This is a genomic window from Pseudoalteromonas sp. NFXS39 (assembly GCF_040148775.1).
Lineage (GTDB): Bacteria > Pseudomonadota > Gammaproteobacteria > Enterobacterales > Alteromonadaceae > Pseudoalteromonas > Pseudoalteromonas apostichopi.
The window spans coordinates 576714-692056 of record NZ_JAGDEC010000001.1; the positions used below are offsets into that span (position 1 = coordinate 576714).

At 39.5% G+C, this 115343-nt stretch carries 87 protein-coding genes (2 of these 87 cut by a window edge); 33 read left to right on the forward strand and 54 right to left on the reverse strand.

The features are described 5' to 3' along the window. The 4 genes from J3455_RS02475 to J3455_RS02490 form a co-directional block, all read left to right on the forward strand. A protein-coding gene (locus J3455_RS02475; RefSeq protein ID WP_349560956.1) for a cytochrome c3 family protein crosses the window boundary here: on the forward strand, window positions 1-2239 show its 3' portion. It extends 2 nt beyond the left edge of the window; 2239 of the gene's 2241 nt are visible here — the last part of the coding sequence; its start codon straddles the left edge of the window (only 1 of its three bases is visible, at window position 1); the stop codon is at window positions 2237-2239. A gap of 138 nt (window positions 2240-2377) precedes the next feature. Continuing rightward, a complete protein-coding gene (locus tag J3455_RS02480; protein ID WP_130052783.1) occupies window positions 2378-3166 on the forward strand; it encodes a hypothetical protein in 789 nt (262 codons plus the stop codon). Window positions 3167-3209: 43 nt separating this feature from the next. Next, window positions 3210-4379, forward strand: coding sequence for a BamA/TamA family outer membrane protein (locus tag J3455_RS02485; protein WP_250662266.1), 1170 nt, complete (start codon window positions 3210-3212; stop codon window positions 4377-4379). Window positions 4380-4490: 111 nt separating this feature from the next. After that, window positions 4491-4952, forward strand: a complete 462-nt coding sequence (locus tag J3455_RS02490; protein WP_130052784.1) for a hypothetical protein — start codon at window positions 4491-4493, stop codon at window positions 4950-4952. Between the two features lie 8 nt (window positions 4953-4960). Here the strand turns inward: J3455_RS02490 and map are convergent, their stop codons facing one another. From map to J3455_RS02505, 3 genes are all read right to left on the reverse strand, one after another. Then, entirely contained in the window at window positions 4961-5743 is a 783-nt protein-coding gene (map, locus tag J3455_RS02495) for a type I methionyl aminopeptidase (RefSeq protein WP_349560957.1), read from the reverse strand. Next, window positions 5736-5942: a ParD-like family protein gene (locus J3455_RS02500; protein ID WP_119853080.1), complete on the reverse strand. Its 207-nt coding sequence runs from the start codon at window positions 5940-5942 to the stop codon at window positions 5736-5738. The genes map and J3455_RS02500 overlap by 8 nt, the downstream gene beginning before the upstream one ends. A gap of 72 nt (window positions 5943-6014) precedes the next feature. Further along, complete coding sequence (locus tag J3455_RS02505; protein ID WP_349560959.1) at window positions 6015-7499, reverse strand: S41 family peptidase; 1485 nt, start codon at window positions 7497-7499, stop codon at window positions 6015-6017. 206 nt (window positions 7500-7705) lie between these two features. Here J3455_RS02505 and J3455_RS02510 point away from each other — a divergent pair, with 206 nt between their 5' ends. Next, window positions 7706-8179 (forward strand): tetratricopeptide repeat protein, encoded by a 474-nt coding sequence (locus J3455_RS02510; RefSeq protein ID WP_130052787.1) that lies wholly within the window; start codon window positions 7706-7708, stop codon window positions 8177-8179. Window positions 8180-8628: 449 nt separating this feature from the next. Here J3455_RS02510 and J3455_RS02515 read toward each other — a convergent pair whose 3' ends face one another. Together J3455_RS02515 and exaC are read right to left on the reverse strand one after the other, a co-directional pair. Beyond that, on the reverse strand, window positions 8629-9114 hold the full coding sequence (locus tag J3455_RS02515) for a GNAT family N-acetyltransferase (RefSeq protein ID WP_130052788.1): 486 nt from the start codon (window positions 9112-9114) through the stop codon (window positions 8629-8631). 129 nt (window positions 9115-9243) lie between these two features. Further along, a complete protein-coding gene (gene exaC, locus J3455_RS02520) occupies window positions 9244-10764 on the reverse strand; it encodes an acetaldehyde dehydrogenase ExaC (RefSeq protein WP_286260689.1) in 1521 nt (506 codons plus the stop codon). A 177-nt stretch (window positions 10765-10941) separates the two neighbouring features. Between exaC and J3455_RS02525 the strand changes: the two genes are divergently transcribed. Next, a complete protein-coding gene (locus J3455_RS02525) occupies window positions 10942-11850 on the forward strand; it encodes an AraC family transcriptional regulator (protein ID WP_349560961.1) in 909 nt (302 codons plus the stop codon). Here J3455_RS02525 and J3455_RS02530 read toward each other — a convergent pair. Continuing rightward, window positions 11840-12511, reverse strand: coding sequence for a YoaK family protein (locus J3455_RS02530; RefSeq protein WP_130052791.1), 672 nt, complete (start codon window positions 12509-12511; stop codon window positions 11840-11842). The genes J3455_RS02525 and J3455_RS02530 overlap by 11 nt on opposite strands. A 128-nt stretch (window positions 12512-12639) precedes the next feature. Between J3455_RS02530 and J3455_RS02535 the strand changes: the two genes are divergently transcribed. Then, a complete protein-coding gene (locus J3455_RS02535; RefSeq protein WP_250662269.1) occupies window positions 12640-13671 on the forward strand; it encodes a LacI family DNA-binding transcriptional regulator in 1032 nt (343 codons plus the stop codon). Here the strand turns inward: J3455_RS02535 and gtfA are convergent. After that, a complete protein-coding gene (gene gtfA, locus J3455_RS02540) occupies window positions 13668-15140 on the reverse strand; it encodes a sucrose phosphorylase (protein ID WP_349560963.1) in 1473 nt (490 codons plus the stop codon). The genes J3455_RS02535 and gtfA overlap by 4 nt on opposite strands. Window positions 15141-15278: 138 nt before the next feature. On the opposite strand from gtfA, the gene J3455_RS02545 reads away from it, so the two are divergent. The 3 genes from J3455_RS02545 to J3455_RS02555 all read left to right on the forward strand — a co-directional run bounded on the left by J3455_RS02545 (window position 15279) and on the right by J3455_RS02555 (window position 20363). Continuing rightward, window positions 15279-16499 (forward strand): MFS transporter, encoded by a 1221-nt coding sequence (locus tag J3455_RS02545; protein ID WP_349560964.1) that lies wholly within the window; start codon window positions 15279-15281, stop codon window positions 16497-16499. Between the two features lie 150 nt (window positions 16500-16649). After that, on the forward strand, window positions 16650-19049 hold the full coding sequence (locus tag J3455_RS02550) for a TonB-dependent siderophore receptor (protein WP_130052795.1): 2400 nt from the start codon (window positions 16650-16652) through the stop codon (window positions 19047-19049). Between the two features lie 228 nt (window positions 19050-19277). Beyond that, window positions 19278-20363, forward strand: coding sequence for a methyl-accepting chemotaxis protein (locus J3455_RS02555; protein ID WP_130052796.1), 1086 nt, complete (start codon window positions 19278-19280; stop codon window positions 20361-20363). Between the two features lie 57 nt (window positions 20364-20420). Here the strand turns inward: J3455_RS02555 and J3455_RS02560 are convergent, their stop codons facing one another. Beyond that, entirely contained in the window at window positions 20421-21632 is a 1212-nt protein-coding gene (locus J3455_RS02560) for a sugar efflux transporter (protein WP_294090139.1), read from the reverse strand. Window positions 21633-21857: 225 nt separating this feature from the next. Between J3455_RS02560 and J3455_RS02565 the strand changes: the two genes are divergently transcribed. Next, window positions 21858-22070: a catalase gene (locus tag J3455_RS02565; protein WP_167657467.1), complete on the forward strand. Its 213-nt coding sequence runs from the start codon at window positions 21858-21860 to the stop codon at window positions 22068-22070. Between the two features lie 625 nt (window positions 22071-22695). On the opposite strand, the gene J3455_RS02570 is transcribed toward J3455_RS02565, so the two are convergent. The 3 genes from J3455_RS02570 to J3455_RS02580 all read right to left on the reverse strand — a co-directional run bounded on the left by J3455_RS02570 (window position 22696) and on the right by J3455_RS02580 (window position 26573). After that, complete coding sequence (locus J3455_RS02570) at window positions 22696-24204, reverse strand: trehalase family glycosidase (RefSeq protein ID WP_250662272.1); 1509 nt, start codon at window positions 24202-24204, stop codon at window positions 22696-22698. A 9-nt stretch (window positions 24205-24213) separates the two neighbouring features. Next, on the reverse strand, window positions 24214-25464 hold the full coding sequence (locus J3455_RS02575; protein ID WP_130052799.1) for an MFS transporter: 1251 nt from the start codon (window positions 25462-25464) through the stop codon (window positions 24214-24216). Window positions 25465-25565: 101 nt separating this feature from the next. Then, entirely contained in the window at window positions 25566-26573 is a 1008-nt protein-coding gene (locus J3455_RS02580; protein WP_294090147.1) for a LacI family DNA-binding transcriptional regulator, read from the reverse strand. A gap of 263 nt (window positions 26574-26836) precedes the next feature. Here J3455_RS02580 and J3455_RS02585 point away from each other — a divergent pair, with 263 nt between their 5' ends. Then, window positions 26837-29095 carry a TonB-dependent receptor gene (locus J3455_RS02585; RefSeq protein ID WP_349560967.1) on the forward strand — a complete coding sequence of 753 codons (2259 nt, stop codon included), beginning with the start codon at window positions 26837-26839 and terminating at the stop codon, window positions 29093-29095. Window positions 29096-29171: 76 nt separating this feature from the next. Here J3455_RS02585 and J3455_RS02590 read toward each other — a convergent pair whose 3' ends face one another. Together J3455_RS02590 and J3455_RS02595 are read right to left on the reverse strand one after the other, a co-directional pair. Further along, complete coding sequence (locus J3455_RS02590; protein WP_349560968.1) at window positions 29172-32324, reverse strand: M1 family aminopeptidase; 3153 nt, start codon at window positions 32322-32324, stop codon at window positions 29172-29174. Next, entirely contained in the window at window positions 32318-33187 is an 870-nt protein-coding gene (locus tag J3455_RS02595; RefSeq protein ID WP_167657463.1) for an ABC transporter ATP-binding protein, read from the reverse strand. Before J3455_RS02595 ends, J3455_RS02590 begins: the two co-directional genes overlap by 7 nt. A gap of 305 nt (window positions 33188-33492) precedes the next feature. On the opposite strand from J3455_RS02595, the gene J3455_RS02600 reads away from it, so the two are divergent. Then, window positions 33493-35004, forward strand: a complete 1512-nt coding sequence (locus J3455_RS02600; protein ID WP_349560969.1) for a sensor histidine kinase — start codon at window positions 33493-33495, stop codon at window positions 35002-35004. After that, a complete protein-coding gene (locus tag J3455_RS02605) occupies window positions 34997-35665 on the forward strand; it encodes a LytR/AlgR family response regulator transcription factor (protein WP_348708006.1) in 669 nt (222 codons plus the stop codon). The genes J3455_RS02600 and J3455_RS02605 overlap by 8 nt, the downstream gene beginning before the upstream one ends. Here J3455_RS02605 and J3455_RS02610 read toward each other — a convergent pair. The 3 genes from J3455_RS02610 to J3455_RS02620 are packed head-to-tail and all read right to left on the reverse strand — an operon-like array spanning window position 35662 to window position 37297. Beyond that, the gene (locus tag J3455_RS02610) at window positions 35662-36261 is read right to left on the reverse strand and encodes an SGNH/GDSL hydrolase family protein (protein WP_349560971.1); all 600 of its coding nucleotides are present in this window, start codon (window positions 36259-36261) and stop codon (window positions 35662-35664) included. The genes J3455_RS02605 and J3455_RS02610 overlap by 4 nt on opposite strands. Then, entirely contained in the window at window positions 36261-36785 is a 525-nt protein-coding gene (locus J3455_RS02615; protein ID WP_349560972.1) for a DsrE family protein, read from the reverse strand. The genes J3455_RS02610 and J3455_RS02615 overlap by 1 nt, the downstream gene beginning before the upstream one ends. A 47-nt stretch (window positions 36786-36832) precedes the next feature. Then, window positions 36833-37297: a flavodoxin family protein gene (locus tag J3455_RS02620; RefSeq protein ID WP_130052807.1), complete on the reverse strand. Its 465-nt coding sequence runs from the start codon at window positions 37295-37297 to the stop codon at window positions 36833-36835. Between the two features lie 76 nt (window positions 37298-37373). Between J3455_RS02620 and soxR the strand changes: the two genes are divergently transcribed. After that, window positions 37374-37829 carry a redox-sensitive transcriptional activator SoxR gene (soxR, locus tag J3455_RS02625; RefSeq protein ID WP_250662280.1) on the forward strand — a complete coding sequence of 152 codons (456 nt, stop codon included), beginning with the start codon at window positions 37374-37376 and terminating at the stop codon, window positions 37827-37829. 18 nt (window positions 37830-37847) lie between these two features. On the opposite strand, the gene J3455_RS02630 is transcribed toward soxR, so the two are convergent. Continuing rightward, complete coding sequence (locus J3455_RS02630) at window positions 37848-38207, reverse strand: DUF1294 domain-containing protein (protein WP_167657460.1); 360 nt, start codon at window positions 38205-38207, stop codon at window positions 37848-37850. A 53-nt stretch (window positions 38208-38260) separates the two neighbouring features. Here J3455_RS02630 and J3455_RS02635 point away from each other — a divergent pair, with 53 nt between their 5' ends. Then, entirely contained in the window at window positions 38261-38785 is a 525-nt protein-coding gene (locus J3455_RS02635) for a hypothetical protein (protein ID WP_286260721.1), read from the forward strand. 47 nt (window positions 38786-38832) lie between these two features. Here J3455_RS02635 and J3455_RS02640 read toward each other — a convergent pair whose 3' ends face one another. Beyond that, complete coding sequence (locus J3455_RS02640) at window positions 38833-40341, reverse strand: DUF3360 family protein (RefSeq protein WP_167657458.1); 1509 nt, start codon at window positions 40339-40341, stop codon at window positions 38833-38835. Between the two features lie 399 nt (window positions 40342-40740). Here J3455_RS02640 and J3455_RS02645 point away from each other — a divergent pair, with 399 nt between their 5' ends. Next, on the forward strand, window positions 40741-42213 hold the full coding sequence (locus J3455_RS02645; RefSeq protein WP_349560973.1) for a sensor domain-containing diguanylate cyclase: 1473 nt from the start codon (window positions 40741-40743) through the stop codon (window positions 42211-42213). Window positions 42214-42350: 137 nt separating this feature from the next. Here the strand turns inward: J3455_RS02645 and J3455_RS02650 are convergent, their stop codons facing one another. Beyond that, window positions 42351-44474 carry a methyl-accepting chemotaxis protein gene (locus J3455_RS02650; RefSeq protein ID WP_349560974.1) on the reverse strand — a complete coding sequence of 708 codons (2124 nt, stop codon included), beginning with the start codon at window positions 44472-44474 and terminating at the stop codon, window positions 42351-42353. 179 nt (window positions 44475-44653) lie between these two features. Here J3455_RS02650 and J3455_RS02655 point away from each other — a divergent pair, with 179 nt between their 5' ends. After that, window positions 44654-46387 carry a GMC family oxidoreductase gene (locus J3455_RS02655; RefSeq protein ID WP_167657455.1) on the forward strand — a complete coding sequence of 578 codons (1734 nt, stop codon included), beginning with the start codon at window positions 44654-44656 and terminating at the stop codon, window positions 46385-46387. Between the two features lie 27 nt (window positions 46388-46414). Here the strand turns inward: J3455_RS02655 and J3455_RS02660 are convergent, their stop codons facing one another. After that, window positions 46415-46843, reverse strand: coding sequence for an organic hydroperoxide resistance protein (locus J3455_RS02660; protein WP_054553604.1), 429 nt, complete (start codon window positions 46841-46843; stop codon window positions 46415-46417). Window positions 46844-46966: 123 nt separating this feature from the next. On the opposite strand from J3455_RS02660, the gene J3455_RS02665 reads away from it, so the two are divergent. The 6 genes from J3455_RS02665 (at window position 46967) to J3455_RS02690 (ending at window position 52991) form a co-directional block, all read left to right on the forward strand. Continuing rightward, on the forward strand, window positions 46967-47398 hold the full coding sequence (locus J3455_RS02665) for a MarR family winged helix-turn-helix transcriptional regulator (protein ID WP_130052814.1): 432 nt from the start codon (window positions 46967-46969) through the stop codon (window positions 47396-47398). Window positions 47399-47491: 93 nt separating this feature from the next. Beyond that, window positions 47492-48505: a zinc-binding alcohol dehydrogenase family protein gene (locus tag J3455_RS02670; protein WP_297330088.1), complete on the forward strand. Its 1014-nt coding sequence runs from the start codon at window positions 47492-47494 to the stop codon at window positions 48503-48505. A 562-nt stretch (window positions 48506-49067) separates the two neighbouring features. Then, window positions 49068-49298 carry a helix-turn-helix domain-containing protein gene (locus J3455_RS02675; protein ID WP_054562555.1) on the forward strand — a complete coding sequence of 77 codons (231 nt, stop codon included), beginning with the start codon at window positions 49068-49070 and terminating at the stop codon, window positions 49296-49298. 48 nt (window positions 49299-49346) lie between these two features. After that, window positions 49347-50690: an N-succinylarginine dihydrolase gene (astB, locus tag J3455_RS02680; protein ID WP_250662288.1), complete on the forward strand. Its 1344-nt coding sequence runs from the start codon at window positions 49347-49349 to the stop codon at window positions 50688-50690. Between the two features lie 3 nt (window positions 50691-50693). Beyond that, a complete protein-coding gene (locus J3455_RS02685; RefSeq protein ID WP_130052817.1) occupies window positions 50694-51203 on the forward strand; it encodes a GNAT family N-acetyltransferase in 510 nt (169 codons plus the stop codon). A gap of 99 nt (window positions 51204-51302) precedes the next feature. Continuing rightward, window positions 51303-52991: a methyl-accepting chemotaxis protein gene (locus J3455_RS02690; protein ID WP_130052818.1), complete on the forward strand. Its 1689-nt coding sequence runs from the start codon at window positions 51303-51305 to the stop codon at window positions 52989-52991. A 38-nt stretch (window positions 52992-53029) separates the two neighbouring features. Here J3455_RS02690 and J3455_RS02695 read toward each other — a convergent pair whose 3' ends face one another. Beyond that, on the reverse strand, window positions 53030-53470 hold the full coding sequence (locus J3455_RS02695; RefSeq protein ID WP_130052819.1) for a hypothetical protein: 441 nt from the start codon (window positions 53468-53470) through the stop codon (window positions 53030-53032). 227 nt (window positions 53471-53697) lie between these two features. On the opposite strand from J3455_RS02695, the gene J3455_RS02700 reads away from it, so the two are divergent. Beyond that, window positions 53698-54696 (forward strand): DUF4382 domain-containing protein, encoded by a 999-nt coding sequence (locus J3455_RS02700; RefSeq protein WP_349561108.1) that lies wholly within the window; start codon window positions 53698-53700, stop codon window positions 54694-54696. A 213-nt stretch (window positions 54697-54909) separates the two neighbouring features. Here the strand turns inward: J3455_RS02700 and J3455_RS02705 are convergent, their stop codons facing one another. From J3455_RS02705 to J3455_RS02740, 8 genes are all read right to left on the reverse strand, one after another. Next, window positions 54910-56226, reverse strand: a complete 1317-nt coding sequence (locus tag J3455_RS02705; protein WP_130052820.1) for a methyl-accepting chemotaxis protein — start codon at window positions 56224-56226, stop codon at window positions 54910-54912. A gap of 140 nt (window positions 56227-56366) precedes the next feature. After that, a complete protein-coding gene (locus J3455_RS02710; protein ID WP_349560978.1) occupies window positions 56367-58670 on the reverse strand; it encodes a family 20 glycosylhydrolase in 2304 nt (767 codons plus the stop codon). Between the two features lie 3 nt (window positions 58671-58673). Then, on the reverse strand, window positions 58674-59588 hold the full coding sequence (locus J3455_RS02715; RefSeq protein WP_349560979.1) for a sugar kinase: 915 nt from the start codon (window positions 59586-59588) through the stop codon (window positions 58674-58676). Next, window positions 59581-61029: a sodium:solute symporter family protein gene (locus J3455_RS02720; protein WP_349560981.1), complete on the reverse strand. Its 1449-nt coding sequence runs from the start codon at window positions 61027-61029 to the stop codon at window positions 59581-59583. The genes J3455_RS02715 and J3455_RS02720 overlap by 8 nt, the downstream gene beginning before the upstream one ends. A gap of 128 nt (window positions 61030-61157) precedes the next feature. After that, window positions 61158-61541, reverse strand: coding sequence for a RidA family protein (locus J3455_RS02725; RefSeq protein WP_130052824.1), 384 nt, complete (start codon window positions 61539-61541; stop codon window positions 61158-61160). 1 nt (window position 61542) lies between these two features. Beyond that, on the reverse strand, window positions 61543-63000 hold the full coding sequence (locus tag J3455_RS02730) for an N-acyl-D-amino-acid deacylase family protein (RefSeq protein ID WP_349560982.1): 1458 nt from the start codon (window positions 62998-63000) through the stop codon (window positions 61543-61545). Between the two features lie 2 nt (window positions 63001-63002). Beyond that, complete coding sequence (locus J3455_RS02735; RefSeq protein ID WP_167657446.1) at window positions 63003-63854, reverse strand: MurR/RpiR family transcriptional regulator; 852 nt, start codon at window positions 63852-63854, stop codon at window positions 63003-63005. Window positions 63855-63865: 11 nt separating this feature from the next. Further along, a complete protein-coding gene (locus J3455_RS02740; protein ID WP_349560983.1) occupies window positions 63866-65113 on the reverse strand; it encodes an amino acid deaminase in 1248 nt (415 codons plus the stop codon). A 200-nt stretch (window positions 65114-65313) separates the two neighbouring features. On the opposite strand from J3455_RS02740, the gene J3455_RS02745 reads away from it, so the two are divergent. Next, complete coding sequence (locus J3455_RS02745; RefSeq protein WP_349560984.1) at window positions 65314-68253, forward strand: TonB-dependent receptor; 2940 nt, start codon at window positions 65314-65316, stop codon at window positions 68251-68253. Between the two features lie 195 nt (window positions 68254-68448). Further along, a complete protein-coding gene (locus J3455_RS02750; RefSeq protein WP_349560985.1) occupies window positions 68449-70041 on the forward strand; it encodes a carboxylesterase/lipase family protein in 1593 nt (530 codons plus the stop codon). Window positions 70042-70080: 39 nt separating this feature from the next. Here J3455_RS02750 and J3455_RS02755 read toward each other — a convergent pair whose 3' ends face one another. The 3 genes from J3455_RS02755 to J3455_RS02765 form a co-directional block, all read right to left on the reverse strand. After that, the gene (locus J3455_RS02755) at window positions 70081-70800 is read right to left on the reverse strand and encodes an SIR2 family NAD-dependent protein deacylase (RefSeq protein ID WP_167657442.1); all 720 of its coding nucleotides are present in this window, start codon (window positions 70798-70800) and stop codon (window positions 70081-70083) included. Further along, entirely contained in the window at window positions 70797-71819 is a 1023-nt protein-coding gene (locus J3455_RS02760; protein ID WP_349560986.1) for a Kelch repeat-containing protein, read from the reverse strand. The genes J3455_RS02755 and J3455_RS02760 overlap by 4 nt, the downstream gene beginning before the upstream one ends. Before the next feature lie 67 nt (window positions 71820-71886). Next, window positions 71887-72516 (reverse strand): NAD(P)-dependent oxidoreductase, encoded by a 630-nt coding sequence (locus tag J3455_RS02765; protein WP_130052832.1) that lies wholly within the window; start codon window positions 72514-72516, stop codon window positions 71887-71889. Window positions 72517-72618: 102 nt separating this feature from the next. On the opposite strand from J3455_RS02765, the gene J3455_RS02770 reads away from it, so the two are divergent. Together J3455_RS02770 and J3455_RS02775 are read left to right on the forward strand one after the other, a co-directional pair. Further along, window positions 72619-73503 carry a LysR family transcriptional regulator gene (locus J3455_RS02770; protein ID WP_348707980.1) on the forward strand — a complete coding sequence of 295 codons (885 nt, stop codon included), beginning with the start codon at window positions 72619-72621 and terminating at the stop codon, window positions 73501-73503. Window positions 73504-73548: 45 nt separating this feature from the next. Beyond that, window positions 73549-73800 carry a TIGR03643 family protein gene (locus J3455_RS02775; RefSeq protein ID WP_130052834.1) on the forward strand — a complete coding sequence of 84 codons (252 nt, stop codon included), beginning with the start codon at window positions 73549-73551 and terminating at the stop codon, window positions 73798-73800. A gap of 2 nt (window positions 73801-73802) precedes the next feature. Here J3455_RS02775 and J3455_RS02780 read toward each other — a convergent pair whose 3' ends face one another. The 3 genes from J3455_RS02780 to J3455_RS02795 form a co-directional block, all read right to left on the reverse strand. Then, window positions 73803-74810: a PAS domain-containing protein gene (locus J3455_RS02780; protein ID WP_349560987.1), complete on the reverse strand. Its 1008-nt coding sequence runs from the start codon at window positions 74808-74810 to the stop codon at window positions 73803-73805. A gap of 289 nt (window positions 74811-75099) precedes the next feature. Further along, window positions 75100-76419, reverse strand: coding sequence for a methyl-accepting chemotaxis protein (locus J3455_RS19825; protein ID WP_130053034.1), 1320 nt, complete (start codon window positions 76417-76419; stop codon window positions 75100-75102). A gap of 108 nt (window positions 76420-76527) precedes the next feature. Continuing rightward, window positions 76528-76782, reverse strand: a complete 255-nt coding sequence (locus tag J3455_RS02795) for a YfhL family 4Fe-4S dicluster ferredoxin (RefSeq protein WP_054562570.1) — start codon at window positions 76780-76782, stop codon at window positions 76528-76530. Between the two features lie 373 nt (window positions 76783-77155). On the opposite strand from J3455_RS02795, the gene J3455_RS02800 reads away from it, so the two are divergent. Next, on the forward strand, window positions 77156-77518 hold the full coding sequence (locus J3455_RS02800) for a hypothetical protein (RefSeq protein WP_349560988.1): 363 nt from the start codon (window positions 77156-77158) through the stop codon (window positions 77516-77518). 69 nt (window positions 77519-77587) lie between these two features. On the opposite strand, the gene J3455_RS02805 is transcribed toward J3455_RS02800, so the two are convergent. The 4 genes from J3455_RS02805 to J3455_RS02820 all read right to left on the reverse strand — a co-directional run bounded on the left by J3455_RS02805 (window position 77588) and on the right by J3455_RS02820 (window position 82767). Then, window positions 77588-78688, reverse strand: a complete 1101-nt coding sequence (locus tag J3455_RS02805) for a cell division protein FtsZ (protein WP_349560989.1) — start codon at window positions 78686-78688, stop codon at window positions 77588-77590. Window positions 78689-78751: 63 nt separating this feature from the next. Further along, window positions 78752-79726: a WYL domain-containing protein gene (locus J3455_RS02810; RefSeq protein WP_349560990.1), complete on the reverse strand. Its 975-nt coding sequence runs from the start codon at window positions 79724-79726 to the stop codon at window positions 78752-78754. Between the two features lie 4 nt (window positions 79727-79730). Further along, a complete protein-coding gene (locus J3455_RS02815; protein WP_349560992.1) occupies window positions 79731-80687 on the reverse strand; it encodes an HNH endonuclease in 957 nt (318 codons plus the stop codon). Between the two features lie 58 nt (window positions 80688-80745). Further along, the gene (locus J3455_RS02820) at window positions 80746-82767 is read right to left on the reverse strand and encodes an AAA family ATPase (RefSeq protein WP_349560993.1); all 2022 of its coding nucleotides are present in this window, start codon (window positions 82765-82767) and stop codon (window positions 80746-80748) included. 225 nt (window positions 82768-82992) lie between these two features. On the opposite strand from J3455_RS02820, the gene J3455_RS02825 reads away from it, so the two are divergent. Continuing rightward, window positions 82993-83667, forward strand: coding sequence for a hypothetical protein (locus tag J3455_RS02825; protein ID WP_349560995.1), 675 nt, complete (start codon window positions 82993-82995; stop codon window positions 83665-83667). A gap of 59 nt (window positions 83668-83726) precedes the next feature. Here J3455_RS02825 and J3455_RS02830 read toward each other — a convergent pair whose 3' ends face one another. From J3455_RS02830 to csm6, 15 genes are all read right to left on the reverse strand, one after another. Further along, entirely contained in the window at window positions 83727-84161 is a 435-nt protein-coding gene (locus tag J3455_RS02830) for a hypothetical protein (RefSeq protein WP_349560996.1), read from the reverse strand. Window positions 84162-84685: 524 nt separating this feature from the next. Then, window positions 84686-86083: a hypothetical protein gene (locus J3455_RS02835; protein ID WP_349560997.1), complete on the reverse strand. Its 1398-nt coding sequence runs from the start codon at window positions 86081-86083 to the stop codon at window positions 84686-84688. A gap of 5 nt (window positions 86084-86088) precedes the next feature. Further along, a complete protein-coding gene (locus J3455_RS02840) occupies window positions 86089-91047 on the reverse strand; it encodes an AAA domain-containing protein (protein ID WP_349560998.1) in 4959 nt (1652 codons plus the stop codon). A 349-nt stretch (window positions 91048-91396) separates the two neighbouring features. Then, on the reverse strand, window positions 91397-93445 hold the full coding sequence (locus J3455_RS02845; RefSeq protein WP_349560999.1) for a DUF262 domain-containing protein: 2049 nt from the start codon (window positions 93443-93445) through the stop codon (window positions 91397-91399). Continuing rightward, window positions 93438-95003, reverse strand: a complete 1566-nt coding sequence (locus J3455_RS02850) for a DUF262 domain-containing protein (RefSeq protein WP_349561000.1) — start codon at window positions 95001-95003, stop codon at window positions 93438-93440. Before J3455_RS02850 ends, J3455_RS02845 begins: the two co-directional genes overlap by 8 nt. A 40-nt stretch (window positions 95004-95043) precedes the next feature. Next, window positions 95044-95859 carry a hypothetical protein gene (locus tag J3455_RS02855; RefSeq protein WP_349561001.1) on the reverse strand — a complete coding sequence of 272 codons (816 nt, stop codon included), beginning with the start codon at window positions 95857-95859 and terminating at the stop codon, window positions 95044-95046. A gap of 2 nt (window positions 95860-95861) precedes the next feature. Next, on the reverse strand, window positions 95862-96338 hold the full coding sequence (locus J3455_RS02860; protein ID WP_349561003.1) for a hypothetical protein: 477 nt from the start codon (window positions 96336-96338) through the stop codon (window positions 95862-95864). Next, complete coding sequence (locus tag J3455_RS02865) at window positions 96339-96989, reverse strand: hypothetical protein (protein ID WP_349561004.1); 651 nt, start codon at window positions 96987-96989, stop codon at window positions 96339-96341. Between the two features lie 14 nt (window positions 96990-97003). After that, window positions 97004-100009: an ATP-binding protein gene (locus tag J3455_RS02870; RefSeq protein ID WP_349561005.1), complete on the reverse strand. Its 3006-nt coding sequence runs from the start codon at window positions 100007-100009 to the stop codon at window positions 97004-97006. Window position 100010: 1 nt separating this feature from the next. Next, a complete protein-coding gene (locus tag J3455_RS02875; RefSeq protein WP_349561007.1) occupies window positions 100011-100637 on the reverse strand; it encodes a hypothetical protein in 627 nt (208 codons plus the stop codon). 15 nt (window positions 100638-100652) lie between these two features. Further along, window positions 100653-103436, reverse strand: a complete 2784-nt coding sequence (locus tag J3455_RS02880; RefSeq protein WP_349561008.1) for a hypothetical protein — start codon at window positions 103434-103436, stop codon at window positions 100653-100655. Between the two features lie 276 nt (window positions 103437-103712). Continuing rightward, on the reverse strand, window positions 103713-104816 hold the full coding sequence (locus J3455_RS02885) for a restriction endonuclease subunit S (RefSeq protein ID WP_349561009.1): 1104 nt from the start codon (window positions 104814-104816) through the stop codon (window positions 103713-103715). A 109-nt stretch (window positions 104817-104925) separates the two neighbouring features. After that, entirely contained in the window at window positions 104926-106506 is a 1581-nt protein-coding gene (locus J3455_RS02890) for a type I restriction-modification system subunit M (RefSeq protein ID WP_349561011.1), read from the reverse strand. Window positions 106507-106559: 53 nt separating this feature from the next. Beyond that, the gene (locus J3455_RS02895) at window positions 106560-110024 is read right to left on the reverse strand and encodes a type I restriction endonuclease subunit R (RefSeq protein ID WP_349561012.1); all 3465 of its coding nucleotides are present in this window, start codon (window positions 110022-110024) and stop codon (window positions 106560-106562) included. Between the two features lie 46 nt (window positions 110025-110070). Continuing rightward, complete coding sequence (gene csm6, locus J3455_RS02900) at window positions 110071-111189, reverse strand: CRISPR-associated ring nuclease Csm6 (protein ID WP_349561013.1); 1119 nt, start codon at window positions 111187-111189, stop codon at window positions 110071-110073. A 476-nt stretch (window positions 111190-111665) separates the two neighbouring features. Between csm6 and azu the strand changes: the two genes are divergently transcribed. Both azu and J3455_RS02910 read left to right on the forward strand, forming a co-directional pair. Further along, window positions 111666-112121: an azurin gene (gene azu / locus J3455_RS02905; RefSeq protein WP_256854002.1), complete on the forward strand. Its 456-nt coding sequence runs from the start codon at window positions 111666-111668 to the stop codon at window positions 112119-112121. 366 nt (window positions 112122-112487) lie between these two features. Beyond that, window positions 112488-115343, forward strand: partial view of a TonB-dependent receptor gene (locus J3455_RS02910; RefSeq protein WP_349561014.1) — the 5' portion only. Its footprint extends 117 nt past the window's final position; the window shows 2856 of its 2973 coding nt (coding positions 1-2856); it begins with the start codon at window positions 112488-112490; its stop codon lies beyond the right edge, outside the window.

The window sequence follows — 115343 nt, forward strand, 5'->3', positions numbered from 1 at the left end:
GATAAGATTGGCTTGGCTGTTATGCAGCTTTTTCGCCTTTAATGCGTTTGCAGAACCCCAGTGTATTAACTGTCATCAAAGCCAAGTTGAAGACTGGCAAACATCCCATCATTTTCATGCTATGGAAAAAGCCACTCCCACCTCGGTGCTTGGTAATTTCAATGAGCAAACCCTTAACTACCAGGGCCAGCAAGCGCGCTTTTATCAACAAGACCAACAACTTTTTATAAGCATGCCAAACCTAGATGGCAAGCAGACTGACTACCTTGTTTTATACACATTTGGCTATGAGCCATTGCAGCAATACATGTTTGATATGGGCAAAGGCCACATACAGCTATTTCCCTTTGCGTGGGACTCACGCAGTAAAACAGACGGCGGGCAGCGCTGGTTTGTACTGCATCCTGAGCAGAAAAAGCATGACCTATTTCATTGGTCGCAAAAAGGCCAAAACTGGAATCATATGTGTGCTGATTGTCACTCAACTGATTTCAAAAAACAATTTGACCTTAAAACGAATAGCTTTGATTCAAGTTACTCAAGTATTAACGTGAGCTGCAAAGCGTGTCATGGTGATACCCAAGCTCATTTGAAATGGGCTGATGGCGATAGCAGCATTGCCGATAAAGGCTTTACTCATAACATTAAAAAGCAAACCCCGCTGTTTACCCAACAGGCCGATGGCAGGATGCAAAGCGTACAGCCACTTGTAAAAAGCGATCAAGTGCAAGTCTGTGCAACCTGTCATGCTCGGCGCTCACAGCTTGATGACCGCAAAGACCCGCATAGTTTTTTACAAAGCTTTCAAGGCTCATTACTCACTCCTGAGCTTTACCACGTTGATGGTCAAGTATGGGATGAAGACTATGTATGGGGTTCATTTTTACAAAGTAAAATGTTCAACGCGGGGGTAACCTGTAGTAACTGTCATAACCCTCATTCGGGTAAATTAAAGCTACCGGGCAATCAAACCTGTACGCAATGTCATAGTCAAGAGATGTTCGATACACCAAAACATCACGGCCATAAAATGGCAAGTATGGGTAGCCAATGTGTCGATTGTCATATGCCCGCGACCACCTATATGCAAGTAGACGCCAGACGTGACCACAGTTTTAGAGTACCTCGCCCAGATTTAACATTAAAAACCAATGCCCCTAATGCGTGTAATAGTTGCCATGAAGATAAAACACCACAATGGGCCGTCGCAAAAATGAAAGACTGGCATCCAAATTCAAAACATCTTGGCACTGCGCATTTTTCTGAGGCGTTTTATGCGGCAGATAACCGCCTGCCTAATGCGTCAACTATGCTGACTAAAATAGTGCAAGATAAAAATTTCCCTGAGATTATCCGTGCATCAGCACTGAGCCGTTTAGCAGCAAGTCCCGATAATAATGCCGTTGTTGCGATTGCTCGCTCAGTAAAAGACAGCGAGCCCTTAAAGCGTCAAGCTGCGATTGAAGCAGCGATGCCGCTTGATATAAACCAGCGCTGGCGCCTGTTAAACCCATTGCTTGATGATGAGCATTTACCAATCAGAACCGAAGCCGCAAGAGCTCTGTCGGCCATGTTAATTCAACCGTTTCCGGCCGGTCTTAATGTGCAAGACAGTAAACGGTTAAATGCAGCGCTTGATGAATACAAAGGCCTCCAACAATACCAAGCCGAGCGCGGCTACTCACATACCAATTTAGGTAATCTTGCGCTCACATTACAAGAACCAGAGCAAGCCAAAGCACATTACTTACAAGCAATCAGTATTGAGCCTATTTTTGCTCCTGCTTATGTTAACTTAGCTGATCTATACCGCAATCAAGGCGATGAGAAGGCAGCGCAAAAAATCTTAAAACAAGGCTTAACGGTTAATATAGAAAGCGCCGATATTCATTATGCCCTCGCCATGAGCCTTATTCGCTCCAAACAAAAAGACATAGCACTTACACATTTAAAAAAAGCTGCCCAGTTCGCAGAAGATAATGCAAGCTACCAGTATACTTATGCGCTGCTGCTACAAGATTTAGGTAATATGCCAGCAGCAATATCAGCCCTTGAGCGTGCTTTTAATCTAACACCGAATAACCCTGATATTAACTACAGTTTGGCGCAGTGGTATGTGGCAGAAGAGAACTACAGCCAAGCGCTGTTTTATGCAAGAAACCTCGCTCGTTTAGTACCTGGCAACCAACAAGTTCAGCAATTTGTTAAGCAACTAGAAATGATGAATAGCATCAATTAATTGATAGTTAGAGGCTAAAAGAAGCTTTTTAAATTTAGCAAGTATTATATGCTTTAGACAATTGAACTCGATTAATAAATAAGCTATAAGTAGCGAAAGAAAGTATATCTATTCTAATATTTTGTGTAAGGACAGCACATGACTTCTCTTCAATTTACTCCACTTATCCTCATTTTCTCAGCTTCATGCTTTGCAACTGAACAAAAAGAAGTACAAGACATGTCTGATCCACTGGCTGTTTATACACAAGCCGGTACCGGTGCGACAAACAAGGGCCTTAATTTTAAAGTGGGTCAAGCATACGATACAGGTATAGCTACAACTGCTGGCATGAATGTTATTGAAGTCAAAGGTATTTATGGTGATGTGCTTGGTTGGGAAAGCGATAGCAGAACGACAGATTCTATTGACTCATTTCGCTTTCGTAATTTCTCGGTTGACTTAAGCTCAATGAGTGCAACACAGATTGATGCTAACTATAACCTCAATGCCAACCTTGTTGCTGACGAAAGCATGGATGTCTCATATAGCTACATTAAAGCCCTTAAACCTATGGGACGCTTTACGTTTTACCCATTAGCTGGGGTCGGTGCATCGCTGGGTGAAAATACCCTAGAAGATGACGGCAGTCGTGACAGTGGTTATTCCATTATGGGTGCATATGGTTTAGTGGGTATGTACGCAAAAATTACTATTAACGATAAAATTTGGCTTAACTACAATCCATTTTGGCTAACAACTATCGGCGGAAGCGATAACTATAAAGATCACTATTATGGTTTAAACCAAAGCCATATTTTGACTCACGAATTTGCAGCCAGTTATCAAATTAACCCACGTATGAATCTACGCTATTTCGCAAACTGGAACGAAAACCTTGACTTCTTAGATGGCGATCATCGTCTCGAATTTAACTATCAGCTATAAATTAAAATGTGAAGTAAAAAGAAACAACAAGGTAAGGGATTAAGTGAAAAACGTTGTACTAATAAATATGCTTACAGCAAGTTTGCTCAGCACACAAAGCTTTGCATCGAGTTATGATCAATATGCAATAAAACCCGCAGAGCAGCAATTAAGTAATCAACAACAAAAAGTTGATGAACCTATTTCATTTCTTCCTATACCAACCTTTATTACAGAGCCTGCTGTAGGGCCAGGCCTTGGGGTCGTTGGTTTATTTTTTCATGACAACGAAAAGAAAGCTAAAAAGAAGAAAAAAGAAGGCTCGACCCTGCCACAAAGCATCAGTTTAGTAGGCCTAATGGGCACTAAAAATGGTACCAAAGGCGGCGCTGTTGGCCACATTACGTTTTGGGATGAAGACCGAATTCGCTATCAAGGGATTGTTGGCTGGGCGAGTATAAACCTTGATTTTTACACCTTTGACGAGATTAAACTGCTTACACCTTTATCGTTGAATATTGAAGGCCCTGCGGTGTTTCAAAACCTTAAGTTACGTTATGACGACAGTAACTTCTTTTATGGCTTTAAGCAGATATATCGTCAAGTTGATATTAGCTTAGCCGAAAACCCTATCGAAGATTTTCTGCTCGAAAATGATATTATCAAGGAACATCTATCGCTTGATGTAAATACCTCAGGCATTGGTCCGTTACTAGAATACGATAGCCGAGATAACCCGCTGAACCCAGAGCGGGGCTTTAACTATAAGGCCGAATATTTATATTATGATGAGGCTATTGGCAGTAAGGTTGATTACACCAGCCTAAAGCTTACCGCCTTAAATTACTGGCGTTACACCGATAAATTTAACTTTGCCCTGCGCATGCAATATGACTCAGTAAATAACCGTGGTAAAAAACGCTTACCGGTTTATATTCCACCAAGTATTAGCTTACGGGGTGTATCTGCAACTCGATATCAAGGCCTTGATGTGTTTGTGGCCGAAGCAGAAGCAAGTTATAAAGTTACGCAGAAAATAAAGCTTAATTTATTTACTGGCATGGGCTGGGCTGCCGATAATTTTTCTGATTTATCTAAGGCTGAAACCATTGATACTGTTGGCGCAGGCTTTCGTTATTTAATTGATGAACATTACGGTATTAGCATAGGCATAGATGTTGCGCATGGCCCTGAACAAAACGCAATTTACATTCAGGCGGGTTCTACTTGGTAATCGAAACTAATACTTTTGTTATTATTTTAATAACTGATTAAACCTAAAGATTGAATTAATTTGTTTCACTGCTATTATCAATAGCTCAATAAACATTCAGGGATTGAACGGATGCATAAAAAAGTATCAACCAACCATTATCCATTCAAAGATTTTAAACCACATGGCCTTGTCGAGTTTTATCAACATGAACATACTCTTTTAACGACTGCCATAGGGCCTTTCAACGAAGAAATTATTGACGCGCACTCTTTTATGCAAAAAGATTACATTAATAAACTCACCACTGATTATGGCCAATGGTTTGAATTGGTTGAGTTTGAAAACTCATGCATGGCAACTCCTGGGGCACTCGAAAAGCTAATGGTGTACTTTGTAGAACTGCGACGTAAAGGCATTGCACCAGCAAAAACAGCCTTTGTCATCAAAGAGGGGCTTGAAGGCGGAAGCTTACTTACCGATACCTACTGCAATTTGTATAAACGAGCAGGCATGGTAATGAATGTGTTTAAGTCAAAAACAGCGGCCCTAAACTGGTTAGCAGAAGAGTCTGTTACTGAATTAGCCTGTTAATACACAATTTAGTTTAAAAAGTGTTGCTCTTCTTCACGCAAGGTCAACACTTCAACTCCCTCAGCCGTTACCGCTAAAGTATGCTCCCATTGCGCAGAAAGCTTTTTATCTTTTGTAACTACAGTCCAACCATCTGGCTTAGTTTTTACCTTAGCTGCCCCTTGATTGATCATTGGCTCTATCGTAAAGGTCATCCCCTCTTTTAGTACAAGCCCCGTATTTTTCTTGCCGTAATGTAATACTTGTGGCTCTTCGTGCATTTGCTGGCCGATGCCATGACCACAGTACTCTTTAACCACACTATAACCATGTTGATGAGCAAAATTTGCAATCGCATTACCAATATCCCCCAGCCTCACACCTGGTTTTACCATTTTAATTGCGTGCCACAGGGCTTGCTGGGTGGTGTCTACCAAACGTTTTGCTAAAGGCGATACATCACCAATTAAGTACATTTTGCTAGAGTCAGCTAAATAGCCATTTTTCTCGAGAGTGATATCAATATTCACAATATCGCCTGCTTTCAAAATGCCTTTGTCGCTTGGAAAACCATGACATACCACCTCATTCACAGAGGCATTTAATACATAAGGGTAGTCGTACTGCCCTTTACTTGATGGCCTTGCTTGTAACTGCTCAACAATGTAGCGTTCAACGAGATCGTTTATTTCCATTGTAGTCACGCCCTCTTTTACTAAAGGGTCAAGATAAGCAAATACATCAGCAAGTAATCGACCAGACTCTCGCATCAAAGCAATTTCATCTGCATCTTTAATCACAACCTTATTCATCACTTACATCCTTAGCCTTCACATCAGCTTGGCGAAGTTGCTCTTTAATAATATCGCTGTAGGTCATGGTAGGATTAAGCTCAGCAAGCATGCCTATTTTAATCCAATACTCAGATTGCGAGTTAATTGAGCGCACCATCGCTGTACTTGCTTTACGGATTTCTTCGTGTAGCTCATCGCTAATTTTAACAATACCCATCATATGACCTATATATAAAACATATACAGATCGTATTCATATTACATAAAAAAGCAAGGAGAACTTGTTTAATTACAACTCAGCTATCATTTTAACAAGCGCTTGTGTTGTCCATTCAAGCTCATTGAATTTAATATCAGGTTGATAATAAAAGCCTTTTTCACGTGGTCTATTTACATAGACCTTTATCGGCAGAATGACTTTAGCAAAGCCTGAAGGTAAGGTTTCGAGCCTCACTTCCATATAGGTAGAGTCTGTACTACTTGGTGCGCCTACTAATTGTGTGTTTGCAAACAGCTTAAAACTATCCAGTGCATCTAAACAGGCGCTAGCACATTGCCCTGGCACAATCACATAAACCGGTGTAGTAAATTTGCTGGCATTTTTTGGCATTGCTTGTCGCTCTGCTGCAGGTATCTCGACATAATAATGTTCACCCTTTTCATAAGCCGCCTGCATACTTTCGTGGGTCGTCTTTAGCCATTGATACCACGGGCTAGCCTTATCATAGCTTGCGACTACATCACCTAAGTAGTCAGTATTACCTTTAGAAGTTCGCCACCACACTTGGGTATTTTTGTGTAACTCATAGCGGCCATATTTAAACTGTTCACTGCCCCAAAGTGCTGAGGCTATTTGCTCACTCCACATCGATGAGCCACCTTGATTATGACGAAGATCAAGCACCACAGCTTTAGCTTGCATTAACTTATCATGTTGCTGTTCAATAGCGCTCAGCATCGCTTGATAATCCGCGTGCTGCTGCTCATTGGGTGCAAAAGTTGGCATGCTGATCCAAGCAATATCCTCTAAAGGCCAATTAAGCTCAATTGGTAATTTATCGCCGTTGTAAGCATTTTTAAGATTTTCACTGACAGTATCAGGCCTAATACGCCAGTTTAACTTTAAGCTGTAAGCAGAGCCGTCGGCTTTTTCGAAAGTGCAGCGCTCAAGAGGCGACAAAAATGGATTTCCATCATCAATCGTTAGTCGCCAACCATGGTTCCACCAACTACCGGGTTGTTCTACTTCTCCGTAATAGCGAAAAACACGCTCAACTAGCAAAGTATCAATTGCTTTATTATCACAGCTCACGAGCTTATCGCCTTTGGCAACTGTATCTAGTTCGCTGTAATACACTTTCAACGCATCACCGCGCCAAACAGTTGAAAAGCCCGGCCAACTTCTTTGTGGCTTTAGTTCACTTGGTAAGGTATCAACCGCTCCCGCATGACCATCTTGTAGTATGGTTCTAAAACGTGCAATAGCTGCAGAAAAACCTTGTGAACTATGCGCTTTTACAGCCAGCTTTAAGCCTTCTTGCTTTGCTTTTTCGAGCTGTTTTACAAACCCAGGGTTACGCACATCATGCATCCCAGGGTGGTTTATAACCGATAACTGATAAGCCGCTTCAACATCTTTTATAGCAAGCTCAGACCAATTAATTTCAGAGTTAGTTACTGTATTAGCCTCATTGGCGCGACATATGTCCACACTAAGTGAGCTAAAGTTAAGAGCTGTAAAGATAAGTGATGAGTAAAGCGCCAAGCGTTTCATAAAAATCCATTTTAAATAGTCATTATGTTCAAAAAACACCCTATTTAATCACTAAGACATTGTTGTGGCAATGAAAAGTACTTCACATATGAATAGATTAAAAAAATTCATCTATCAGGTTTATTTTAATCGTTTGTCGATTTAGATGGATTACTCTAAAGTTAACTCATCAGCAAACGATGCTGCGATTAACGAGGAAACCAATCATGTTTAAACCACTTTTAAAACGACTTGCTCTTAGCTCTTTATTGACATGTTCAGCTTTTGCAATCGCTGATCAAAGTGACTACAAACTAATGGTAATTAGCGACTCAGATTCATCGCAAGCAATTATGCAAGGCCAATATGATGCAGTGTTAAATAGCACAGCTCAAGCGACTGACTCAAACAGCCAATACGAACTTGCATTCAATCGTTGCGCAGCAAGTGTGAAGTCTAAAAACTTCAGCGATGCAGAATCACTTTGTACTGAAGCTATCAAGCTTCTTAATACAAGCGAAGTACGCGGATATAAACGCCGAGAGCTAACTTCTTTCGCTTTAAGTAATCGAGGTATCGCACGCATCATGTCGAAAAACGACACAGCTGCACTGTCAGATTTTTATGAAGCGGTAAAAATATCGGGTAATGATTTAGTCAATCACAACCTAAACCGCGCTAAGAAAAACTTAGCTTTATAACGGAATTGTTGTCACAAAAAGTCTAGCTTGTGTGTTCTCTGGGCTTTTTCATATATCGAGTCATGGCACTTGCGGTGACTCAACCAAATTGTTGTCAAAAGCTTAGCTTGTGTGTTCTCTAAGCTTTTTTATTCCGAGTCATGGCACATGCGGTGACTCAACCAAATTGTTGTCAAAAGTTTAGTTTGTGTGTTCTCTAAGCTTTTTTATTCCGAGTCATGGCACTTGCGGTGACTCAACCAAATTGTTGTCAAAAGCTTAGTTTGTGTGTTCTCTAAGCTTTTTTATTCCGAGTCATGGCACATGCGGTGACTCAACCAAATTGTTGTCAAAAGCTTAGTTTGTGTGTTCTCTAAGCTTTTTTATTCCGAGTCATGGCACTTGCGGTGACTCAACCAAATTGTTGTCAAAGGCCTGGCTAGTGTGTTCGCCAGGCTTTTTTATGCCCGTTATAAAATAACTTGCCAATAAGCTACATCAACCCACTGAGCGAACTTTTTTCCAACTTGCTGGAAATGCGCGACCTTTTGCATATTATATTTTTCATGCAAGGCGATACTTGCTACATTAGGTAATGCAATCCCTGCCATAACAGCATGTACATTTTGCGCTTTTAGCTGAGCAAACAGTGCAGCGTAGAGCTGTGTACCAACCCCTTTTGCATGACTACCAGCATCTAAATAAATCGAAATTTCCACTGAGTGTTGGTAAGCTTTACGTGCTTTCCAAGGTGTTGCATAACAATATCCAATAACCTTGCCATTAATTTCGGCAACCAACCAAGGTAAGCCAGAGGCAAGATTAGCCTGTATCCGCTTTGCTATTTCAACGTCTGTGATAGCATCAACTTCAAATGTAACCGTACTATTGAGAACATAGTGATTGTAAATTGCAGCAATGGCTTTACTATCATCAACCGTTGTATTTCTAATCATGTTTGAAATTCCTTACTCAACAAGGATTTATTAATAACAGAAAAGAAGATTTGGGAATACATTTACGCAAAATAAAAACGCCACTAGACGTGGCGTTTGGGTAGTTTCGACAACAATAAGAAATTGCTTTTAAAAGAAGCCCAGTGGATTTTCACTGTAACTTACTAATAGGTTTTTAGTTTGCTGGTAATGATCAAGGGCGAGTTTATGTGTTTCGCGGCCAATGCCTGATTTTTTATATCCGCCGAACGCAGCGTGCGCTGGATACATGTGATAGCAGTTTGTCCAAACGCGGCCCGCTTCAATCTTACGGCCAAAGTGATAAGCACGATTCATATTTCTGCTCCATACACCAGCCCCTAAGCCAAACTCTGAGCTATTGGCAAGCGCTAATGCTTCCTCTTCATCTGTAAAGGTCGACATTGAAATAACGGGGCCAAAGATTTCTTCTTGGAACACACGCATGTCGTTGGTGCCTTTTAACAGTGTTGGTTGAATGTAGTAGCCACCGTTAAACTCATCTGACAGCCGCTCTACTTCACCGCCAGCGAGTACTTCAGCCCCTTCTTGTTTACCAATTTCGATGTAACTTAGGATCTTATCAAACTGAGCTTGCGATGCTTGTGCGCCGACCATGGTTTCTGTATCAAGTGGGTTACCACGTTTAATTTGTAAAGTGCGGGCAAGAACACGCTCAATAAACTGCTCGTAAATGTCTTCTTGAATAAATAAACGCGATGGACAGGTACAAACTTCGCCTTGATTAAAGTATGCAAGTACAGCCCCTTCTATAGCTTTACTCAAAAACTCATCGTCTTTTTCCATTACATCATTAAAAAAGATATTTGGCGATTTACCACCTAGTTCGACCGTTGATGGAATAATATTATCAGCAGCACATTTTAAAATATGTGAACCTACCGGCGTTGAACCTGTAAAGGCAATTTTAGCAATTCGAGTACTGGTTGCGAGGGCTTCGCCAGCTTCTTTACCATAACCGTTCACAATATTTAGAACACCTGCTGGTAACAAATCACCGATGACTTCAAGCAGCACTAAAATTGATGCAGGTGTTTGTTCAGCCGGTTTTAAAACAACACAGTTGCCCGCAGCAAGAGCTGGAGCAAGCTTCCATGCAGCCATTAGCAATGGGAAATTCCAAGGAATAATTTGCCCTACTACACCCAGTGGCTCATGGAAATGATACGCAACGGTGGTTTCGTCAATCTCACCAATAGAGCCTTCTTGTGCGCGAACACAGCCTGCGAAATAGCGAAAGTGATCGGCCGCTAATGGCACGTCTGCCGCCAGAGTTTCACGAATTGCTTTACCATTATCCCAGGTTTCTGCAACCGCGAGCATCTCTAGATTTTGTTCAATGCGATCGGCTATTTTTAATAAGATATTACTGCGCTCTGTGACTGAAGTTGTTCCCCACGCTGCTTTTGCATCATGGGCTTTATCAAGTGCCAGCTCGATATCTTCTTTTGATGAACGAGGTACTTTACAAAACACTTTACCGTTCACAGGGCTGATGTTTTCAAAGTATTCTCCTTTTACAGGGGCAACCCATTGGCCACCAATATAATTCTCGTATTGCGCTTTAAAATTAACTTTTGCGCCTTCACTACCTGGGTTTGCATAAATCATAATGTGTTCTCTCTTCAAATTGTTGTATTTTATTTAGCATTGACTAAATTACGCGGTAGGTTATTGTTTAATGAACCGCTAGCTTTTGAAGTTAGCTTAGTTAATAGAAGTACACTTGATTCCTAGTCCAGACTTTTTGACTATTTGTCCAGAATTTAGGGCGACAGCGAGGCAACAATGAACACATCAGTTAGCAGCAGAAGTTTAGATAAGAAACGGCAACGTATTGATGTGCTTATTGAAAATAAAGTAAGTTTTGCTGGAGAGCATGCTGAATTAAGTATTTACGACACATATTTAGATGCGCAAAAAGTAGCGCTGCATTCCACTGAATTATTATTTTGCGGCATGATCAGTGGCAAAAAAATCATGCATGTTGCTGACAGTGATTATCATGAAGAGTTCTTGCCAAACCAGTCATTTGTACTGGCCCCAGAGCAAGGTGTATTAATCGATTTTCCAAATGCTTCGCTCAACCAACCAACAACCTGTTTAGCGATTGAAATTAGTACAGACAAAATAAGCCAAGTAGTCGATATACTTAATTTTAATCAGCAAATTACACAAGATGACTTTTTCCAATATCAAACGAAGCTAGTCCATACACAGCATAACCTGCAAACCCAACAACTGCTTGAACGGATGATTACTCTGTTTAGCGAAAATGAACAACACCGTGATTACTTAATTGATCTATCACTCAATGAGTTAATAACCCGCCTATTACAGCAACAAAGCCGAGATTTAATGATCGCAAGCTGTAAGAAAGGTAAACTTGCAACTCCAATGAGCCATGTAATTAGCTATATAGAACAGCATCTCGCAGAGAATATTGATATTGATGTGTTATGTAAGATATCGTGTATGAGCCGCAGTAAGTTTTATCAGCAATTTAAGCTAGCATTTGGTGTCACCCCAGCTCTTTGGCAGCAGCAATTACGCTTACAAAAAGCATACAAACTGCTCGAAAAAGGTGAGGCTATTAGTCAGGTTTGTTATCAATTAGGTTTTAATAACCCGAGCCATTTTAGTCGTGTGTTTAAACAAGCCTTTGGCGCAACCCCAAAGAGTATCGCTAACCATTAAACCTAGGATTGCAACGAGTATAAACCCGATAGGTCAATGCCAATAAAATACATATAATACTTGGTACATAAAGCGCCGAAAAGCTAAATTTTGCAAATAACCATGCACCTGATAAGCCACCTAAAATAAAGCCGAAGATGATTAGGCCAAATAGCTTAGCCTTACGCTTATCAAGCTCCTCACCTCGGAAAAAACGACCAAACATAATACCTAAATCAGTAAAGATCCCTGTCACATGAGTGGTACGAACGATTGCACCACTGTAGGTCGTTGCCAATGCGTTTTGTAATCCACATGCCGCAGAGGCCAAAAAGTGCCCATAACCAGAGCCATTAAACAATAGCCAAAGTGCGCCTAATAAAAGCCCTGCTTCGATTAATAATGCGGTGTCGTAGTGACGACCTAATTTAAGTGCAGAGCTATGCAGTAAAAACCCTGCAATACCAGAACCTACTAAAAATGACAGTAATACGCCTAATAAATGTAAAGCATCAAGGCTATTGCCATGCATTAGATCTGCGCCAAGCAAAGTTGCAGTTCCTGATAAATGTGATACAGCTTGATGTTCAAAACTAAGTAACCCAACTGCATTCACGCAACCGGCTACCAACGCCAAAATAAATGCCCCAATCTCAACCCACTTTGGTAACTTAGAAATCACTCGCTACTCGCCTTTTTTTGCTCTCTTACTCATTCTTTTATGGTACGTTAATTTTTATGACTAAAAACACTTTTTTTCGACTCTTTATATGGTAATTTACAATTAAGTAAATCGATTAAGAAGCTATAATGACAAAGCTAAAAAGTTGGACGCTGAAAAGTATCGCCAAAGAGTTAGGTGTTTCAAATGCTACCGTATCAAATGCGTTTAACCGCCCGGATCAATTATCTAAGGCGCGCCGTGAAGAGATCTTAGCTGCATGTAAAAAGCTAGGCTATTTTGGTCCCAATAAAGCGGCGCAATCATTACGTCGTGGCACCTTTAATATTGTTGCCCTAGTGCTACCAGACAGTGTTGAATATATGGTATCAGATCCGGTTGCAAGTAGCTTTATGCGTGGTGTGTCAGCAGTACTCGAAAAAAACGGCATCAATCTTTTATTATTTTCAGGTAACAACGATAACCTAAATAGCGTGGTTGATTTTGTTGATGGTTTTATTTGCTACGGTCGCCCACGTAATAAGCAACTTGTTGAACAATTGAAACAAGTACCAAAACATGTGGTAACAGTCGATTTTAACATCGGTCGCGATGCCTCTGTAAACGTAAACAACCAACAAGCCAGCTTTGATATTGCCAAACACGCACTACAAAATAATGATGATCGGGTTGCTATTTTAGGCCTGCGCTTACTCGATAACGACGTTTTATGCCGAGTTTACGAACATCATGAATTTGAGGCTGGTCAGTCTATCGCTCATCAACGACTGCGCGGTTATCACCAAGCAATCAGCGATGCTGGCGTCACCCTTGGTGATGATAGAACATGGAATATTCCAGAAAGTAGCGAACGCTTCGCTAGCATTGCTGCTAAAGAAGCACTTAGCAGCACCCCACGACCAAATGTATTGTTGTGTATGAGTGATTTAATCGCCCTTGCCGCAATGCGCGAAGCATTAAAAATGGGGTTATCAATTCCTGAGGATGTCAGAATTGTCGGCTTTGATGGTATAGATGAAGGACAGCGATTTGTGCCAAAACTCACAACTGTCCATCAAAATAGCGAAGAAAAAGGCCGCATTGCTGCGACCTTGTTTATATCTAAAGAGCAGCAAACAGCCGAAATCGACTATCAGCTGCAATTGGGTCAAAGCAGTTAAGCTAATAAGTCAGCTAAATTAGTCATGCTTTGCCCGCCATCTCGCTGATCAAGAATCATCACTTCACGGCTTGCAAAGTCGACCTTTAACTCGATTGAGCTGCTATCATCATGCCAGCTTAAACGACATACACTGCCTTCACCTTTAGCAATAAATTCACCATTAAAAGCTGAGTGCTCATTACGCAATTGAATGAGTTTAATCAAGCCTTTAACGACAGGTTTAGCAAGCGCTGCATCAATGTCTTGTGCATTTAAATATGGGCGATTAATATCACGACCTACATTTGTGCGAGCCAGTAATTCCATATCATTTTCACAAGCGAACAGGCCGCCATAATAAACTTGTGGAATACCTGGTGCAAAGAATTGAATCGCACGCGCTAGTAGGTAATCAAAGTCATCTGCGCCCAATGCATTGTAATATGTACAGTTTACTTGGTATAAATCAACGTTACTTGCAGCTGCACCAGTTGCAAGGCGACTTTGCCCTTCACTTTTTTCATGAATGGTTTCTACCAAGTTATCAATTTGCGCGGCGTTTAATAAGCCCGGTTTATCACCCATAGGGCCCGCATCAATGATACCAATGCCATCATGGGTATCGAGAACCGTTAAACAGTTACGCGGCGAAATTGTTAGCCAGTTCAGTAGAGCTTGCGCATCATTGCTAAACAAACTGTGTAAAATAAGTGGTGGTAAGGCAAAGTCATATACCATATTTACACGCTTTGCGACTTCAACCTGAGTTTGGAAGTGGCTATGAATCTCAGCAATGGTTTCCATACCTGCTTCATTAGCTTGCGCAGAAAGCTTATTTAAATATTCAAATGTTTGGTCAAGCATAAAGCAGTTTGTGCCTGCTTCTTTGATAGCGTAACCAGCAGCATCTAAACGAATAATGTTAACATTATTATCAGCAAATTTGCCAAGTACAGTATTTAAGTACTCGATGCCCGCCGTTGATTTCACATTAATATCAATTTGATTATCGGTAAATGTAGTCCAAAAATCATAGGTTTGGCCATCGCCGCATGCAATTGGCGTAAAGCAGCTACCAGGACGCGGACGATAAATCGCTTGTTGTTCAGCCTCAGACATACCATTTGGGAATACATCATCTTTGGTTAGAAATAAATCCCAAAACTCAGATTTCTTGCCTTTAGCTAATACATCTTTAAATTGAAAAGACTGTGCTGAAACATGGTTAACAATTAAGTCAGCCATTAAATCATAGTTGGCACCAAGCACTTTAATATCGTCCCAGCTACCAAGACGCGAGTCTACTTCGCTATGATCAATGGGATCAAAGCCAGCATCACTGCCATCAATCGGGTTATAAAATGGCAACAAATGTACACCTGCAAACACATTGTTAAGTGGGCCATTTAATAAATTACTTAATTCATCAATACCTTGACCTGTAATTCGGTCTGCGTAGGTGATTAATTGCACTTTATTGTTGATCATAATTGTTAATACCAAGTTGAAACTTAATCGATTAAGATATATCTTTAACCACGACAGCAAATTATTCAAGCAGTTTTTACAATTTTTATACACTAATATATATAGTAAAGGTGCAGACCTTTCGGTGGGGATACAACAATGAATAGAACACACGATCCTTTGCAAACCATTAGATGGCTGACATACATGATGTTTTTTATGTTTGCTATGACATCTGATGCGGTTGGTATGATCATTCCAGAGCTTATCAATGAATTTAACTTAAGCATGACTCAGGCCAGTGCCTTTCATTATGCACCAATGGCATTAATTGCCTTTAGCGGCCTATTTTTAGGTTTTTTGGCTGATAGTTTTGGTCGCAAGCAAACCATAATGCTGGGACTAGGCTTATTTACAATAAGTTGTTTCTTATTTGCCGTTAGCAGCAGTTTTAGTATATTTGTAGTGCTACTTAGCTGCATTGGCCTTGCTATTGGCTTGTTCAAAACCGGCGCATTGGCGTTACTAGGTGACATCTCTGAAAACAATTTAGAGCATACAAAAACAATGAACTTGGTCGAAGGCTTCTTTGGTGTTGGAGCCATTGTAGGCCCTGCACTTGTCAGCTTTTTAATCACCCAACAGGTAAGCTGGACTTATCTTTATGTCATCGCTGGGGTCTTATGCTTAATTTTGACCTTAATCGCTTGGCGTGCAGAATACCCTAAACCTAAAAAGCTTGAAAAGCATGCTAAACCAGCATCACTTGCAACCACAATGAGTATGATGAAAAACCCCTATGCACTTGGCTTTTCCTTAGCAATTGCTCTTTATGTTGCGACCGAAGTGGCTATATATGTATGGATGCCCACTTTACTTAGTGATTACAACGGCCCATGGCAATTACTGGCAACATATGCGCTAACCCTATTTTTCATTTTACGTGCTGCAGGGCGTTTCTTAGCGGTATGGCTGTTAAATCATTTAAGTTGGCAAGCGGCAATGCTGTATCTAAGCTTAGGCATTGCTCTTTGTTATTTAGGCTTAATTTTTGGTGGCGTTGATTGGGCGGTATTCTTATTACCATTATCGGGGCTGTTTATGTCGATGATCTACCCAACTTTAAACTCGAAAGGTATTTCTTGCTTTGCGGTTCAGCAACACGGTGCGGTCGCTGGGGTTATTTTGTTTTTTACCGCCCTTTCGGCTGCAGCGGGGCCGTTATTAATGGGTGTGATCAGTGACTACTTTGGTCACATTCGTTACGGCTTTTATCTCGCAACAGGTTTCGCATGTTTATTGTTTTTAGCCATGCTATATAACTATTTACGTGACCCTGCTGAGCAAGCATTAGCGCAGCACAGCGCGCTAAGCCACTAAATAAAACTCTTAAAAATCAATTATCGAACATAAATTGTGCAAATTTTTCGCTAAAAAACTTGCATTATGTAAAATTATTGTTATCTTTACTTAATCGATTAAGATAACAATTTAGACAACAAACCATCTGGGATTGAGACGAGGCACATTATGACAACACACAAACATGCCCTTTATACATTAAGCGCGCTTGCATTAGCAGTAAGTCAAAACTTACACGCTGAAGAGCAAGCACAACCAGAGGCTAAAAAAAGCGGCCTTGAAACGATTGTTGTAACAGGTGTACCGCGCCGTACGACAATTATGGCATCAAGTTCTTCAGTTAGCAGTGTTACATTAGCTGAAATTGAAGTATCAACACCACGCTCTACCGCAGAAGCATTCAGAACAATCCCGGGTGTACGTTCAGAATCAACTGGCGGTGAAGGTAACGCCAACATCGCAGTACGTGGCTTACCAGTTGCATCGGGTGGTGCCAAATTCTTACAACTACAAGAAGACGGCTTACCTGTGATGCAGTTTGGCGATATTGCTTTTGGTAACGCAGATATCTTCATGCGCTTAGATTCAACAGTACAAAGTGTTGAATCAATCCGTGGTGGCTCAGCATCTACAGCGGCAAGTGATGCACCAGGCGGTATCATCAACTTTATTTCTAAAACCGGTGAGAACGAGTCTGGCAGTGTATCAACCACTGTAGGCCTTGATTATGACTCAATTCGCACAGACTTTGAGTATGGTACTTATCTTAACGACAGTGTGCGTTATCACATAGGTGGTTTTGTTCGCCAAGGCGAAGGCCCGCGTGAAACTGGATATACATCAAATAAAGGGGGCCAGATTAAGGCGAACCTTACTAAAGAATTTGATGCCGGCTATGTGCGTGTTTACTTTAAGCACCTTGATGATAAAAGTGTAGGTTACCTACCTATGCCTATGTACTCAAATGGCGATTCAATCCCTGGTTTTGATGCACAATCAGATACGCCACATTCAGCACTTTTCACACAAACACTGCGTTTAAATGGTGATAATCAAATTAGCACTGGTGACATGACTGATGGTATGAATCCGGTTGTTACATCTGTTGGCTTTGAAGCTGCTTTTGATTTAGATAACGACTGGCGCATCGAAAACCGTTTTAGAACATCATCTGTAAGCGGTAATTTTATTTCTCTTATTCCAGCTGAAGTAGCAAGTGCAAGCTCAATTGCCTCTAGCATTGCTGGTGATGGCGCATCACTTGTTTACGCAAATGGTGGCTCAGCAGGCCAAGCTTATGGCGATGACGATTTAGCAATGCGCATCCACACATTTGATGTAACACTAAACGACATGGGTTCAATAGTTAACGACCTTAAGTTAACTAAATCGTTTTCTGATGACACAAGCATGACCTTTGGTTACTTTGCATCAAGCCAATCAATTGATATGTCATGGCTTTGGAACTCATATGTTATGGAGCTAAAAGGCGATAACGCAGCATTACTCGATGTGTACGCTGCTAATGGTGATAGCTATTCTGATAATGGCTTATATGCCTATGGCACTCCTTATTGGGGTAACTGCTGTCAACGCAACTATGATACAGAGTACGAAACACGTGCACCTTACATTAACTTAGCAACTAAATTTGGTGACTTAAGCATTGATGCAAGTGCTCGTTACGATTCAGGTGAAGCGCGTGGTAACTACGCAGGCGCCGTAACATCAACTGTTGATATGAATAGCGACGGTACAATCTCAATTCCGGAGCAAAGTGTAGTTGGTATAGATAACGCAAACCCAAGCATTGTTAACTATGACTGGCACTACAGCTCATACTCAATTGGTGCTAATTACCAAATTGATCCAAGCTTTGCGACATTTGCTCGTATTAGTAAAGGCGGCCGTGCAAATGCAGATCGCTTACTATTCGGTAAAGTAGAAGCGGATGGTTCAGTTGCTGAAGCCGATGCGATTGATGAAGTAAATCAATACGAATTCGGTGTGAAAAAACGTTTTGATTCACTATCAGTATTTGCAACAGCATTCTATGCAGAAACTGAAGAACAAAACTTCGAAGCCACATCGCAAAAATTCTTTGACCGCGAATATGAAGCCAAAGGTATTGAGGTTGAATCAACTTACTACGTAGGCGATTGGGATTTCCGTGGTAACTTTACATGGACAGATGCAGAAATCGCTAAAGATGCGTTATCGCCGGAGTTAGTAGGTAATACACCACGTCGTCAAGCTGACCTTATCTACTCACTAATGGCCACTTACAACTTTGACAAAGGTGCAGCGGGTCTGAGCTTTATTGGTACAACAGATGCTTACGCACAAGATAGTAATGATCTTCAGTTCGATGGCTACACACAAGTAAATGGCTTTGTAAGTTACAACTTGTCTGAAAACTTAAGCCTATCGCTTAATGTGAACAACCTGTTTGACACCATAGGTATCACAGAAGCAGAAGAAGGCTCAGTACCAGATAACGACATTATCCGTGCCCGTACTATTAACGGCCGTACAACGTCACTTACTTTAAAATATTCTTTTTATTAATCACTAAACTCCCTTGTTTTAGCCCAGTTTTTACTGGGCTTTTTCAGCTTTAATAACCAACTTTCCAGCCTCAATTGAGCAAATAGTCGTAATTACTCCCTTTCTAGTAAAAAAACAGATAATAAATTATCACTTTGTTCTATAATCAACGTGCGCCACAAGTATTAATCCCTTAAAATGATTAAGTATTATTGCGAATTGGTTTAACCATTTGAATTAGGAACATGCATGTTTGTCTCACGCAAAAGCCACTCTTTACTCCAAGATCAATACAACGCGCTATTAGCTGAAGTTGAGGCACTCAAAGCCGACAATCACGTTCTGCGTGATGAAAACGAGCGCTTAGAAGCTCAATTACATCATCATGCTGATGATGCAGATCAACTGTTCCTTGCTAATTTATTGAATAGTTCGATTGAATGTATCACGCAAATTGAGGGCGTACGCCAAACTGTTCTCGACTCATACCTTGTTATTGAAGAAGAAAGCCAAGTCACTTTACAGATCAGTCAACTATTAAATGACTCAAATAATGCGCTGCAGCATATCGTCAGTGAAATGGCTAGTATGGCAGGCAAAATGGGGAGCATGACCAGCAACATTACTGGCTTGTCTGATATGGCTGATAGCATCAATACCTTTGTATCAACCATTTCAAAAATTTCAGATCAAACCAACTTACTCGCGCTTAACGCCGCCATTGAAGCAGCTCGTGCTGGTGAGGCTGGTCGTGGCTTTAGTGTTGTTGCTGATGAAGTACGTACGCTTGCTACCAACACGAATAAATCAGCACAAGAAGTGTCTGATTTAGTAAAAGAAATCATTAACAAAACGGGTGAAACTGTCACCTCGGTTGAAGATATTCAGCAAAATAACACCCAGCTTTCAACAAGCTTTGATACCTTGAACAACGACTATAGTTCGATCATGAATCACTGCAATTCAATGAAAGAAACTATTATTAATGCCGCTACTCGCTCATTTGTGCAAACTGTAAAACTAGACCATATTGTATGGAAAGGTGAAGTATATGCGGTTGCCAATGGTACAAGTAACAAGTCGATTGATGACTTTTCAGATCATACCATGTGTAGACTAGGTAAATGGTATAACTCTGAACAATCAAATGGCTTTAAACAGCTCAATGCTTATCGTCAATTAGAAGAGCCACACCGTGAAGTGCACCGTAATGGTGTTGAAGCGTTAGTGATGCTACAAACAGGCAATAAAGACGCAGCTATTAATCACATTAATAAAATGGAAGCAGCAAGTGAGCGTGTCATGCATATACTTGATCAAATCGCTAACGGCTAATTACAAAAATAATAAAACCGAGCTCAGATGCTCGGTTTTTTGATCTATTTAAGCAAGTTACTCAACTAAACCTTCTTGCAGCACCGGCATTACAGCACTTTGTTGTTCTTGGCGCTTCACATAGCTAAACAACATTAAGCATCCAAGGGCTAAACTTGCAGCTAGCATAGAGCCAAGAGTGGCGAATCTAAAACTATAAAACTGTGCAATAACGCCTGTTGCCCCTGCCCCGCACATAACACCAAGTTTAATGGCGTTCGTGTAAAACGCTGAGGTAAACCCTATTCGCTCAGGAAGCTGATCTTGTAATACGGTTAAGCCAATGCCTGCAAAAATACCGTAAAACAGGCCGTTCAATACTTGCAGCGCGATTAAATGCCACACTTGAGTGGCAAAAAAAACTCCTAAATAAAATACAATGGCACAACAAAATGCCACCGCAAGCATCGAGACTTTACTGTATTTTTTAGCTAGTTTTGCTCCATACAGCATGATAGGAATTTCTAACAGTGCCACGACCCCCATAAACAGTCCTGGGGTATGTTCAGCAAACCCAAGTTCAGTAATGCTATAAAGTGGCAGTGCCGATGAATACATAATATTACCCGTTGAACCAAGCATTATCGATAAGCCTAACAACCAAAATGATAAACTCGCTGCGGCTGCAGGCTCTGAGCCGTTTTGCGATTTTTTAGCGCTGTAGTCAGGAATAAACTTAAATGCAAAGATTAGCGCAATCAAAGCGCAAAATGCAGCGAAGTAAAACGAGTGACTAAACTTCCCCCCTGCAGCTAACATATAGCCCAGCGGAGGGCCTCCCACCCAAGCAAATGAGATAGCAGCACGTAAACGCGAATTAAAGCTGGTAATGTCTATATTCTGTTGACGTCCAGCCCATTGTCGTGCAACCGTCATCATTTGCGGGATTGCCGCATTTCCCATCGCTAGAAATAACACACCTGCGAGTAGCACTTGCCAAAATGCAGTGGCATTTGCAAAGGTCACTAACGCGCACGTCATGCCTGCTACAGCCACCATAAATAACTTACGTGCACTTGTGCCTTTATCAGCCATGCCACCCAGCCACTGACTGATAACTAAACCCGTAATGGTTACCGACACCATATAAACCCCCAAATAAATGGGCGGTGTTTGCAGCCCTTCAACTATAAATAAGCTCATCAAAGGGTTAACGAATGCCCCCATTAACCCTGTTAGCATACTTAGAAGAATAAATATTACACCATGCTGTTTAAACAATACTTTCACTAACGACCCCACATCAATACAACAAGTGAATAGATAATTTAAAGGGCGCAAATTATACACAGTTTTAATGAGAACTTCATTTTGTAATACAAATTAAAGTACACGTGAATTTAATAGTTAAAGTCTATTACACTAATAAAAGCGCTCAGCATTACCTAATAAAAAAACTTCACATAAAGACTGCTATAAAATGCAAATGCCTTGACGACTTATGAATAGGTTTATATGAAATTTATTTACACACCTACTCTTATAATCAGCGCTTCAACATTCACTAAAGACAATGATGTAGCTGTGGGTTATACCCAAAACTCTTTTACAACATCCCCTCGTTGCAGCGTATTACTTGAAGACGTTCATGTAATTCAAAAACGGCAACGCTTTGCATGTAAATATATTCCTAAGTGTGTGGTTAATACTCGTGGTAAGGATGCATAGGGGTAGCTGCGAGTAAAAATCTCGAAAACTTAATCATTGCCGCTCTGTTTGAGCTAGCAGGTCAATAAAGCAAAACAATAAAAGACCATGTATTGAACTTTCTGCTTAATTCTCCATCAGAGGTAAATACCTATAGCATTCAGTCAATTAAGTTTATTTATGAAATGGATTACTTTCTCCAAATGCGCTTATTCCCTCACTGTTTTAGCCATAATTATTACTGTACTCATAACCATTGATAATTTTGACAGTTCACAAAGCCTTCCAATTGGCTTCGTTCTATGGGGGATTTCACCTTACCTGTTAATGGCGTGGATGGTTGAACACAGTAAAACAAGAATGACACAGATTGCCTCATTTATTGTCACTATCATTTGTGTCTTATTTGGTATTGTGACCTTAGGTTCAATTTATTTTTCTCATGACGCACAATCAGCGTTGGTGTTTGTTTTTGCTCCATTATGGCAATGGCTGGGACTATTAATACTATGTATTCCATTGTACTTTATGAATAAATATACAAAACAGTCTCAATGAACGAAATAAATCAAAAATTTTATCTAATAGTAAGTATGCCTTCAGACACACTTACTATAAATTTTAAATCGTGATCTGAACAAACAGCTCAAAGGTTGTCATCAAGTAGTTTATAAAAACGTGATGTTACGCCATTTGTCCAACCAAACCCCTGTTGCACTGTGTACTCACCACCACCTGCACGGCTGACTAATTCACACACATTGTACTTTTCAAGCAGGCATTTATCCTCTGCAAAACGCATTTCAATCATGCTCAACCAATTTTTCATAATCGCTTGTGCTTCGCTGACAAAACCATAATCAGTTAAACCTTTTACAGCAAACCATTGCAGCGGCGCCCAGCCATTAGGGCTATCCCATTGTTGTGGAGTACTACATAATGTTGTAACTAAACCACCTGGTTTTAAAAACTCACTCATCAGCTTTTGTTTTACTTGCTGGGCTTGTTGTACAGATGCAGCACCAACAAACAAAGGAACGGCCATTGCCATTGAATCAACGCTGCTTTGCTGATTGAGTCGAATGTTGTAATCACGGTAAACACCTGCCTCAGAATTCCAACAATAGGTATTGATAGTATCTAGGCGAAGTGTAGCCAGCTCAGCAAAGGACTGACTCTGTTGCTCTGCACCAAGTAAACGGTAGAAGCGAGCTAAAGTGTGTTCTGCATTATACAATAAGCTATTTAAATCAATCGGTATGAGATTGGTTGTTTCAATACTTTTTAGGTCACTATGATCGCGTAGCCAACGGCTACTAAAATCCCAGCCAGACTCGCATGCAGCTCGAATATGCTGGAAATAGCTTTGCTGCTGCTCAGTTGTTAGCCCTTCAGCGTCATGTAAATCTTCTTTTAATGACTCTGGACGAGGTGTTGCCGCACTATCCCAGTAGCGGTTTAAAATAGCCTTATTAGGCATTTTAACAACACGCCTAATGGCAGGCGTTTCAATGCTAAGGTCGTTACAGCCAGTCATCCAAAACTGATACTCTGCTTCAAGTGCTTTTACAGCGTTTGCCAGCCAAGTTAAATCAGCCTCAAATTTATATTTAGCATCCCACAGCATCGCTAACATCAACGCTAAAACAGGAGGCTGTGAGCGTGAGCTATAATAAACACGGTTACCATTCGGAATACAGCCATTACGCTTTTGCAGGTCAATAAAGTTATTTACCATTGCTTCAATAGTTGCTAAGTCTTCAATATCTTCTAAACCAAGTGCGGTAAAGTAACTGTCCCAGTAATAAATTTCCTGAAAACGGCCACCTGGTACAATGTAATCAAATTGCAGTGGCATAAGTGAGCTTGCTAAATCAGTATCGGCATTTCTATGTAGGTGTGGCCATAAATCAAGAATATATTGCTTAACTGATGTGGAATCTAATGTGGCACTAGGAATAGATTGATCAGCAAATATAAAATTCGACATCACAAATTCTCGTAGTTCATCGCCTTTTAAAGGCCCAACAAGTTGATATAACTCGCACGCACTTTGCCAAGACAATTTTGGCACTGCATCGGCAAACATTTTTGAATCAGCAAACACTTCTGCTAACTGTACGTCTTTAAATAGTTGGCTATTAACGAAATTCATGATAATCCCTTATTTTACGTTTGATGCTTCTAAATACTGTGGCTGTAAGGTGATTCTTTTAAATACTGAAACAGTAATTAATAGCAAGGCTATTGGCACTAATGTCAGATAAAACGCGTGTTGACCACTGAACTTATCAAATACAAAGCCCGTAATAATTGAGCCCGTTGTGCCACCTAATGCAGAGAAAACGACGATTAAGCCAGTCATAGCGGCGTGCTTGTATTTCGCTAAAGAACTAAGCATCACAGAATTAAGTAATGGGTAAATCGGTGCCATAAAAAAGCCAATCAACGGCAACATATATGCAGCAAAAGGCACATCAAAAACACTTTTCACTTGGCTACCATCAACATCATGAGTTAAAGGCAGCACCAACACTACAAGTACACCCATAGCGACCAAACAGCCCATTAATAAACTAAACCAACTAATAAACCTAAGTACTTGCCCTGCCACTAAACGGCCCAGCGCCAGTGCCGCAGCAAACAAGCTAGCAAGTTGAATACTTACATCTACGGGTAATTTTAAAACTTGATTATTAAAAGTAGGTAACCAAGTGCCTACTCCCTGCTCTATAAGTACATACATAAATGCACTTACAACGAAAATGAGCACCAATGGTTGATAGGCCAGCTTTAGCATATCAATAAAGTCATGCAGCTGAGATTGCTGATTTGTTTTTAGTTCTGGTGATTTTATTGGAGCCGCAATGACTGAAACAAACGCTACAGCAACAATCACTGCAAGCAAGTAATATACATTCAGCCAGTGACTACTTTGCGGGTTATCAGCATCTATAAATAACGCAAAAATCCAATAGCCCGATAACACCCCTAGCATAAACACTCCTTCTATAGTGTTTAATAAAGCAGAGTGCTTATTTGCATTATCAGTCACTTGACCAATGACAGAGTAAACAGAGATTTTCATCACAGCAAAGCTGCAACCAATTGCGGCAAATAGTGCTTTTAATACCCAAAACTCAGCAATGCTCGGTACAACTAAGCACATAATTGCAACCAGTAATAAAGCACCGAGCATGGCAATTTTATAGCCCAAGCGAGGAATAAATGACGCCACTAAAAATGACACAATAGCAATACTTAAATCCTTAAATCCTTCAAGAACAGACGCCTGTGTTTTGCTTACATCTAAGCTATTTATTGCTTGTAAAATAACAGTGCCTACACTATTGAGCATTAAAGCAAAGACAAAATAGCTGCATGCCAGCGCGATGGTTATTCTTATAGGATTCATTCACTTCAACCTATGATTATTTTTACTCAGTCTAGTTTAGCGAAAAATAAAATGCAAACGTTTGCATTTAAAATTACACATGTCGCTAACATTCAATAGGTTTAGCGCTGACTAGATTGCCTATTTACTAGTTCTATTTCAACAACTTGAGACTCTACCGACTGCCCTGCTAACTGAGCTAACAACTTTTCAACAAGAATGACTGAGGCACGTTGAGTGTTTTGCTTGATACTCGACAACGAAGGATGACTGATATCCGCCATAGCAATATCATCAAAGCCCACAAGGGCAACGTCATTTGGAATGCTAATGTAACGCTCTTTCAGGGCTTTCATCGCACCGAAAGCCACCATATCACTACATGCCATAATGCCATCAAAACAAAGCCCTTTTTCTACCAATAATTGGTTAATTCCTTTGTAAGCAGCGCTACTAGTGATATCGATAGAGAGTACGTGAGGTGTGGCTTTTGCTGCAGAAATGGCATCTAAATAACCACGATGCCGTTCACTAATTTCAGCATGCCCAGGGTCGCCTAAAAACAAAATGTTTTTAGCGCCATTTTTCAATAAGTGCTCAGTCGCTAGGCGACCGCCTAAATAATTATCGCTGCCAACAATTGGGTAACTGCTGGGTGTTTTTGGATCGCCCCACACAACTAAAGGAACACCAGCATTCGCTGCAGCTTCAATATTTGCTTGGCTTTTACCTTGGCCGACCACAATAATGCCATCTGCGCGGCGGCTATTGATAAAGTAATTAGCCCAATCATCACTGGCCATAAATGAGTTAGAAAGTAATAACTCTAAGCCAAATTTGTTTAACGCTAAATTTATTTCACCGACAATTTTAAGTAAGAAAGGATCATTAATAGACTGCTCTGTATCACCATCAAGGTTAATAATAACCGCAACAACATTGGTTTTTTGGGTTCGAAGGCGGCTAGCAGCAGTGTTTAAACTAAAGTTATGTTTTTTTGCCAACTGTTGGAGCTTGTCGCGAGTTTCCTGTTTTATCAATGGGTTATCATTAAGCGCGCGGGATACTGTCGACGTAGAAACACCGGCTAACTTAGCAAGATCGGCTAACTTTAATTTTCTATCGTTCATGAAACTGAAACACTGCCTTCCTTTAAAACATAGGCTGGCAATATACCACCATTTTGTCTAAATCGCTGCGCCATTAAGCATAATATTTTTTCAGTAAGCATAAACAGGCAAACTCATTCTGTGAGTAAAAAAAGGACAAAAAACTGAAAAAACAAATTGCAAACGTTTGCATAAATCTCTATGGTTTATAAAAGCAAGGTGTTAACAATTCAAAATATTCGCTAATACATTGCTTTTAACAACATAAAAAATGGGAACACACAATGACAACTACATACACACGCAGTGCGCTAGCCTCTGCAATTTTGCTAGCTTTGAGTGGCCAGACAGTTATGGCTGAAGAGCAAACTGAGCAACCAGCTAAAGAAAAAGTTGAACGAATTATTGTATCTGGTACGCCAGCGGGTATTGGCGTACGTAAAATTGATGCAGGCTATGCCGTTACCAATATCGATGCTGATCAAATTGTTAAATTATCACCAAAAAGTACTGCTGATTTATTCAAAGCCGTACCGGGTGTGTGGGTAGAAAGCTCGGGTGGTGAATCTGGTGCTAACGTATTTGTACGTGGTTTTCCTGGCGGTGGTGATGCACCATTTTTAACCTTAAGCCTTGAAGGTTCGCCAATTTACCCTGCGCCTACTTTGTCATTTTTAGAAAACTCGTCGTTATTCCGTTTAGACGAAACCATTGAAACAATGGAAGCATTACGTGGTGGTCCAAACCCTGTTGTTTCAAATGGCCAACCTGGTTTAACAACTAACTTCCGCCTTAAGCGTGGTAGTGAAGATACCGAAGGTGTATTCAAGTACACAACCTCAGATTATGACTTACAACGCCTTGACGCTATGGTTAGTGGTGAGATTTCTGATGATTTATATTTCATGGTGGGAGGTTATGTTAAAAGCTCTCCAGGTATTCGTGATGCTGGTTTTACATCAGAAAAAGGCAGCCAGTTCACAATTAATATCACTAAAGAATTAGAAAACGGCACCATTAATTTATACACCCGTCAAACAGACGACCACGGTGCTTGGTACTTACCTACGCCACTAAATGTTGATGGTGTTGATGCAAGCTACACGCAACTGGGTACTTTAAATCGCCAAGCGATAATTTACACAGGCGCAAATAATGATGAGCAACAAATCGATTTAGGTGAAGGCCGTGGTTGGAAAGGTCATGTTTCAGGCGGTAGCATTAAGCTTGAATTCGATAACGGTTGGAGCTTCACAGATCGCTTCAACATCACCAAGGGTGATGCAAACACTTACGGCTTAGTACCGGCAGGCTCTGCAACAACGGTTGGTGCAGTGGCTGATAACGGTGAAACAGCAACAGGTTCAGTAACTGGCACAGAATACGATGCAGGCACTGCGGTTCAACAACTTGGCCGTTGGGTGGTTTTAAAAGAAATTAGCGCATTCACAAATGATTTAGCATTCGCTAAAAAGCTAGATAACTTATCACTAGCATTTGGTTATTACACAGCAAGCACATCAGCAAATGACTGGTGGAGCTTAGGTAACACTGCGTATCACGTACTTGAAGCAGGCGGCGAAATGCTAGACGGCATCGAGTGTAATGCAAGTGTTGAGGGTTGTGGTTTTAACTACGATATCAATTCGACAGGTGATGCACGCACCAATGCGTTTTATACAACCGCTCAGTATAAATTCAACGATGACTTTACACTTGATGCGGGTGTTCGTTTTGAAAGCCACGAAGTTGAATACTCAGTTGATGAAGGTCTTGATGGCGTAATCGACAAGTCAGTTCAATATGACGAAAGTAAAACATCGTGGACAACAGGTATTAACTACTCAATTAACGATGACATGGGTGTATTTGCTCGTGTAAACCGCGGTTATAAAATGCCTTACTTCGATGATTTTCGTGATAACTTTGGTGCATACGAAGGTGGCGAAAAGTTAATTAAAGAAGTAACACAAGCCGAGTTTGGTTATAAGTTACTTACCGATAGCACCGATTTCTACGCAACTTTATTCACTAATGAAGTAAAAGGTGACACCTTTGTTCGCCGCCCAGGTGTACCCGCTGAAATCTTAACAAACGAAGCATACGGTATTGAGCTTGATTATAACTACAACCACGAATCTGGTTTCTCAGTTAACTTAAACTCAACGCTTCAAGAAACCGAGATAACAGAAAGCCCGAGCAACGAAGGCAACGAAAGCCAACGCCAGCCAAAATGGCAAGTACGTGTAACACCAAGCTATGACTTTGAAGTAAGCGACATGTATGCCACCTTATACGGCACAATCTCAGCGGTTGATGATCGCTTCGGCGACAACGAAAATACGGTTGTTTTAGAAGGTTACGAAAAAGTAGACATTGGTTTAATTGTTGAACCTATGGAAGGTATTAAAGTGCAGTTAGCGGTTGATAACTTAACTGACGAGCAAGGTATCACTGAAGGTGATCCTCGTAATGCTGACGCACCGAATGGACGATATATTATGCCTCGTACTACACGCTTAAGCATTAGCTATGAGTTTTAAACTCACCTAACTCCCTTGGTTGTTATGCAATCAATACCCAAGCCACAGTGCTTTAAAACCTGTGGCTTTTTTGTTTTTATACTTCCAAAAAAAGTTTATTAATTACGTCTTTATCTTGTTCATTAAGCTGTTCTTGTAAAGCTCTAATAAAATCCATTGACGTTGCAGGTCGATTAGGAAATGCGTATTTTTGCCATACTGATTTTAAAGCTGTCACAATCACTGCATCCCCAAATTCATTCCTAAGCTTTGCAAATACAAGAGTGGCTTTGGAATACTGATCGTAACTTTTTGATGAATCTACCAATGCTTGCTTTGTCGAAATATCTAGCCTAGAAGCTTGTTGATATCGTTGAGTTTCATATTTGACTAATGCATCGACAGCCTTTTTTCCGTAACGCTTTTCAATCACCACAAGCTCTATATATTTAGCTAATGATTCAATCAAAAAAGCGCTATCTTCAGGAACACTATTGCCAATATCATGACCAAACCATTGATGAGCCGTTTCATGTACTGCACGTCGATAACGTTGATCAAAACCTGCTCCCTCACTTGGTTTTGCTCTAAAACCGACTTTATTATCAATCAAAATAATTTCAGGTAATGCATACCCAGTCCCACCAAAACCTGTAGAGTCAATCAAACTGAGCTTTGAACCTTTGTACGCATTAAGATTACTCTTAAACCAAGAAAGCGTATCACTCATAGCTTGTAAGTTAACTTTTACAGCATCTTGATCAGCTTCTGTTGCTCTTGATTTAGTAAAAACCTGTAACTTCACCCCCTCATAAATTAACTCAGTTGCTCCAAATGGAAACGACATCCAAGCAGGTAAGTTGTTAATTGGCACTGTCGTCTGAAATTTAAAAACGGCTCTTTGTCCTTCAATAATATGCTCTGTATTTTTACCTTGTGAAACGACCTGATAACCTACTGCGGTGGTAACCTTGCTTTTCATAGTAATACGCTCATAGCTATCCGGTACTTGGTATGTAGTATTAAAAAGCTTTGAAGGTGGTGTTTTAACATAGAGTGGAAGGCCATAATCTAATCTTAACTTCTCATCACCTAGCTCATAGTTTCTTTGATATCCAAGCGTCGGTAAAAGTGGAACAGAACGAATATAACTAAATTCAGGCGTAATGATTTGATGCCCTTGCGTGGGCCATAATTTGGCTTGCTTAACTTCAAATTGCGTTTTAAGTTGCCTTGTTTCGAATGGCTGAAGTGCGGGTTTAAACTCGTAAATAGCTTGATTCATTGATGGATAAAATGCGACTTGCTCAGCTCCTTCTATCTTAATATCTGCCCATTGATAAAAACCTGCGCGACCTATCAATACCTGTTTTATTGGTTTTTTGTGAGGGTTAGTAAATGAGTAGGTTAAGTTAAATTGTGCTGCTTGCTTATAGGGGTAAAAATCTATTTCTGCATCAATATGACTGATTTTAGGCTGAGCTTTATGTTTCCAACCAGTAAACATTCTTTCATAGTTTGCTTTAAATCTTTCTCGTTTATGAGAGTTACTTAGTGGCTTTTCTGAAATTAAATTAGCATGCAGCTGCCAAAATAAACTGATAGCTAAAACTGCAGGTGTTAACAGCCAAGCATCTTTACTTTTAAAAGCCCTGCGGCCCAACCCTGTACCACGATGATTAAAAGCCTGACTAACAAGCACAACACTAAGTAATAACACTAGCCATGCGCGAATATAAGGCCAGTAACTACTTAAACTTGCGCGATAGCCCCAAAATTCATTAGCCGGCTGCAATGGTGTCCAAGCTACACTCCAAAACGTGTGTGTTAGCCCTAAATAAGTCATTACTGGAGTAAATTTAAGTAACAAAATGGCAAAAACCACTAAAGATGCAACGAGCTCTGAGCGCATTAAATTGAAAATACATACAAATACTGAAGCAATAATAGCCAGCGGCAGCCCCATTAAAGCTAAAATATAAATATGTTGATAGAAGTCAAAGTCACTGCCAATAAAAAGTTCAGCTAGAGATGCGCCAACTAAGCCAATTAACGAATAAACAAACACCAAACTCACTATTGCCAATAATTGGCTATGTAAAATTGAAGCGGTCTTAATAGGCGCTGCCGCAATTATCTCTGCTACTTTATAGTGCCTAGCATTACAACTAAGTTGCCAACTCCATAGAGCGCTCAGTAAACACCCTAGCAATATATACATATCAAAGGCATATTGATTAACAGCATCAATGCTGGTTGCTTTTATAACACTCATTGGTTCTGCATACTGAGAGGAGGATGCAACACTATTGAACACCAACCCTAGCCATAAAAGTAACAAAATGATTGTTATTGGTTGTTTTAAGATATTTAAAATTGCAGCTTTATATAGCTCAAATAGAATCGAGCTTTGACGAAATATAGGCTTTACCGTTTGATAGTGAGTGTTAGGCCTAAAATCGGACTCAAGATGCCTTTCCTCCGCTTTTTTTGCCCGTGCATGTGCTTGGGGGTACAAACCAACAGCGAAAGTAAAAATAACCAATGCCAGACTAAAACAAACAAAACGATTAATATAAAAAGGAATATTTTGCGACTCGCTAAAACTTGCTATTACCGTTGTATAGGCAAATGGATCTAACCAGATGAATAACTGATAAAACGTTTCGTTAAGTACATTACTACCTGCCAAAATTGGATTACCCGTTATACTCGCAGCGAACAAATAAGCTATCCAAATGCTTGCAAAAACGGCATAGATAATCATTGAGCTTCGAAACCTTTGACAAAGCCAAAATGCCAAAGCAATAAGTAAAAAACAGTTTATGAGTAAAACAAAACCACTATAAAAAATTGTATAACCAAGTATTTGCCAACTAAATCCATTATTTTGAAAATCTACGAAACTCATAACCAACGTACTGCTTAATAAAACCATCATTAATAGACTTACAAAACCACCTATTCGAACATAGTTTTTTTGTCTTGAACTTACTGATGCAACAGCAATAATTTCGTCCATATGAAAGAGGTGATCACGTAAAAAAATTGCTGGCGATAATGCTCCAACCAATAAAACCAATTGCATCATGTGTAATGACACTAAATGCAATTGATACTGCTGTAACGGGTCAACATTACTTGTTGCAAGCCCTGAAGAAAGTGAAAATGCAAAACTTGGCGCAATAAGCAAGCACACCCAAACTATTGGTTGACGAAAAAGATACTTTAACTCATTAATTATTAACATAATTCGCCTCTTTGAGATTTTAGTTCAAAGAAGTACTTATCTTGTAATGATTCTGTCGCCAAAACAGCTCCTATAGTTGGGCGTTCTGCGGCATAAACTCGAAAGACAGGCCTGCCATATCGATAACTTTGGCTCAGTACTAAAGCACCTTTGGGCAGTTCGTTTGGCAAAGTTTTTAATGTCCATACTTTACCTTTGAGGTGACTTACTAAGGTATCGATATGGCCACTTTGTATCAGTTGACCTCCTTTAATCATCGCCACAAAGTGACATTGGTTTTCTATATCTTCAACAATGTGTGTTGAGAGCAAAATCAGTCGATTCTTACTCATTGAAACTAATAAGTTATTGAGACTCTCTCGCTCAGCCGGGTCAAGCCCCGCAGTAGGCTCGTCTAAAATAATTAATCTGGGATCACCCAGCAATGCTTGAGCAATACCAAAGCGTTGTTTCATTCCCCCCGAAAAGTGACTGACTCTTTTATTTGCATGTTGAGTTAAGTTTAACGCAGTAAGCAGGTCATCAATCTGTTGCTTTGTCTTTTTAATTTCAAGCCCTTTTAATATGGCTATGTGTTCAAGTAGTGCTCTACACCCTATATGTGGGTAAACACCAAATTGTTGTGGTAGATAACCAAGTTGCTTACGTAACTTTTCAGGGTCTTTTAATATATCTAAGCCACTAAACTGTATACGGCCAGAATTAATAGTTTGCAGGCATGCAAGGGTTCTCATCAAACTAGACTTACCAGCGCCATTTGGCCCCAATAAACCTACCATGCCGCTGGGTAACTCAATGGTTATATCGTTAAGTGCTTGAGTTCCATCAGGGTATGTTTTCGAAATATGTTCAAGTGTTAGCATTTATTGGCTCCTTAATTAGCACAAATCTAGATTAAGGAATGGCAAAGCTCGCTACTATGAAGTAATGATCAATGAGTCAAGTTTGATGATGAAAGCAAATATTCTGCTTTCGTCATCAAAAAAAGAACTTTCATCAAAATGTGGATGAATAAAGCAATAAAAACGTTAAGCTAAATCTATTAGTAACCCTTTATCAGTATGTTACGCCCTCAGTTTCCACATTATTTAGAAATTAGGGTAATATATAAATGTTCGAAAAAACAACAATGTAAAGTTGCAAAAATAAAAAATGAACGGAGTAGATTTTGCTGGCAGCTATTAGCTATTTATCATCAACTAAAAACACAAAAAGCATGGTTGCTTTACTACCATTAATCGCTGCGATACTACTTGAAAGCCATATTCGTTATCTTTCACTGAGAATTGATTCACCAGGTACTTATCTAACAGTAAATTTACAGCTAATTTTTGAGTGTATCCCCTTCTTAATCGCTCACTGGATAGCATCTCAACACTCTTTAAAGCAAGCTTCATTGTGGTGGTTGTCAGGGTTTATTGGTTATCCAATAATCACTTATCTATTAAGCAACGGCTTGCCAACTTATGATAAATGGCATTACTTACAAGAACAATGTTGGTTACTTTGCAGCCTAGCAAGTTTATTTTGGCTTTCATCCCAACGTTTTAAGAAGAACCAAAAATCTAAATTTACCAGTTGGATTAGCTCATTGTTTACATTAAATAAAGTTGTTTTTTTTATATGTTTTGCCTGGGCGTTTATCATGGCTGGCATACTTAATAGCCATGAATCACCCCTGCTAAATCAACCATTCGCATTGATATTTGATACTCAAAAGCTACTTACAAACTATTATCAATTTATTTGGTATTTTTCTCAGCTTCTGGTCTACGCAATTATCGTTCACGGCATTTTTTTATTTAATCGTTACATTTTAATACGTCAATTATTAGCCAGACATGGAGTGCTCATTTTTGTATCTGCATGCTTAATTAGCATAGTTATTTTTACACCATTACTTGTCGCTATTGTGCTCTTATTGCCTGTTAATGACTTACCCTCATATGTCGCCAATCTAACTCCGGGAGGCAGCCAAAACATTATCAATAAGTACAATTATCAGTCTATGTTTTTATTTTTAAGTATCTCTACACCCATTATCTTGGCGTTTGAACGCCAACAGCACCACCATAAATTAGAAGAAGTCGCCAAACAGCAAATAAAAACAGAACTAAAGCTACTGCAGCAGCAAATTAATCCGCACTTTTTATTTAATACTTTAAATAACTTATATGCACTTGCATTAACAAAATCAGAAAAGACACCTGATTTGGTATTACAGTTGGCTGACTTACTGAGATATACCGTTTATGAAGGGCAAAAACCATTCGTTCCACTCGAAAAAGAGCTAAGTTACATTAAAAACTTTCTTGAACTGCACAAGATAAGGCATGCAAATAACTGTAGATTCAACCTAGCATGGCCTGAAACTACTCAATCTCTTTCTATAGCACCACTGCTTCTGATCATTTTAGTTGAAAACACCATAAAGTACGGTGTTGAACACGCACAAGAAAACGCTGAAGTAACGATAAAACTAACATTAAACGACAACGTTTTAACTTTATATTGCGAAAATAGTATTCCTCGCAAAAGCGATAACGATGATTCAGGTATGGGACTAAAAAATTTAAGGCGCCGTTTAGAGCTGCTTTATCCAGAAAAACATACTTTATTGGTGCACAATCACAATGGACTTTGGCAAACCAACCTCTCTTTGGAGCTATCAAGTGATTAAGGCAATTATTGTTGATGATGAACCACTTGCTCATCAAGTAATTCTTCATCATTTAGAGTCGTACTCAGATATCAAAGTAGTTTCTCAGCATTTCAGCGCTAAAGATGCTTTGTACAAATTAGCAAAATCAACTATAGATGTCGTATTTTTAGATATAAACATGCCAGAATTGTCAGGATTAGAGCTCATTCAAGCACTCGCTAATCCACCTCAAATTATCATTGTGAGTGCTTATGAAGAATATGCAATCACAGGCTTTGAACTTAATGTTACTGATTATTTACTCAAGCCTGTATCTGCAAAACGTGTTCAGCAAGCAATAAATAAAGTGCGCGAGCGCATTTACCTGGCTCCTAAAAGCAAATCAATCACCTTAAAAATAGATCGCGAAAAACGCAAGCTTAGCTTAGATACAATTAAATATATTGAGGCATATGGTAATTATGTAAAAGTACACCAAGACGACCAAACGATCCTCGCAACAACAACTCTAAAACAGCTTTTAGAGCAGTTAATAGGTTCATTCACTCAAATCCATAAATCATACATAGTGAATAACAACAGAGTCATAGCTATTACAAACGAGCATGTAGAGCTAGATAATGGTGATAAGATAAAAATTGGCAAATCTTTTAAAGAGCACTGCAAAGTTTTACTTTAGAGAATACTTATCAGGTGTTCTACAAGAACCTCATGCTGTGAGATTGGCAAATGAATTCCTTCCGAAGGACATGTCGTTATAAGTTCAAAGCAATTAACAAAACTACAGTCGTTACTGTCAGCAACATTTCTAAATTCTTCCACTAAGAGTTTTGCTTTTAGCTCTGCTCCTGCATAAATAGATTGATACGCGCCAACTTCATACACCGCAGGCGGGCTTAGTATCATTATTTTGGGCAATTCGCGGTGCAGATAGTAGTTTTTTATATCTAAAATGAGTGTTTCGAGGGCATTGGCAATATCAGCAGGCGACAGTGCAAAACGGCGCTTTAAATCATTAGTGCCAAGCTGAATAATAATCACATCTAAATGATAAGCCGCGAGGTAGGGTTCGAGGTATTTAATACCCAGTTTATCGCCACTAAAAGGCGGGTCGTTCACCAGCGTACGGTTTGGCTGTCCGGCTTCAATCACTTCATAGCCAGCACCTAATTTAATACCAAGCAAACTTGGCCAGCGCTCATAAGCAGCCAAGCGTTTACCATCAACGGGCGAAATACCATAGGTGTTTGAATCACCAAAACATAAGATATTCATTAGAATGGATTCAGTGTGTAACCTTGTTGCTGCAACTGTGCATGCGCGGTCATTGCCGATAACGCCATTTGTACACCCGGTATAAGCTGCTGTTGCTTTACCTTCATGTGCGTTGCAGACTGCCCGCACAAATACACAACAGTGTTCTGTGCTAACAATTGTGAGATCAGTTGCTGATTTTTATTGTCGCTGTCAAAGCGCTGTTTATAAAAACTGTTTTCCAGTACATCAACACTTGCGCCACCATGCACAACTAAAGCAAGTTGAATGTTCTCAGGCTTCACACCATGGGCTATATGCATATTAATGAATCGTGCTAATGAGTTCATTTTGTTATTCTGCGCCCCTTTTTCTGCTGCATCAGCTACATCAAATGCCACTTTGAAAACCGTTTGATCAGAGATTGGCGCATGGTTTGGCACATCATAATAAAAACCAAAACCTTTAATAGCATGCTCAGCTTGCTCTGCATGACTAAACGAAGATAATAAGGCTAAAGATAAACCTAACAGTGTTGATTTCATAAAAGTTCCTGTTGTTTTTTACTCTAGCCTACCTTGTTTAAACGCGTTTAACTAGCATCAATATGTTGATGCGCTTTAAAGGTCATGCCTAAGTAATTAAAGGTGTTTTTAAACATCTCGATAAACGCGTTAGGTGCGTGTGAAGATCCTGCGTTTGAGAGCAATGAAAACTGCTTTTCACGCAATGTTCTCAGTTTAGGCCTGAGTGTTTCATCATCCATGTAATCAGTGATCCGGTCTAAAAATGCTTTAAACTGCGGTGTGGTGTTATACCAATACACCGGAGATGCAACTACCCAATGTTGATAATTCAACAGCGCTTCAAATACCGCATAAAAATCATCATTTTTATATTGCTTATCGTAGCAATAAGGCGAGATAACATAGTCATCTAGACATACCACATCACCACCATATTGCGTTTTATAATCATTAACTTGTAAACTCGTATTACCTTGTTTTCGCGCACTTGAATAAATAATTACCGTATTTGTTATTGGTTTTTGTTGCATGACTATCACTCCTTTTTTATGATGTGCGCAGCGTAAAACCTCAAGCTAACTTTAGGTCAACACCTTGGAGCAAATTATGTCAGATAAGAAACTTATTGATGCAAACCTATCGGTTGGCTTTGTGGCAAAACGCAGTGGCGTAAAAGTTTCAACCTTGCATTTTTATGAGTCGAAAGGACTTATTCGCAGCTGGCGAAATAACGGTAATCAGCGCCGCTATAAACCCGATGTATTACGCCGAATTGCCGTAATAAAAGCCGCGCAAACCATGGGCATAACCCTTGAAGACATTAAACAAACTTTAAGCACTCTACCTGAGCAGCGCACACCCACTAAACAAGATTGGGCACAACTTTCGAAGCGCTGGCAAATCCAATTAGATGAACGCATTCAATACATGCAGCGATTGCGCGAGCGCGTTAACGGTTGCATTGGCTGCGGCTGCTTATCAATGGCCAAATGCCCTATTTACAATAAAGACGACTATTTAGGTGAAGAGCAAAATGGCGCAGTGCTATTAGAAAGAGATTAATACACTTCTGCTGATACTTTATATCAGTTGCAAGTAATACAGTGACGACAGTGCACTGCAATTAACAATAACTGTTAACCAAAGTACAGCAATAAAACTGCGTTTTTTAGATTTGTGTCTTAGCCATTGCTGCGCAATTAATGAACCTGGCCAGCCGCCGATTAACCCTAAAATATGCAGTGTACGCTCAGGCACTCTTATCACATGCTCGCCATGTTGCATCGCTAACCGTTTATCCCAGCCATATACCAAAAAGCTTATTAAGCTCGCTACGCTGTAAGTGCCTGCAATAAAGTAGGTAATATTAAGTTGCCACGATATCAGCCATAATAACGCTAAAAACAACAATGAAAATGTAACTAATGTTTTCTTAATCAAAGAATTATCACCTATACTTTGCAAAATAAATTAAATTATATCGGGGCGCTATTATGGCATACCTCAAATCACTTTTACTATCAATCTGCCTATGTTCGCTTTCTGTTATGGCAGCAGAGCAACAACTTGATGACAAGCTAAAAGTGTTTGAGCCTTACTTAGGCACGTGGCAGTCTGACTTTAATGTCGCAGCAGGTAAACCTGCGGTGCAAGATGTGAGCACCTGGCAACGTGCGCTCAATGGCACCGCCATTAAAACCATTCACTCTATCAATGAAGGTGAATATGGTGGTGAATCGATGATTTTTTGGGACAATAAAAAGCAGTCTTTGGTGTTTTATTACTTCACTACAGCAGGCTTTTATACCCAAGGCACAATGAATGTACTTAGCCCTACTCGGTTTGTTGCTTATGAAAATGTGACAGGCAGCAAAGAAGGGATCACAAAGGTGAAATCGACAAGCGAGTTTAAAAACAATAGCTTTGTGGTATCGACCTCTTACCTTAAAAAGGGTCAATGGACAAAACCCGATACCCGTACTTACACCCGCAGCGAAAAAACAGTTAAGTTTAAATAAGAGCTTTAAAAAAGGGTAAGGTGTTTATCACCTTACCCTAATCTATATTAATGCCTAAAGTCTGCCATTAACGCAGGGATACCTGGCAGCATACCTACCATTGCCATCACGCTTGTTAAAATAATAAACATTATTAATGGAATGATCCAACGACTCATTGGGGATAATTCAGAGCTTCGCTCTTTACAACCAATTAAGCCCAGATTGTCTAGCAACATAGTTAATGACCAACCAAATGCAGGATTCACTAAAGTCGATGAAAATACCACAATAGCGGCCGATTGCGTGGTTTTACCTTCGCGGGTCATTTCCATGCCAGCTTCAAGAAGTGGGATAAACACACCAACAATCAAGGCTACACATAATACGGGTTGCCAAATTGCTAAATCCATTGGGTAGCCCCAAATACTGGCAATGATACAAAATAATGCAGTTAACACCGCCCCTGCAGGAATTGGGCGCTTAGCAATGGCTGCAGGTACAATGTAGGTTCCCCATGACGAGGTAAAGTTAGAGCCACCTAACAATGAACCAAAAGTCTGGCGGATTGAAGCGCTAAACATAGTATCGTCAATGTTCATTTGTACTTTTTCAGTGCGCTCAGGGTAACTAATTTTTTGGAATACTTGATGCCCTAAAAAGTCGGGTGACCACATCGCAACCGCAAGCACCGCAAATGGTAATACCACCACAAAGCTCTCAAGTGTAGGCAAACCCAACATCCAACCAGTATTTTCACCCCACCAATACATCGGGTTCATATTTGGTAAGCCCGGTGCTGTTTTAAACTCAAACGGTGCTCCCAGTAAAAATGCGATTAACCCGCCAAGTAAGCAACTTAATGGCACAGCTAACCAACGTTTTTTGTAGTGCTCAAGTAAGGCATACAACACGATTGTCGATAAAATCACAATAAAAGCGATATGGGTCATATCAATGCCTTCAGCCCATGCAAACAGCTTTTTAACCTGCGAAATCGTGCCAATAAAACCAAGGTAGAGCAATAAACCGCCACACACGCCTCGGCTAGTTAATCCCGCCAGTAAACTCCCCCCTTTACTAAGTGCCAGTAACAGACCAAACGCCCCTATCAGTAAACCGAAGGCCATTGGGTGACCACCCGCAGCAACAACAATCGGGATCAAAGGAATAAGCGGCCCATGCGTACCCGCTAAGTTTGCTGTTGGTAAAAAGAAGCCTGAAAATAATAAAATGAAGATCGATACAATTAACAGCTCATAACGCACGTTTTCTAAAATAAAACCTTCACCTAGGCCCAGTGGCGCTGCAAATGTTGCAGCAATAGCACCCACCATTACCACCTTGCCTATGGTGCCTGCCATGGCTGGGATAGAGTCTTCTAATTCAAACCGATAATCACGAAATGGTAAGTTAGGACGCCAGCGCTTAGGCTGCATAATTTGTAATTCGTGTTCAAGGTATTCGTCACGACTCGAAAATTCACTGCTGGGTTTATGAAGAGCTTGATAGCTTTGCTGGTCGGCATGAGCATCCGATCCTTGTTCAGCAGACGCTGATTGCTGCCTCGTATTCATGAGTTCTCCTACTACCTATCTTGAAAAATTGTGTGAGTTTTTATTATGCAGTTAGGGTAAAGCAGCCAACTGCAAAACACGATTAGGCAAAAGGTAGGGTATGAATTTATAAAAATGGGGTTTTTAATAAAAAGTGGCTCTCAAAAAATATTTTAACACTTTGATATTTAATGTTTTTAAAAATAAAAATGCCAATAAAGAGTAAGGCTTGCTTACTTTTTAAGCACATTAACTATTAGTCTAATAAATTGTATGAATAGCAAACAGCTATGTAAAACCACTTTTAGATTAATCGAATTTGCCTATTTCCCAACTGCTAATATACTAATTTATTAGTACTTTAAATAATGCTAACTCGCCTTTCTCATGGGTTTATTACAAAAGCACTTAAAGGGATGTATGAACACACAGCTCAAACCTTGGCAATTTAATATCATTGTTTGCTCTGTTTATCTGCTGTTTGGCTTGTTTACCATGCAAGTGTTAAAAACACTGGCGGTATGGCCACCTGCAGGAGTCGCATTGGCTGGCTTGATGTTATTTGGTCGCAAAGCCTGGTTGGGCGTTGCATCAGGCACCTGTTTAGTCGTGCTTTTCTACTTTTATCTCAGCGGCTTAAATCCACTCACTTTTAAACACATAGCAATAAATGCCGCGACAACGACAGGAAATACTTTCGCTGCTTTAACTGCATTTTGGCTAATTAACCGAAAACTTAAACAACACACGCTGCTGACGAGCGTCACCAGTTTAGCCAGAGTGTTTATTGTTGCTTGCATAGCGATTGGTGTGATTTCTGCACTTTTCGGTGTGGGCATATACTCACTAGTTGGTATCGAGTGGTTTGATGGCTTATATGTAGGCATATTAAATTGGAGCATTAGCAATGCCCTAGCGGCGATTGTATTCACCCCTGCCCTTTACTTTTTATGGCGAAATTGGCCGCATCCGGTCACCCTTAGTGAATTTTCTAAGCTTCTTTTACTTACTTTGACCGTGGTTTTGTTGTGTTATTTTATTTTTGGCCCTGCATACACAGCGATGACATTACCATTTTTACAACCTGCATTACTGCTGTTTCCGCTGCTTTATACAGCCACGAGGTTATCACCAACCGCCACCAGCTGCATGAATATGTTGGTGTTTTTTTCAGCTTGGATCGGAAGTAATCAAGGCTGGGGCTATTTTTATTATCATCACCCAAAGTCAGCAGAAGTGACCATGCAGTTTTTCTTTTTATTCACTCTTTCTGCGGTATTACTTATTCAAGCCGTGTTTATTCAACGTAAGAAAGAGCAACAAAAACTGACCACCATGCTCGAACAAAAAGTAGAAGAACGAACCTATGAACTAGAGCGCGCAAAGCATGAAGCATTAGCCTTATCTTTAACAGATTATTTGACACAGCTTTATAATCGCCGGGGCTTTTTCGAAACAGTTAATAAACAGTTTGAGCAATACATTAACCATCAGAATGCCTGTTCACTCTTGCTGTTGGACTTAGACCAATTTAAAACCATAAACGACAAGTACGGCCATGCCACTGGGGACGAAGTAATACGAACCACAGCACATAAACTCATTCAACATAGCAGAACATCGGATATAGCTGGGCGAATTGGTGGTGAAGAGTTTGTCTTATTTTTGCCCATGACAAACAAACACACAGCATTTGCTATTGCAGAAAAGATCAGGGTCGATATTGAACAACAAGACATCATCGTCGACAACAATCACGTTAAATTCACTGTGAGTATTGGCGTAAGCACCTTGCAAGCAAACGATCAGCACATAGAGTCGATGTTAAAACGCGCCGATAAAGCATTGTACCAAGCCAAAAACCGAGGCCGCAATCAAGCGCAGTGTAGTTAGAGTTACGAGTTGCTAGTTACGAGAGTAAAGTTACGAGAAAAAGGTACGAGTATGTAGCAGCGATTTTACATCGCGTTTTTTCTCGAACCTCGTATCTCACAACTAGTCCCTTTACTCTTGCAACTAGCAGCTTAAAGTTATTTCGTCTTTAACTTGTTCAACTCATCATCCTGTTGCGCGACGAGTGCACTGAGAGTTTGGCTACCATCTCCGGCCTGTGTCGATAGCTCAGCTAGTTGCGATGCGGCATCTGAAATTAACGTCAGGTTGCGGTTTATCTCTTCTGTGACTGAGCTTTGCTCTTCTGCGGCCGTTGCAATATGAGTAATTTGCTGTGTAATTTCATCCACTTTGACGACAACTTCATGCAATGCATCGAAGGCAACTGATGTTTCATCCACCGCTGTTTGTGCGCGCACTACACCTTGCTCAATAACTTTAGAAGCATTACCAACTTCTAGCTGTAAGCTATCTATAAGGCCACTAATATCATCTGTTGATGAGCGGGTTTTTGAAGCAAGTGCCCTGACCTCATCAGCAACCACCGCAAAACCACGGCCTTGCTCACCGGCTCTTGCCGCTTCAATTGCCGCATTAAGTGCAAGCAAGTTAGTTTGCTCTGCAATCGTTCTGATCACATCAAGAATTTGGGTAATATCGTTGCTTCGCGCCGCCACTTTTTCAACCGCTTGATTAGCCTCCTTGATTTCATCCGACATGGTTTTAACTTGAGTAACCGCAGACGACAAGCTAGATTCACTGCTCACAACTAGGCTGTTTATTTCATCGGCTTGTTGCGCTGACTGCTCTGAGGCTCTTGCCACTTCAAGCGCTGTTGCGCTCATTTCGTTCATTGCCGTCACTACGCTCTCTATTTCTTGGAACTGAGCTTGAACGTTATGTTTAGTATCAACTGCAACACTTGTCGCCAAATGAGCCTGCTCTTTAGTTTGTGTCGATACATTTTTAAGCTCACCAATTAAGTCGCGTAATTTAGTAAGAAACGCATTAAAGCCTGTTGCCAATGCGATTAATTCAGCATGTGTATCAACATGTAGAGTTTGTGTTAGGTCACCCTCAGCACTGGCGAGGTTATCAACACGCTGTTGAATTTGTTGTAATGGCGCCACGATAGTGCGGATCACTAAAGTCATAATAACAAAGGCTGCACCAGCAATAATAATACCTGTAACCAAGATTAAACCACCTAAGGTATTAGCATTTTCACTCATGCTATTTGCAAGTGCTTGAGGGCCTTCAAGAGCAAGCTCAGCAGGCACTTCAATCAACAAGTTCCACTGTGTTTTAGCAAGCTTAATTGTAATTGGATAATTAACTAAGTACTGATCGCCGACTTTAAATACGCCACTTTGATTTTTCGCTTTTACGTAATTGTCTAAAGTGCTTTTAGTCACCGCCTCTTTTAGCGGCCTGCCAAGCTTATCTTTGTAATGGCTGCTACCTACCACTAAGTCAAGTGAGCTTAATAAAGTGACTCGGGCTTTACCGTTATACAGCTCTTTTGACAGTTTTTCGGTCATGCTTTGAAACACAGGCAGGGTTAAATCAACACCAGCAACACCAATAAACTCGTTACCTCGAAGAATTGGCACCGTTAAAGACGTCATCATTTCAGAGTAACCAGGGGTGATTTCGTATAGATAAGGTTCCATAATGCATGGCACTTTCGTGTCTTTTACACACAAGTACCACTCAGCTTCACGCTGTCCAAATTCATTTAACGTATCTACATATTTTTCTGCGACATCGTCAACCACTTGTTGCTCAATGACACCATCTCGATTGCGCGTGAAATAGATTTCTAATGTACCAGCACCGGCTACAGAGTGGTCATAGCCACTGATAAAGTTAGCATCACGACCATCAAATGCATTTGCTTCGAATTGCGAGTAAATAGATGAGAGTATTGTGTTTTTATTCAGTATAGAGCGATTAAGTTCAACCACAGCATCGCGCGTTAGAGTCGCTGCAGCATCAGGGTCGCCTAAAATAGCAGCGAATGAGTAAGGTACTCGATATGCTTCATTGATAAAGCCGGCGACTTGTTCACCATATGCTGTTGCATTTGAGGAAAGTTTCTCTTCCACTTCAGCAACAATCAGCTTTTCAGATTGTTTAGCTAACTCTTGATTACTACTTGAAAGCTGCCACCATAAAATGCTTGATAAAACAAACACCGTAATAAAAATACTTCCTACGGTGAGCCATAACAACTTTTTCGCTAATGCTAACTGCCGCATTGATTCTTCCTGCTATTATTATCATTGATTAACTAATAGTTTAGACCATTTGTTTGATCACATTAGATTAATTGCAAAAAAAGTACTAATAATAAAAAGCATTGCAGGTAGAGAAATTAAACATGCCACCACTACTAATCCAAGTCTTTAATAGTAGGTAACACCAACAGGTTACAATAATGCAGCAACACACATTTGATTTTGACCAAATTATTATAGGCTCCGGATTTGGTGGCTCTGTTAGTGCGCTACGCCTAAGCGAGAAAGGTAACCGGGTATTAGTACTCGAAAAAGGCCTGCGCCGCGACGATAAAGAGTTTCCAAAAACCAATTTAGATATCAAAAACTATATGTGGCAGCCAGAAATTGGCCTAAAAGGCTGCATTCAATTTTCGTTTACCAGCAAAGTCACAGTGCTGCATGGCGTCGGTGTTGGGGGTGGCTCACAAGTTTATGCCAATGTGCACCTTATTCCTGATGATGAAGTCTTTCAATCTCCAGCTTGGACACGAATAAAATCAGACTGGAAGGAAACCCTAATGCCCTACTATGGTCTTGCACAGCGCATGTTAGGCAGTGCCAAAAATACTTACACCAATGTTGCCGATCACGCGCTTAAAGACATTGCTGAGCAAATGGGTCAAGGTGACTCCTTCAAAACCGTGAACACAGGTGTGCTTTTTGCAAAACCCGGCGAAGCCTATAACAAAGAGCTACCGGATCCTTACTTTAACGGTGATGGTCCAAGGCGAAATACCTGTCATTACTGTGGTAGCTGTATGATTGGTTGTCGCCATAATGCTAAAAACACTTTAATGAAAAACTATCTTTACTTTGCCGAGCGCAACGGCGTAGAAATAAGACCAAGCTCTGAAGTAATAAAAATCACCCCGCTCAGTGCAGATGGTAGCGCCGGATACAAAATCAAAATTAAAGATACCAGTCATCGCAATAGCCATATTTATACCCTGACAACACGAGGGGTTGTGCTAAGTGCAGGAGTAATGGGCACCGTTCCGTTGCTTTTAAAAATGCGTGATAAAAACAAAACATTGCCCAATATTTCAGCTTGGCTTGGGAAGCAAATTCGCACTAACTCAGAAACCCTCACCACCGCTAACAACACCACTAAAAAAGTTGATGATGGTGTTGCCATCAGCTCATTTATTTCGGTCGATAAAGACACTAACATTGAAATTTGCCGGTTTAGAGAGGGCGCCGATGGCACATGGCTATATTTACCTTACGTTCCCATGGTGACAGGAAAAGGTCTAAAGCGTATTACTAAGTTTTTAGTTAACACACTGCGACATCCAATAAAAACAGCCAGAGTTCTGCGCCCAAAAGGCAAAGCCCGCAGCTCCATTCTATTTTTAGTAATGCAAAAATCAGAGGCGTTTATTCACCTTGAGTGGCGACGCAAATGGTATCGCTTCTTTAAAAAGAGCATAACTGCAGTGCAAAAAGAAAATGATACGCCGCTTAGCGTTAGTTTTCCAAAAGCAGAAGAAGCGACCAAACTATACGCCGAAAAACTTGGCGGTGTGCCAGGCTCAGCCTTATCTGAAGTGCTATTTGGTGTACCGATGACGGCACATATCATGAGTGGGGTCGCTATGGGTACTGATGCTTCCAACGGCGTAGTTGATAGCTCGGGTGAAGTATTTGGCTATCAAAACCTGCGTGTTATCGACGGTTCAATCATACCGGGTAATTTAGGGGTAAACCCATCATTAACCATTACCGCCTTATCTGAATACGCGATGAGCCAAATACCAATATTCGATAAAGAGCGAGCAAGTAAGATTAAGCCAATAGAATTTAGTGAGCCGCGCGAAGGCTTAGTATCAGCGCTCACTGACTCAGGCGATTTAGCAAAATCGATTGCTGAAAAACAAAAAAGCCGCACTTAAAGCACGGCTTAATTTGATCAACAATGATTAGATCACTGATAGTTCTACAGCAATGTTACCGCGCGTTGCGTTTGAGTATGGGCATACTTCGTGTGCTTTATTAACTAGAGCAAGGGCTGTGTCTTTATCAAGATCACCCACTGATACCGCAAGCTTAACGGCAATACCAAAACCGCCTTCGATAGGACCAATTGATACTTCTGAGTTTATGTGAGTATCTGCTGGTAATTTAATTTTTGCTTGGCCAGCAACTAGTTTTAATGCGCCGATAAAACACGCCGCATAACCTGCTGCAAATAATTGCTCAGGGTTTGTACCTTGACCATCATCACCACCTAACCCTTTAGGTGTTGATAGTGCCACATCTAAACGGCCATCATCTGATTTTGCTGTACCTTCACGACCACCCGTAGCTGTTGCTTTTGCTGTGTATGCGACGCTTTGCAGTTCTTTCATGGTTACTCTCCTAATTAAGTGGAAATATATTTTGTATGCAAAATATATTAGATCAGCTTTTTCGGGATTGCAAATATTTTGTATGCAAATTAAAATACTCTTATTAAGTTTTGAGGATCGAGTATGAAATACCCACAACTAAAATTAGATAACCAGCTATGCCATCGCTTATATATGGCATCGAATGGGATTGCCCGTGCGTATCGAGATTCTCTCAATCAATTAGATTTAACCTACCCGCAATACGTAGTGATGATGGCGCTGTGGGAAAAAGATCAGATCAGCATTGCAGAACTACTTGAAAAAACCGCCATTGATGGCGGTGCGATGACGCAAATTTTAAAAAAAATGAGCGACAAAGCATTATTATCGATCATCAAAGATAGCCAAGATAAACGCAAACGACTCGTTCAGCTCGAAGCCAAAGGCAAAGCGATGCAAGATCAAGCCGCTGAGATACCGTCGAAAATTCGTTGTCGCTTCCCAAGCATTAACGATCAACAAGCGTTGCAACTAATTGAGTTACTCGATTTAGTAAATGGTGACCTTAATTAACAAAAATTATTTGAAAGTGAATTTGGATTACAACTCTTTTTAATATAATTCTATGCGCTATAGTGTTCAAAACTCATCAATACGGACACCATCATGAAAGCATTTGGATACACCACAGCAACCCCAACGTTATCTGACTCATCACTACAAGCGATTGAATTACCTGATCCAGTTGCCACAGGTCACGATATTCTTGTAACCGTAGAAGCAATTTCAGTAAACCCAGTTGATACTAAAATTCGCGCTAATGTGTCACCCGAGAGTGGCTATAAGGTTATTGGCTGGGACGCTGTGGGTACGATTAAAGCTATTGGCGACAAAGTATCGTTATTTAATGTGGGTGACCGTGTGTTTTATGCTGGCGACTTAACGCGCCAAGGCAGTAATGCTGAACTGCAACTTGTTGATGAGCGCATTGTCGGTCTTGCACCAACAAGCCTCAGCAATAGTGAAGCAGCCGCCCTGCCATTAACCAGTATCACGGCATGGGAGTTATTGTTTGATCGCTTACAGATTGAAAAATCTAAGAACAATAAACCAGCCTCTGTATTAGTGATCGGTGCCGCAGGTGGTGTAGGCTCAATTTTAGTGCAACTTGCCAAACAGCTTACCAATTTAACAGTTGTTGGTACCGCCGCACGAGAAGAAAGCGCCAACTGGCTTAAAGATTTAGGTGTTGATCATGTGCTTGATCATAGCAAAAACCTTAACCAGCAACGCCTTGAAGCTGAACTTAGTGAATTTGATTACGTAATTAGCTTAACGCACACCGACCAACACCTTGATAGCATTATGGAAGTGATCAAGCCACAAGGTAAATTGGCACTGATCGACGACCCTGCAAGCTTTGATATTTTAAAGTTAAAGCGTAAAAGTATTTCGTTGCATTGGGAGTTTATGTATACCCGCTCAATGTTCCAAACCGATGATATGATTGCCCAGCATCAGCTTCTTTCAGAGCTAGCCACCTTAGTTGATAACGGCACAATCAAAACAACATTGGGTGAACATTTAGGTAAGATAAACGTAGCAAACCTTATTAAAGCCCATAGGATTTTAGAGTCTCATAAGGCTCGCGGAAAGCTGGTATTGGAAGGGTTTGAGTAACAAGGTACGAGTTACGAGGGGAAAGTTAGAGAGAGTAAAGTTTCGAGAAGCGAGATGCGAGCATGTAGCAGCGATTTTACATCGCGTTTTATTCTTGTATCTCTCCTACCTCACCCATGTCGCGGCATAAAGCCGCTGCTGACTGTAGGCGTCACGCTTGCTTGGCGCGCGAAACAAAAGATTAAGATTCAAGTTACGAGAGTAAAGTTACGAGAAGCGAGGAGCCAGCTTGTAGCAGCGATTTCACATCGCGTAGTTCCTCACTCAACAATAAAAACACGCATCATTAAAGTGCATTACAGCAATTACCTTTCACTATTTTAGTGCCTGATTTTAGGGACTCCCCAGCCAAAAAATATTAACCAATTGATTTTTAATGCTTTTAAATTTAATAAAGGTTTGGCACAGATCTTCCTATAGTGAGTATGAACAGGCACTAACAAGGAGACTAACGTGACTAACTTCTTTCACACTCTTTATCTACTTTGGCGATTAGACATCAGCACATGGCATATGCATGAAGCAAACGATCCGCATAATGTTGCTGATTTGGAGCGTCGCTATGTTAAATAATGACCCCGCATTTATTGAAGCGCTTAAAAAAATTTCGGTTCATCAACTTACAATCACCGAAGCGTCTGAGCAGTACGACATTCCTAAGCGTGTGTTATATAAAGCTGCACGACAGCAACAAGTTAAACAGAACAAACAAAAAGCGTATTTAATTGCCACTCAGAAGCGCCTTCAACAAAGTCTACGTAATGTAGAAATGGAGTTAGCTAGCTTCAGCTAAATAACTTCTGTATGGTTAAAATACACGCACAATAATGATGGATTAAGTATGCACGCAGTAGAAGTAAACTTTGATGGCTTAGTGGGGCCTACTCACAATTACGCGGGATTATCGTATGGCAATGTCGCTTCACTAAGTCACGCCTCTTCGCATTCCAACCCCAAAGAGGCTGTGCTACAAGGCCTTGAAAAAATGAAGGCAATGCACGAATTAGGCCTAGAACAAGGTATTTTTGCACCTCATGCTCGCCCTGACATTAATGTGCTAAGGCGTTTAGGCTTTACAGGCAGCGATAGCCAAATTATTGAAAAAGCATTTAAAGCCGACCCTGTTTTACTGCGAGCTTGTTACAGTGCATCGGCAATGTGGACAGCCAATGCTGGCACTATTTCGCCTTCAGTCGATACTCTTGATGGCAAAGTGCACTTTACGGCTGCTAACTTAAATAACAAATTTCACCGCTCGTTAGAACCTGTCACAACAACGGCATTACTAAAAGCCATGTTTAACGATGAGCGTTACTTTAGCCATCATACACACTTACCTGATCAAGGCTTTTTTGGTGATGAAGGTGCCGCAAATCATAATCGATTATGCGACAGCCATGCAGATGCAGGGCTTGAGATCTTTGTTTATGGTGCAAGTAGTTTTAATAGCGCCCTACCAAAACCCGTTAAATTTCCTGCAAGACAATCTCTAGAAGCATCGCAAGCAATTGCCCGTTTACATCAGCTAAAGCCAGAAAATCAGTTATTTATTCAACAAAATCCTGATGTAATAGATCAAGGTGTCTTCCACAACGATGTAATTGCTGTGGCCAATGGCAATGTACTTTTATGCCACGAACAAGCGTTTTTGCATCAAGCTGATACTTTAAAACAAATTAAACAAGCCTACCTTGGCAACAAGCCACTGCATATTATTGAAGTACCAACCAATAAAGTGAGCATTAAAGATGCCGTAAGCAGCTATTTATTTAATAGCCAATTAATTACCTTAAGTGATGACAGCATGATGCTGGTTGCCCCTAAAGAGTGTCAGCGCAATCAAGCCGTCCACGATTACATTCAAGAAATGATTTTGGCAGATAACCCAGTTCAACAAGTACGCTTTTTTGACTTGCGCCAAAGCATGCAAAATGGTGGTGGCCCTGCTTGTTTACGCTTACGTGTTGCACTCAATACTGACGAACTGGCAGCGGTCAATCCGGGTGTGCGCTTCAGCGAAGAAAAATATACTCAACTAGTGAGTTGGGCGAATAAGCATTACCGTGACTCTTTAAGTAGTGACGACTTTGCCGACCCACTGCTTTTAACCGAAAGCTATCAGGCACTTGATGAGTTAACCAGCTTACTTAATTTAGGCTCTGTGTATCCATTTCAACAAGAATAAATAATGAAACTTAAAGCAGTACACTCTATTAAAGGGGTGTCTAAATCACTCAATACTTTACTGATTGATAGCGTTGCCAGTGGCGCATCAATCGGCTTTATTGCCCCTTTATCATTACAGTCAGCACATGACTACTGGCAAGGGGTCGATGGAGATTTAGCAACTCCTTACCGTAGGCTTTATCTTGCCCTTGATGGTGATACGGTGATTGGCTCAGTGCAGCTTTCTTTGTGCGCCAAAGCCAATGGCGCTCACCGCGGCGAGGTAGAAAAGCTCATGGTACACAGCGAATATCAAGGCAAAGGAATAGCAAAACAATTGATGAATAGTCTAGAGACCGACGCCCGTACATTAGGTATTCAATTACTGGTACTTGATACCCGCCAAGGTGATACTGCCTCATATTTGTATCGCAAACTCGATTATATTGAAGCTGGCACTATTCCTGGTTTTGCGAAAAGTTCCTCCGGTGAATTTGACGCAACGGTGTATTTTTATAAGCAAGTCGCCTAGATCTGCTTTTTATAGCCAATTGATATAACCATAAAGTCGACTAATAAAAATCTTTAAACGTACTAAACTAGTACTGCGGATTTTTATTAGGAGCGATAAATGGCGCTATCAATACAGCAACGGGTACTCTTTCTAGCCCTACTTCCCCCCCTACTCATTGCAATTATGCTGACACTCTACAACTATGTGCAGTCAAAACACAGTGGTGCACAAACCGTTGAAAGTTTTGCCACACAAATGGAAAACGACCGAAAGGCCGAAGTCAGTAACTATCAAAAAATTGCCATGAGCTCGATTGCTCACCTGATCGCGCAAGATGATGGCTCTAATACTGAACAGCTGCAAAACCAAGCAAAAAGTATCTTACGTAATTTGCGTTTTGATGATGCTGGCGATACCGGCTATGTGTTTGTTTATGATGTTAAAGGTATCAACATTGCCCATGGCGTTAACGCTTCTCTTGAGGGTAAAAACCTTTATGATTTTAAAGATCCTAATGGGGTTTATCTGATACGAGAGCTCATTGATGCGGCGAAGAAAGGCGGTGGCTATGTGCAGTATTCTTGGAAAAATACCAATGGCAGTGTAAATCCTAAGCTCGGTTATGCCGCTTTGGTACCAAAATGGAATTGGGTACTAGGAACAGGTTTTTGGATCAGCGGTCTTGAGCAACAAGTTGCAGTAACAGAGCAACGAGTTAATGAAGGTATTGATAATGCCTTTATTAATACTATTATCGCTTCAGTATTTGCAGTTGCAATTACCGCAGCGATTGCTGTGGTGGTATCGCGCAGTATTACTAGCCCTCTTCACACAACCGTACTAGCAATGAACGATATATCACAAGGTGATGGCGATTTAACCCAGCGTTTAATGGTGAAACGAGACGATGAACTCGGCAAACTTGGCAGCTCGTTTAACCGCTTTGCCGATGACGTCGGAAAAATGGTTATTGATATACGCCAATCATCGCAATCGATGAATCAAGCGTCACATAAGCTCAATGAGCTACTTGCCAATATGCACGCAGGTATTAATCGTCAACATGAAGAAAGTGAACAAGTTGCAACGGCAATAAACGAAATGTCAGCGGCGTCAATGGAAGTGGCACGCAGTGCCCAAGAGGCCTCAACCGCTGCTGAACATGCCGATCATTTAGTCAAACAAGCTAACAACCAGTTACTTATCGCTATAAAAGTAATTAACGGCCTTGCCAAACAAGTTGATGAAGGAGCTAATGCGGTCGATCAGCTTAATCAACAATCGAGTCAAATTGGTAGTGTGCTTGATGTGATCAGAAACATTGCCGAGCAAACGAATCTATTGGCACTAAACGCGGCAATTGAATCGGCACGTGCTGGCGAAGCGGGCCGTGGTTTTGCAGTGGTGGCTGATGAAGTGCGTACGCTTGCAAAACGCACGCAAGACAGTACTCACGAAATAGAGGCAATGATTGAGCAAGTACAGCAAGGAACAACAACTGTAAATAGCATTATGCAGTCAATTAAATCAGGCAGTGCAACCAGTGTTAATGAGGCGGGCGAAGTCGAAAAAGCGCTTAATGAAGTACTGCTTTCGGTTAACACCATAACATCACAAAATGCACAAATTGCCACAGCCGCTGAAGAGCAAACATCAGTGTCTGAAGCGATTAATCAAAACATGACGACCATTGTTGATATTGCTAACAAAACCGCCAATGATACCGATGTAGCCACATCATACATGCATGAGCTGTCAGACACGGCAACGCAATTAGAACAAAATGTAAGTCGTTATAAAACCTAACATTTTAGCGTAATTGTTAAGCAGGTAGAGATACCTGCTTAACAAAAATCATTGGTCTTTTGTAAGTTCTTTAACCAATCGAATAAATCATTATCGTAGCGCTTAAGGCGTTGTTGCTGCTTATGACTGAGACTATAAAATGGCGCAAAGCAGGCATATTTCTCACTCATAATAAGAACTAAACGCAGACCAAAAAGTGAGTAATGATGAATAAACTGAACTTGTCTTGCATGCATATGACGGCATTGTCCAAATAAATTACGGTAATACACGCCATGGCGACACACTGTTAAATTGCGTTTTGAGTTCACTACAAGTAGCGCCAATAACAACGAAACACTGCACAGTAAAAAACTAAAAAATAAATTGCCTAACTCCGACTTACTATGCATATAACCTACCAATAAGAGCATATTAAATACACTTAACAAGACCCAAGTTCTAAGCTCAAAGCGCTTCTCTAAGTCAATAACTTTCATTTTTGTTCCTAGGTTTTTATTTTTCGTTATGGTGTCAGCAAAATGTGGATGAAAAATGGATTTACCTCAAAAACACTCTTATTTGAAATTAAACCTTTAAAAACTTTCATCTCATTACAAAAAAGGTACAAAGGTGTTACCAGAAACTTACTATTAGTAGTTCAAGTTACATTAAGTTTTAGTTATTACACTATTAGTAAATTTTTAGAACATATAGGGAAGAAATGATGAACTTTAAAACTACATTACTTAGCAGCGCCGTTCTATTTGCACTGGTTGGTTGTGGCTCAGATAACGACAAGAACGACTCGGTTGATCCTCAGCCGCAAACTGCACAATTCACGTTAGGTGTGTCTGACGCACCTGTGACAGGTTTAAAAGCTGTTAATGTTGTATTTGATTCAATCACATTGAAAACCCAAGGTGGTGAAGAGTTCACTTTTGAGACCCGTGAAGATGATGATGAAACCATGCCTGAAATGGTTAACTTGTTAGACTACACAGGTGATGATGTATTTTCTTTACTAGAAGATGAAGAAGTTCCTGCTGGCGAATATCAATGGATCCGTGCAGATGTTATCAATGGTGACACAAACGATTTAACCATGACTTCGCATGTTGTTTACGAAGATGACAGCATTGCACCACTGGTTGTTAAGCGTAAAGGCAACGATGGTGTAGGTGAAATCCAACTTGATGGTTTTACCCTTAACCAAGCTGGTAACGACTTTGTTATTGAGTTTGACCTTAAAAAGTCATTGGTTGATCCACAAAATAGTGATGAGATCTTCTTAAAACCACGCGGTGTTCGTTTAGAAAACCTTGCCGAGTCTGAAGATATCGAAGGTACTGTTAGCGACGTACTCATCGCTAACTGTGAAACAGATAATATCGATATCGCATTAGAAGATGGCTCATTCAGTCATGCTATTTACCTATACAGCAGCGATGTTGAAATGCCAATGGATAACTATGAAGTTAACGAAGATGAAACACCACTAGATGCACCACTTGCAACTGCTGATGTGATTTTCGATAGCGAAGATAACCAATACGAATTTGAACTTGCGTTCATTCAACCAGGTGATTACCAACTTGCCTACACCTGTGCAGCGCATATCGATGACGTAGAAACTCAAGACGAAGCATTTACGCTTTATCAAGTTAAACCAATTACAGTAACATCGGGTGAAGACTTAAACGTGTCTTTCACAGTTTCTGAATAATATTGGCTTTAATACCAATTCACTTAATTAAGTGGTCTATTTTGAGGCAATAAAAGCTTGTTGGTAACAATGCAAAAATTTCGTTATTTAGTTGTTCTAAATCAGGAATTTTTAACGCAGATAGCGACAGGTTTAATCCCTCAAAATAATTATGTATTATTGCGGATTAGTATCAATACCCCACTAAAAAGCCCGCAATGCGGGCTTTTTGTTTTAAAGTTTATCGTAGCGAGTAATCACTTCGGATATTTTATCCACCACTTTATCTGCACCTGATTTAATGTCTCCCATTATCATGCTGACTTCTTCAACATTTTGTTGAGACTCACCAGACAACGCTTCTATTTCTTCGATAAGGGCTGTCATTTTTGCTGCAATTTCTTGAGTCTTCCCAATAAGACCTGATATTTCACTGGTTGACGCAGAAGTACGTTGCGATAAATTTCTAACCTCATCGGCGACCACCGCAAAACCACGACCATGCTCCCCTGCTCGAGCGGCTTCAATCGCTGCATTTAAGGCTAGTAAGTTTGTTTGCTCTGCGATGCTATTAATAGTCGTTACAATTTCACCTATTTGTGATGACTGCTGCGCTAATACATCTGACAATTCACGAGTTTGATGAACCTGCTCGCTCACTTTTTTTGATGACTCAACACTGCTCAAAATTCGCTGTTGACCATTCGTCACGACTTGCGAGGTTTCCTTCGAAGTGCAGCCAGCATTTTCTGCTGCATGTTTAACTTCTTCGGTGCTGTTAACTCTGGCGGTGACATCAGATGCAAACTTAATAATCTGCGTCACTTTACCCTGTTTATTAAAAATAGGGTTGTAGGTTGCCTCTAAATAAAGCGGGCTGCCATCACGTTTTTTACGAGAAAATTGCCCAGAAAAAATGCGCCCGTTCGCAAGCTCTTGCCAAAAGTTGGGGTTGTTTTGATAAAAGTCATCATAACAAAACAATTTATGATGCTGACCTTGGATTTCAGCGAGACTGTAACCCACAACATTAAGAAAATTATCATTTGCAGAAATAATATGACCATCAGGAGTAAAACGGATCATCGCGGTACTTTTATTAACGGCATCATAAATTGCCGACATTTCATCAAGCTTTTCAACTTCTCTGGTAATTTCTGAAGCAAACTTAATCGCACAGCGTACCTGGCCATCATCACCCCTAACGGGAAAATAAGTTGCACGCAGCCAAATATCTTCGCCGGCACCATTAATGCGAGAGAAAACCCCTGACTTTGCTTGGCCTCTAGCAATATCTTGCCAAAAGGTTTGGTATTCTTTTGAGCTACTATATTCAGGCGCACAAAACTTACTATGATGCTGACCAATAATATCGCCTGCTTGCACTTTCATTGTTTTACAAAACAAATCATTGGCTTCAAGAACAGTTCCATCGGGTGTAAATTCGATATAAGCAATATTTTCTCTGATCCCAGCTAAATACTGCTGACCTTTATCAACATCATGCTGCAACTCATGAATGAGTTGATCTTTATTGTTACTAAACCACATTGAAAAACCAATTGTGAAGGTACTTTAATAAAGTTTATCTCAGTAAGTGATAGATTCACATAAAAAAGTACCTTTTAGCCCTACAAATAGAGCATTAGGCCAGAATAAATTCCGAAACTAACACTCCTTTTAATTGCTCATTATCCACTGTTTTTACAAAGTGAAGACACTTTTTTATATTGATTTAATGAAGCCACTAACTGAGCAATCGTGCCATTATTATTAACAATGAACTGTGACTCATTTGACTGCAGCGCGTGTTTAATTTGCAGGTAGGGTTTTCGCCACTCTTTAATTCCTTCAATTAAGACCTTGTTATGCTTAATAAACTTATGCCATTCATCAACTTGTAATTGCAATGAGCTCTCAAGAGCTTTAGAACAAGACTGCTTGTAGTCAGCCACTTTATAATCAAACTCTCGCAGCATTAAGCTTTCAACTGGCAGCACATCAACTAACTTATCAAGGGGAGCCCCATGATGGTATTCATCACGCAAATAAGCTAAATGATGCAAGGTGTAATAATGTGCAGGCTCTAAAAACTCGCTAAATTTTAGTAAATTAGCAATTTTCTCTTGTGTTACATTGTCGCCTAACAATGCCTTCAATCGAGCACTAAATTGCTGCTTATGCCGACCTCCATGCTGCAATGCAAACTCATCCATTACTGCTAAACGACGATACATATCTCGCTCATTTACTTGCGTTCTTGGCGACCAAAATCGCTCTGCAATCGCATATAAACGAGGCCATAAGCGAGTATCTAAGCTCTCTGTCGTTATAAGTTCGGCCCAGATAGTTGCTTCACCGCCCAACACCCTGCCACTTTTATCTTTACCTTGTTCATCGTGAAGTGAAATATTAAGTGCCGTTAAGCTTGGTTTATTTTCTGACTTGCTTTTCATCTTGTATGGAGTGTTACCCACAAATGCAGTTTGATTACTTTCAATGTTTCCTACAAAAAGCTTTGTAGGCCCCATCCAAGTGTCTATCAATAACTCAAAACCGTGCTCTGATTGGGCAACTTGGTCAGTAATAAAATGCCCTTTTCCTTCTATGTATACCAATGCTGCTAACAAGGATTGAGTATCTCTAAATACCGTCACTTTTCCTTTGACTGAACTTCCTTTTAATCGTTTCAAAGTAAAAACTGAGTGGTTAATTACCTCTTTAGCAGTTACCCTTTTAGGTTTAATTGGATCTGGGTGGTTGCGATAGTGATAACTGGTCCATTGTGGTTGATCAATATAAAAGCCACTCGATAATAACCCATCGAACCCAGCTTCCTGTATAGCCGCGAGGGAATGATGGCCGCGCCAAGATTGCACTAAGGTTTGCTCGGGTAAGTTAGGGTGTAACACTTCATCCCAGCCTATCATCTTACGATTATATTTTGCTAATATATCCGCAACTCGCTGATTAAAATAAGCATGCAAGGCATGCGTATCCGAAAGCTTATGCTTAGCCATAAATGATTGTATTTGAGTATTTTCTTGCCAATCTCTGTCATCTATTTCATCACCACCAATATGTAAATAATGATCAGGAAATAACTCAGTCAATTCTTTAACAACTTCTTCAACAAAACGATAAACCTTAGGATTACTTGGGTCTAATAAAGGCCTGAATACACCCCAGCGACGCTCTATCTCATCAAGTTTTGTTCCGCTGCCAAGCTCTGGGTAAGCAAGCACGATACTACTGGCATGGCCTGGCACATCAAATTCAGGCACAACTCGAATTCCTAAATTTGCTGCATATGCCACGACATCTTTGATTTCTTCTGCGGTATAAAAAAGCCCATCGGATGCAACTTGGTGTAATTTCGGGTAGCTTTTAAGGGCAACACGCCAGCCTTGATCATCGGTTAAATGCCAATGAAATACGTTCATTTTTGCTGATGCTAGCCCTCGCAATGTCCGTTTTACATCACTAATAGGTAAAAAATGCCTCACGCTATCAAATAACAATCCACGCCATGGATAAGTGGGTGCATCGTTGATTGTCATTGCATTAAGTTGATAAGGTGTCTTTGCTGAAAATAGCAATTGATTAAGCGTTGCAAAACCGCGCAACATGCCAAATTGTGTTTGGCTTTTAAGTGTTATGGCCTTAGTGCTAATAATCAGTTGATAACTTTCATCAACATCTAATCGAGGGATATCACCCAGCCAAGCAGCCACCTCAATTTTTAACTGAGCACTGCGCTTATCTTGCCAAGTAACTGATGAAAAATTTTGTAAAAACGCCGTATTTTCAAATAGTAACTTACTTGAGTTTCTGTACTTTTCATCAAGGTAAACTGATAGATGGCTCGATGTCAGTTGCAGCTGGCCATCAAGATTCGTCACACTTACAGGCATAGGCATCAACAATGGCGGTTTTGCGACGGCAGTGCCTGTCACGCATAAAGCACACATCAATAAACGTAAAAAATAAGTCATTGCTTAACCCTCATTCGCTATTTGAATTGTTGTTGGCACTATCGCTCCTTTTTGAGCAATAACCTGAAGCGCTACTTGTTGTGCGGTACTTATAGCCTGTTGTGTATTATGCGAGTATAAATATGTAGCTAAAAAACCCGCACTAAAGGCATCACCAGCGGAAGTGGTATCCACCACATGCTCAGCCTTTTGTACAGTAAAGCGTTGTATTTCCTTGTTATTGAGCACTAAAGTATCAGCTACACCTTGCTTAATAATCACCAGCTTATTGGTAAATTGTTGATAAAAGCTGACTAATTCTTTCTCATTACATTGACCAAAAACGCCATGATGATCATCGTCAGTCACAAATAAATAATCGGCAAGCTTGTAAGCGGTTAAATAAAACGGAGTCGCTTGCTCAGATTGCCAAAGAACCGAGCGGTAGTTGCTGTCAAAAATCACTTTGCCACCTGCACGCTTAAAGTCATCTAATACGTCGAGTAGTAACTGCCGATTAGCTGTATCTAAAATAGCGAGACTAATTGCCGATAAATAACAATGACTAAAGTGTGTAGTTCTTAACGATTCTATAAAGTTATGTTGTGTATCTAACTGAAAAAATTGTTTGGCAGCGCTGTCACTTCGTGCATAACAAAATTTTCGCTCACCATGACTGTCAGTTGTAATTCCATAACGTCCTAATGTTTTATCCGTTGACGTTTGCACAAACGAAAGTGATAACCCTTGCTGTCGCCAAAGCGTCTGGGCAGCTTGGCTTATTTCATCACTACCGATAGCACTAACAAATTGCGCGTCTGCCTGTGGTGCTAAGCGTTTAAAGTACACTGCAGTGTTATAAACATCACCACCAAAACGAAGTACGTGCTCGTCATTTAATTCCTGCATAGCTTCACCAAAAAATGCGATTTTAATCATGATGCATCGCCTCTCTTTGTGCATTTAAAATTGCTAATGCTTGTTCACTATCACATGTTTGTTTTGGAGTAATGAGCGTTACAAATACCGATAGAAGCATTGATGCAGTTGTCGCTGGAATAATTGGATTACTCCAATAAGCTTGCCAACTCGGTATTAAAATGACCGCCATTGATACAATAAATGACACAAACAAGGCTGTCATTGCTCCTTGCCAATTAAAGCGCGGCCAAAAATGTCCGAGTAGAACACATACACATAACCCCGACATCAAAGTGGCAATCATATTGGTGATATAACCAATCACATCATTGGTAAGTAATGCCAATAACAACGCGATACCAATAGTTAGCACCAGGCCAATTCGCGAAAGCATTATGACTTCACTTGCATGCGGCATCCGTTTAAATACCAGTATATAAATATCACGTATAAGCACACTAACAGCCGCAATAGCATCTGAGCTAGCACTAGAAATAGTAGCTGAAAGTCCAGCAATAATAACCAGCGCAGCTAAGCCAAACGGAAGCAGCTCAAAGGCCATGTAAGGGAAAGAAAATGCACTGTTTTCAAGTGATGGGTTTAGTTTGTATGCAGCCATACCAATAATCGCTGGCACGATCGCAAAAAGCAGATATAAGCCGCCTGATAAATAAAACGACTGCCGGATACTTTTCACATGCTTGCCAGAATAAATACGTTGACGAAATGAAGGCGCGACTAAAACACCAATCAACACTGCAAAAAATAACGAAACCCCATGCACTACACCTATTTTATCTAACGATAAAAAGCTTTGATTTAATAAAGGTTGTGCTTCGTTTATTGCGGCTAAACCATCTGCCTGATACAACGCGACACCCGCCATCAAGAAAAATCCTATAAACAACACAAGTGCTTGAATAGAGTCTGTCCATACAACGGCTACATAACCACCAATAACAACATAAATACTAAAACCAAGTGCAATAAATAATTTAGCACTGAGCGGCGACAGACCTGTTAACCAAGCCAAATACATACCACCACCCAATATATGTGCGCCAAGCCAACCGATACTGGCTACAAAAATAAAAATAGCGATAGTATTTTTAACAAGCGGATTGGCACCGACATAAAACGATACTTCTTCGCTCATTGTCATAAATTCGTATTTTCTGACCGGCGCAAAAAGTTTAGCCAGCAATAAAATCCCGCACGCACCTCCGAGCCCATATATCATGCCAGCCCAACCATTGCTGTAGGCAAAACCTACGGCTCCCATGGATGAGCCAGTTCCAACCATAGTTGCAACAGTAGTACCTAAGGTTAAAAATAAAGGAAGGTTTCGTCCGCCTAGAAGAAAATCATCACCCGTTTTGTTGTTACGACTAACCCACCAGCCAAACCAGATCATAAAAATCAGATAACCTAAAAAGGCCATTAATAATTGCCACTTCATACGACATCCTGCTTCACCTAAGCCTCATTATTATGATTACCTGCTGTTTGGCTTGGTGCTTATAGTTATAATTTCGTTTCGTGTTTTTGACGTTCAACAGCCTTTGCTGCTGAACGCTTTAATGTTTTTTAAGGTGCTTTATAACAAGTCACATCAACTTCGACTTTACAGTCAACAACCAGATCTGCGACTGCGCAAATACGTGCCGGCGGATGTTCGCCAAAAAATTCTTTAAATACCTTATTAAACGACTGAAAATAGCGTGAGTCGGTCAAAATCACTTTTACATGCGCCACATGTTCAAGACCATAACCCGCTTCATCCATAATATCGATGCAGTTTTGAATCGCTAAACGCGACTGCTCAATAATGCCACCTTCAACAACTTCACCATCTTTCATTGGTGTTTGCCCCGAAACCATTAACCAACCACCTGCTTCTATAGCTCGAGCAAAAGGTAAATGCTGTCCACCGGTGCCTGTACCACCTTCAATACCAATACGTCTGATCATGTTATTCTCCAACTGATGTTAAAAATTTGCCCGAGTGTGCTGGCACAACTTGGTCATTAAGAAGTGTTGCCTGCCCGTTGGTCCATACACGATGGACGCCTGAAGCCGGCAATTCGGAATTAATAAATGTGGCGTTATCGCAAATGGCATCGCTGTCAAAAAGAACCAGATCAGCAAACTTACCTAAGCCAATTTCACCACGATCGGTTAAACCATAATTACTCGCGCTTAACCCAGTCATTTTATGGATCGCTGTCGCAAGTGAAAAAATACCGTCTTCGCGAGCGTATTTGCCTAACACACGTGGAAAAGACCCCCACAAACGGGGATGCGGATGAGGGTCACAAGGGAGACCATCTGAACCAATCATGGTTTTATCAAAAGCGAGTATCATTGCTACGTCTTTTTCATTCAGACCATGATACACAGCGCCGGCTGGTTGCAGCTTTTTAGCGGTATCAATTAATGACAACTGCCAAACATCAGCAATCTCTTGTAGTGAGCGCTCGGCCATTTCTGGATGTGGTTGTGACCACGTGATAAAAATTTCAAAGTCACTTGTCACTTGTTTTAAATCTAATGTACTTGAACTAGCGGCATAAGGATAAGCATCACAACTACAACGAGAATGCGCTCCCTGAACTGAAAATCGTTCGATTAACTCAGGCGCGCGTCCCCAGTTATTTTTACCAGCGCACTTGAGGTGAGAAATGATCACCTTAATATCAAACAGCTTTTCCATCGCAAATGCTTCATCCATAGCGTCAAGCACAGCATCAAATTCGGTGCGCAAATGTGTTGTGTACAGCGCATTATGTGCTTTTAGCACAGGTCCAAACGCTTGAACTTCATCAGTTGTGGCAAAATTCGCATTTTTATAGGCAAGGCCGGTACTTAATCCTAGCGCGCCAGCATTCAATGCACTTTTAAGCTGCTGACACATTTGGGTAACTTCGCTTTCAGTCGCCGTGCGCAATAAATCATCCATCACATTATTACGAAGCGTTGTGTGACCAACCAAAGCGGCTACATTGACATTCGAAGGAGCGCTTTGAATTGCTGCTATGTAATCAGCCATGTTGGCAAACTTAAACTCACTGGCTGCACCGAGTAGGTTCATCGGATCAGGAGCGCATCCTTTAACAATTGCAGGGGCTGCACTGATCCCACAATTCCCTGTGATTACGGTTGTGACACCTTGACTGATTTTTGCAGCCATATTTGGATTGCGCAGTACTTCAAGGTCATCGTGCGTGTGAACATCAATAAACCCAGGAGCAAGGCATAGGCCTTTAGCATCAATGACTTCTTTTGCTGACAATGACGTTAATTTGCCAATGGCAACAATACGGTCACCGCTAATAGCTACATCACAAGTAAGCGCTTCGTTGCCAAGGCCATCAAATACTTTAGCGCCTTGAATTAATGTATCAACAGGTTGTGAGACGGTGTACTGCATTGCTAATCTCCTATCGGTGCACGGTCCGGTCCTTGGCGATATTGATCAAGCTCATGCTTTATGCGGCGTAATTTTTCGCGAGATTTCTTTTGCGTCAAAATTGCGACTTCACTGGCTAACACATCAACTGCAGCTAACATCGCATATCGCGCGGTGCTTGGCGTAAAAATGTAATCAGATTCGTTAGTTTTGATTGGCAAATGAATCGTGGCTAAATCTGCTAACTCACTTTGCGGACAGATTGCGATAACCTTAGCGCCATACTCTTTTGCAATACGCGCAGTATCAATCAAGTCACGAGCACAACCCGTCAGAGATAGCATCACAACGACGTCGCTCACATCAACACTTGCCGCCGTCATGCGCATCATCACAGGGTCACTGTAGGCATTACTTAAAATATCTAATCGAAACAGACGATTATGGCATTCCTGTGCAACTACGGAACTCCCCCCACCAACACCAAAAATTAAGCTATGGCGGCTATTGGCAATATATAGGGCAGCTTGCTCTACATCGGCTTGTTTAATTAGTCCTGCGTTGATATCTAAAATATCGTGAATTGCTTTGTAAATAGCGGGGATATCTTCTCGCTGCGTAGAACTTTCATTTATAAATCGCTCACCTACTGCTAAAGATTGCGCAAGTTGTAACTTCATATCACGTACATTGCTACAACCTAGCGCTTTTGCTAAGCGGGTAATTGACGCATGACTAACATTCGCTTTATCTGCTAAATCACTAATACTTGCAGAAGCTGCAAACTGCAGATCCGCCAAAATCAATTGAGCGACGGCTTGTTCTGATTGGCGCAAATGCCCTAAGCGCTCTTTTATTCTTGAAACTATATCCAATCGTCTATCTCCTAAAAATAAGTTTCGACCACATCAACTACGTTGTAGCTATCATCAATCACATTGATGTAGCGCCACTTATCAAATGTTAAGCACGGATGTGAAGTAGCAAATGCGACAATATCGCCAACTCGAAGTGTACAATCGAGTGGTACTTTCATCATTGCGTGCTGATCCATCATTTTCTCTATCTTCCAAGTGGGATCTGCTTTACTTACTTGCCCGTTTTGATCAACCAGTAGTGAAGGAATTGGAAATCCCGCATCAAATGCAGCATCTCGCTTACCAAAACCGATAATCACTCGACCCGGTTCAGGTATTGATTGCACATACGCCCAAATTTCTAAGCATGAGGTAAGCTCAGTTTCTAAAGAGCATGCCAATTCATTTCGCGCTAAAATTTGCTGCTGTGCTTGTTCGTAAATACCTTGATCATGAGTGACATAACAGCCCGGACGAAGCACAGCGACCATGTTTTGAGTCAGTTTTTCGGGATGAAATGCCTCACACACTAAGTCGTAGTAAGCTGATCCCCCCGCTGTAATCATCACTTGTTGTGTGTCAAATGCGTTATCAGCAATTAATTGCTTACACGTTGCGACTGCATATTCGAGGAACTGACTTACCGCTTCAGTTTGCGATAGCACTCCCTCATAAACTTCGATGCCAGCCAATGCAAGCGATTGATAGTTAGCTATTTCAGCAACCAATAATGTCAGCTCTTTACTATCAACAACGCCACAGCGCCCTCCCGGCACACCAAGCTCGATCAACACATGAATCGTATGCTTAGTGTTAGCAAAGTACTCGCCAAGCATGCGTATATTATCTAGGTTATCAACCAAGCAATAAAAGGTTATGTCGTTAGCAGCAAGCAACTCATCTAATTGCTGGCAATTAGCACGGCCAACTAATTGATTTGCCATTAGCACTCTTTTTGCACCACTCTTTACAGCGGCATGTGATTGGGCAACTGTTGCGACCGTTATCGCGTAAGCCCCTGCAGCTAATTGCTTTTTAAAAATTGCAGGAGTCATCGTTGTTTTACCATGCGGTGCAAAAAGAACATGGCTTTTTTTTGTATAGTCAGCCATCCACTGAATATTATTTATTAAGCGTGATTCATACAGGCATAAACAAGGCAAACTGACATCTTGCTTAGCGACATTCCAACCTGATGAAGATAGTTTTTGGTAATTACCAAGCCCTTTATTAGCTCGATTTACTGTTTCTAAGTTTACGACACTAAATTTTTCCATTTCAAAAGCCTGTTTATAAATCAATCAGTTAATGGCGATAGTTTAAAAATCAAACAAAAAATATAACGCTTTTAATGTAATTGTTATTGCAATTTTGTTAAATCTAATGTTAATTAATAACACACACACAGTCAATACGTGTTACAAATTAACAGAAAATAATAATTACCCTAAAATAAACAGGATGAGGAACGTTAAAAATGAAATCTCAAACCCGTCGCCAACATAAACTGAGTCGCAGTATCACGGCTAATGCCGTTGCTGCTGTTATTTGCGGTTATACCAGCTTCAATGCGATTGCTGCAGATCAAAACTCTTTAACAAATGAAGAAATCGAAACCATTGAAGTCCGAGGTATTGCAGCCAGTAACAAGCAAGATATAAATAACAAACGCTTTAGTACTGGTGTAATGGATTCAATCACCGCTGAAGACATTGGTAAATTACCCGATGTAACGATCGCAGATACTTTACAACGTATTCCAGGTATTCAAATTCGTCGCTCGGCGGGGGAAGGTTCAACCATCAATGTTCGCGGTATGCCGCAAGTGACAACGCTGTTAAATGGCGAACAGTTTTTAAGTGCAGGTTCAATTACCACGTTACAACCTGACTTTACCGACGTACCGGCAGCGCTACTCTCAGGTATTGATGTACTTAAATCACCTCAAGCAGATACGCTAGCAGGCGGTATCTCTGGCACTCTAGATCTAAAAACACGCAGACCATTCGATTTAGAGCAAGGTACTACCTTCTCATTCACTGGAGAGGCCACTCGTGGCAGCCTATCAGAAGAAACTGATCCAAAAGTGGTTGCTTTTGCGGGTTATAACAACGATGACTTTGGGATTATTTTTACTGCTGCTTACGATGAAGGCACGCTTGCTAACTACCGAAACGGTACAATTTTGACATCAAGCGAAGTTAAAGATGAGACTACTCGCGATTTTAACGGTGACGGTGATCTAAATGACAGTTTCTACAGCCAACGATTTTATGGTGTGATGCACCGTGAAACGGAGAGAGAACGTTTAGGCTTAAACACCACAGTTCAATATCGAATTTCAGACGCAGTGACATTTACCGGTGATATTTTTTATACCAACATGGATGATGCTGATAGAAAACAAGGCATGATGATCGACAATGCTCGTGGCGATATTTGGGCGTATTCAGATAGCTTCATTCCTCGCTTAGATAATGACCAAGGTGGTCAAATATATACAGTAAATGATGCAACATTCTTGGCTCGTCGGGTAAGTGCTTATTCAGAGAGCTTAACGAATGATCGCGAATCAACTAACGTAAGTATGCAATTTGAATATCAAGGTGATGGCCCACTTTCAGGCGAGCTTCGCTATATTCATGGTAGTGCTGAACGAGGTCATACTGAGAATGTTGCCCACGGTTATTTAACCTCAGGCGCACAACATGGTTTGCTGAAAAATGATGGTACAGGCGCGACACCTGTAAATCCTAACGGTGTTGGTCCTGATTCTGTTGCGGTTGATTTTTCTCGTGGAGGTGAGTACATCACCCTTGGTTTTGAAGAAGGCTTTGGAAGTGATATCAATCAATACAACCTAGTATCTACATATTCAGAAAATAACTTTGAAGAAGAAGCGACACTTGATGTAGCACGTATCGATGGTCGTTACGAATTTTCAACAGAGCATCTAACTAACGTTGATTTTGGTATTCGAGCATCAAAACGCGATGTTGAGCGAGAAACTTATATTCTTGTAGCACCATTTACAACTGGCGACATAAGCGCAGACGTTATGTGGAAAGATTCAGGTGCCTCATTAGGTGACACCAATGGTGATGGCGAAAAAAGTGTTGCAGGTGGTGACTTAACCCTTGGCCATACTAACTTCTTTAGTGATTTACCTGATGGCTGGGTAAACCAAGTTAGTAATTTTGGCCCCGGTGGCTCTAATCAAAGCTTTTACTTAATTGATCCAAAAGTCATGGACGATCCTATGGCTTTCCAAAATGCTATTTATCCAGGTAATAAACGTTTAGCAAATCCATCTCGTACATACCAAGTAAAAGAGCAAACTCAATCAGCTTATTTTAAATTCAACTTTGCTGGTGAGCTTGGTGATATGAGCTATACAGCTAATATTGGTGCTCAATACATTAAAACGGAACTCGACATGCTACAAAACCAACTAGGTTCAGCGCGTCCATGTTCACTATGTACGGCTAGTGAAAAAACAGGAGAAAAATGGCTAAATCGTGATTACTCTGATTTCTTACCATCGATGAACTTTAACTTAAACCTGACTGAGGATTTCATTTTACGTGCTGGTTACGGCAAAACAATGACAACGCTGGACATTGGTAAACTCGCAGGGGGTATCAGTGTTGGACGTACTCGCGCTGGTGATGTTCTTGCCGCTGAACTTGGAGTAAGTCCTGATTTACTAGTTGCGGTTCAAGGTCGCCAAAATGGTAACCCTGATCTAGAGCCTTGGCGCGCTACAAACTATAACTTATCAGCCGAATGGTATTTCAATGAAAGTGGTTTATTAAGTATCTCTGCGTTCTTAATGGATATTGAGTCTTTTGTTGAAAATGGCACCGTAATGATGGGCTTACCTGATATTGACGGTGTAATTCGTCGTGAAGTACCTGTGACTACCGAAATCAATGGTGAAGGTGGTGAAATTAAAGGCTTCGAATTAACGTATCAACAAGCATTTGATTTCTTACCAGAGCCATTTGATGGTTTAGGTACATCACTTAACTTTACTTACGCACCAAGTGATAGCGCTAACGTTGATGTGTATGGCAAAAGCTTACCAATCCAAGACAACTCAGAAAAATCAGCAAATGCTGTACTGTGGTATGAAAAAGGCCCATTACAACTTCGTTTAGCAGCAAACTATCGTAGCGACCGCTTAGATAGCTTAAGCTCAGCAATGGGTGATGGTGTGATGCCATTTTGGACTAAAAGTACCTTGTATTACGACTTATATGCTGGCTATGAGTTAGCTGAAGATACCAGTATCTATACATCTGTCAGTAATTTAACCGAGGAAAAAGAAGATATTTACGCACAGTGGTCAGATAATGTGATCACTCAAAATATCTTTGAGCGCCGTATTACACTAGGTATTCGTACACGCTTCTAAGGTTAATCTAATTTGGCTCACTTCTGCCCAAGTGATAAAAGGTCTGTTTGGCCTTTTTAATGAACAACGCATCGCGTGGTTTAGCCAAATACTAAAACCAGCATAGCCTCCCCTTGTAGCTATGCTGGTTTTTTCGTTGTTACTATCTGAATATGTTAATATTATAAGCCTTATCCAAATAGCCTAGGCTTTGTTATGACATCGCGTATTCTAAAATCGATTTTTTACTCATCTTTACTATTAGGCTCTGCCGTATTTTTGCAAGGCTGCCAAGAACAGCCTCAATCTGATCATATCGCTGTGACTGGTGGGCTCATCCAAGGACAGCAGCAAGGGCGTTTTATTACTTATAAAGGTATTCCGTATGCTGCAGCTCCTGTGGGAGACTTACGCTGGCGAGCACCACAGCCAGTGCCAAAATGGCAAGGTGTTAAAGTACTTAACGATTACGCGCCTGACTGTATGCAAAAGCCATTTGCAGCAGATGCTGCGCCGCTTACAACAACGCCCTCGGAAGACTGCCTTTATTTAAATGTATTTACACCGACTAAGCACAGTGATACTCAATACCCTGTTGTAGTATGGGTCCACGGTGGTGGCTTTGTAAATGGGGGTGCATCGCCCGCGGTTTACTCAGGTGAGAACTTTGCTAAACAAGGGGTTATATTTGTTAGCTTTAATTATCGACTAGGCCGATTTGGCTTTTTTGCACACCCTGCACTTACTCGTTTTGAGAATGACGCATTGGGTAACTACGCATTAATGGATCAAATTGCAGCACTTGAGTGGGTGAAACAAAATATAGCTCAATTTGGTGGTGATGCTTCAAAAGTGACACTCATGGGTGAATCTGCAGGTGGTGCATCGGTTCATGCCATGATGCAAACTCCTGCTGCAAATGGCTTATTCCAACAAGCGGTTATTATGTCAGCTGGCGGGCGAGAGCTATTTAAGCAATTGCCACTTAATAGTGACGAGGACACAGTCTTAAGCGCTGAAAAAATTGGCAAAAACTTTGCCAAGCAACACACCATTTTAGGCAGTGATGAAAATGCCCTTGCAGCGCTAAGGGAATTATCTGCTGAAGAAGTGATTGATAATCTAAACTTGAGCACATTGAACCGACAAATCAATGATGATTCAACTTACGTTGGCGGGCCAATTATTGATGGCACCATTATCAATGCCACGACTGAAGCGCGCTTGAACAAAGGTACATTTAGCCATGTTGCAACAATGGTTGGCACAACAGATATGGACTTAGGCTTTGCAAATTTTGCTTCAAAAGAAGCACTATTCGCAAGCTTTGCCCCTCACAGCACACAAGCCAAAATGACTTACGATGCAAATGGCGACACTCCGTTACCGTTACTCAATTATCAAGTTGGTCAAGATGCTTTAATGCAAGAGCCAGCAAGGTTCGTTGCAAAACGTGTGACAGATATGGGTAATGATGCCTTTCTATATCGTTTTGGTTATGTAGCGCAAACTTTAGATAAACCCGGTGCAGAGCACGCCAGCGAAATTCCGTACTTTTTTAACACTGTGGCAGCTAAATATGGGCATGTGGCCACTGAGCAAGATAAGCAAGCTGCTAAAATAATGCACCGTTATGTCACTAATTTTATTAAATTAGGCACACCAAATGGCCCAGGCTTACCGACATGGCAAGCATATAAAAATGATGAATCTTTTATACTGCAAATGAATAAGTCGGGGACTGCAGAATTTTTACCAGATCCCTTACAAGCGCGGTTAAACATCACAGCAACAAAAGCTGAACAGTAGTAATAATTAAATAAGGTGCTTAATAAAAGCGCCTTATTTTTACCCTTGCTGCTGAACATACTCAAGCGCAGTCATCTTGTGGTATGTCACATTCGGATGAAATACGTGAGTAGGATCAGGGTCAACAACTTCAATCGGTATGCCTTGACTGCGTGCAATATCGAGTGCCATTTGCGTAATATTAACGCTAAAAGAAGTGCCTATAAAGACGATTTTATCGGCATCGAGCATACGCTGTTGCGCCTGTGAAATACGATAAAGTTCAGTGTAGTATTCATCAAATAACAACACGTAAGGCTTAAACGATTCGTTAATCATCGGGCTTTCATTATTGATATTAAACACCTCAAGCAACGAGTTGTGTAGGTTGTCTTCGTTGACCTTTTCCCACGGCGCATTAAAAGCCATCACATCGTCACCTTGATGGTGAAACAGTGTCATTTGATCTAAACGACCATGAATAGCAATAAAATCAGTGTTACCAGCTTTGCCATCAAGACCGTCGATATTTTGCGTAATGAGATTTTTATCACTCAACCAATGATGCACCTCATTGGGACCGTGATGGCGATACGTTGCAAAGCGATGATAATACCAAGCTAAAAATTCTCGTGGATTAGTTTCGTACATAGCACGTGTTGCCATTTCCATTGGCGTGTAATTTTTGCTACCAATGGTCCAAAAGCCATCTTCGCCACGAAAGGTCGGTATACCGCTAGCGGCACTCACTCCCGCCCCAGTAATATAGAGTATATTCATAAAGATAACTTTACCTTGTAACCAAGTGCATCGGCCGTCACTTGTTGATTATTGTCCATACCACCAAGACGATACAAACTTCCTTGGTGCTCTAATAAACCTCGGTGATCCATGCTCGCAGTATCGGCTTTTGGCATCACTTGCCACGTGTTTTTATCAATATCAAAGCGCCAAACATGATCACTCGCTAGCGCTGGTTTGCCATCGTACCCCATACCATTATAGTTATATGGATTATCAGAGCCGCCCATCATATAGATGTCGCCATTAAAACTGGTTGCAGCCATACGGTAATGGGCAACCCCTGTTGGATGTGGCACGGTACGCCAATCTATTTTTAAAGGGTTATCAGCATCAATAGTGCCTTTTAAGCACTGTGCAACTGCAGCAAAAGAACGACGTTTATCAGCATTTGCCTGTGTTTTTACACCATCACACACTAAAATAGTATTACCACTGATCGCAGCCGCTTGGCCAAACACCGGTTGACCTAAAAATGGCGAAGCCTGATGCCAAGTATCTGTTTGCGTATCATAAACTTGCACTAGGTTAACATTCCCATCATTATGCCAACCACTGACTAAATAGATATAACGCTGCTGGTATGAGAGCGCCACACTGTCATCCACAGGCACGGGCATATTGGCAAGTTGCGTATATGAATTAGAAAGCACATCATAGCGATATACATCAGGTGAAGAGATTTCTTGATGCTTTGCACTCACCGTATAACCACCAAATACATAGGCATGTTTACCAACGCCCACTGCAGTACTCGCCAAGCGACCAGTAAGTGGCAATGTACTCGGCACTGCTTTAGCCGCTTGCCATGCGTTATCGCCAACTTTGAGTACCCACACTTTATTGTGAACATCGGTATGTGCTTTGCCTGAGCTCAAGCCCATAAAACTTAAGAAGTAGGCTTGTTCATCAATAACAACTTTCGCTACAGCGTTGTTAGCGACGGCTTCAGGTAAGGCGGGAATGGTTGCAAGTGCAATAGAAAATAACAGGCTCATAAATTAAATAAATAGCTAAACACATCGCTAAAGAATACCATTTTATGAGCCTGAAAAAAGCTCGCTATTAGTAAGCAATACTAATACGTTGATTTAAATGTGCCGCCGACTTCGCTTCATCAAGCATCGCTTTAGCATAATCAGTAACTGATATTTTGCTTTCGCCGTTTGCATCAGTAAAGAAGCTATCGCCACCGACACGGTATGGGCCTTCTGAATTACCAGGGTAAATAACCGCTGCGGGTGATACAAACGTCCATAGTGTATCTGTTGTTGATGCTCTAAATACATCAAGCGCCTCGCCTTGAGCAATTGCTTCTGCTTTGTATTCAGCAGGAAAGTCAGGACTTGATACAAGGGTTACACCGGGTGCGACTTCTAAGCTACCTGCACCGCCCACCCATAAAATGCGTGTGCCAGTACCTGCAAGCGCGTTTAGTAATTGCTTTGCTGTGTTTGCAACAATGTCATGGTTACCTAAAGCACGACCACCAATTGCAGCAATAACAACATCACTACCTGCAGCTGCAATTGCGATATCGTCTTTTGTTAAATCAAATTCAGTTACAGTGATGTTTTCTTGAGTTACTTTACTTGCGTCTCTTACTAATGCATTGACTTGATGACCACGTGCGAGTGCTTCTGATGTAATGTGGCTGCCAATCCAACCTGTTGTGCCAATAACTGCTAATTTCATGAGGAATGCTCCGTTGTTTGTTTCAATGATTGCAGTTTACTTGTTCACTAATTACTGATAAATACACTATATAGACACACATTGTTTCATATTAAGATACCAATGGATAAACTCAATTCTATTACTAGCTTTGTCGAAGTTGCCCGCACAGGCAGCTTTACTCAAGCTGCTGAGCATTTAGGTTTAAGCCGATTACAAGTTTCTAGGCATATTCAAGATATTGAAAAATGGCTAAATTTAAGGTTATTTCATCGCACAACACGCAAAGTGAGTTTAACCCTTCAAGGCGAAGAAGCCCTTAGCTATTGCCAGCAAATATTGAACCAAGTGTCTGATTTACAAAGCCGAGCACACAGCCATAACAACGAATTGGTAGGTACCATTAGAGTTGCCTCCCCCATTGGGCTTGGACAACATAAGCTGTTTGATGCCATTGAAGAGTTCACCAAACGCAACCCACAGACTCGATTTGAACTTTTACTTTCGGATAGTTTATCGCAGCTTGTTGATGACCGCGTTGATATAGCCTTGCGTTACATCCACCAGCCCGATGAAGGCCTCATTGCACGCAAGCTAATGTATATCGCAACCGCAGTGTGTGCATCTAACGATTATTTATCAGCAAATCAAACGATTAATGAGCCCAGTGACTTAACAGCACACAATTGCCTTATTCATAACAAACAGAATGTTTGGCAATTTCAACGCGACGACAACACACAAAAAGTGACTGTTAAGGGCAACATAGTTGCCAACGATATGGGCGTACTTCTAAAAGCTGCCAAACAAGGAATGGGGGTTGCTCATCTGCCTTGCGATCTCGCAAATGACTATTTGATATCAGGTGAGCTTGTTAAAGTACTGCCAGAGCATACAACTATGGGCTCTCACTTATGGGCGGTGTATTTGTCGCGTAACTTCCAACAAAATGTGGTGAGAGCGTTCATCGACTTTTTAGCAGAGCACTGGCAACAGGATATCTTATAATCTAAATCTGCTGCAGGTACGTATAAGCAACAAAAAGGAGTCATAATGCAGCACTTAGAACATGAAATATCTCGTATCATCGAAATGGCATGGGAAGACAGAACCCCGTTTGAAGCAATCAACCAGCAATTTGGCTTAAATGAAAAAAGCGTAATCGCATTAATGCGTGAGCAGTTAACAAGCTCTAGTTTTAAACTTTGGCGAAAACGCGCGGCGGGCCGACAAACCAAACACTTAAAATTACGCCACCCTGATATATCTCGTGGTTATTGCAAAACACAGTATAAGCATAGATAAATTCACTTTATCTTTTGTGAAAACTGACCAACAGCTAAACTGCTACCTCGTGCCGCCGCACGAGCCGCTTCAACTGCAGCATTAAGTGCTAGTCCGTTTGTTTGATCTGCAATACTACTAATACTTCGTACAATGGCAGTTATTTGTTGAGATTGCTTATCGAGCTCAGTCATTTCAGCTGCTGCTTGTTTTATTTGTCTTGCTAAATCATTCATCACGCGGACCATTTCATCTAAACCTGTAGCATCTTGCTGCGCTGCATTATCGTTTTCAGCTGATATATTGTAAGCATTATCAACCGCTTGAAGCTCAGCTATTTCTCGATTTACTTGCTTACTGAGCACAGTAGCAAACTTAACGACTTTATAGAGCACGCCTTGCTCATTAAAAACAGGGTTATAAGTCGCTTCTAACCAAACTGGTTTTCCTAATTTATCTACACGTTTAAATCGTGTCGAAATAAAGAGGCCTTTTTTTAATTTAAGCCAAAACTCGGCATAATCTGTTGAATTAGCTTCAGCTGGTTCACAAAACATGCGGTGATGCTTACCGATAACTTCGTTCTTCGTATAACCAACACCTGCTAAAAATTGATCATTCACTTTTAAAACATAGCCATCTAAATCAAACTCAATGACCGCCATAGAGCGATTTATCGCTTGAACTAAGTCTTTATTTTCTCGCGATGTTTCAATTGTGCGAGTTAGTACACTGGCGTGAAGTGAAAACTTTTCAAAGCCTCGTTGCTTGCTCACAATCGGATGGAAAAATGCTCTTAACCAAACTTGTTGATCCTGTGAATTTAAAAGCTGTACGGCCCCAACCCAGGCTGATTTGTCTAAAATAGCTCGTTTTAAATGAAGGTAATGCCTTGTGGTTTTGGCATTATTAGGCACTAAATCAAGAATAGGTTTTCCTATTAGCTGTATTTCTGTATAACCAAGTTCAGCTAATACTTGTGTATTAGCAAATGTTATACGACCTTCCTTATCTAATTCCAGTGTAAACATTCTATTATCTAATGTATCTATGACTTGAGATACACTAAACAATTCATCCTCTAACTGAGCTATCCTTTTTTTCAATGGCTGGGTAAAAAACATAAAGCATCCCACCTTAAATACTTAAATCATCACAGAGTAGCTTTATAAGGACTACTTAATCTGTACCGTTCGATGATTTTAGCGTAAAAAAGTTGGGTAAATATCAACTTTCAAGACAATAGGAAGTTTCTTGAGGGAAAATAAGAAATGATTTAATTAAATAGCATTAAAAAAGCCTAGCTGTGTAGGCTTTTTGTCAGTGGTTAAGTTGGTTAGCGAATTGTCCAACCGCATCTACCACTTGTTGAGCGCCACGTTGTATATCCTCCATCATTTGACCTGACTCATTTGATAATGACACACCTTGCTCGGCTTTTACCTTTCCTTGCTCTATAACCTTAACTGTATTTTGTGTAAGAGACTGATTATCATTAACTACTTCAACAATTTCTTCTGTGGCTTTTGAAGTTCTCGATGCAAGCTGTCGAACTTCGTCAGCAACCACAGCAAAGCCTCTACCTTGCTCACCCGCTCGGGCAGCTTCGATCGCGGCATTGAGTGCCAGCAAATTTGTTTGCTCTGCAATACTACTAATACTTTGCACAATAGCAGCAATTTGTTGTGACTGTTTATCAAGCGCAGAAATTTCTTGTGCGGCTTGTTCCATCTGCTGAGCTAATTCATTCATCACCGTCATGGTGTTTTGTAACACCTCAGCCCCTTGTTGAGCCAGTTTATCGGTTTCTGTTGATGTGCCATATGCAATTTCGGCAGCTTGGGAGATTGCATTCTCACGATTAACTTGCTCAGTGATCACGGTTGCAAACTTCATTACTTTATAAAGCTCACCGAAATCATTAGAAATTGGGTTATATGAAGCTTCAAGCCAAACTTCATTGCCATGACGATCAACACGTTTAAAGCGATCAACAACAAACTCACCGCGCCTTAAACGCTGCCAAAACTTTTCGTACTCAGCAGATTCTGTAAGTTCTGGCTCACAAAACATGCGATGATGCTTACCGACAATCTCTTCTTTTTTATAACCCATACTCTCTAAAAACGGTTCATTTGCGTTAATAACCTTGCCTTCAAGGTCAAACTCTATAACCGCCATAGAACGATAAATAGCATTAATAGTGTCGCGCTGTTCACGAGAGGTAGAAATTGCATCAGTAAGTACAGTGCCGTAAATAGCAAAGTAATTAAGCTCCCCTTGCTCTGTGTGAACAGGATGAGCAATTAATCGCAGCCACTCAAGTTTGCCGTCATAACGGGTTATTTGTAAGTGCCCAACTCCATGCTGTTGATTTTCAATGGCGTTTTTTAAATCTTTAAACTGGTCAGTATTTTGACATTGTTCAGTAATAATATCCTGAAAGGGCGAGTCAATTAGCTGGCTTTGCGAGTAACCTAATTCATCTAAGAAGTTCTGGTTAATATAGGCCATTGTGCCATCAGCACGTAGTCTAAGCACCAGCATCTCTTCATCAATGCCTGAAGTAAGATCTTTTAACGGATAAAGTTCCGCCTTTAACGCATCAATTTCAGCCTGTAATGATTTGCTAAACCACATAAAACGCCCTGATTTCTTATTAACGTGTTGTTGTTCATAAAATTGTAGAACAATTAACACGGGGCGCCACTTTAAAATAAGTAAAAAGAATTAAGAAAAGTGATTTAACTAAGAAGCTTGAGAGGTCAATTTAACGTATTTCTCTGCCAGTTCATCTAACGTTTCACGATGATTTGGATCTGGCTTAATACAATCGATAGGACACACACTCACACAAGTAGGGTTATCGTAATGCCCAACACACTCGGTGCATTTGTTAGGGTCGATTTGATATATCTTCGCGCCCATATAGATAGCCTCATTCGGACACTCAGGATCACACATATCACAGTTAATACATTTATTGTTGATGAGTAATGCCATGACAAACCTTTAAGCACGCTGATGGAGTATTGCCTTTAAAAGCTAATCTAGATTTCAAAAAGCAGCGAAAATTGCAGCCGCATAATATAGATTGCTGCGAATGAAGTTTCTTTGATCTAGATCAAGTTTAAAAGTAGTTAAGATTCTCTAATCCGATATTATAGGACTAATGCACTGAGACTATCTATCTAACTAAGTTATGTGATGAGATAAGTGAGAGGTTTTATAACATCTAGAATTTGCTTACTCATACCAGTGACGATAACAAGCGCCATATAAAAAGTAGAATTTTTTCGCAGAAAGAGGCAATGGAAAGGGTTCTAAATTGGACTTAACCGAGTAATGTCGGGAAAAATAAATTTAGGAGTCCTTCATGAATAGCAACGTTGGCATCTTTTGGTTTGCTGAAAACACATTAGTCTTTAAAGCTCAAAGTGCTATCGACTTAAAACCAGATCAACTTGGATTTATTGATAGCACGCTGCAACACCAAGTTGAGTGGGAAGATAATAATATTTATCAATTGTTTGGTTTAATGCTAGACAACACTGACTACTACAACTTTCCCAGAGGTCGAGTTGTTTTTAATGTTGATCAAAATACCTCATACGTATACTTAGACAAAAGCTTGTTTAAAAAGCATATAGTTAAAAAGATAAAAGCTAATTTTTCTTTACTAGATACAAATGTCAGGTTCTATACTGATCCTCATTACAATTGCTTTGGTAGTATTTAGAACAAATAAAATACTACCAAATAACTAAGCACAGATACGCAGAGCTAAATTGGTGGCAACCCAGTGAAACTACTTACCAGAGGGGGCTGGTGATTGACTACGTATAAAAGCCGGAATATCAAAAATATCACTTTGGCTAGATACAACAGCTTTAGCTTTTGTTGTTTGCTCTACTTTAGGTATTGTTTCATCTATGTTTTTGGCATGAATTAACTGACTTTTTGCACCTGTGGCTATGATGAGTATTTCAAAGTTATTCGCCAAACTCGTAATTTTAGAAGCACCACAAATAACCACTGCGTTAGGGCTAACTTGATGACGTACTGTATCCATTATGGTGTTGTAACTGCCTAATGAGATCTCATCAACACAATTGATTTGTACAATAACACCTGTACTTGTGCTCATATCAACACTGCTAACCAGAGGGTTGCTTAGGGCTTGCGTAAGAGCCATTTGTAAATCGCTTTCATCTGCACACTTTCCAACCCCCAATACAGCATCGCCTTGAGCGTCCATTACTCTTTGAAAGTCACGCAGATCTACGTTAATTAATCCCTGATAACACAGCATATCAATGAGTGAGGTAATTAAAGAATGTAAAATTTGATTACTGTGCTTGAAGGCATCAAATAAGCCAATGTCATTGCCAAGCACCTCAATAAGTTGATCATTTGGTAAAGTGACAACAGCATTAGCGAACTGCTTTAATTCATCAAGCCCTTGCTCAGCTACTTTTCGCCTAAAATCCCCCTCACTGGTAAAGGGTAATGTTGCAATACAGATTACAGGCTTATTAAGATCTTTGCCTAACTTAGCTATGTATGGGCTAGCTCCTGTGCCAGTGCCACCTCCTAAGCCAGTTGCGCATAAGAGAATATCGCAACTTTTGATAAGCGTTAATAATTGCTCTTCACTTTCTTGTGCGGCGAGTAACCCTATTGCTGGGTCTGCGCCAGCGCCATAGCCGTTTGTAAGCTCAGCACCTATCAACACAAAATCATCACTTTGAGAGTGCTCTAATACAACCTTATCAGTATTAACGCAGTAAAACTTAGTTTGCGGGTTTTGAACCTCATTAAAAATGGTATTAACAGTGTTACAACCGCAGCCACCAATACCAAATACGCCAATAGACAAGCCATCTAAATTCTCAACTAACTCAAACATCATTGCTCCTCATTTTTAAAGAGCATAACAACAAGGTGCGTCAATTTTTGACGCAACTAAAAGTCACAAGTTATAAGTGTTTGAAGCCTCATTTAGTTTTTTAATGATTCTGCTGCGTACAGCTTGAGGCTCTATTACCTCAAGCCAATGTGATGCTCTAAACAATTCACTTGTTAATTGCTCTGTGTCCTGCACATTGAATTTAAGCAGTGATGTTTGAGCATCTAACTTTTTCTGCTCTATTAACTCACCAAATTGTACAAACCCCTGATTCAATGAAGATTGAGACGGCACTTTGATAATCAAGTTAATACTGTCCTGACGCTTTCCTTTATTAATCGCAGATCTTAATGAGCTTAACTGCTCTAAACTTGGTTCACGCCGTGTCTTTTGTAGTACCTTCACATTACGAATACGATAGACCGGTATCTGATAGCACTTTTCATGTAGCGTCCCTACCATAAACTGCGCCATGAGAATGCCATTGTCTTCTTCAAGACCATAGAAACTAAGTTCAGGAAAGGATAACCAGTGTGCCTGATCATATAAAACGCGATAAACCTCAGCACTAACTGAACGATTATATTTTATTGCATGCTCGATTTGTTCAACAACCTTGCTATCAACATTCACCTTAATCGAGCTATTATTTTTTAGGTTTAACCATTCAGGTTTGATGCCATTTAGTCGCTGTAATGCAATATCAGCTTTAGCATGAATTGTTTGTTTAATATCTACAGGGATATTCTGTGGCAGAAGCTGCTCAAGCAGTAAGTAATGCTGAGCAAGCTCAATACTGAGTAGCGGTGAGCTTCCCCGCCACTCTTTACTAATAGACCATGCATAAGGTTTTGTTCGCGTATCTTTTTCAAGGCCAAAACAGCCTTGATCGTATAAAGACTGAAGATCGCGTTGCAACATGCGTGTGGAGAGGTTAATACCGCTATCAAAGAGCTTTTGTTTTAACTGAGTTATAGTGATAGAGCTTGGCCTTGTAGGCACAAGCTCTAGAATTGCTAAATGGCGCTGGGAGATCATTATATTAGTACTTATATTTTTTCCTATGATGTTTCATATATGATTTTGTTTCCTTACTCATAGAAATTTTCATGTTTTTGCTAAGTGATAACTTCTCAGAATCTTTTGAGCTTAATTTATCACTTATCAAGATAAAGCCATTTGAGTCAAAGCTTATTAAGCCCTTATCAAATAACGCATCTAAATGTGCCGCAAGCAATAAACCATTGTATGGGTCTATTCTTTCATGGGCCTCGGCATCGCGCCAAGCTTTGATATGTGAAGCTCGGAGTAAATCTCTACACTTTAAACCGGTTAAAGCACAGCATTCTCCCCATAATTTATCTAAAGCTTTTCGAAACTTCCCTTGCCCTATTCTAGTCTTAACAAGCGCATCTCGTTCCGTCTCAGTAAGTCCATTTAATTTGTCGAAATCATTAATAAATTCATTAATATATTTTTCAGGTTCATCTTCGTAACTAGTGTCAATTTTAGCAAGTGGCGTAATGACATTTGTTTCTACTATTTTTAATAATTCATTGTAATTAGCTTTATGATTCTGACCTACTTCAAAAAATGCTTTATACTTCAGTTCATTGTCATCTAACTTGAACAGATGTTGGATATTCTTAGGTAACGTCACCAACTTTGGAAGAGTGACAGTTAGAGTGCAGCCTTTTTTCTTACATCTAATTCCCAACCTAGCTCCAACAGAATCATTTCCATATTTAAAAACATGACTAGAAGAGCGATTAAACCAACCGTACTCAATATTTGGAACTCTAAACTGATCACAAAATTTTATTATTTCTAATGCTATTTTACGGACTTGAGGGTTAGCATTGAGCCATTCATTAGCCGCAGGCCTTTTAGATAAATCAGGCGTTCTTCTTGATTTCTTTCCTTTTAATAGATTTGCATTCTTTTTTAATTTCTTAACTTTTATTGACTCTGATGAATCTGATATTTTTTTATCACTCATAATTCTGTTTCCTAATAATATTAAAATCAATACTTCTATTTAAGTCATTATTGTTAATTCAAATAACAAATCCAATCTTGCGTTCTGAACCACCTTTGAGAGCATTTTGTTCTTTCAAAATTGACAGCATACTCTCTTGAGTCATACGACGTTTCGAAAACTTCATTTGCCTCTTTACAATGGCAAAATCACCCGGAGTGAGTTTTGATAACCCAAGCAGTTCATTTATAACTGTCTTTTTTAAAACACCTCTGCCCAGTGTCTGTCTAAACATACCTTTGCACTGTATGGGTGTTAGATAAGCTAGGTTTAACTTGAAATCAAATCGCCTAATTACTGCTTTATCTAAGTTTTTAGCGAAGTTAGTAGCTGCAAAAAGTGGGAGTTGAAATTGCTCCATCTGACATAATAATTCATTAACTATTTGCACTTCCCAATTTGCCGTCGCTTGTTCACGGCTACATAACAAGCTATCTGCTTCATCAATAAATATTGCACTCACCTCCTGTGTAGCTTGTTTAAATAGTTGAGCAATATTTTGCTCACTTTCGCCAACCCACTTACTTAATAAGTCAGATGCTTTGACCGAAATGAGTTTAATATCAGCTTTTTCACATAAATAGTTTACAAAGGCTGTTTTACCGGTACCCGGCGGGCCAGTTAACAAAGTTCGTGAACTCGAAAACTCTATTACAGCCTCTTCTACCTGTTCGAGAGATGCATATTCAGACTCTATATTTACCATTTTAGGATTAAACTTTTGCTCTGCTTGATAAGTCAGCTCATGAGTTGAAAAGCCGCATGCAGTTAAGGTATTTTGAATGTTCTCTTCAATACATTCACGCGCAGTGTGTGCTTTAAATCCACATAACCTAGCTACATGTACTGCTTTTGCAATATGGGCTGGCAGCAAATTTCGCTGAGCTGCTAACTTACTTATGAAGGTGTTACCCGCGTTCAACCCTTTAACATATTTGCCAATCATTTTTTCTTTGGTTGTTTTACTTAGCTCAGGTATTTCATAAACGATATTGAACCGTCTAATAACGCTTTGAGGTAAGTCTTCTAGATGATTAGTTATCCAAATACTCACCACAGGTTGATTTTCAATGTAGCTATGAAGCAGCTCTTTTGAGAAACTTTTTGAAAATAAATCACGCTCAAAAATGTTTTCACACTCATCTAGTAACAGCATTGTTTTTTTACGTTTTGCTACTAGCTTACTTACTATATTGAAGTGCTCTAAGCGTAGCTCAGAGCTTGCGCTTCTACTATCAAGTTCGTTTGTTGGGTTTATTAAGTCACTACCTTTAGCTTGCACCATAAGCAACTGCGAACTACAAGCTTTTGCTAAATATTGCGCCAATGAAGTTTTACCGGAACCGGGAATACCATAAAGTAAAATACTCAGTGATTGCCCAGCGGTATTAGTCGCATTCTGAGTAGCTTTAAGTAACGTTTTTAAATCTAAGTGAGATAAATCAGTAGCGCTAAGTTCAGAAGCCTCACAAGGAGTAACCAAGTTAGATAAAATATCACTTTCACTATTTAACTTACCCTCAAGAAGGCTTTTAGCAATTGCGTTTGGTAATATTAAAAACTCATCTTCCCCTGCAAATATCTCCATATCCATTGAATACATACCAGATTCAATCATTATCCCAATTTGCTTGTTGAGTAGTGCTTCATCAATATCAAGAACGTGAGCTATTTTTTCTGCAATAACGTTAGTGTAATCGTCACGTAAATATTCAACAAGTTCGCGTAATGGTTTACTGAGCGTCATAAAGCACGAGAAAATAACCAAAGGAGTAGCCGCTTTTGGAAGCCCAAACGCTTTACAAAATATGTGTACATTTTTTTGTAACGTTGTAGGCATTGTGTTTATTGCTAAATGATCTAATCGAGCAACTAAATCATCAACACCTAAACCTTGAAGGTTTGAATAATTAAGTCCAGCAACCTCACACAAAGCCTTTTTAAATAGCTTATCGTGCCAAAGCTCTTCTACGTCAAACTCTTCTAATAATTGAGTGGCAAAGTGTGCCACAATACGTTTTAATTGAGGTGTTATGTTCATGCTATGTACCTAGTAGTCATTAACTTATGCAGCTATATTACTAAGTAAAAAGAAGTAACGTACCCACACTTCCATCTCAAAAAAAACGCGGAATATATTGATAATTAAAGCTTTTTTTCTTTTTTATTTTCTTTTGTTTTATTTTGGTTTATTCTTTAGTTGACCCCCTTGTTTTTTAGGCCCTGCAGAGGCATAAATAAAGCTATAACGTTTTTTTGGACTATTATGGAAAATATAAATTTAGGATCGGCAGAAAACCCTATAATCCTTAAAAATAAGCATCAAGATACCGAGTCCGAAAAATACTATGCCAGACATAAAAACGGAGAAGTGTATATTCACAGGCCTCTTCTACAGATACATACTAAAAACAATCATGAACTAGACAAAGATGACCCAGAAAGTGGCCTTTTTGCTTTTCATAAACTAAGAGATGACCAAGACTGCTTTACAAAAAATGTTATCTCCAACCCTCACTTACAACCATTAGAGATCAAAGTTTTATTGGCACTCAATGAACTTTTTCAAGAGCATTCGTCTTGTGAGGTGGTTTATATCTGTAGCTCCAATAAAGTAAACCTTGATAACTTTGGGGATGATTATGGTTTTTGGATAGCTGAGGGAAATACAGAGACTCTAGTAGAAGTAAATAACGTCCCACTTTATCAATTATTAGGAAAAGCACTCAATACAATTATTAGCAACGAAAAGCTTAATAAAATACTCATTAGGTTAGATAGTTTTCACTATATCAGTGTCACACCGGTCACATTCGAAAACTCCAAGCTTGGTATTAGTCAAAAGCACAATAGAAACCAGCGAGCTTATTTAAAAGTAATACAAATAAATGAACTGATGGACTTTAAGAATCTAACAAATATATGGCTTGCCAAAGATTAAAGTGCGAGTTTTGAGCTCGATTTAAAAACCGAGCCGAGCCTGCTTGCTCTAAAGCATGCTCATTCAAAACCACATTCAGAAAGCTTAATTTTTACTGTTACCGATTGGCTGCCATCACAAACCGTAGGTAAATCAGTTTTTATTTGATAGTGTCTCGATGAGCTGTGTAAACTCCATTTATCTTCGTGAGGTACTTTTTTTGTTTTAATGGCTCCACTCATAAAGCGATCTAAAGAACGGTTAAAACCACGCTTAACGCCTTGCTCGAAAACTTCAGCAATTAATGTATTTATAGAATCATCTACAGCTTTATTTTCTGAACTTTCACTATCAACATTTTGTCCCATAGCACATTTAGTTTTTTCTATTAAGTCTTCCATCCTTGCAGTAGGTGTATCACCTATTGAGTCTAGTTCTGTTTCTTCTTCAATGCGCCCGATCCACTTATTCATACTCTCAGAACGAATGCTTGCATCTCTATTTTTATAAGTCATAACTGTTATCCTTTAACTTTATTAGTTTTAAATCTCTGCGTTTGCTCAAATATTTCTCAGTACACTTCATCGCGGCTGATGGGTGAGTATTTAAATTTAGCGAGTATTAAAATCAGCTCGATTTATAAAGCTGATTTAATATCGTCGCGGTGATTCCAATCAACAAATTTTACTTTGTCATCTACAATTACTTTTACCGCTTGGCAAGCTCAATAAGCTTATCTTAAGGGCAGTCAAAGTCATATTTACCACGAGTGCTTTTCATGAGTCGTATAAGCCTTATTCTTCAATTTCAATGCCTAGCTAATATGTAAGTACTTCCGTTTAAGTCAGGACCCATCAATCAGCCACTTACAAAAGGTTTCATTGCTCTCGTATAAATCACTGGCAGGCTGCTTTCAAGCTGAGCTGTTATTTCGCGTAAACCCTCCGCCCAATAAATGCGAGTAGTCTTGCTCACCAAGTAACTCAACCACCGCTTGCTCTAACTTAACTTCAGTACATTTCATAATTCAATCCTTTAGCTAGCTACCTGAGCTTAACAATCCTATTAAATTAGGCTTATCATATGCTGTTGAGCCTTCTAAGTAATCATCTACAACACTAGATACCTGCCTTACCAATTGCTTATCCCTAGTAAAAAAACCCAAAGGAATATGTACTGGGCTTAAGTCAGGAATTAAAAGGTGATAGCAAACCGCTGCAAACTCATTATCCAATAACATCACTTCAACATTGCCATCAAATAAACCGTTTAAAATACCTGAGCTAGTCGATAACTGACCAAGCTTATGCTTCCATGCTTTTCTACCATTAACTGCAGCATTAGGCCTGTCATCACATGGTAGGTACATCATAAAATCATAACAGTTTTCGTTCTTATTCTTTTGATGCGACAACAAACTGTCTTTGGCTTTAGTAAAGCTTTCACTCACACCCCAATAACGCGTATTCGCACCAATCCATTTTAATTTTTTTAGTCCACCTTGATTTTTTGAAGGCTTAAGTATCTTTAGGTGCTCTTCAATCTTTCTCCACGGCTGACGACTATACAATGAGCCTATTAATAATTCATATGGCTTACTCCCTGAAGTATCAGCCATCTCCGCAATCATTGAACGAAAATCAATTTCACCACTTTTAACAAAACGCTCTACTGACATATCCTTAAACGCATCCCAAGCATGTTTTATGCTCTGCAGGTTGTCACTCAACCTAAGGTTATCCGTATCCTGAGCTATCGCTTGACTAATTGCCTCATCATTCTCATATATCTTATTAACATAAAATGGCTTAACTTTATTATCAAAATCTATTTCAAACTTTCGTTTTATTCTATGGGCAACACTTTTTTTTCTTGTTACTGTATCTACGGAGTAAAGGCTTGGTAACGAGTTGCCCTCAGTCCTAATTTTGCCTAAGTCACCCGACTCAACTAAACGGTGAAAATGTTTACTAAACATGCTTTTTGCATGCTGTTCGCTCATGCTTTTAATCTCATTATTAGCCGCTAACCTCAGCCCGGTGCTCCAACCTCCATGTTGCTTATTTACTTTGTTAAATCCTAGTAGTTCAAAAGAGATATTAGTTGAGTCAGGTTGAGGCTTTTCTACCATAGGCTTATCGTCTAAAGAAGAAAAATACCCTTTACTTAATACAGTCAGAGATAATCTGCCATCCTCTAAGTAAGTCACTTCATTTTTATTAATGGGCTCCTCTAAAGCTACATCAAGCTCACGTGGATTGAATCCAAAAAACGATGCTAACTCAAATTTAGACAATGGAGATATATGCAAAGCACGAAGTAAAAAATCTTTTGTAAACGGAAACCCTTGCTTACTCAAGTAAGAGTATTTAATACGATATGTTTCAGCAGGAACAATATAATCAACTTCGTTAAATTCTATATAATTATTTTCCATAACGATTACACCGCCTCTTTATGCTTTTGAGAGGTTACATCAACGAAAGCAAAATCACCCAGGGCGTTATTTTCTTCCATAAATTTAATTACACGACCAAACGGTAAGTCGCTATTTTTTCCTTGCCACATTCTCTTATCACCTACAATGACAAGTCTGTCCATCGCTCGCGATAATGCAACGTTTATCCTGTTTGGCAATCTTAAAAAGCCTGAGCTTTGTCTTTGTTCAGAACGTGACACTGATAAGATAATTATCCGATTTTCTTTACCTTGATAACTATCAACAGTATCAATTTTCAACAGCGACATAAGTGACTCTGAAACTCCTGCTTTCTTAATTTTTTGTCGTATAAGCTTTTTCTGCTCCCCATACATACATATAACACCAATAGCTGCTTCACCTTCTTTTACTTGTTTACTAAGATTGCTAACAAACTCCTGATTTTCATCAACTTGCTGTAATAAATCCACAATAGCTTGAGCTTCGGCATCATTAAAAATACTTGTACCAGAGCCTCTTTGGTGATGTGCTTTTTTTCCTAATGAAGAAGTATCTAACCACGTTGTAGCAGCATCTAATGGGGGAGGAACATCTGCATAAATATCTGGAATTTTTCGTTCACCATTCTCAAGCTCGCCTTTATAAAAACATTGCGATACCAAAGTTCCAATGGTGGGAGCCATTCGGTATTGCACTAGTAATTTAGCGCCTATCTGCTCACCGTAATAAGAATTAAAAGCTCGAGCAAAGTCACTTTCAATTAACTCATCAACATCACTGCCCGATTTAATCCCTAACTTTCTAGCCAGTGCTTGCTTATGCGGCTCTGAATACAAAGGGGGGAGTTGTTGATGATCACCAACCAATAAAACCCTTTTACCAGCTTGCATGGCAATTGCCAATTCACTCGCTATTGAGCGTGCAGCCTCATCAATAATAACCCAATCATACTGGTTACTTGCAATATCTATATGCCAATTACCTATACCCACACAGGTACCAGCTACGAGTTGGCGAGACCGAGCAAAAAATTCATCTAAGTTTGCACTACCAGAATTCATTACTTTTAGCATATCTTTCGATAATGCTATTAAACGCTTAACACTATGAGCAACATTAGCCTGTACTGCATGCTCATAATTCAAGTTTTTAACTAAGGTATCGCCCACTGTACTTAAATCGTCGTGCCAATCTTTATTCGTTCTAATATCTCTAGGTAATCGACTATTAATTAAAGTTTTACGTTCGTTGATTTGCTTTTTAAGCTCTTTTTTATCTTTAGGCTCTAACTCTTTCTTCTCTAGTTCTTTTAATGCACTGAGTTGTTCATCAATAATCGAGAGAACTCTTTTATCTAGTTCTACAAACGCCTCTAAATATTCTTTAGGTGCTTTTAATGATTTAGCTAAAGACATTACACGTTTTTTTAAATGAGAAGAAAATTGCTCCGCTTTTTTATTAACCATATTGGGTGAAAACACATCTCGTAGCGAGCTAGAAACTGCCGCCTCACGGCTACTAAACCTCACCACATCTAACGGAGTATCCAATCTGCTACAGTGTTTTCGAATACGTTCTGCCGCAGTATTTACCGCCTCGTGAGATTGGCTAACTAATAAAATACGCTGCGTCCCTAGCTTTTCTACTAAGTAATGTACAAAAGCAGCAATAAACTCTGTTTTCCCTGTACCTGGAGGCCCTTGCAGCATTGAAAGCGGCCCATAACGTAATAACTTTTGAAACGCGATTCGTTGCTTGTCATTTAGCTTTATTGTGTTGCCATTATCGTCGGTTCTGTCGTAACGGGCAAAATCTTCGCTTGTAACATTGTGTTCGTAATCAATCGGATTGTGCTGGCAATCAGGTTCAAAATAGTCGGCTAAATTTTCAATAACAGAGTCGTTTTCAATTATGCGGGTCAACGCGTTTTTACGCTTAACAAAAGAAGATTTATCAGCCTTACTCCTAAAAAAGATCACATCTTCCTCTTTTAGTCTGTTAACTCGGTATGAAAAGCTTGAAAGAGTAACTTTATTTAATGCCGATTTTGATAAATTTACTTGCCCAATAACAAATTCATCATCGCCATCTACAACAATGGCCTCAACATCATCTTTTGCAGTAAAAGCGTCTAGCGGATCTTTGTCTGCTTCATATGGCAAAACAATAAACTCTTTGTTGTCTTTGTAAGCCATTGCTTCACTGGCAAGCTCAACATAAGGATGAGACTCCGACTCTGTTTGTATAATAGCTTTCCATAACTCACGTGTAGAAATTGGCTCAACTGCACTTTCATCAGCTTTAAGCTCTGAGCTAATTAATGGTTCAACGCTATTACTGCTCGTAGTATCAGCAGGTAAGTTGGTTTCTTTTCGTTTTAATTCAAACTGCTTAATCGCATTTTCAAAGCTATAAAGCTGCTTAATTCTACGATTTAAAGTACCTAAGTTACTTGCCCTACCTTGTGTAACTTTAATTGCAAAAGGCACCTCAAAGTCTGCACTAGTAATATCTCGTCTTGAAATACTCTCTCTTTTAATAGGCGGCATACCGTGTTCAAATTCAAACTGTGCTCTATTAAAAAATAACTTTTGTATCCCACCTAAACCGCAAAAATTTAAAACTAAGTCTGCTGGGTTTTTATTGCTTTGTTCAATTGATACATACAACTTACCGTTATCCGGATAAATAGTAATATCTTCAAAATCAGTTCGCGCGCCGCCAATCTCAATATTTATGGTTTCTGCTTTAACTTCTAAACTTTGTTCTGGATTTAAAAAAGCATCCTCAAAGCGCGTAAGCTCCTTAAAACCATAATCAACATCTTGTAGTTCTTTAATTATTGCGTTGCTTACAGCAGGATGGCTTGAGCTTTCTTCACCCCAGTCAATTCTCAATAACTCTGCGCATATTTTCATAACGGCAAAGTTATCTCGCTCAAATGCCGTGCAGTTTTCGCTATTTATAGGACTATATTCTGAATTGTATACCTCGTTAGCATCGTGATGAAAATCGAGTACATCAATAATAAAAATATCGCCGCCATTAACTATAATATTCTCTGGTTTTAAATCTCCGTGAGCAAAACCAAGTGAATGCATATGCCTCACATTTGATATAAGAGCTTTGGCAACAATATCTGCCCCCCTAAATCTCAAGCTTGTATCAAGGGTGTTTCCTTCAATCCATTGTGCAACCAAAAATAAAGCGCTATCTCGAGCGGTTATACCAATATCAACTATTTTTGGCACAAAACTCAAATTCAAGTTTTGTAGTTTTTCAGCTCGCTCTAAAAAAAACAGCGTTCGCTGGCCAAGCCCAGGGCTTATATCAGTTGGGTTAATATTGTTCCAAACCTTAACTAAACCACTCTCGGCTTTGTAAACTTCTTTACTATCAGTTTCTTTAATAAACTCAAGTTCAGGATGTAATCTGCTTATTTTGCTATGTTGTACAAAACGCTCAAGCTGATTACTAGAAAACGTAAATGCTTCTTCTTGGCTTGGCGCGCTATCAAGTAACGCATCAAATAACTCACCTGCATTAGCATAGCTTTTATCAGTAAACGCATTAAGCAATACAGGGCCAAACCACTCATCACAATCACTAAGCTGTTGTGCTATATTTTTTTCAAATTTAGGCGTTAAACGTTCAGCCTTAATAATTGCCCATGCAATAATGGCCAAACGAGAAACGTCATGAATATAAGGACTTCTGAAGCTTTCTTTCTGTTCATAAACCGAAAGCTCATCACGTATTTCACCAACCGTTTCTTTTTTACGCTCAAAAGCCGAAATAAAATTAGAAAGCGCTACACGCTGCCCTGTACTCAACCATACACTATGGCTGCCAATATCTCGGTGGGCCAAATGTAATTGGTGTAAATCTGCAAAGCGGGCAATTAACACTCTCACTAAGTTTATTCGCTCATCTATTGATAAGTTTTCCCCATAGGTAGTAATAAAATCGTTAAGGCGCTCTTGCCCTTCGGGTAGCTCAACTACCTCGTTGTATTGCGAGGTTATTTTGTCTTTAGATGGGATAGTAAGTGACGATACGCAGTGATCGTATAAGTCACGGTTTTCACGTTTTATTTTGGTTAATACTTCACGTTCACGCGATACTATTTTAAAGCGGCCATCCGGCGTTTTAGCCTCTATATTGGTTAATTTATCAAATTCCCAACGACGAATAATGGCATGATCGTTTTTATCCGACTCACTCTGCGCATAAAACTCTGTGTATATATTATTTGGATGTTTAAATATTTCATCTTGCCCAACCCAACCACCAACCGTTAATGGCTTCGATTCTACTTTATTAGCACTTAGTAACTGTTTTTCTAATAAAGGAATATCGTTAAGTAAAACGGCCGAATCAGGATGAGGCCTAAAACGCTCATTAAAAGCATGCTCATTGGTACATAACTTACAAAAGTCATTTAAGCTCATCGTCTCGGCTAAATCATTTTTTTGTAACTTAGTAAAATCACTCGTACCGGTCATAACCACTAATGGGTATACACGCGGTATATGCTTACCATTGCTAAACCTGCCCCTAAAAGGTTTGAGCAAATTATCTAACAAAAACTTTTTATTACGGGTTATTTCTACAGGCGACTTGCCTCTGTCATCATTACCAAAAAACCATTTACCATTATTTGAGGTAATAGGTTGTCCATTCCAATGCTTTAATTCAACAATTAAAATATTGCAGTGAGTTACAATCAGTAAATCTATTTCGCCTTGCTGATTTTTATTAATAAACCTAAAACCCGCATACCCTTTCCAGCCCTCATTAAATGAGGTTTTTAATGTTCTTAACGCCTCAAAACCTTGGCTTTTTTTATTATTTTTACCCTTGTTGCTTTGTTTTTTTGGTCCAGTTAATACATTTTTTATTTTTTCAATTGCATCTATTTCATGACGTTCAAGGCCGCCCTGCCAATATTTTATATCCATATTTACTTCTTATTGTTTCTAATTATTTAAATTGTAGTTACTTAGTTGCATTTAGCTTTGAGCATACAAATTTACAACTTTACTTTTATGTGTTATTAAATGCTCTTTCTAATATTTGCCAAGTTCGGTATTTGTAATTCACCTGAGATAGGTTGGGTAGCTAAGTATTTCTAAACTTTCAAGTTGATTTATATTTAATTACTCTATCAAACCTCGAAAGAACTACCACTAAAGGAAAAAGCATTTGTAAGCTATTAAGTACTTAAGTTGTCATGCTTAATACAGCTGACCCTACATTGAACTGACAGTTACCACCTCACGAATAGGTAACTGTCAGATCAAGTCTGAGCTAGTATACCGCATCGTAATGCTTTGCTAATGCACTTAACATGTCTTTTTGGTGTTCTTTTATTTGAGCTTCTTGCCAATCTTTTTGTTCATTTAATATTTTAAACATGGCTTTTAACTTTAAAGAGTCGTATCGAAGTTTTGCTTCAAAATCGACAAGCTTCTTCTTCACTGCTTGATTACTATATGAAGAGTTTTCACCAGGGCTTAATAAAACTAAATTTCCAAATGCATCTAAAAAGTCTCGCTCCAACATATTTTGGTATTCTTCATGCTGCGGGTAAACATGCTCAACAGAATTCTTAGCCGTGATACGATAGTTTTTGAATTGTTCCCGCTGCCTATCTGATTCTTGTTTCCACAAAATGTATTCCAGCTTCTGAAACCAATAATGCTCAAAACTCGTTCCTCTAGGTTTAACAAAATAATTTTCGTATGCCTGCCATGAGTAAACTTCCGGCTGCTGTTGCTTCGCTAGCTTGAAGCTAGCTGTTTTTTGAGTTTCAGACTTAGCCGCCAACGATAAGTCATTATCAATTTTTTCAAGCAAGGCTATAGCTTGTGCATCTTGAGTTATATTGTCTTTTATCAAACCTGCAATAAATGGGGTTATCCAATACTGCGCACTCCGCTCACCGGTAAAGTTACGCACACTTTGCAGCATTACTAATTCATTTATTTCTTTCTGAGTACGATTAATGTACCGCATCCCATTTGAATCACTTAAACTTATATTCGTTAAACGCAATTGTGCATCATCGCTATCGTCACGCTCAACCCACTTAACCACCCAACGATCAAACTGATAACGCACTTGCCACAAAGTTTTGATAAATTCTTTAACTTCGTCTTCACTCGCTGTAATGAGTGGCTCAAAGGTTTCTAGTAACTTGTCAGCATGCACGCGAGGAGCAACATCATTAGTGCCATCGCCTAGCTCAACAGCTCGGTTAGCCAAATAAATACGATAAGAATGGATAAGTAATAATGGAAAACCAATAATGGGACGACAATATACAGTTTCGGTGTCTAAATCGTAGGCGACATCACCTAACTCAATATTAGATTTATTATCTTGATTTCCTTCGCTACCACTTACTGTAGTTGAATTTAATTGTTCTGCTAGTTGCACAATGGTCAAGCTCTGCTTAGCTCTTTTACTAGCACTCTCATCTTTTACAAAAAGCTCCTCCTTAAAACAAGCCAAATGCTCTGACTCAATTCTATCCCACGGAGCCTTAGGAAAGACTTTACGCACATTGCGCTCAAAGTAATTTTCCATGTGTTCACACGCTAACCACATAGCATCGAATAAAACTTTATCTTTAGAAACTTGTTTAAGCAATTTTGATTTTAATATATCAGCCTGCTCAAGCTGTATGCCAGCAGTGTTCATGGTAGCGAACAAACGATTCAAGTCCATTTGAGAAGGCACTATATTATTCACCCATTGCACATTTTTAAAAATATAATCACCTAATAAAATACGTTCTTCATTTTTGAGCGCTTTCACTTGTTGCTCTAACACTTGTAACGCTGCATATATACGCTTTAAATATGGATTTTCACCAATCGCTTCTAGCCCTGGAAATACATAATCATCAAGGCCAGCTAAGCTACCTAATAAGTGCTGTACTTGATCTCGAATAGTAAATTGAAGTCTCGGCTGCTTTTTAAAGGCGGCTAAATATGCAATGGCTGAATCAACTTTTGCTATTTTAAAAGCAAGCGCAATTAGCATTAGCGTGGTAGTGCGTTGTTGTCCATCGATTAGCTCATAAATACCATTACCATCTTCATCTAGTTCTACTGAGGTAAGCACTGTACCAATAAAATAATTAGGCTCTTCCGCCAAACGAGCATCGTTAATATCGTTGAATAGCTTTAATACTGCTTCATCTGGCCAAACGTAGGGACGTTGATAACTCGGTATACTAAATTGATATTGATTCGTTTGAATGTAATTTAACGTAAGAACCTGCGTTTCAACGTGATGCTGTGTTATCTGATTTCCTTTATTATTAGCTTCACCTGAAAATACATTAGCCATTTTGGCCTCCTTGACTTGTGCGCTTGCTAATCTGATGCATAGCCATTTTTTCAGTGCCTAGAGGAAGAATGTAAGCATCTAACTTTGTAGTGTAAGTGTTTGCGAGCTCTTCTGCTGAAAGGCTATTAACAACGTCTAGTCCAAAGTTATTTAATACTTTATGTATAAAGCGTTTTTTAACGCTATTTTTATTAACAGCTAAATTAGCTGGGTCTGCTTTAAAGCTAAAACGGTCTAAATAATCAAAACACATGGCTGGTGTGTAGCTAGCTGTAATCCAGTCAAGTACAGGGTTATCGCGGACAAAGGCTGATATAGAGTTTTCTCTCACCGCTTTTTGATTGCTTACCCGAGGTGAGTAGATAACTCGGAACAGCTTCTTCGCTGCAATGTCTAACTGTTGTTCGCCAAATTGGCTAATGTATATAAGCAGTGCTGTATCGTATAACCCTTTTACATAACTACAACCCTCAAGCTGGCAGATCAGGTTTTGATAAAAATGAAAAAAGCTAACAAGAGTGTTTTCTGTATTCGTTGGAGAATGTGAAGTAACCTTTTTATAGTTAGCCTTATTATTAATTCCGCCCGTTAAATACTTACACCTTAATTGTTCAAAGTAGCTTAAATAATGAATAGTATTAATGCCGCTATTTAATGGCTGTCTCAGTTCATAACCTTGCTGTGCTTGTTTATCTATTTGTCCACCGTCTGGCAAATATGTACGTTTAAAGCGCCCAAAAGCAATATCTTCACCTTTACCCGTACTTTCGCCAAGTTCATTGACAACAGCACTTCTTACTAGATTAGGCTGGCGGTGAGAAGGTACATTACGGTTATAAAGTTTTTGCCAATAGCGCCCTTTAAGCAATGATCCAACAACGGGGTTTAAATCGCCTAATGCTTCCCATTTTGCAGCAAATTCATTTTGGTTTTGTCGCGCAATGGATCTGAGGTGATGTGCTTTAATAATGTCAGGTCCACTTAACCTAACACCACCAGTATTCTGAGTTTCAAAGAAGCGATAGGCATCGTCTTCGCTACGAGTAACAACTAGAGTTAAATTGATTTTATTGGCATCAAAAGTGGCTATTTGGCTAGCATTACTGGTTGTCGAGTATGCCTGTAACCAAGCAAGGTTTTTAACGATTTGTTGTTGTGATTCTGGCGAATCGTAGCTTAGGTTAAGAGCAAAGCCATGTGATTCATTCGCTTCGTTAACGCTATTAACCGTATAAGATAGATATTGCACATAGGAAATCAACGCTAAGGTTGTTAAACGTTGCTGACCGTCAATAATATTTAGCTGCCCACTTTCTACTGACTGATGCAAGATTACACTGCCTAAGTAATACCCATAGGCACTATCGCTTAGTGCTAAATCGCTTAAAAAAAGCTGATAGTCACTCAACAACTTTTTTATTTGCATTTCGCCCCAACGATAAGGTCGTTGATACTCAGGTATTGCTAACTCACCAGCAATTTCCGCTTTACTAGAACTAATAATACTTTTGCCACTGAATAACTGCGCTAAAGTACAAGATGCGACTTCAACTGACATAAAACTCCTTTTAAGGTCGCGCAATAGAAACTCTTGATAGTTAAAGCACCACTATAGATTGCTTTACTACTTTTCCGGTTTGATTGTTAACACAACCTCTAAGTAATAATGTTTGTATCGGCCCACTCATATTTTGGCTACTGTGATGTTTTACAAAATTTTGATTATCAAACACATCCCCCTCTTTAACTTGTTGTAGCTCAAACATTGGAAAGGCTAACTTAAATCGAGCAAATAATAACTCAAATAAACAAACTAATTTTTTATCATCTTGATTACTGCTATTGTTTATTTCAGCTTTAATATAGTCCCAAAGGCTAAATATAAACTTTTCTTGAGTTCCGCAAACAACCAACCCTTTTGGTGTCGTATCTTTGAAAATATTTTTAATTGATAGTTTAGTTTGTGACGAGAGCCCCTCATAACTCTCTTTAATCCTGAGGTCTTCGTCAAAATTATCTCTGTAAAAAGTAATCTTTCTCTTTAAGTCTTCATACAGGCCTGAGGTTTCTGCTAGTGCTTTTTCGTTTTTTTCAAAATCAGTTAAGGCCACTGATAAATTTTTCTCAAGGCCTGATTTTTCAACATTTAAAGATCTAATTACATCTTCACTTTCAGCTAAAGCAGAGTCTTTTAGCCCCAGCATAGATTTAAGCTTTGCATTTTCTTCTTTTAACGCATCATTTTCTGCCTGCATAGCACGGCACTCATTTTGATTTGGCTCTTCAACCTTGTTAGGCGATAAACTAATTGAGTGCTTTTCAGATTTTTCGAGTGTTATTGCCAACACTTTAGTTCTAACTTCCTCATCTTCTAAGAGAGCTAAAACCTCTGTTTTTAAATTATTCTTATCCATAACTAACCTTCCTTTTTAAGCTCATTAGTCTTTTTAAGATAATGAGCCTGTAAACCATTTGAACAGCCTTCTATCGCAGTACTTCTTGCTTCGCTGGTGCTATCATCTTCCATTACATCAAGTGCTTCTGGCTTATCACTTAAGGCTGTAGTGAGAATTTCAGATAAATTTGGGTAAAGTTTAATAAATGAAGAAATAGCATCTATTTGAGCCAACAGCCTATTTAATTCACTTTTCCCAGTCGCAAAGTCGTCTGCAATACAAATGTCAGGATCAACATCAAATGCCTCATCATCAGAAACTATAATAAATGCTAAACGTTCATTCTCAATGTACTCAACTTTACGTTTGAATTGTTCCCAATAATCAGCACTATCAACCCATAATTCACCCGAGAACCGAATATCCTCTAATTCGCCTTTAATAACTCTGCACGTTCTAATTTTGCAATTTTTATTTTCAACGTAAAAGTCTGTCATTTAATTACTTAGTCCCATTACTTTATTTTCAATTTCTTCTATCGATAACTCTGGTTCTAACTTTTGATATGCCTCTACTAAAGCGCCACTATGCTTTGTTGTTTCATCAAGAGTAAGCTCATCATTTAAATAAAGATCATAATCTTCTAGTTTTAAGTCATTCTCTTTGTAGGCTTTAATAGTGCTAACTATTTCTTTCGTTTCAAGCTCTTGCGAAGCCACCGTAGCCATAAACTCAGGCGTTACCACGGTATCTAATTTTTCGTTAATTCCCTTTAAAGTAATAGAAGCCCCTATAGAGGAACGAGCTAAAAGTTCTTTTTCATCTAATCTGTCAAATTTATCCTTATCAAAGGGAACATTATTGTTTAGGTGATTTATGTATTCATTGATTGAGTCAAAGTCTTCTGGTTTTTTTTCACTTAGAATCGCCTTTTCACCTAGCTCTTCGAGATTATCTTCTGGCCGAATAATACCTAACGAAACACCCACACTTCTAATTGCTTCTGTCACTTTAGTCGCAAGTGAAACACCCAAATTAGCAATACTAGTTGCTGACTTTACAAGGCTATTACCAATACGTGAGGCTGCACTACTTATCAAATTACAAGCACTGCTAACAACGCTAAACACACTACTCAAAAATCCCATAAATTTTTCCTTAGTTAAACGTTAATACTCTTGTTGGTTGATAGCGCATTTTTCTGCTCTAAAGTAAATGCTATTTCAGGGTTTATCTTGACCTCAGATAAGTAATGGCCTAAACAATTACTTCTAAAATCTAGCTCTTTTATATTTTCTTTTGACTCAGCAAGAGGTTTATAACAAGAGGCAAGAATATATTGGTGCATAAACTCAACGCCATAACTTTGAATGTAGTTACGTAGCGCGCTATTTGATTTTCGTTTCTTTAATGTTTCAACCCAAGCTAATAGCGGATTCCCCTGAAGAATATCCTGAATTACCTCACCTGAAGGAGGGCTTTCTAATAGTTCTAAACCTTTTATTAAACCTGACTTGTAATTATCTGCGTAATATTGAAGTGCTATTTTTCTAATATTATCGGGATCGACATCTGTTTCTTCTGTTGTGCTAACAAACTCTTTTATTTGTACTTGCAAAGGTTTAGTTGTGCCCGAGCTAGATAAAATCACGCGTCCCGGCTCAAGGTTAGATAAAAAGCCTTTTTGCTCGTCAGATAACGCCATAGTGTTCCCAACGGCTTCTTTATCATCTTGTGCAAAAAGTTTATGAATAATTTTTGTATTCGTGTTCTTTAAAACTTCTGGCGTTAGCTTATTTGGAATTTGATCAACAATGATTAGTGACTCCCCATACTTACGTACTTCAGCCAACATATCAGAGAAGGTTTCAACGCCCTGTTTTTTATTTGAGCTATCCCCTGCCTCAAATTTAGATAATAGCCTATGCGCTTCTTCAATTAGTGTAATGTGTCTAAACTTTTCACCACGTTTACGATACTCTTCGTGATTAGCACGTATAGCTTCATTTAGATTAGCTAAAACAAATCCCATTATTAAAGACTTTTCACTTGGGTTGCGTATCTCTTCAAGTTCTAAAATTACATTGCGTTTAGCTAAATCTCTAAAGTTTATAGACCGCGGTGTATTTAGCATTTGGCCTTTAGAACCTATCAGTAATCCTTGTAAGCGGGCTTTTATTGACCCTACATAATCCTGTTTTAATCTATCATCAAAGCCCTGTTCACTTACAACGACCTCTGTCATATCAATTAATTCTGCGAGTGTAGGAAACGCATACACACCAGGCGCAAATGGGTTTTGATAATAGCTATTTTTAGAGTTAGCGATATTCCAACCTTTCGCTTCATAGCACCGATAAATAGCAGCTTCTATTAGTTGGGGTATTGCGGCTTCCATGTCAAAAGCCGACTCTATGCTCGCCTTTATCATATCAACTCTAGAGGTAATATTTTCATGAGGGAAAAACTCAAAAGGGTTTAGCCTGAAAGGCGCAACATTGTCATTACCCAAGGTAAAAATTAAAATGCTGTTATCTTTTTTTGTTAGTACTCGGTATTCTGTTTTAGCTGGCTCAATAACTAAAAAAGGCATTTGAGCTGAGTGCAATAATCGGTGGCAAGTCGTCGTTTTACCACTGCCTGTAACACCTGCTATAAACGTATGTTTGTCTAGGTCACGCTTATCTATACTCACCTCTGTTCTTTGCTTTAAACCACTTTTAACTAAGTTACCCAAAAAGAGTTTGTTTTCATCACTGGCCTGTTGCGTCATATTCAAACCAAACTCAACTTCTTCTTTTAAAGTTAACCCCACGACTTCTTTTTGAGGTAAGCCAGCAACAACACTCAATTCATTGGTAGAGAGCCAATTACATAAGTATCGGTTGAAAGGATTTTTAGAAAGCAAAAGATTTAACTGATGAATATTTTTATCACTTCTCGCAACATCAGCGCTTGCTGCTTGCAATGCAGGCAATTGAAAATTCTTTAATGTAGAAATTTCATTTTTAACGGTCAATTTTTTAAGTTGTAAAGGTGACTTATTTGCCTCTTCACCCGAAAATATTGATTTTGCAGTATTTCCTAACTTTAAAACACTGGCCTCAGAGTTAGATAATAAGTAAATATTAGACAAATAAAGTCCTTTATTTTTGCCTATTTGAATACGCTTTAATAATACCTCATCAATATAACTCACCCAGTCCTGTAATGTTTTATCGGAAAACTCTCGAGATTCACTAGATGAGCTACCTGTTTGCTCCGATGTATTTGTTCCTCGGTTACTGCCTGTAGCCGTTGATTCTGAAGTACCTTTAGTCGTACTTTCATTACCATTTATATGGCGATTGTGGTCGCTCTCAGAAAAACCTGATGATGACTGTTTACTGCCTTCAGTGTTATTGGTCCCTTTGTTTGTAGTAACCGATTTACCGGTATTAGTTGTTATAGATTTACCATCATTTGTACTGGTTGTTTTAGTGGTACTAGAACCTTCCGAGGCTCCTTCAGTCTTAGCCTTATTTGTTCCGTCTTGAATACTTTTTTTAGACAAAGGCAATAGTTTGTCATAAATTTCATGTAACTGTCCTTCAAGTTCATTTACTTCAGCCAATGAAAGTGGGTCAGCCAGAACAGCCAAGCAGAATCTATCGCCACTCATTATATCAACCAATCGATCAACACCTTGAAACTGTTCGTTATCTTCATGAACACTTGGTACACCTTCAAGCTTTGAGACTTTAGAAAAAGCATCAACGTCGCTTTTAACTTGCTTTCGTTCATATTTATCGAGCTTTTTAACTATGCTTCCTCTAAAGTTTCCCTCTAAAGAGGGCTTTAAAATACTCTCGCCTATATCGTCAACATCAAGCGATAAATCCCCTTTGTAACGTTTATCTTTTGCAATACCAAATAAAAACTTAACACTTTCTCCATCGCCAATAAGTAAATAAAGAAAAAGAATGCCTTCAATATTTAACGAATTTAAAACATTCTCAAACGCCTCTTTCCGAGGTAGATCTTCATCAAAGGTAACTTCTTTTATGTGATAAAGTGAAAATTCATGCTCAGCTAATACAAATGGCTTTTCGATTGCTGGTACTTGCACTTTTCTCTCAACACTATTTGCTTTTAAAAGCTCAACAAGCGATTTTTTTATCCGTGCCACTTTAAAAGTCCTTCATTACTGCTTGTTCAGCTTCTTGTTGAGTCATTGTTGGTTCAGCATTTTTATAAGCACTAACCAAGCAATCACTATGTTGTTTAGTTTCATTCAATGATAACTGCCCGTCACTGTAAGCTTCTATTTGCTCTATATTTAGACCACTGTCTGAATACGCTTTAACAATCTCGAAAACCACTTTCGAGCCTACACCTATCTCAGCTACTTTATTTAAAAATGGTAAAGAGATATCGGTCCTTAATTCAGTATTTAAGGCTTGCAGTAAAATGGCACTCCCTATTGCCTGACAAGCTAAAACATCTGTTGGCTCATCAGTAAGCGCTACTTCTGTTACATCATTACGTAAGTAATCGATATAATCATTAATTTGATTAAAGTCCTCAGGTGCTTTATCTGCAGAGATAGCTTTAGCGCCAAGCTCATTAACACTTTCATTCGGTTTAAGGACGCTAGATGCAATGCTCAACTGCTCGATAACTTGAACCACCTTAGGTAAGTTTTCACCTACTGTTTTTAATACTATAGGTGCGGTCCTAGCTATCATTGGGCCTAAGGTTGCAGCTAATTTGCTAAATGCAGTTATTAGCGTAGGGATAAGTGCGGGTACTAGCATATTATTCCTTAAATATTATAAGTCTAGGCTTTGAGGTTCATTTAGATAAGAGTTACTTTTAATATCCTGCTCATCTGCTATCACGTACTCAATCTGAGTAGGTGATATAATTCTTATGTAAACCATTGCTTCATCATCGGTTAAATCAAGTTTAACACTCTTCTTTTTAATACTGTCATCTGCTACAAGTACATTCCCCGTACTTGAAGTAGGTTGTTCTGAGTAATAAAGTTCAAATTTTTGATACCCCGCATCAATAAATTCTATCCATTCATTAAACTTATTTTCGCGGTCAACAATTGGTTTAAATTTACCTTTCCTATTTTCTCCCAAATAGTATTTAAACCGTATATCCTCACCATTAACATTACGGTCAATTACTTTGATATTGCCGCCTTCTCGTGACTCAATTAGGCCAAAAGCAACACCCGTTTTGCCCGTTGGTTTTTCAATATCCGTTTTATCTGCACCAAGTGGTGCAAATAATTCAAAATGACTTTGCTCGTTACTTCCAATTTCTTCATCTTGCAGCGCAATATGCTTTTCAAATAATGATGTCACGTAGCTTGATTGGCTTGAATTACCAGCTAAAAATATTTTTACATTATCTATATCATTAAGCTGTGCTTCACTGTGGCTAAATGCCAAACGCAAAGCATCAAAAAAGTTTTCAACCCCTCGTTCAATGCGATCTGAAAGCAATTGCCTTAACTCTTCTTCATCAACAACTAAGCTGAATGCTGAATGCTGAATGCCACTGCTATCGGTTAGCGTAATATTTAAAGTGCTTGATGAATCAATACTGAAATCTTCATGCTCCTCCCAAAATGGGCGAAGCGCAATACACAGCTTCTTCGTATTGTTTTTGGCTTCTTGTGAATAACTTAATAACTGCTCACTTCCTGGAAACGCATCTTTTTCAGGGTGTTTCTCAAATTGAATACCGGCTTCTAAAAGTGCAACCTTATTTTTCTTAAATACTTCAAACGCCAAAAGCTCAAGTAAATTTTCGCCTCCTAAAAATTTGTCTCCTCCTGCGCCAAAATGTTCTATCACATAGTCAAAACGGCGCTCTTTGGCACCTTGAGCCTCTCTAAAAATACCAAAGTCAAAGTCAGTGGTACCGCCACCAAAGTCAAATACACCATAAAAAATACGCTCATCGTCTACAGGGTCAAAGTTATGAGCTTTAAATGCTGTTAGTGCGTAAGCTGCAGGTTCGCTTGCCCCTTTTGTTACTGTTAACTGCTCAATGGCATCAGCGCCGAGCTCACTCGGTAGAGATTTTTTAATGCCTCTTTCAAAGCTATCGATTATTTTATCGCGCACTGGCATTTCGTAAGTCACAGGAAATGAAAGAATGTAATCCATAAAAATGCCGTTATTTAAATTGTTAATATACAAACCTAAATAGTAGGCATAAATTTCAATCGGGTTAAAGTCATCCTCTGTAAGTTCTAAAAACGGGGGTAAGTCAATCACTTTACCTTGTTGACCAACTACTTTTAGTTTTCTGTTTTTATCGCCTGCCCACTGTTTTATTTCATCTAAAAAGGTATTGAATTTACTAGAGTCCGTTCCTTCCAATGCATTTTTTGCTGTATGTGAAATGGTTAAATCTTGCCAGCGTGTATAAGGCTTGTTGGCTTTTTCACTGTAAGCAGTAATAAACGTGTCAAGGTCTCTAAATTCCATAATTGTTGGGTTTTCATAATGATGAGCTTGTATATCTTTGCTTAAATCCCCTGTTCCAATACGCATTGGATGTATATTCACATTATCTTTTTGATACACCACAACAGTACTTTTTGTGCCAAAGTCAATTGCCACAACACCATCATTAATACTCGATTTTGGATCTCGTGCAACCATAGGGATGGGTAAGTCAATAACTTGCTCACCATCACTCTCAAGCTTCTCAGTCCATAAAGACCAATGACCAAGCTCGGTATCTTCTAGTATTTTTTTTTGATAAGGGGCAATATCAGCACGAATAAAGTCATCTAAAAGCAATGTGTTAGTTATATTTTTCTGTATAAGTTGTTCTAAAATCTGTGTTTTATCTCTAAGCTTTTCAACCGCCGCTTTATTGTTGTAATTTAGCGCAACAATTAAAGCTTTATACAATTCATTATCTTTGAGTTTAAATGGAACAAAGCCATTGTATATAGCATTAATAAACACTCCTTTACCGCCATTCTCAGCCACATTTCTCTGAGGTAAATATGGTAAACAATGACCTGAGTTAGTATCTTTAAGGTATGAGCTATCACAATCAAATCCTTGCACCTTATTTTCATTTTTATATAAATTATAGTCAGAAAAGCTATAGCGACCGTTAGAAATTTTAAAAGGTGTATTAGATAAATTAGTTAAGCAATTTAAAGTTGATAAGCTTGGCACATCCCATTCATTAAACGCATCTTCAAGCTCTAAATTTATAATTTCAATAACATCTGCATAAAGCTCCCCTGAACTAAAACTGCCATTTTTATTGAAATTTTTTATTTTATCTTCGCAAAGCATCCAAAAACCTTTGGCATTCTTATCAAAGAAAATATCGCCTTCAAAAATTACCCAACGGTTTGCGTAGAATTCACTCTCAACGATCGAAAAACATGAATTTAAAGCGTTAAGTAATGGCTTTTTTTTATTAGTTTGGCCATTTATGAACGCAGCAATTTCTTCTTGCATTGTTGTATCTAAATTCGCCACCATGTTCTCAAACGACGCATCCAACCCTTTTTGTTGTGCTTCTTTATTTGACAGTGTCCATTGAGAAATTATTTTTGTATCCATTGTTTATCCTTAACTAAATTTTTATCCCGAAAATAACCTATTTAGCAGTTACATATTGCAGAAATTTAAGAGAACCAAACTGCTAAATAGGTTACTAAAATTTTAATGCGAGTTGATTTTCACATGCTTGTGATTAATGCACTCGGTGATAGAGGCGGCTGTGTGTCGTTTTGATACACGTTTACTGGTGAAAGTTGTGTCATTGTCAAAATTAAGTGAGTGTTTATGTGTATTTGTCATATCAACGTCCTTCTTATTCTTGTTTTAAAGTAAGAGCTATAGTTCGCCAGCAAAAGCTTTTTGGCTAAGGGAGTTAAATAAACTTTCTGACTCATCACAACTAGTCGAAATAGTTTTAGAGCGTTCAAAACAGTGTTTGACTATCTCAGAAAATTTTTCAATCTTGGAAAACTCTGGCAATGAAAATTCAAACCCAGCTAGTTCTGTTTTATTTAGCTTTGGAATATTTGCTCTTGCTGGTAATGAAGATACGTAATTATCAAAATAACCAGACAGGAGTATCATCCAAATAAACTCACGAGTAACCTTTCCTTGAACTGGTTTGACTGGATACATATCAGCGGAACACATTGCCCTAAAGTCAGGCAGAGCAACTTTTCTCAAATAGGGACGTATTTTAGAGTAAAGAATATATTGTTCATCAAATAAGAATTTCTTGCTAATTAACTTCTCTTCTCTGGCTGTTAAAGCTGGTAATAGTTTACCAGTGCCCTTTTCAATACGATCAGGTCCAATATGCAATAGATCCAAATATTCTTCTTCACGTGGGTCTACCATCTTTGCATCCAGAATGGATACATCACCAAATTTAGTTACATTAATACTACGCTGTAAATCAGCTCCGAACATATCTAGGAAGACGCTGCGGAGGAAGTCGTCGGCGAGGTCGATGGCTTGTTGGCGTTTGCGGCGCACACTGTCGGCTTTATCTAAAATCGCGGCGATGCGTTTTTGTTCTTCGAGTGGTGGAAGTGGGATTAGCTCGTCGTGAACCAAATTCCTATTTAATGTCGGAACTCCAGCTCCTTCGACAAACCTTTCAAGTTTAAAAGCTTGGAGCATGTAATATACCCACTTAGGATAGTTACCATGAAAATCAGTGACATACAATGCTGTATTGAGAGGCCAGTAGTCCTCTTCAGTATAATGAACCTTTCCGATAGTTCCTGAACGACCAGTAATGACTCCGGGAGCTTGAATTTTCACTTCATTATGAAAACCATTTTGTCCATTTGCAGCGTATATTGGAACATCGCCTTCAACCCTGTTCTTTGTTGGGAGGTCATACCCTCTTTTAAGAGTCGCAACTTCTTTTAGAGGTACAAGAGGCCAACCTGCTGAGTTAGTGAAGAAGCTCACAGCATCTCCTCCAGCTCTTTTAGAGTCGTTCCTGCGCTTCCATGCGCCCACGACATTAGTGCTTCCTGCACGTCATCAGCGGTAAATGACTTAAAATCAACTTTCGTCATTACAACATCTCCTCAAGTTGTTTTAAGTCATTTAGAATTTCATTTTCTAAAGATACTAACTTGCCCAAGATTTCTTTTGGTGGTTCATATTGCTCTTCTTCGTAAACCACTTCTTTATAACGGTTGATGGAAAGGTCATATTTATTTGAGGTGATGTCTTCTTTGCTTACCCAAAACGCTTTTTGGGTTTTATCATTAGCGTCTGTTTCAGCAATGGCTTTATCACGGGCTTTAAACTGGGCAACCAAATCTGGCAAGTCATTGTCTTTAATCGGTGTGCGTTTATCATCTAACGAAAAGCCATCAGATTGCACGTCATAAAACCATACATGGTCGGTAGTACCGCCTTTTGTGAAAATCAAAATCGCCGTTGACACACCTGCATACGGTTTAAATACACCGCTTGGCAGTGAAATAACCGCTTCAAGCTGGTTGTTATCGACTAACAATTGTCGCAATTGCTGGTGTGCTTTTGATGAGCCGAATAATACACCGTCAGGGACGATAGTGGCTGAGCGACCACCCACACGTAACATGCGCTCAATTAAGGCGACAAACAGCAACTCGGTTTTTTTGGTTTTTACTTTACGAAGTACCTCAGGGCATACGTCTTCTTCGTCTAAGCTGCCTTTAAATGGCGGATTGGCAAGGATAATGTCCATGCCTTCTTTTGCCTCGTTTGGAAAGCGCTCAGCAAAACTTTGGCTTAGGGTATCTTGGTAATGTATGTCGGGCTGTTTAATGCCATGCATCACGAGGTTCATGGCGGCTACACGTAACATAGTGGCGTCAAAGTCAAAGCCGTGGAACATGTCGGTATCTATGTGTGTACGCTGCTCTGGGTCGATTAGATCGCCTGAGTACAACAGGTTTTCTAACGGTTTGCCGTTGCTATCAAGTAATGGATTGCCGTCTGTATCGTATAAAGGCTCGCGTTCAATCCCTTCAGCTGAGGTGTATTTTTCTAGCAGGTATTCGTAAGCGTTAGTTAAAAAGCCGCCGGTACCTGTTGATGGGTCACAAATGCGGCTAGTAATACTTGGATCCATCATTTCGACCATTGCACGAATAATATGGCGCGGTGTTCTAAACTGGCCGTTAATGCCAGCCGTGGTTAACTTACTTAATAGATATTCGTATAAGTCGCCTTTGGTGTCTGAGTTTTCAAGTGGCAAGTCGTTGACCATTTCAACTGCTTTAACAAGTAAACTTTGTTTTTGGATCATCAGTTGCGCGTTTTTCATAAACTCGTTAAAAATTGCACCTTCGGTTGACTCGTTATCGCCAGCTTTTGAAAAGTACGGGAATAGCTCATCTTTTACTAATTTATAAAGCTCCTCGGCCCCTAAATGGCGAAAGTTTTGCCAACGTAAGTGTTGCTCGTCATCATTAAAACGGCGGGTAAATGGTTTATTAGTACGGGCACTGCGTTTTTCGTCAGCTTGCTCGCTCATATCAAGCATACGGGCGTACATTAAAAAGGTGATTTGCTCAACTACCGTTAACGGGTTAGTAATCCCACCGGTCCAAAATTCTTCCCAAAGTTTATCTATTTTGCTTTTAAGTTGACCTGTGATCATTAATATTCAATTCCTAATGCTTTTATATGTTGCTGCGCAGTTTGAAAATAGGCTTAAGGCTGTAATTGCTTTTCTACTGCATTAATTTTGGTGCCCAATGGTACATTAAATTGCGCAATAAATTGCTCAATTATGTCGGCTTGTTGTTCACTAAATACACCATCGAGCCCCATATCATGAACTTGAGTAAATGGCGCATCGTAAAGCTGCTCAATATTAATACTGCCATAGCGAACAAGGTGATTTTTTAACATGCCAATAAAGCGCTGCTGTTTGGCATTCATGTGCGTATGGGTTTGTTGCACAAATTCTGTAAAGCTTTGCTCAATTGCCTGTTTATCCATACCCACTATGGTACGCAGTATTTTGTCTAGGCTCGCTGTTGAGTCAGGGAAAAATTCTTTCAGTGTATTCAGGTCAACACTGGGGTTTTGCGTGTGAACTAGTGAACTTAACTGAGCAAGATCGGCCTCTGATACGGGCTCTCCTACACGAATTTTTTTCAATACAGCATCTGTTTCAAATAGTGGTGCAAGGGTTTTTTCTACTTCTTGGCGGTATATCTGATAATCAATAGAGACTATTTTTGTGAGCCTGTCGGTTTCGTGTATTTGATTTGAATCTTCTTTTATATCAAGCACAAAGTCGCTTGTTGGCGGCGTCACGCTTTTATTTCGTAAATGTATAATACTACGTAGATCAACACGGCTTTGTTCAAGTGCTTTATGTGTTAAATATTGCCAATATTGATCTGTTTGGATCTCTGCTATTGCTGGTGCTTTTGCACGTACTTCGTTTAAGTGCATTTGTAGCGACTCAACTTTAGCCATAACATTTTGCTTTGCTAGATCAATTTGACTTGTATCAGTTAATAATAATGTTTGAATAACAGTTATTTCGCAATCAAGTTTATAGGCTTCACTTTGCCCCATAATATTGCGCCATTGCATTAGTGGTGCAACTTTTTCAAGTAAATCACTGACTGTATTTGGTGTAAATTGATTTAGGCGTTTTAGGTCTTTATAGGTTTCTACTACTTGCCAATTATCGCGCACTGATATTGATTCCATTGGTAAAGAATTAATATCTTGGTGAAGTAACGATATAGTTTGATCAAACACATCCATATTGGCTTTTTTAAGCGCTGTTTGTGCGAGGTTTATGCGCGTTTCAAACAGTTTATGCAACAGTGATTTAGCTTGTTTAACGTCTTCTTCTTCTGGGTTTTCGTCAAAATATTCAAAGTTTGCCCAATGATCAAATATTAAGAAGTGTGTTTTATGCTTACCTGGGCCATATAAGTGCTCACATAAGCGTGTGCCTCGACCAATCATTTGCCAAAATTTCACTTTTGATTTTATTGGCTTAGCGAACACAAGATTGACACACTCAGGAACATCAATGCCAGTATCAAGCATATCTACCGACACAGCGATACGAACACTATTTTCGTCACTCGATTTAAAATCGTCTATTAGTTCTTCGGCACGTTCATATTTTGAATGAATAACGCGGCAAAAGTTAGCACCATGTTGTGGGTAAAGCTCGCTAAACAATAGTGCTAAAAGTTCTGCATGAGCTATGTTACGGGCAAATATAATTGTTTTACCTGGTAGCTGTCCGTCTTTGTCACGTAGACCTTTTTCCATTAAATTACGCAGTATTAATCTATTGGTATCTTTATTTTTAACGGCTTCGTCTATTTGCTTTGCATCGAAGTCAAGCTCGTTAGGGTCTATACCTTGATCTTCTAATTGTGCTATTTGCTCGTCGGTGAGGTTGTCTTTTTTAATGCCTTCGCGTAAAAACTGTGTGGTGTAACTTACAATTTTGTAAGGTACTAAGTTCCCTTGCTCTATAGCATCCTCAAGGGGATAGTTAGCGGTTGGTAGTTTGTAATCACAACCAAATAAATCACAGGTTGAACGCGATACCATTTCAACAGGTGTAGCGGTTAAACCGACTTCAAGCGCATCAAAGTATTTAAAAATATCACCATAAATATTGTAAATTGAGCGGTGTGATTCATCAGCGACAATCAGGTCAAAAAAACCCACATCATACTTGTTCATTATGCGAAGCATACCCGGATAGGTAGCGATAAATACACGTGCACTACCAGCACTGCTTTTAGCACTTTTACCAACAATGTGGACTGGTTCATTAGTAAATTCAGTAAATGCGTTGCCTGCTTGTTTACGTAACTCTTTACGATCACATAAAAATAATACCCGTTTTGCCCAGCCAGCATCGAGCAAACGTTTAGCAAGAGCAATAGATACGCGGGTTTTACCTGTTCCCGTTGCTTGAACTATAAGTGCTTTGCGGTGCTTATCACTAAAACGCTCACACACGCGGGTGATTGTTTCCATTTGATACAAACGACCCGCAACGTTTGTATCTATTGGCGTTTGATTTAGGTCTTTTTTTAGAGTGCGTTGCTTAAGTAAGTATTGCAGAGAATCTTTTGAATAATAACCATATAAGCCTCGACTATTATAACCTTGTGCATCATCGAGGATTTTGATGTCCCAACCATTCGAGTAAAAAATAACGGGGCGCTGGCCATATTGCTTTTCTAAAGCATCAGCGTAGAGAGTCGCTTGTTGACGACCCTTTTCAATATTTTCACGAGATCGTTTTGCTTCAATAACAGCAAGAGGTTGACCATCGTTATCCCATAAAACGTAATCGACATAACCAATACCTGTTGGTGTTGGTTGCTCACTCACTTTTACTTCTTTGCCAACTTCTTCTGTTGATTCATCATCAAGTGCAACATGCCAGCCTGCATTACGAAGATCTAAATCAATAATTCGTTTACGTGTTTCGTCCTCGTTAAAATCAAAGCTAGAACTAACTATTTGCTTATTAAGATTTTGTACTTGTTTTAGTTTTTCTTGATTGATCGCTTGCTTTAGCTTTGCAGCTTGCTGTTGTGCTAATTTTTGTGCAAGCTCTGCAGCTTCAAGCTCATCGAGAGCACGCTTTAAACGAGCTTGGTTCTCGGCTAATTGCTTTGTAAGCTGTTTGTTCTTTTTAGCAAACTCAGCATCGCTTTGATTACTTGGTTGAACTTGTTCAGGTACTTTAAACTCTGGACACTCTTGTTGAGACCCTCTTGCATAAGCCATAAACAAATAAGAGGCAATAAAATAGCTTTCTTTTAATATCCATATAGCTTGCTGTTGATCTACTCTACCTTGATGGGCAGCTTGATTACCACTTTTACGAATTGCATGGAGTTTATCCGTAATTTGTCTTGGCACTACGCTTGTAAAGTCATCGGCAGTGAGTTTATCGAATATATTAGAATTTGGTAAAACAGGCAGGCATAACTCTTCATATAAAAAGCCAACAACTTTCTCTGCAAAGCAACGCAATTTTACCAATGAGCTTTGAGGATCGCTGATAGCATACTCTTCAGCAAATGCTGCAAGTTGGTGTAATTCAGGCCATCGTTGTTTGATATGCTCAAAGTTCATTGAGTGTTTCATTGTTGCTAATTCCTTTTTCATACTACTTGCTTGTACTATTTTTATACTTTTACAAGCTTGTAAAATGCTATACCAATTCTATTTTTACTTTGCCATTTAGTGCATTAACTTGATAGATAGTCCCACCGTCTACGGTGGTTGAATCAATTAACAACTTTTCTGCTAACTCAATAGGCAAGGCATCATTAATTTTTTTATTAATTCTGCTTCGCGTTTGCTGAACAAACGTTTTTTCCATTGGCTTTAAGCCAGTTAAGTTATTAATTTTAAAATCTTCCGGCTCGATTCCAAATGTATCACGAAATACTCGTAAGTCAGTACCTAGCCTAGAAAAATGAGTTAAATAAGCCTCTGAATAACTTGTTGTATCTTCAAAATAACGATCAACATTGAGTTCATACTGATCAAGTAACCATAAGTAACATGCCATTTCTTTTGCCGTTAAGCTTATATCAATCCCCGCGAATGTTAACTGCTTAGCAGAAGGGTTTATAACTAATGAAATTACTTTTGAGTTGACTGTATTAAGACTTGCTACTGTTTTACTGAAAGATACATTTTTGATACTGGTAAGCACAGAGTTATCAATTAGGTTACGCATGCGAACATAAGGTATGCTCGTTAAAGTAATATTGGCATTTTTGCAATCGACCGATTTCCCTGCTTTATTTTTTACCAACTTTGAATGGGGAGTCGGATACCAAAAGTCTTTTAGAAATTCAAAGCTCTCATCTACAAATACATGACTTAGAGTGTCTTGCTCACGCCCAAAGAGAGACATGGCATATCCTAAGTAAAACGCCATTGTTTTACGTCCACCTGCAATTGATGCATGTATTGCTGTATTCTCAAGTTTGGTTAACTCATCTACCTTACGGGTTATAAAATCTGCCATATAGACCTGATCAACCTCAGTACTAGCATCAAAAACAGGTTGACCGTTTTGATCTTCAATAAGCCAAATATTTTTCTCAGAAAACTCAATCTCTGGTAATTTGTAGTCTACTAATAACTGTTGAAAATAGCCTTGGTTGAATAGCCCATCTACCAGCAAAGGTTTGGCACTTTGAGTAGTGATTACATATATTTCGTTTGGCAGACTTTTGCCTTGCTTATGGATAGCAAACAAGGTTTCTGTAAGTACTTGAGGACTAGCCCCAGTGATGATGAGTAATATGTGTTTCATTCAATTTCCTTTTGATGAAACTGAATAATATCTGAATATTAAATAAAATCAAAAAGTATGAGACAAATGCTATTTTTATGATTTATTGACGATGTATGTTTTGCGAACTTTCTCTAATACCTAAATTTAAAAAAGGAGTAGCACGCTACTCCTCCCCCCAAGCCTCGCCTTACATTCATATCTAGAGCGACCTTGATCCAGCAAAGCATAGAGTAGTGAGGAAACAAATTAAGACACGCGCCGTCTTTGGTGAATTATATGGCTTATTAAAAGCTAAGCACTTGTTATTTAATGAATTACCTTACTGACTTATAGTTTCATAATGTGAAACCAACTTTTATTGAGCATTTAATTTTTAAAAATAGCTTTAAATCATCTGTTTTATCAATTGATTAGATTTAATTTACTCGTTAGAGAGTTAAAGCGTTACTTGATAAGTTCAAACCTAAATAACTTAACATTTAACTGGAGGCTCAATGTCTATCCGCAGCACCTTATTAGGTCTTTTCTTTGCAAGCTTTATTTTTCCTGCTTTGGCTCAAGATAATTGCATTGTGAATATAGAAGCCACAAACGAAATGCACTTTTCTAAAAGTGAAATAAACGTATCTGCTAGTTGTACTTCCGTTACTATAAAGCTAAAAAACTCTGGCAAGCTACCAGCAACTTTAATGGGACATAATTTGGTTATCTCAAAAAAAGAGGATTTAGTTGGATTAACAAATGATAGCTATGAAGCCGGCTTCGAGAATAACTATGTAAAGCCAAATGACTCTAGAGCAATCGCTGTTTCTAAAGTTATAGGGGGAGGTGAATCAACCTCGATATCTTTCAAAACGTCGCTTATAAATACAAAAGAAGAATATATCTTTTTCTGCGCATCCCCGGGACATTCGGCAATAATGCAAGGTAGCTTTAGCATAACTAAGTAAAATACTGGCCGTTTACATATTTATCTCGGTCTCACTATCATTTTTTAGAGAATAGGCTGCTTATTAAAAATGACTAAGTTAATGGGAGTTGTATATGGCTCCCATTAAAATTATCAATATCCCCTACCACCCGTTAAATATAACAATCAATATCCGTTCGATTTTCACGCAACTTTTTTAACAATTTGTTGATATAGCTGTTGACGTAAACTGCAAATCACACTACTCTTTTCTGGAAGCGCTTTCATAAGGGCGGTTTTCAACCTCTTTATGGTAGCGCTTCCAGATTTGAAAAATAATCAATTTCGACAACAATATCATGCTCTAATAGCATGAATAACAACGATAAAGAACGAGGGAAACCTGATGCCAAGCCATAACTTTAAAAGAACAAAGTTAGCTTCCAGCTTATCTTTGCTTTTAGGTGCTAGCACCTGCTTATCAGCTTATGCTGAGCAGTCTGAACACAACGACGACATTGAAGTAATTCAAGTAACAGGGTTTAAAGGTAGTATCAAAGAATCAACACAACTAAAACGCTATTCTTCGGGTGTTGTTGATGCGATTTCATCAGAAGATATTGGTAAATTCCCTGATACTAACTTAGCAGAGTCTTTACAACGTATCACAGGTGTATCGATAGACCGCAGTAATGGTGAGGGCTCTAAAGTTACAGTACGTGGTTTTGGTCCAGATTATAATATGGTAACCCTAAACGGGCGTACCATGCCTGCCGCCTCACTTCCTGCTGGCGGGGGCTCACCAAACTCTCGTGCCTATGATTTTGCTAATCTGGCATCAGAAAGTGTTAAATCTGTTGAAGTATATAAAACAGGAAAAGCAAATATCGCATCAGGCGGTATTGGTGCCACAATCAATATCAATACTGCTCGTCCTTTAGACAATCCAGGTTTGATCACGAATATTGGTGTTAAGGCGATGCACGACACAACAAATCGTGTAGGTGATGATATTACACCCGAAATTTCAGGCATTTTTAGTTGGACAGACGAAGAAGCTAAGTTTGGGGTTTCGCTTACTGCAAGCGTTCAAAAAAGAGATAGTTCGGCTGCCGGAGCTTTTGTAAACGAGTGGCGAACAACAGCTTACGACGGCACGATCCCTCAATCTGCAGATGATATTGTTATCGAAAACGCACCTGCTATGGGACAGTATTATTCAATGCCCTCAGACCTTCGATATACAATTGCGGATCGTGAAAGAACACGTACAAATGCGCAATTGACGTTGCAATACAGCCCTGTTGAATCATTAACAGCAACTCTTGATTATACATACTCACAACAAGAACTCTTTGAGTCGCGAGCTGAGCAATCTATCTGGATGGATAACTATAAAACGCATTTAATTTTTGATGATAATGCAGTTAAAACTCCAATTTACTATAAAGAAGAGCGCAGAGATTTATCGACACGAGATCTCGGTTTAGCTTTACAAGAGCTAAATCAGCTTAATAAAAATGACTCTATTGGTTTAAACCTTGAATACTTTGTTAATGATCGACTTAGTTTTGTATTTGATGCGCACAGCTCAAAGGCAACGAGTGAACCTGATGCGCCTTACGGCAGTTGGGTAAATGCAGGATTAGGTGCAAATGTTGTTGCCTCTCAAGAAGTTGACTTTAGCCGCAAATTACCATCAATGGTGATTGATTTTGATGATTGCAGCCGTGCTAATTTAAACTGTAATGGTGTATTAGACCAAGATGATGTAGGTACTTCTATTCTTGACTCTAACTTCGCACGCCAAGAATCAACCGTTGATGAATTTCGTTTGCTCGGTAAATATGAAATCGAATCAGGCGTGATTGATTTTGGTATTGAATCACGTTCAATGGAAAGTCATTCATTACAATCTCTTACACGTAATACGATGGGTAACTGGGGGATTGAAAACCCTGGAGAGTTACCAGACGGTTACCTTGATCCTACAAACTTCTTAAGTGAACTAGATGGCTACAATACCTCAGGTTCGTTTGATCAAGGATTCACAGGTAGTGCATCTGAAATTGGTTATTGGGCAGCAAGCCAGTACGGCTTTAATTTTGCCGCTGACGGCGCCTTTGCAACAAATCGTACAATAAAAGAAGATATCCAAGCCGTCTTCGTACAATATAAACATCAAGGTGAGATTGGCGATATGCCATTTAACCTCTTAGTTGGTGCTCGATACGAAACGACTGATATCACATCAACAGCAAATATTGATTTACCAAATGCGGTTGCTTGGGAAGGTAACAACGACTTTAATGTGCGATATGGTACTGATAAGCAAGATTATTCTCTAAGCTCTGATTATGACCACTTCTTACCTAGCGTAGATTTTGATATTAACGTAGTTGAAGATGTGAAAATTCGAGCCTCATATAGCACAACAATCGCACGACCTACTTATGATAATTTAAGCTCTGCTGCGACAGTGGGAGTGCCTACTGGACCTAGTTTAATTCCAGGTACAACCAATGCACCTGCGTCGACTGGTAACCCAGGCTTAGTGCCGCTTGAATCAGATAATATCGATGTTTCAGCCGAGTGGTATTACAGCGATGTTAGCTATGTTTCTGTTGGTTATTACAATAAAAAAGTTGATAACTTCATAGGCTTAACACCTATGACTCAAAATTACTATGGCTTACGAGATGTATCTGCAGGTCCTCGCGCACAAGCAGCAAAAGCTGAACTTGAAGCAAGAGGTCTAGCTGTCACTGATTCAAACCTATTCCAAATGGTTGCTGCAATGGAAAATGGGGTCGCTTTTGATTCAATGTCTTATGAAGAGTTTGAAGCCGCATACGATATTTTACCTAATAGCGATGACCCGTTAATGGACTTTACAGCTCAAGTCCCTACCAATAACAAAGACGCCAAGATAGATGGTTATGAACTTGCAATACAGCATTTCTTTGGTGATTCAGGTTTTGGTTTTCAGGCAAACTATACGATTGTAAATGGTGATGTTGACTTCAATGTCGCAGCAGACCCAACAACAACGCAATTTGCATTAGTTGGTTTGAGTGATACTGCGAACTTCATTGCAATGTATGAGAATGATAAATTTCAAGCTCGTATAGCCTATAACTGGCGTGATAAATTCTTAAATAATGCTGCACGTTATGTAAATGAGCCCGCATTTACTGAAGAATATTATCAAATCGATTTTAATGTGGCTTATAACTACAGTGAACAACTGTCTTTCTTCTTA

Coding starts and splice junctions, on each gene's coding strand:
- J3455_RS02510 (WP_130052787.1), top strand. CDS start 7,706: ATGTTTAAACCACTTTTAAAACGACTTGCTCTTAGCTCTTTATTGACA.
- J3455_RS02640 (WP_167657458.1), bottom strand. CDS start 40,341: ATGAATACGAGGCAGCAATCAGCGTCTGCTGAACAAGGATCGGATGCT.
- J3455_RS02840 (WP_349560998.1), bottom strand. CDS start 91,047: ATGGATATAAAATATTGGCAGGGCGGCCTTGAACGTCATGAAATAGAT.
- J3455_RS02490 (WP_130052784.1), top strand. CDS start 4,491: ATGCATAAAAAAGTATCAACCAACCATTATCCATTCAAAGATTTTAAA.
- J3455_RS02555 (WP_130052796.1), top strand. CDS start 19,278: ATGTTTGTCTCACGCAAAAGCCACTCTTTACTCCAAGATCAATACAAC.
- J3455_RS02565 (WP_167657467.1), top strand. CDS start 21,858: ATGAAATTTATTTACACACCTACTCTTATAATCAGCGCTTCAACATTC.
- J3455_RS02690 (WP_130052818.1), top strand. CDS start 51,303: ATGGCGCTATCAATACAGCAACGGGTACTCTTTCTAGCCCTACTTCCC.
- astB (WP_250662288.1), top strand. CDS start 49,347: ATGCACGCAGTAGAAGTAAACTTTGATGGCTTAGTGGGGCCTACTCAC.
- J3455_RS02570 (WP_250662272.1), bottom strand. CDS start 24,204: ATGAATTTCGTTAATAGCCAACTATTTAAAGACGTACAGTTAGCAGAA.
- J3455_RS02730 (WP_349560982.1), bottom strand. CDS start 63,000: ATGCAGTACACCGTCTCACAACCTGTTGATACATTAATTCAAGGCGCT.
- J3455_RS02505 (WP_349560959.1), bottom strand. CDS start 7,499: ATGAAACGCTTGGCGCTTTACTCATCACTTATCTTTACAGCTCTTAAC.
- J3455_RS02525 (WP_349560961.1), top strand. CDS start 10,942: ATGAACACATCAGTTAGCAGCAGAAGTTTAGATAAGAAACGGCAACGT.
- J3455_RS02635 (WP_286260721.1), top strand. CDS start 38,261: ATGGCATACCTCAAATCACTTTTACTATCAATCTGCCTATGTTCGCTT.
- map (WP_349560957.1), bottom strand. CDS start 5,743: ATGAATAAGGTTGTGATTAAAGATGCAGATGAAATTGCTTTGATGCGA.
- J3455_RS02895 (WP_349561012.1), bottom strand. CDS start 110,024: ATGAAAAAGGAATTAGCAACAATGAAACACTCAATGAACTTTGAGCAT.
- J3455_RS02850 (WP_349561000.1), bottom strand. CDS start 95,003: ATGTCAGTTGAAGTCGCATCTTGTACTTTAGCGCAGTTATTCAGTGGC.
- J3455_RS02860 (WP_349561003.1), bottom strand. CDS start 96,338: ATGACAGACTTTTACGTTGAAAATAAAAATTGCAAAATTAGAACGTGC.
- J3455_RS02750 (WP_349560985.1), top strand. CDS start 68,449: ATGACATCGCGTATTCTAAAATCGATTTTTTACTCATCTTTACTATTA.
- J3455_RS02575 (WP_130052799.1), bottom strand. CDS start 25,464: ATGAATCCTATAAGAATAACCATCGCGCTGGCATGCAGCTATTTTGTC.
- J3455_RS02755 (WP_167657442.1), bottom strand. CDS start 70,800: ATGAATATACTCTATATTACTGGGGCGGGAGTGAGTGCCGCTAGCGGT.
- J3455_RS02795 (WP_054562570.1), bottom strand. CDS start 76,782: ATGGCATTACTCATCAACAATAAATGTATTAACTGTGATATGTGTGAT.
- J3455_RS02595 (WP_167657463.1), bottom strand. CDS start 33,187: ATGCTAACACTTGAACATATTTCGAAAACATACCCTGATGGAACTCAA.
- J3455_RS02645 (WP_349560973.1), top strand. CDS start 40,741: ATGAACACACAGCTCAAACCTTGGCAATTTAATATCATTGTTTGCTCT.
- J3455_RS02835 (WP_349560997.1), bottom strand. CDS start 86,083: ATGGAAAATAATTATATAGAATTTAACGAAGTTGATTATATTGTTCCT.
- J3455_RS02590 (WP_349560968.1), bottom strand. CDS start 32,324: ATGTTAATAATTAATGAGTTAAAGTATCTTTTTCGTCAACCAATAGTT.
- J3455_RS02745 (WP_349560984.1), top strand. CDS start 65,314: ATGAAATCTCAAACCCGTCGCCAACATAAACTGAGTCGCAGTATCACG.
- J3455_RS02805 (WP_349560989.1), bottom strand. CDS start 78,688: ATGTTTGAGTTAGTTGAGAATTTAGATGGCTTGTCTATTGGCGTATTT.
- J3455_RS02775 (WP_130052834.1), top strand. CDS start 73,549: ATGCAGCACTTAGAACATGAAATATCTCGTATCATCGAAATGGCATGG.
- J3455_RS02700 (WP_349561108.1), top strand. CDS start 53,698: ATGAACTTTAAAACTACATTACTTAGCAGCGCCGTTCTATTTGCACTG.
- azu (WP_256854002.1), top strand. CDS start 111,666: ATGTCTATCCGCAGCACCTTATTAGGTCTTTTCTTTGCAAGCTTTATT.
- J3455_RS02480 (WP_130052783.1), top strand. CDS start 2,378: ATGACTTCTCTTCAATTTACTCCACTTATCCTCATTTTCTCAGCTTCA.
- J3455_RS02670 (WP_297330088.1), top strand. CDS start 47,492: ATGAAAGCATTTGGATACACCACAGCAACCCCAACGTTATCTGACTCA.
- J3455_RS02810 (WP_349560990.1), bottom strand. CDS start 79,726: ATGATCTCCCAGCGCCATTTAGCAATTCTAGAGCTTGTGCCTACAAGG.
- J3455_RS02660 (WP_054553604.1), bottom strand. CDS start 46,843: ATGAAAGAACTGCAAAGCGTCGCATACACAGCAAAAGCAACAGCTACG.
- J3455_RS02665 (WP_130052814.1), top strand. CDS start 46,967: ATGAAATACCCACAACTAAAATTAGATAACCAGCTATGCCATCGCTTA.
- J3455_RS02720 (WP_349560981.1), bottom strand. CDS start 61,029: ATGAAGTGGCAATTATTAATGGCCTTTTTAGGTTATCTGATTTTTATG.
- J3455_RS02825 (WP_349560995.1), top strand. CDS start 82,993: ATGGAAAATATAAATTTAGGATCGGCAGAAAACCCTATAATCCTTAAA.
- J3455_RS02535 (WP_250662269.1), top strand. CDS start 12,640: ATGACAAAGCTAAAAAGTTGGACGCTGAAAAGTATCGCCAAAGAGTTA.
- J3455_RS02685 (WP_130052817.1), top strand. CDS start 50,694: ATGAAACTTAAAGCAGTACACTCTATTAAAGGGGTGTCTAAATCACTC.
- J3455_RS02515 (WP_130052788.1), bottom strand. CDS start 9,114: ATGATTAGAAATACAACGGTTGATGATAGTAAAGCCATTGCTGCAATT.
- J3455_RS02615 (WP_349560972.1), bottom strand. CDS start 36,785: ATGAAATCAACACTGTTAGGTTTATCTTTAGCCTTATTATCTTCGTTT.
- J3455_RS02695 (WP_130052819.1), bottom strand. CDS start 53,470: ATGAAAGTTATTGACTTAGAGAAGCGCTTTGAGCTTAGAACTTGGGTC.
- J3455_RS02890 (WP_349561011.1), bottom strand. CDS start 106,506: ATGATCACAGGTCAACTTAAAAGCAAAATAGATAAACTTTGGGAAGAA.
- J3455_RS02580 (WP_294090147.1), bottom strand. CDS start 26,573: ATGAACGATAGAAAATTAAAGTTAGCCGATCTTGCTAAGTTAGCCGGT.
- J3455_RS02780 (WP_349560987.1), bottom strand. CDS start 74,810: ATGTTTACACTGGAATTAGATAAGGAAGGTCGTATAACATTTGCTAAT.
- J3455_RS02740 (WP_349560983.1), bottom strand. CDS start 65,113: ATGGAAAAATTTAGTGTCGTAAACTTAGAAACAGTAAATCGAGCTAAT.
- J3455_RS02655 (WP_167657455.1), top strand. CDS start 44,654: ATGCAGCAACACACATTTGATTTTGACCAAATTATTATAGGCTCCGGA.
- J3455_RS02585 (WP_349560967.1), top strand. CDS start 26,837: ATGACAACTACATACACACGCAGTGCGCTAGCCTCTGCAATTTTGCTA.
- J3455_RS02800 (WP_349560988.1), top strand. CDS start 77,156: ATGAATAGCAACGTTGGCATCTTTTGGTTTGCTGAAAACACATTAGTC.
- gtfA (WP_349560963.1), bottom strand. CDS start 15,140: ATGATCAACAATAAAGTGCAATTAATCACCTACGCAGACCGAATTACA.
- J3455_RS02830 (WP_349560996.1), bottom strand. CDS start 84,161: ATGACTTATAAAAATAGAGATGCAAGCATTCGTTCTGAGAGTATGAAT.
- J3455_RS02500 (WP_119853080.1), bottom strand. CDS start 5,942: ATGGGTATTGTTAAAATTAGCGATGAGCTACACGAAGAAATCCGTAAA.
- J3455_RS02620 (WP_130052807.1), bottom strand. CDS start 37,297: ATGCAACAAAAACCAATAACAAATACGGTAATTATTTATTCAAGTGCG.
- J3455_RS02865 (WP_349561004.1), bottom strand. CDS start 96,989: ATGGGATTTTTGAGTAGTGTGTTTAGCGTTGTTAGCAGTGCTTGTAAT.
- J3455_RS02875 (WP_349561007.1), bottom strand. CDS start 100,637: ATGCTAGTACCCGCACTTATCCCTACGCTAATAACTGCATTTAGCAAA.
- J3455_RS02705 (WP_130052820.1), bottom strand. CDS start 56,226: ATGTGGTTTAGTAACAATAAAGATCAACTCATTCATGAGTTGCAGCAT.
- J3455_RS02725 (WP_130052824.1), bottom strand. CDS start 61,541: ATGATCAGACGTATTGGTATTGAAGGTGGTACAGGCACCGGTGGACAG.
- J3455_RS02610 (WP_349560971.1), bottom strand. CDS start 36,261: ATGAATATCTTATGTTTTGGTGATTCAAACACCTATGGTATTTCGCCC.
- J3455_RS02765 (WP_130052832.1), bottom strand. CDS start 72,516: ATGAAATTAGCAGTTATTGGCACAACAGGTTGGATTGGCAGCCACATT.
- csm6 (WP_349561013.1), bottom strand. CDS start 111,189: ATGAAACACATATTACTCATCATCACTGGGGCTAGTCCTCAAGTACTT.
- J3455_RS02845 (WP_349560999.1), bottom strand. CDS start 93,445: ATGGCTAATGTATTTTCAGGTGAAGCTAATAATAAAGGAAATCAGATA.
- J3455_RS02675 (WP_054562555.1), top strand. CDS start 49,068: ATGTTAAATAATGACCCCGCATTTATTGAAGCGCTTAAAAAAATTTCG.
- J3455_RS02770 (WP_348707980.1), top strand. CDS start 72,619: ATGGATAAACTCAATTCTATTACTAGCTTTGTCGAAGTTGCCCGCACA.
- J3455_RS02650 (WP_349560974.1), bottom strand. CDS start 44,474: ATGCGGCAGTTAGCATTAGCGAAAAAGTTGTTATGGCTCACCGTAGGA.
- J3455_RS02820 (WP_349560993.1), bottom strand. CDS start 82,767: ATGAACATAACACCTCAATTAAAACGTATTGTGGCACACTTTGCCACT.
- J3455_RS02855 (WP_349561001.1), bottom strand. CDS start 95,859: ATGGATAAGAATAATTTAAAAACAGAGGTTTTAGCTCTCTTAGAAGAT.
- J3455_RS19825 (WP_130053034.1), bottom strand. CDS start 76,419: ATGTGGTTTAGCAAATCATTACAGGCTGAAATTGATGCGTTAAAGGCG.
- J3455_RS02760 (WP_349560986.1), bottom strand. CDS start 71,819: ATGAGCCTGTTATTTTCTATTGCACTTGCAACCATTCCCGCCTTACCT.
- J3455_RS02710 (WP_349560978.1), bottom strand. CDS start 58,670: ATGACTTATTTTTTACGTTTATTGATGTGTGCTTTATGCGTGACAGGC.
- soxR (WP_250662280.1), top strand. CDS start 37,374: ATGTCAGATAAGAAACTTATTGATGCAAACCTATCGGTTGGCTTTGTG.
- J3455_RS02880 (WP_349561008.1), bottom strand. CDS start 103,436: ATGGATACAAAAATAATTTCTCAATGGACACTGTCAAATAAAGAAGCA.
- J3455_RS02550 (WP_130052795.1), top strand. CDS start 16,650: ATGACAACACACAAACATGCCCTTTATACATTAAGCGCGCTTGCATTA.
- J3455_RS02545 (WP_349560964.1), top strand. CDS start 15,279: ATGAATAGAACACACGATCCTTTGCAAACCATTAGATGGCTGACATAC.
- J3455_RS02815 (WP_349560992.1), bottom strand. CDS start 80,687: ATGAGTGATAAAAAAATATCAGATTCATCAGAGTCAATAAAAGTTAAG.
- exaC (WP_286260689.1), bottom strand. CDS start 10,764: ATGATTTATGCAAACCCAGGTAGTGAAGGCGCAAAAGTTAATTTTAAA.
- J3455_RS02715 (WP_349560979.1), bottom strand. CDS start 59,588: ATGATTAAAATCGCATTTTTTGGTGAAGCTATGCAGGAATTAAATGAC.